Raw genomic sequence first — 115,343 nt, 5'->3', positions numbered from 1 at the left:
GGTGACGATCAGCGGCCTGCCCGGCCGCCCGCCGGCGGCGGACGGCTTCTCGTGTGTGATGGTTCCGGCCATGGCGGATGTCCCCCTTCGCTGCCCGATGGCGTCGCCGGCGGACCTCGGCGGCCCGCGCAGGCGACGGATGAAGAACCGGTGATCCGGCCGCCCATATGAGCGGAGCGACGGAAACCGGCCATACGCACACCGCAAACGGAACCGGCCTGGAACTCGCCGGAGCGATGCGCATGGGAAACACGATGCGGCGAACACGGAAATGATGTGGATCTTGGTCGAAAACTGTGGACAACCCGATCCCTGTGAATATCGCCATCACCCATACCGGTGAGCCGCGAGCACCCGCGCGTCATCTCCTGTGCGACTTCCACAGAGCAGTCCGACGACTACACGGAGTGATGGATCATGGGCATGCGAAGAGGACGGCCGCAGCCGTCCCAGTGCGGCGCTCAAGGCGCGCCGTGAAGCGAAAAACCCGCCCGGACATGCGACGACCCCCGCCGGGGGGGGAGAGCGGGGGTCGTCCCCACGGCCGACTCGGGGGGGGAGGAGTCGGGCCGGGTTAGCACGGTCGCGAACGATCCGTGACTTCCATGGTGTACCCGAGAGCCCTCTCAGGCAAACCCACGCGCCCCACCTTACGCCGAATGGGCTGCGCATATGCTCAGGGTCGTGGAAAACCACTCCTTGCCCCGCACAGCGGCCTTCTTTGACCTGGACAAGACGGTCATTGCGAAGTCGAGCACGCTCACCTTCAGCAAGTCCTTCTACCAAGGCGGGCTGATCAACCGCAGGGCCGCCTTGCGTACCGCGTACGCCCAGTTCGTGTTCCTCGTGGGCGGTATGGACCACGATCAGATGGAGCGGACGCGCGAGTACCTGTCCCGGCTCGTCCGCGGCTGGAACGTCCAGCAGGTGAAGGAGATCGTCGCGGAGACGCTGCACGATCTCATCGACCCGCTCATCTACGACGAGGCCGCCTCACTCATCGAGGAACACCACACGGCCGGCCGCGACGTGGTGATCGTGTCCACGTCCGGGTCGGAGGTGGTCGAGCCGATCGGCGAGCTGCTGGGCGCGGACCGCGTGGTGGCCACGCGGATGGTCGTGGGCGAGGACGGCTGCTACACCGGCGAGGTCGAGTACTACGCCTACGGCCCGACGAAGGCGGAGGCGATCCGGGAGCTCGCCGCCTCCGAGGGCTACGACCTGTCCCGCTGCTACGCCTACAGCGACTCGGCGACCGACCTGCCGATGCTGGAGTCCGTGGGCCACCCGCACGCCGTCAACCCGGACCGGGCGCTGCGCCGGGAGGCCGTCGCGCGCGGCTGGCCGGTTCTCGACTTCCACCGCCCCGTCCGGCTGAAGCAGCGGCTGCCCGCCTTCTCCGTGCCGCCGCGTCCCGCCCTGGTCGCGGCGGCGGCAATAGGAGCGGCGGCGGCCACCGCCGGACTCGTCTGGTACGCGAGCCGCCGCCGGGCCGATATTTAGTCCTGTTTGAACCTAAAAGTAAAAAGTCGAGCCACTACTTCCGCTTGTTGCCGCGCTGGAGTACAAAGGACTCAACGGCCCGCGAGACCAAGGACATCCGAGAGGATCACCTTAGATACGCAATTGGCCCCACGGACCGAAGCATGAACACCGGGCACCCACGCGACGTCGACCCGTCGATTACGGGCCAGCCGCACCAGGTAAGGGCAAAGACCCCGACCTGATGGGCGACATTCGAGGACGCTTGGTAACTCGGTGATCATGCCTGCGGCGGTACGAGTGCTCGTACCGCCGCAACCCTTTTCGGCGCTCCTTTTTCCGGACTACGCCGCTCCGCGCTGAAGCGCCTCGCACACTGCCGTCGACTCGCGCACGCCCAGTTCGACCGCCTTGCCGCAGTGCGCGATCCAGGCCGCCATGCCCTCCGGGGTGCCGGACAGATAGCCGTCGAACGCCGTCAGATAGGCCTCGCGGCCCAGCTCCGCGTGGCCGACCTCGGCCGGGCACACGGACTTCGGGTCCAGCCCGCTGCCCACCAGCACGATCCGCTCGGCCGCGCGCGCGACCAGGCCGTTGTGGGAGACGAAGGGGCGCAGCGCGAGCAGTTCGCCGTGCACGACGGCGGCCGTGACCAGCGCCGGGGCCGAACCGCCCGCGATGATCACCTCCGCCAGCCCGTCCAGCCGGGCCGACACCTCGGCGGCGCTCGGCAGCGGCTGCCCGATCAGCGGCTCGTCGACCGGCTCGCCCGCCTGGCGCGGCCGGCCCACCTCGTCGGCGTTGTCGGCCGCGGCCACCAGGTGCAGCCGGGCCAGCACCCGCAACGGCGACTGCCGCCAGATGGACAGCAGTTGCCCCGCCTCGGCGGTCAGCCGCAGCGCCGCGCCCATGGTGCGGGACTCGGCGTCACCGCTGAAGTCGGTACGCCGGCGCACCTCCTCCAGGGCCCAGTCGGCGCCGGCCAGCGCCGCCGAGCCCCGGGCGCCGCGCAGGGCCGCCTCGGAGGTGATCTCGTTGCTGCGGCGCCGCATGATCCGGTGCCCGTAGACCCGGTCCACGGCCTTGCGCACGGACTCCACGGACTCGGCGACGCCGGGCAGTGCGCCCAAGGCCGCGAGGGGATCGGCGGTCGCGCCTGTCGTACTCATGAGTACGACATTACGCACCCGGAGCCCTCCACCCCACGAAGGAGTGGTCTTCTTCACGTCGGGCCCACGCGCGCGGTACCCCGTCACTAGGCTTACTGAACATGAAAATTGCTTTCGTCGGGAAGGGCGGCAGCGGCAAGACCACCCTGTCCTCCCTCTTCATCCGCCACCTGGCCACCACCGGCGCGCCGGTGGTCGCGGTCGACGCCGACATCAACCAGCACCTGGGCGTCGCGCTCGGCCTCGACGAGACGGAGTCCGCCGCCCTGCCCGCGATGGGCGACCACCTACCGCTGATCAAGGACTATCTGCGCGGCACCAATCCGCGCATCCCCTCCGCCGCGACGATGATCAAGACCACGCCGCCCGGAGAGGGTTCCCGGCTGCTGCGGGTGCGCGAGGACAATCCGGTCTACGACGCCTGCGCCCGGACGGTGGAACTCGACGGCGGCGCCGTCCGTTTGATGGTCACCGGCCCCTTCACCGAAGCCGACCTGGGGGTCGCCTGCTACCACTCCAAGACCGGAGCGGTGGAGCTGTGCCTGAACCACCTGGTCGACGGCCGCGACGAGTACGTCGTGGTCGACATGACCGCGGGCTCGGACTCCTTCGCCTCCGGCATGTTCACCCGCTTCGACATGACGTTCCTCGTCGCAGAGCCGACCCGGAAGGGGGTCTCCGTCTACCGCCAGTACAAGGAGTACGCCCGCGACTTCGGCGTCGAGCTGAAGGTCGTCGGCAACAAGGTGCAGGGCCAGGACGACCTCGACTACCTGCGGGAACAGGTCGGGGACGACCTGCTCGTCACGGTCGGACACTCCGACTGGGTCCGCGCCATGGAGAAGGGCCGCCCGCCCCGGTTCGACCTCCTGGAGGACGCCAACCGCCACGCCCTGCGCACCCTCCAGTCGGCCGCCGACGCCACGTACGAGCGGCGCGACTGGGAGCGTTACACCCGCCAGATGGTCCACTTCCACCTGAAGAACGCCGAATCCTGGGGCAACGAGCGCACCGGAGCCGACCTGGCCGCCCAGGTCGACCCCGGCTTCTTGCTCCGCGAGACCGAGACGGCGAACGCCTGACACCGGACACCTGACGCCTGACACCCGACGCCTGACGGCTCCGGGTGTCATCCCTTCTCCGCCGGGGCTACTCCTTGTTCGCCGTGGCTACTCCTTGTTCGCCGGGGCTCCGGGTACGCCCTTCGGGGCCGGGGCCGGGCGGGCGGAGAGGAAGGACGGCCAGCCCTGCTTCGGGGCCTGGCCCACCTTCAGGGTGCGCAGCTTCGCGAGGGTCTGCGGGTCCTGGGCGTCCAGCCAGTCCGCCAGTTGGCGGAAGGAGACGCAGCGCACCTCGGGCTTGGTGCACACCCGCTCGATGACCTCCTCGACGGCGCGCATGTACGTGCCGCCGTTCCAGGATTCGAAGTGGTTGCCGATGATCAGCGGCGCGCGGTTGCCGTCGTAGGCCCGCCGGAAGCCGGCGAGCAGGCCGTCCCGCATCTGGTCGCCCCACGCCTCGTACTTGTCGGGGTCGCCCTGGGTGGTCGTGCCGGACTGGTTGACCATGAAGTTGTAGTCCATGGTCAGCTGCTCGTAGGAGTGGCCCGGGAACGGCACGAGCTGCATCGACAGATCCCACAGGCCCTCCTTCTTCCTGGGCCAGACCTGGTCGTTGACGCCGCTGGTGTCGTAGCGGAAGCCCAGCTCGCGGGCGGCGGCCATGAAGTTGTCGCGGCCTTCCAGGCAGGGCGTGCGCGCGCCGATCAGTTCCTTGTCGTAGTCGAAGGGCAGCGGCGCGGCCTTGGTCATGCCGGTGTGGGTCTTCCAGGACTTCACGAAGTGCTTGGCCTGGGTGATCTCGTCCTTCCACTCCTCCACGGACCACTCGCCGACCCCGCCGCCCTTGCCGCAGAAGTGGCCGTTGAAGTGGGTGCCGATCTCGTTGCCCTCCAGCCAGGCCAGCCGCAGTTGCTCGACGGTGTCGGCGATGCCCTGCCGGTCGTTGAAGCCGATGTCGGAGCGGCCCGGTGAGTGCTGCGGCGGCTTGTAGAGGTCGGCCTTGTCCTCGGGCAGCAGGTACACGCCGCTGAGGAAGTACGTCATGGTGGCGTTGTTCGCCCTGGCGACCTTGCGGAAGTGGGAGAACAGCCGCTGGCTGTCCTCGCCGGCCCCGTCCCAGGAGAAGACCACGAACTGCGGCGGCCGCTGGCCGGGCTTCAGCCGCTCCGGCCGGGGCAGGTGCGGCTGGGCCCCGGTGAACGCCGTGGACCCGTCGCCGATCAGCCGGTACGGGCTCTTGGGGGCCTGGGCCACCTCCGGCTTGCGGGGCCCGGAGGTCCCCTCCTTCGCCGCGTCGGAACCGGCCGAGCAGCCGGCGAGCGACACGGCACAGGCCGCGGCGACCACGGCGCCCGCGGCAATCCTCTGGGTGGCGGCCATCATCCGCCCACCTACTTCCTTCTCTCGAGCCGACGCCGCTGGGGCGTTTCGGGCGATGTGCAGCGATATGCCGGAAAAGCCGACAGCGCCGCCAAGGTCGCACGGGACCGAGAAGGAATTAGTACGACAAGCCGATCAAAGGCTCAGTTCACTCTCCGGAGTGATTTGATGACCTATTTGCCGGGATCATCCATGCCTGACCTTTACTCTTGATTACGATTCGTTTACTGAGAGTTGATTCATCCCGCCGCTGCACGCCGTGACTCACGGCCGCGACCGACCCGCCGCCCGGCGGGACCGACCTGTTCCGCGACCGCTGCCCGGAGGAGACGGGAAAACATGTCAGCCTGCGCCCCCACACGCGCCACCGACCCCCACCAGTCGAACCGCGACCACCAGCCGCACAGCCCGCCCACCCGGCGGCTGCGGCGCTTCCGGATCGCCGGAGCCGATGTGTCGGCCTCCATCGCGGTCTTCCTGATCGCCCTGCCCCTGTCGCTCGGCATCGCCCTCGCCACGGGAGCGCCGCTCCAGGCGGGCCTCGTCGCCGCCGCCGTCGGCGGCATCGTCGTCGGCCGGCTCGGCGGCTGCCCGCTCCAGGTGAGCGGCCCCGCCGCGGGGCTCACGGTGGTCACCGCCGACCTCATCCACCTCTACGGATGGCGGACGACCTGCGCCATCACCGTCCTCGCGGGCCTGGCCCAGCTGGGCCTCGGCTGTCTGCGGGTGGCCCGCACCGCCCTCGCGGTCAGCCCCGCCATCGTGCACGGCATGCTGGCCGGCATCGGCGTGACCATCGCCATGGCCCAGCTGCACATCGTCCTGGGCGGCACCCCGCAGAGCGCCGTGCTCGACAACCTGCGGGCGCTGCCCGCCCAGCTGGCGGACCTGCACCCCGCCGCCCTGTCCACGAGCGCGCTCACCCTGGCCCTGCTGTTCCTCTGGCCACGGCTTCCCGGCCGGACCGGAAAGGTGCTGCGCAAGGCGCCGGCGCCGCTGATCGCCGTCGCCGGGGCCACCACGACCGCCTCACTCGTCGGCCTCACGCTGCCCAAGGTGGAGCTGCCGTCGTGGAACAACCACGCGCTGGCGGGACTCCCCGAGGGGCCGGTGCTCGGTCTGATCGCCGCCGTGCTCACCACCACGCTGGTGTGCAGCGTGCAGTCGCTGCTCGGCGCGGTCGCCACCGACAAGCTGGCCGCCGCCCGCCCCGGCCTCACCGGCCGGGTGCCGCGCTCCGACCTCGACCGCGAACTGCTCGGCCAGGGCGCCGCGAACATCGTCTCCGGCAGCCTCGGCGGACTCCCGGTCGCGGGCGTGGCGGTGCGCAGTACGGCGAATGTGAACGCGGGCGCGGTGAGCCGGAACTCCACGATGCTGCACGGCGCTCTCGTGGTGGTCGCCTCGCTGCTGCTCGTCCCGCTGCTGGAGCTCATCCCGCTGGCCTCGCTCGCCGCCCTGGTGATGGCCGTCGGCATCCAGATGGTGTCCCTGAACCACATCCGCACGGTGACCCGTCACCGTGAGGTGCTGGTGTACGCCGCGACCACCACCGGCGTGGTGCTGTTCGGCGTCCTCGAAGGCGTCGCCCTCGGCATCGCCGTGGCCGTCGCCGTCGCCATGCACCGCCTGACCCGCACCCGCATCACCCACACGGAGGAGAACGGCGTCCATCACGTCCAGGTGCGAGGCCAGTTGACGTTCCTCGCGGTGCCCCGCCTGAGCCGGGTCCTGCACCTCGTCCCGCAAGGCACCGACGTGGTCGTGGAGTTGGACGGCTCCTTCATGGACCACGCGGCGTTCGAGACGCTCCAGGACTGGCAGAACACGCACACCGCGCAAGGCGGCACCGTCCAGCTGACCGGCCGCCGCGCCGGCATCCGCATCGCCGAGCCCGGCACTCCGGTGGAGGACGTCGCCGGGGCGGAGACAGCGGACGCGGCCGGTTCGAGCGACTGCCGGTGCCGCCCGTGGACTCCGTGGCGCAACCACCAGTGCGAGTGGGAACGACCCGGGTCCCAGGAGGAGTCGGGTGCCGGTGCGGGCACCGGCCCGGGCCCGGCGGAGTCGGCGTACGGCTCCGAAGGGGCGTACGGCTCCGAAGACCCGGACCGGCCGGAGGAAGAACGGCAGGGCGTGGAGGGCTCGCGGAAGTCGGCGGGCTCGGGCTCACAGGACACCCAGGGCCGGGACGGCCTGGCGGACCAGGACATGCCCCGCGGGAAGGAAGGTGCCGACGGTTCTGAAGAGACCCCCGACACCCACCGTCCCGGCGGCCCCGGCGCCCTCACCGGCCCAGGCGCAGACGCCGACTTCGGTGGCCCCTCCAGCTCGGAAGCCGGCACCGAAGCCCGCACCGAACCGCGCACCCAGGACAGCCCCAGCATCGCCACCACCACCGCGACCGGTGCGAGCACCCGTACCGGCGGTCATCAACTCGCCCGGGGCATCAGCGCGTTCCAGCGGCGTACCGCCCCGCTGGTGCGCGGTGAGCTGGCGCGCCTCGCGCGTGAGGGCCAGCGGCCGGTGCAGCTGTTCCTCACCTGCGCCGACTCCCGGCTCGTCACCTCGATGATCACGTCCAGCGGCCCCGGAGACCTCTTCGTGGTCCGCAACGTGGGCAACCTGGTGCCGCTGCCCGGCGAGGAGAGCGGTGACGACTCGGTGGCGGCGGCCATCGAGTACGCGGTGGACGTGCTGAAGGTGCGGCACATCACCGTGTGCGGGCACTCCGGGTGCGGGGCGATGCAGGCCCTGCTCAGCTCCGAACCCGGCGGCGCGCAGACACCGCTCAAGCGCTGGCTGCGGCACGGGCAGCCGAGTGTGGAGCGGATGGCGGACGAGAGCCGGCCCTGGGCACGGCTCGCCGGGCGGCGGCCGGCCGACGCGGTCGAGCAGCTCTGCCTGACCAATATCGTTCAGCAGCTGGAGCACCTGCGCGCCCACGAGTCGGTCGCCCGCGCCCTGCGCGAGGGCGCGCTGGAGCTGCACGGGATGTACTTCCACGTGGGCGAGGCGCAGGCCTATCTGCTCACCGAGGCGTCCGGCGCGGAGGTCTTCGACCACGTGCCCGAGGCCGAGGATCTGCGCAGCCCGGCCTGACCCGCGCCCGCCCCCGCCTCAACCGCCCCGCGCCCCAGGGCCGCGCGCCTCCCCCGGTCCGCGGCCCTGGGCCCGACGGATCCGCGCCGGCGCCCCCGCCCCGGCCCCGGCCCGCCCGAGTCCCGCTCAGCGGAGGCCGGACGGGTCCGGCTGCGCCGGGCGGGGCTCCGGGGCGACGGGGACGGGATCGCACGGGGCGATCCGACCGTGCACGCCGTAGAAGCCGACGACCCGCTGGACGCTCCCGTCCGGCCGGCGCTGCCCGGTCCTCTCGAAGGCCAGGGAGTCCCCTCGGCGCAGCGTGATCTCCCAGACGGGGCCCTCGCCACCACCGCGGTCGAAGTGGCCCCGGATCGTCTTCCCCCGGGGGCGGGCGCACTCGTAACCGTCCGGCACGTCGTCCACGGCCACGTGGATGCCGTGCTCCGTCAGCCGTTCGGCGAGTTCCCGCTGGAGGGTGCCGCCGAGACCGATGTCGTTCAAGGTGACGGTCACGGTGCCGTCCGGGTGCGCCTCGACCGCGTAGGCCGGGGTCTCCGCCGGGGATCCCGGCATCAGCACCCAGGCACCCGCGACGGCCGCGCAGGCCAGCGCGACGAGGCCGAGCCGCGGCGCGGTGAGGGCCGTACGACGACGGCGGGGTGCCCGGACCGATGCCGACCCCGGTGCCGGAACGGCAACCGCAGGTTCCTGTGTCTCGCGCGTCTCGCGCGTCTCGCTCGCGCGCCGCTCGATCTCGCGGCTCAGCTCCGCGAGCAGCCGGTCCTCGAAGTTCGTGCCCATGGTGTGGCCGGTGGTCATGCCTCTCCCCCGTTCGCTCCGGTGGCGTACGACGTGGTGTGGGTCAGGGACGTGCCGCGTGGCGCGTCGGCGGGCTCGCCCGCCGCCACCCCGCGCACCGCCCGCAGGGTCTTGCGCGCCCGGTGCAGCCGGACGCGTGCCGTCACCTGGTGGATGCCGAGCGCGGCCGCGGCCTCGGCGACGGTGAGCTGGTCGACCGCGATCAGCTCCAGCAGGGCCCGCTCGCCCTCCGGCAGCCGCTCCAGCGCGGCGAGGGCGCGGCGGCCGGCGGACTCGGCGTCGAGCTTGTCCTCCAGGCGGGTGATGTCGTCGGGCTCCAGCAGCCGCCGCCCGGAGATCCGCTGGTCGCGCCGGGTCTCGCGGATCAGGCGCCGGTGCTCGGACGAGACGACGTTGCGGGCGATGCCGTAGAGCCAGGCCCGTTCGCTGCCGAGGCCGGGCCGGTAGGTGTGGGCGGAGTCGAGGACCGCGAGGAACACCTCGGCCGTCAGGTCGGCGACCGAGTGGGCGTCACGGACACGCCGGGCCACGAAGGAGGTCACGGCGTCCACGTGGCGGCGGTAGAACTCCTCGAAGAGCTAGGGATCGCGGACCGCCGCCGCGGGCCCGCCCCGTATGCCGTCCACAGTCTGTTTCCCCTCTCGTCGGGTCGCGCACGGTCAGTGCCTCACCCGTACTTGGCCGCACGTGTGAAAGGCGTTACAGCCGCTGAACTTCGCCCCCGCCGCGTCCGTGGGTACCGATGACCCCCACAGGAACAGACCCCACCGATCACCCCACCCGAACACCCCACCGAACACCCCGCTGATCCCCCACTCGATCACCCCACCAGAACCACCCCACAGGTCTAAACCAATTTCCCGACGACCCTTGTCATCGGCCCCCCGGGTCTGATGAGCTGTGGCCTGGGACACAACGGACACCCTGGGAAAGGGAGATGTCGTGAGCAACGAAAGCCTGGCCAACCTGCTCAAGGAAGAGCGCAGGTTCGCACCCCCCGCCGACCTGGCAGCCAACGCCAACGTCACCGCGGAGGCGTATGAACAGGCCAAGGCTGACAGGCTCGGCTTCTGGGCCGAGCAGGCCCGACGGCTGACCTGGGCCAAGGAACCGACCGAGACGCTGGACTGGTCGAACCCGCCGTTCGCCAAGTGGTTCAAGGACGGCGAGCTGAACGTCGCGTACAACTGCGTCGACCGCCATGTCGAGGCCGGCCACGGCGACCGGGTCGCCATCCACTTCGAGGGCGAGCCCGGCGACAGCCGTTCCCTCACCTACGCCGAGCTGAAGGACGAGGTGTCCCGCGCCGCGAACGCCCTGCTGGAGCTGGGTGTCCGCAAGGGCGACCGGGTCGCCGTCTACATGCCGATGATCCCGGAGACGGCCATCGCCATGCTGGCCTGCGCCCGCATCGGCGCCGCGCACTCGGTGGTCTTCGGCGGCTTCTCCTCCGACGCGCTCGCGACCCGCATCCAGGACGCCGACGCCAAGGTCGTCATCACGGCCGACGGCGGCTACCGGCGCGGCAAGCCGTCCGCGCTGAAGCCCGCCGTGGACGAGGCGCTCGGCAAGGTGGACAACGTCGAGCACGTGCTCGTGGTCCGCCGTACCGGCCAGGAGATCGCCTTCACCGAGGGCCGGGACGTGTGGTGGCACGACCTCGTCGGCCGCCAGAGCGCCGAGCACACCCCCGAGGCCTTCGACGCCGAGCACCCGCTGTTCATCCTCTACACCTCGGGTACGACGGGTAAGCCGAAGGGCATCCTGCACACCTCCGGCGGCTACCTCACGCAGGTGGCGTACACCCACCACGCGGTGTTCGACCTCAAGCCGGAGACGGACGTCTACTGGTGCACCGCCGACGTCGGCTGGGTCACCGGGCACTCGTACATCGTCTACGGCCCGCTCGCCAACGGCGCCACCCAGGTCATGTACGAGGGCACGCCGGACACCCCGCACCAGGGCCGCTTCTGGGAGATCGTGCAGAAGTACAAGGTCACGATCCTCTACACGGCGCCCACGGCGATCCGTACGTTCATGAAGTGGGGCGACGACATCCCCGCGAAGTTCGACCTGTCCAGCCTCCGCGTCCTCGGCTCGGTCGGCGAGCCGATCAACCCCGAGGCGTGGATCTGGTACCGCAAGCACATCGGCGCGGACCGGACCCCGATCGTGGACACCTGGTGGCAGACCGAGACCGGCGCGATGATGATCTCGCCGCTGCCCGGCGTCACCGAGACCAAGCCGGGCTCCGCGCAGCGCCCGCTGCCCGGGATCTCCGCGACCGTCGTCGACGACGAGGCGAACGAGGTGCCCGACGGCGGCGGTGGCTACCTGGTGCTCACCGAGCCGTGGCCGTCGATGCTGCGCACCATCTGGGGCGACGACCAGCGGTTCCTCGACACCTACTGGTCCCGCTTCGAGGGCAAGTACTTCGCGGGCGACGGCGCGAAGAAGGACGACGACGGCGACATCTGGCTGCTCGGCCGCGTCGACGACGTCATGCTCGTCTCCGGCCACAACATCTCCACCACCGAGGTCGAGTCCGCGCTCGTCTCGCACCCGTCGGTCGCCGAGGCGGCCGTGGTCGGCGCGGCGGACGAGACCACCGGCCAGGCGATCGTCGCGTTCGTGATCCTGCGCGGTACGGCGGCGGAGACCGAGGACCTGATCGCCGAGCTGCGGGGCCACGTCGGCGCCACGCTCGGCCCGATCGCCAAGCCCAAGCGGATCCTGCCGGTGGCCGAGCTGCCGAAGACCCGCTCCGGCAAGATCATGCGCCGCCTGCTGCGCGACGTCGCCGAGAACCGCGCCCTGGGTGACGTGACGACCCTGACCGACAGCAGTGTCATGCAGCTCATCCAGGCGAAGCTCCCGGCGGCGCCCAGCGAGGACTGACCGCGCGACCCCGCGAGGACTCACCGCGGCAGCACCAGTGGGGTCCTGAGGGGTGCCCGGCGCCGAGCGTGCCGGGCACCCTTGCCGCGTCTAGGCTGGAGCCAGGTGACCACCGCCACTCTCATTAGATAAGCTAAACAACACGCCACGCGTGAACAGGTGCGCCGGGAAGTCTGGTCGGCAAGCGTTCCATGCTGCCCACCCACCGGAGGTCCCCGTGTCCGCGCCCCGCACCCCCCGCAAGGTCCTCGGCCGGCTCTCCCTCCCCGAGCGGACCTTCGTCGCGAACGCGCTGCGCACCGAGACGGTCGGCGGCGTCCTGCTGCTGGTGGCCGCGGCAGCCGCCCTGGTCTGGGCGAACGTCCCCGCGCTGCGGGAGAGCTACGAGACGGTCAGCCACTTCCACATAGGTCCGAAGTCCCTCGGCCTGGACCTTTCCGTCGCCCACTGGGCGGCCGACGGACTCCTCGCGGTCTTCTTCTTCGTCGCCGGCATCGAGCTGAAACGGGAGCTCGTCGCCGGTGACCTGCGCGACCCCAAGGCCGCCGCCCTCCCGGTCGTCGCCGCGCTGTGCGGCATGGCCGCGCCGGCGCTGGTCTACGTCCTGACCAACACCGCGGGCGGCGGCTCCCTGGCCGGCTGGGCGGTCCCCACGGCCACCGACATCGCCTTCGCGCTCGCCGTGCTCGCGGTGATCGGCACCTCGCTGCCGAGCGCCCTGCGCGCCTTCCTGCTGACCCTCGCCGTCGTCGACGACCTGTTCGCCATCCTGATCATCGCGGTGTTCTTCACCGACACCCTGGACTTCGCCGCCCTCGGCGGCGCCGTCGCCGGCCTCACCGTCTTCTGGCTGCTGCTGCGCAAGGGCGTGCGCGGGTGGTACGCGTACGTGCCGCTGGCGCTGGTGATCTGGGCGCTGATGTACAACAGCGGCGTCCACGCCACCATCGCCGGCGTCGCGATGGGCCTGATGCTGCGCTGCACCACCCGCGAGGGTGAGCGGCACTCCCCCGGCGAGCACATCGAACACCTCGTACGGCCGCTCTCGGCGGGCCTCGCCGTGCCGCTGTTCGCCCTGTTCAGCGCCGGTGTGCCGGTGTCCGGCGGGGCGCTGGCCGACGTCTTCACCCAGCCCGAGACGCTGGGCGTGGTGCTGGGCCTGGTGGTCGGCAAGACCCTCGGCATCTTCGGCGGGACCTGGCTGACGGCACGGTTCACCCGGGCCTCGCTCAGCGACGACCTGGCCTGGCCGGACGTGTTCGCGGTGGCCACCCTGGCCGGCATCGGCTTCACCGTGTCCCTGCTCATCGGCGAGCTGGCCTTCGAGCAGGACCCGGCGCTCACGGGCGAGGTCAAGGCCGCCGTACTGACCGGCTCGCTGCTCGCGGCGACGCTGGCGACGGTGCTGCTGAAGATCCGGAACACCAAGTACCGCCGGATGTGGGAGGCCGAGGAGCGCGACGACGACCGCGACGGCATCCCGGACATCTACGAGCAGGACGACCCGGAGTACCACCTGCGGATGGCCGCCATCCTGGAGCGCAGAGCCGCCGACCACCGCAGGATCGCCCGCGAGAAGGCCGCCGCGCGCCACGCGGTTGCCGAAGTAGCGGGCGGGGCAGGCGAGGAGAACGACGGTCCGGCATGATCTGACGAGACGGTACACAGGACGGGACCGTCCCGTCAGGCAGAAGAGGGAGACCCGCGATGAGCGCACCCGACGGCAGCCCGGTCGGCGCCGAACGCAGCATCGGCCAGCTGTTCGCCACGGCGACGACCGAATTGTCCGCGCTGGTGCACGACGAGATCGCCCTGGCCAAGGCGCAGCTGCGACGGGACGTCAAGCGGGGCGCGACCAGCGGCGGTGCCTTCATGGCGGCCGGTTTGCTCCTGCTGTTCTCGCTGCCGATGCTCAACTTCGCGCTGGCGTACGCCATTCGCACCTGGAGCGGCTGGAACCTCGCCGTCTGCTTCCTGCTCTCGTTCGCGGCCAACGTGCTGATCGCCGGTCTCCTCGCCCTGATCGGCGTCGTCTTCGCGAAGAAGGCGAAGAAGGGGCGCGGCCCGCAGAAGGTCGCCGCGTCCGTGAAGGAGACCGCGGGCGTGCTCCAGAAGGCCAAGCCCCACCCGCGGCCGGAGCTGCCCGCGGACCGCGCGCCCGAGGCCATCGAGCCTGTGGCACGCTCGTCGTCATGACGGAACCCGACACTCCTTCGGCCCAGCCGGCCTCGGTCGTACGGCTCGACCTGCCCGGCGGCCACGAGGTGATCCACCGGGACGTGGCCGCCAACGGCGCGCGCTTCCACATCGCCGAGCTGGGTGACGGGCCGCTGGTGATGCTGGTGCACGGCTTCCCGCAGTTCTGGTGGACCTGGCGGCACCAGCTGGTGGCGCTCGCCGAGGCGGGGTTCCGGGCCGTCGCCATGGACCTGCGCGGCGTCGGCGGCAGCGACCGCACCCCGCGCGGCTACGACCCGGCCAACCTCGCCCTCGACATCACCGGCGTGGTCCGCTCGCTCGGCGAGCCGGACGCCGCGCTGGTCGGGCACGACCTGGGCGGCTATCTGGCGTGGACGGCCGCCGTGATGCGGCCCAAGCTCGTACGGCGTCTCGCGGTGACCTCGATGCCGCACCCGCGGCGCTGGCGCTCGGCGATGCTCTCCGACCCCAAGCAGACCGCCGCCGGCTCCTACATCTGGGGTTTCCAGCGCCCCTGGATCCCCGAACGGCAGCTCGTCGCGGACGACGCGGCCCTGGTCGGGCGGCTCATCCGGGACTGGTCCGGGCCGCGGCTGCCCGACGACGAGGCGGTGCGCGTCTACCGGCGCGCGATGTGCATCCCGTCCACCGCGCACTGCTCCATCGAGCCGTACCGCTGGATGGTCCGCTCCCTGGCCCGGCCCGACGGCTTCCAGTTCAACCGGCGGATGAAGCGGCCCGTGCGAGTGCCGACGCTCCATCTGCACGGGTCCCTCGACCCGGTGATGCGCACCCGCAGCGCGGCCGGCTCCGGCGAGTACGTCGAAGCCCCGTACCGCTGGCGGCTGTTCGACGGGCTCGGCCACTTCCCGCACGAGGAGGACCCGGTGGCGTTCTCCCACGAGCTGATCAGCTGGCTGAAGGACCCCGAGCCGGACCGGTGACGCCGTCCGGCGACGCCCGTGCGTGAGGGTGCCGACGCGGTGGGTGTCCGGACGGGAACGTCTGTACGGGGATCGGCCACATGCCCCGCGCATAGGCCAATTGGCCGCCTCCGGGGCGGTTATCGACCTTCGGGCGGGGGCACACGTCGGGGTATGGGCTGGACGCACGACTACAGTGACGCAGCAGCACGCAACCGCCGCTCGGGCAGCGCCCTGAGCTCCCACCAGCGGGGCACGCCGCAACTCGCGGCGACCGACCCGCGGGTGGGCATCCCGCGCATCCTGCGGCGCCGGGCCCGCTGGGTCTCGGTGCGGCTGCGTCACCCCCGCGGGTGACCCGGCGCGCGCCTCACAGCGCGCAGCTGTCCGTACCCACCTGCTGATTGGCCGTGCGCCCCGCGGTGATGTCCTCCCGGATCTCGTCCACGGTCAGCGCGTATCCCGTCTCGGCGTCGTCCAGCGACTTCGCGAACACCACGCCGTAGACCTCGCCCCGCGGGGTGAGCAGCGGGCCGCCGGAGTTGCCCTGGCGGACGGTGGCGTACAGCGAGTACACATCACGGCGGACCGTGCCCCGGTGGTAGATGTCCGGGCCGTTGGCGGTGATCCGGCCGCGCACCCGCGCCGCGCGCACGTCGTACGCCCCGTTCTCCGGGAAGCCGGCGACGATCGCGTTGTCGCCGCTGGACGCGTCGTCGTCGGTGAACTTCAGGACGGGCGCGTCGAGGTCGGGCACGTCGAGCACGGCGATGTCGCGCTCCCAGTCGTACAGCACGACCGTGGCGTCGTACCGCTTGCCCTCGCCGCCTATCTGCACGGTGGGTTCGTCGACGCCGCCGACGACGTGCGCGTTGGTCATCACACGGCGCTCGGCGAAGACGAAGCCGGTGCCCTCCAGGACCTTGCCGCAGCTCTGTGCGGTGCCCACGACCTTGACGATGGAGCGCTGGGCGCGGGCGGCGACCGGGCTGCCGGCGAGCGCCGGGTCGGGCGGCCGTACGTCGGTGATGGGCTCGTTGGCGAACGGGCTGAAGACCTGCGGGAAGCCGTTCTGCGCGAGCACCGAGGAGAAGTCGGCGAACCAGGTGTCGGCCTGCGCGGGCAGCGCGCGGGAGACGCCGAGGAGCACCTTGGAGTTACGGACCTCCTTGCCGAGCGTCGGCAGCGTGGTGCCCGCGAGGGCCGAGCCGATCAGCCAGGCGACCAGCAGCATCGCCGCGACGTTGACCAGGGCGCCGCCGGTGGCGTCCAGGGCCCGGGCCGGGGACCAGGTGATGTACCGGCGCAGCTTGTTGCCGAGGTGGGTGGTCAGGGCCTGGCCCACGGAGGCGCAGACGATGACGACGACCACCGCGACGACGGCGGCGGTCGTGCTCACCTCCGCGTTGTCGGTGAGCGCGTCCCAGATCACGGGCAGCGCGTAGACGGCGACGAGACCGCCGCCCAGGAAGCCGATCACCGACAGGATGCCGACGACGAAACCCTGGCGATAGCCGACGATCGCGAACCACACGGCAGCGACCAGCAACAGGATGTCCAGCACGTTCACCGATTCAGGCCTCGCCTCGTCATTCTCCGGTCCCACCACTGCGGCCGGGGGTCCGGGGGTCGTCCCCCGGAACACCACGGCGCCTGGGCCACCCTGTCATGCGCGCCAGTCGAGCGGGACCTGCCGCTCGCGGTCCCAGGGGCGCTCCCAGCCGGCGTAGTGCAGCAGCCGGTCGATGATTCCGGCGGTGAAACCCCACACGAGGGCCGATTCGACCAGGAATGCCGGGCCCCGGTGTCCGCTGGGGTGGACGGCGGTCGCGCGGTTGCCGGGATCCGTGAGATCCGCCACGGGGACGGTGAACACCCGCGCGGTCTCCGCCGGGTCCACGACGCCGACGGCGCTGGGCTCGCGCCACCAGCCCAGCACGGGGGTCACGACGAAGCCGCTCACCGGGATGTACAGCTTCGGGAGCACACCGAAGACCTGGACCCCGGCCGGGTCGAGGCCGGTCTCCTCCTGGGCCTCGCGCAGCGCCGCCCGCAGGGGTCCGTCGCCGTGCGGGTCGCCGTCCTGCGGGTCGAGGGCGCCGCCCGGGAAGGACGGCTGGCCCGCGTGCGAGCGCAGGGTGCCGGCGCGCTCCATCAGCAGCAGCTCCGGGCCCCGGTCGCCCTCGCCGAACAGCACCAGGACGGCGGACTGGCGGCCCGCCCCGTCCTCCGGCGGCAGGAAGCGGCTCAGCTGCAGCGGCTCCACGGTGTCGACCGCGCGGACCACCGGGTCCAGCCAGCCCGGCAGCCCTTTCCTGCTGACCACCACGGCTCCGCTCCGCGTCTCACTCGCCCGGCTCATCCCCACCCCCGTCGTCCTGCCGTGTCCAACGCCCGGGGTGCCCGGGATCGTTCCGCCGCGTCTCCCCTCACCCGGCCGCCCCCAGCGGCGGGGCCGGTTTGCCGCCCGCGTCCAGGTAGGCCTGCGGGGGGTTGAGGCGCTGTCCGGGGAAGCCGCCCTTCTCGTACTTCAGCAGCTTCCTCGCCTTCTCCGGGTCCGTCTCGCCCTCGCCGTACGCCGGGCAGAGCGGGGCGATGGGGCAGGCGCCGCAGGCGGGCTTGCGGGCGTGGCAGATGCGGCGGCCGTGCCAGATGACGTGGTGCGAGAGGTCCGTCCAGTCGCTCTTCGGGAACAGCGCGGCGACGGCGGCCTCGATCTTGTCGGGGTCGGTCTCGTCGGTCCACCGCCAGCGCCGGACGAGCCGCTGGAAGTGCGTGTCGACGGTGATGCCCGGGTGGCCGAAGGCGTTGCCGAGGACGACGAAGGCGGTCTTGCGGCCGACGCCGGGCAGCTTGACCAAGTCCTCCAGGCGGCCGGGGACCTCGCCGCCGAACTCCTCCGTCAGCGCCTTGGACAGCCCTATCACCGACCTGGTCTTGGCCCGGAAGAACCCGCAGGGCCGCAGGATCTCCTCGACCTCCTGCGGGTCGGCCGCGGCCAGGTCCTCTGGGGTGGGGTACTTGGCGAACAGCGCGGGAGTGGTCTGGTTGACGCGCAGGTCGGTGGTCTGGGCGGAGAGCACCGTGGCGACCAGCAGCTGGAAGGGGTTCTCGAAGTCCAGCTCCGGGTGGGCGTACGGGAAGACCTCGGCGAGTTCCCGGTTGATCCGGCGGGCGCGGCGCACCAGGGCGGTACGGGACTCGCCGCTCGGCGGGTGCGGGGTGATCGTCTTCGCGGGCGGCGCCTTGCGCACGGCCGCGGTGGCCTTCTTGGGTGCGATGCCGGCCTTCTTCACCGCGGCTCTGCGCACGGGACCGCCGGCCGCGGGGGCTTTGTCGGCGGGGGCCTTCCGGGCGGTAGCCGCCTTCTTCGCCGCAGCCTTCTTGGTGGTGGCCGCCTTCTTCGCCGAAACCTTCTTCGTGGTGGCCGCCTTCTTCGCCGGAGCCGCCTTCTTCGCCGCGCCCTCGTTCCCGGCCGCACCCTCGTTCCCGGCGGCGGTCGCCTTACCGGCGGAAGCCGTCTTCTTCGCCGGGGCCGACTTCTTCACATCCGCCTTCTTTGTCGGCTTTGCCGTCTTTGCCGTTTTTCCTTCACCGCCGGAGGCCTGTTCGCCCACAGCGGAATCGCCACGTACCACCACCCGCGCAGCCCCCTCGGCCTGTGCTCTCACCGGCGATTTGGACACCCGGCCAGCCTAAGGCCCGGCACTGACATCCGCCCGGGCCCCGGAAGATCGGCGCCCAATTGGACCCCTGACGCTTACCCCGGGACACCAGTGCGGCATCCTTGTGACAGATCACACTGTTTGGACCGTCCGGCAAAATGGGCACCACGGTCCCCTGGTACAAGGGGGAACAAGATCCCCTGAGCAGGTCGACAAGGAGAGAACTCGTGGACGACGTTCTGCGGCGCAATCCGCTCTTCGCGGCGCTCGACGACGAGCAGGCCGCGGAGCTGCGTGCCTCCATGAGTGAGGTGACCCTCGCGCGGGGTGACTCCCTGTTCCACGAGGGCGACCCGGGCGACCGGCTCTACGTCGTCACCGAGGGCAAGGTCAAGCTCCACCGCACCTCGCCCGACGGCCGCGAGAACATGCTCGCGGTGGTCGGCCCCGGCGAGCTGATCGGCGAGCTGTCGCTGTTCGACCCGGGCCCGCGCACCGCGACCGCCACCGCGCTCACCGAGGTGAAGCTGCTCGGCCTCGGCCACGGCGACCTCCAGCCCTGGCTGAACGCCCGCCCGGAGGTGGCCGCCGCCCTGCTGCGCGCCGTCGCCCGCCGGCTGCGCAAGACCAACGACGCCATGTCCGACCTGGTCTTCTCGGACGTCCCGGGCCGTGTGGCACGCGCCCTGCTGGACCTCTCCCGCCGCTTCGGCGTGCAGTCAGAGGAGGGCATCCACGTCGTCCACGACCTCACCCAGGAGGAGCTGGCCCAGCTCGTCGGCGCCTCCCGCGAGACGGTCAACAAGGCGCTCGCGGACTTCGCCCAGCGCGGCTGGCTCCGCCTGGAGGCCCGCGCGGTGATCCTCCTGGACGTCGAGCGCCTGGCGAAGCGCTCGCGCTGACGCCGGTCACGTACCTCTACGGCGACGGGGTCCCGCCTCGGGAACGAAGCGGGACCCCGTCGCCGTACGCGCACACAACCGCGCGGAGCCCGGCTGAGGTGCCCCAGGGGGCGAGACACCCCTAGATGAGCCCGTGCTCCTCCAGGTACTCCAGCTGCGCCCGCACCGACAGCTCCGCCGCCGGCCACAGGGAGCGGTCCACGTCGGCGTAGACGTGGGCCACGACCTCCGCGGCCGTGCGGTAGCCGTCCTCGACGGCCGTCTCCACCTGGGCGAGGCGGTGGGCGCGGTGGGCGAGGTAGAACTCGACGGCGCCCTGGGCGTCGTCGAGGACCGGGCCGTGGCCCGGCAGGACGGTGTGGACGCCGTCGTCGACCGTGAGGGACCGCAGGCGGCGCAGGGAGTCCAGATAGTCGCCGAGACGGCCGTCGGGGTGGGCCACGAGCGTCGTACCGCGGCCGAGGACGGTGTCGCCCGTCAGGACCGCCCGGTCGGCCGGGAGGTGGAAGCTCAGCGAATCCGAGGTGTGGCCGGGCGTCGGCACGACCCGCAGTTCCAGGCCGCCGACGCTGATCACGTCCCCGGCGCTCAGCCCCTCGTCGCCGAGCCGCAGCGCCGGATCGAGGGCACGCACGCGCGTGCCGGTCAGTTCGGCGAAGCGGGCGGCGCCCTCGGCGTGGTCGGGGTGGCCGTGGGTCAGCAGGGTCAGCGCGACGCGCTTGCCGGCCTGCTCGGCGGTGTCGACGACGCGCTGGAGGTGCCCCTCGTCCAGCGGCCCGGGGTCGACCACGACGGCGAGGCCGGAGCCGGGCTCCGACAGGATCCAGGTGTTGGTGCCGTCCAGGGTCATCGCGGACGGGTTGGGCGCGAGGACGTTGACCGCCCGCGCGGTGGCCGGACCGGAGAGGGCCCCTCCGCGCGGCCGGCCGGGAAGCATGCTCGGGTCGGTCATGCCGGTCCTCCCCCGGTCGGGATGTGCTTGGTGAACTCGTCGTGCCCCGGCCAGGACAGCACGATCTCGCCGCCCTCCAGACGGGCCTCGGCGAGGACGGGAGCGAGGTCCCGGGCCGGTGCGGCGGCCAGCACCTCGGCGGCCGTGCCGTACGGCGTCAGCTGGCGCAGGGTGGCGATGGTGGGCGGCATCATCAGCAGCTCGCCCTTGTCGTAGGCCGCCGCCGCGTCCGCGGGCCGGATCCACACCGCGCGGTCGGCCTCCGAGGAGGCGTTGCGGGTGCGCTGGCCCTCGGGGAGGGCGGCGACGAAGAACCAGGTGTCGTAGCGGCGCGGCTCGAACTCGGGGGTGATCCAGCGGGTCCACGCGCCCAGCAGGTCGGAGCGCAGCACCAGCCCGCGGCGGTCCAGGAAGTCGGCGAACGACAGGTCGCGGGCGACGAGCGCCGCGCGGTCCGCCTCCCAGTCGTCGCCGGTGGTGTCGCCGACGACGGTGTCCGCGGTGGGCCCGGCGAGCAGGACGCCCGCCTCCTCGAAGGTCTCCCGGACGGCGGCGCAGACGATCGCCTGGGCGCCCGTCTCGTCGACCCCGAGCCGGTCCGCCCACCACGCGCGCGTGGGGCCCGCCCAGCGGACGGCGCGGTCTCCCCCGTGCTCCGGGCTCCGCTCGGGCAGGGCGGTGTCCCCGTCCCGCGGGTCGACGCCGCCGCCCGGATAGGCGTACGCGCCTCCGGCGAAGGCCATGGAGGCGCGTCTGCGCAGCATGTGCACGGCGGGGCCGCCGTCGGTGTCCTTCAGGAGCATCACCGTCGCCGCCCGCTTCGGCCGCACCGGGGTGAGGGTGCCGGCCGTCAGCGCGCGGATGAGCTCCGGCCACTCAGGGGGGTACCACTGACCGTTCGCCATGGCCGGAGGCTATCCCGTAACGCGCGCGTGTTCGAGAGCCGGACGATCACGGCTGCCGGGGGAAGGCTACGGCTGGGTCAGCTCGACCTGGATCTCGACCTCCACCGGCGCGTCCAGCGGCAGCACCGCCACGCCGACCGCGCTGCGCGCGTGGACGCCCTTGTCGCCCAGCACCTCGCCGAGCAGCTCGCTGGCACCGTTGAGGACACCCGGCTGGCCGGTGAAGTCCGCGGCCGAGGCCACGAAGCCGACGACCTTCACGACGCGCGCGATGCGGTCCAGGTCGCCCGCGACCGACTTCACGGCGGCCAGGGCGTTGAGGGCGCAGGTGCGGGCCAGCTCCTTGGCCTCCTCCGGCGTGACCTCGGCGCCGACCTTGCCGGTGACGGGCAGCTTGCCGTCCACCATCGGCAGCTGGCCGGCGGTGTACACGTACGGCCCGGACTGCACGGCCGGCTGGTACGCGGCCAGCGGCGGGACGACGTCCGGCAGCGACAGCCCCAGCTCCGCGAGCTTCGCCTCGACCGCGCTCACGCCTGCGTCCCCGGCTTCGGCCGCTTCAGGTAGGCCACCAGCTGCTCGGGGTTGTTCGGCCCGGGCACGACCTGGACGAGCTCCCAGCCGTCCTCGCCCCAGGTGTCCAGAATCTGCTTCGTGGCATGGACGAGCAGCGGCACGGTTGCGTATTCCCACTTGGTCATGGGGCGACTGTAGCCGCTGTCGCGGAAGGGGCCGGCGGGCGGCCGCGGAGGGCGTTGTCCACAGCCTCCCGTTCGGGCCGGGCGCGGACTGGTTACGCTCGAAGGCGTGAGCAGGCTCCAGGTCGTCAGCGGCAAGGGCGGGACCGGAAAGACGACGGTCGCCGCAGCCCTCGCGCTGGCCCTGGCCACGGAGGGGAAGCGGACGCTCCTCATCGAGGTCGAGGGTCGCCAGGGAATCGCACAGCTATTCGAGACGGAGGCGCTGCCCTATGAGGAGCGGAAGATCGCCGTCGCGCCCGGGGGCGGGGAGGTGTTCGCCCTCGCCATCGATCCAGAACTGGCCCTTCTGGACTACCTCCAGATGTTCTACAAACTCGGGAGCGCCGGACGGGCCCTGAAGAAACTCGGCGCCATCGACTTCGCCACCACCATCGCGCCCGGCCTGCGGGACGTCCTCCTCACCGGCAAGGCCTGCGAGGCGGTCCGGCGCAAGGACAAGTCGGGCCGGTTCGTGTACGACCACGTCGTCATGGACGCGCCGCCCACCGGCCGCGTCACCCGCTTCCTCAACGTCAACGACGAGGTGGCCGGGCTCGCCCGGATCGGCCCCATACACAATCAGGCGCAGGCCGTGATGCGGGTGCTGAAGTCCGCCGAGACCGCGGTGCACCTGGTGACGCTCCTGGAGGAGATGCCGGTCCAGGAGACCGCCGACGGCATCGCCGAACTGCGCGCGGCCGGGCTGCCGGTGGGCCGCGTCGTCGTCAACATGGTCCGCCCGCACCTGCTCGACGCGGCCGACCTGGAGCGCGTACGCACCGTCGCGCACCCCGAGGTCGCCCGCGCGCTGTCGGCCGCCGGGCTCGGCGGCGACCGCCGCGGCGGGCACGCCGAGCGGCTGGTCGACCCGCTGCTCGCCCAGGCCGACGAGTACGCCGAGCGGTACACCCTGGAGCGCGAGCAGCGCGCCGTCCTCACCGAGCTGGGCCTGCCGCTGCACGAACTGCCGCTGCTCGCCGAGGGCATGGACCTGGCGGGCCTGTACGAACTCGCCACCGAGCTGCGGAAGCAGGGGATGACATGAGCCCGGAGCCCACCCCGCCCCACGCGCGCCTCGCCCCCGCGCGCGTGCTCGAGGTCGACCCGCTGCTCGACGACCCGAAGACCCGGATCGTGGTCTGCTGCGGCTCCGGCGGCGTCGGCAAGACGACCACGGCGGCGGCGCTGGGCCTGCGCGCGGCCGAGCGCGGCCGGAAGGTGGTCGTGCTCACCATCGACCCGGCGCGCCGGCTCGCCCAGTCCATGGGCATCGACTCCCTCGACAACACCCCGCGCCGGGTCAAGGGCGTCGAGGGCGACGGCGAGCTGCACGCGATGATGCTCGACATGAAGCGCACCTTCGACGAGATCGTCGAGGCGCACGCGGACCCCGAGCGGGCCGCCGCGATCCTGGCCAACCCCTTCTACCAGTCGCTCTCGGCGGGCTTCGCGGGCACGCAGGAGTACATGGCGATGGAGAAGCTGGGGCAGCTGCGCTCGCGGGACGAGTGGGACCTGATCGTCGTCGACACGCCGCCCTCGCGCTCCGCGCTGGACTTCCTCGACGCGCCCAAGCGGCTCGGCTCCTTCCTGGACGGCAGGCTGATCCGCGTCCTGCTGGCGCCGGCGAAGATGGGCGGCCGCGCGGGGATGAAGTTCCTGAACGTCGGCATGTCGATGATGACGGGCGCGCTGGGCAAGGTGCTCGGCGGGCAGCTGCTGAAGGACGTCCAGACGTTCGTCGCCGCCATGGACACCACGTTCGGCGGTTTCCGCACCCGCGCGGACGCCACCTACCGGCTGCTCCAGGCACCCGGGACGGCGTTCCTGGTGGTCGCGGCGCCGGAGCGGGACGCGCTGCGCGAGGCCGCGTACTTCGTGGAGCGGCTGGCCGCGGAGGACATGCCGCTCGCCGGGCTGGTGCTCAACCGGGTGCACGGCAGCGGCGCCGGCCGGCTGTCGGCCGAGCGGGCGCTCGCCGCCGCGGAAAATCTTGAGGACTCCCGCATTGTGGATCAGGGGGGAGGGAAGGCTGGACTTCGTAACTCTCCTGACACATATGGCAGTTCGGCTCCCGACGACGGCTCCCCCACCGCCCTGGACTTCGAAGACCCCGAACGTGCCCCCGAGGAAGGCGGCGACGAGCGGCAGTCCGTCGACCGCCTCACCGCACGTCTGCTGCGGCTGCACGCCGAGCGCATGCACCTGATCGCCCGCGAGCAGCGCACCCGTGACCGCTTCGTCGCGCGCCACCCCGAGGTGGCGGTGGCCGAAGTGGCCGCGCTGCCCGGCGACGTACACGATCTCGCGGGACTGCGAGCCATCGGCGACCGGCTGGCCACCTACCGGCCACCGGAGCCGGCGGAGGACACACCGGAGGGCGCGTGAGACCGAGCACGTGAAACCCAGCAGTGAGACCGAGCACGTGAGTCCGGGCACGTGAGACGGGAGCCGTACGAGTGGACTCGCTGCGGCTTCGACGGCACACCGCGCCGACGGCACACCCCTCACGACCCACCACTCACGACCCACCGCTCACCGCTCAGAGCAGGTGAACGACGAGCCGTACGCCACGGCACCGGCCGAAGCTCCCAACGGAGGCCCGCACGGCCGGCAACGGCACACGAACCCCGCCGACCGAAGCCCCGCAGGGTCCCGCCCCGCTCAGCTCACCGCGGCGTAGTTCTCGTACACCTGGTCGTCGTCTAGAGGCACCAGCCCGGCGCCCCGCTCGTACTCCGTACGAGCCGTCTCCAGCAGCCGGCGCCAGGAGGTCACGGTGGGCCGCCTGCGCAGCAGTGCGCGGCGCTCCCGTTCCGTCATCCCTCCCCACACGCCGAACTCGACGCGGTTGTCGAGCGCGTCGGCCAGGCACTCGGTCCGCACCGGACATCCGGTGCACACCGCCTTGGCCCTGTTCTGCGCTGCTCCCTGAACGAACAGTTCATCCGGATCGGTAGTGCGGCAGGCCGCCTGCGCACTCCAGTCGGTTACCCAGCCCATACCGGCGCCGTCCTCTCCCGAATCGAGGCTCCCCCACGGCGGCAGCGGCATATTCACCGCCGCCAGTTGAGGACGTTACGGAAGGTGGGCACAGCGCAACACCCCCTTCGGGCCCAATCTTGAATGGCCCGAACGGACTATGCGCAAGCGGCAGATCACCCGGGGGAGTGAGCCTGCGACATGCGCGGCAATCCCGGCAATCCCGGATGTTTCAGGTGCGCCACAACGGGCGCCGGGTGACACACAAGGCGGATTCGGACACGCCCTCAACACCCCGTCGGGCAGCACTCCGAGAAGTCGCCGGACCGGTCCGGGAACGTTTCGCCGTCGCCGGACGTATGGATACGTGGCCCCACCGCTGTGACAGTCGAGAGCAGCTTAGGCCAAGGCATATACGCGTGTCCGGCGAATGAGAACGTAGGCTGCCCTCATGGCAAAGAAGCGCTCGGGCGGGGGTCTGTCGCCAACGCAGCAGGCCGCCAAGTTCCTCGGTGTCAGTGTGCTCGCGGGAGCCGTCATGGCCGGCATCGCGCTGCCCGCCATCGGCGCGCTGGGGCTCGCGGCGAAGGGCACGGTCGAGGGATTCGACGAGATCCCCGCCAACATGAAGACGCCGCCGCTCAGCCAGCGCACCACGATCCTCGACGCCCAGGGCGACACCCTCGCCACGGTGTACTCGCGCGACCGCACGGTGGTCGAGCTCCAGGACATCTCGCCGTACATGCAGAAGGCGATCATCGCGATCGAGGACGCCCGCTTCTACCAGCACGGCGCGATCGACCTGAAGGGCGTCCTGCGCGCCCTCAACAAGAACGCGCAGAGCGGCGGGGTCGCGGAGGGCGCCTCGACGCTGACCCAGCAGTATGTGAAGAACGTCTTCGTGGAGGAGGCCGGCGACGACCCGACGAAGGTCGCGCAGGCCACCCAGCAGACCCTCGGCCGCAAGATCAAGGAGCTGAAGTACGCGATCCAGGTCGAGGAGGAGCTGGGCAAGAAGAAGATCCTCGAGAACTACCTGAACATCACGTTCTTCGGCCAGCAGGCCTACGGCGTCGAGGCCGCCTCCCAGCGGTACTTCTCCAAGCACGCCAAGGACCTGAAGCTGGAGGAGGCCGCCCTCCTCGCCGGCATCGTCCAGTCGCCGAGCCGGTACGACCCGGTGAACGACGAGGCTGAGGCCACCAAGCGCCGTAACGTCGTGCTGCAGCGCATGGCCGACGTCGGCGACATCTCCCAGGCCGACGCCGACCGGGCCAAGAAGAAGCCGCTCGGCCTGGACGTCAGCCGCCCGAAGAACGGCTGCATCACCGCGGTCAAGGGCGCCAGCTTCTTCTGCAAGTACGTCGAGAAGGTCTTCCTCAACGACCCGGTCTTCGGCGAGACGAAGGAGGAGCGGGCCAAGCTCTGGTTCCAGGGCGGCCTGACCATCCGCACCACCCTCGACCCGCAGGCGCAGGAGTCGGTGCAGGACTCGCTCGCGGACCACGTGAACCAGTCGGACTCCGTCGCCGCGGCCGTCACCCTGGTCGAGCCCGGCACCGGCAAGATCCTCGGCATGGGCCAGTCGAAGCCGTTCGGCTACGGCGACAACGAGACCGAGATCAACTACTCGGTCGGCAGCGACATGGGCGGCTCGAACTACGGCTTCCCGACCGGTTCGACGTTCAAGCCGTTCGTCGCGGCGGCGGCGCTGGAGGAGGGCCGCCCGCCGACGCAGGAGTACTCGTCGCCGTACGACATGGAGTACCCGAGCCCCGTCCAGACCTGCGACGGCAAGCCCTGGGTCAACACCGAGCGCGCGCGCGTGGAGAACGAGGACGAGTCCGAGGTCGGCCCGTACCGACTGAAGGAGGCGATGGCGAAGTCGGTCAACACCTACTTCGTCCAGATGATCTCCGACATCGGCATGTGCCCGGTCATGAAGACGCTCGACGCGCTGGACGTGGTGCAGGGCAACGGCGAGAAGCTGCCGGAGGTCCCCGCGATCTCGCTCGGCTCCAAGGGCATCTCCCCGCTGACGATGGCCACCGCGTACGCCGCGTTCGCCGCCCGCGGCATGTACTGCACGCCGATCGCGATCGAGTCGATCACGAAGAAGATCGGCGACCAGCAGAAGTCCCTGCAGGTTCCGAAGTCGACCTGCTCGCGGGCCATGTCCGAGAAGACCGCGGACACCGTCAACACCCTGCTGCGCGGCGTGGTCGACTCCGGTACGGGCCAGCAGGCCGGCCTGACCAGCCGCGAGAGCGCGGGCAAGACGGGTACGACGGACGAGCGCCGCAACGCCTGGTTCGTCGGCTACACCCCGAACCTGGCCGGCGCGGTCTGGGTCGGCAGCGCCACCCAGCAGGTCAAGATGGTCGACATCACCATCGGCGGCCGGTGGCACCCCAAGGTCTACGGCGGTGAGGTGCCGGGCCCGATCTGGCGCGACGCCATGACCGGCGCGCTGGCGAACAGGGAGGCTCCGTCCTTCAGCCTGGTCGACATCCCCGACGGCGACCGCGACCGCGGCCGGGAGCGGGACCGCGATCGCGACAGCGGTGACGACGACAACGGCAACGGGGACGGCCGGGGCAACGGGAACGGCCCCGGCGGCGGCCTGATCGCCGGCCTCACCACCGGCGGCGGCCTCACCACGGGCGGCACCACCACCGGCGGTACGACCGGGGGCGCCGAGCCGCAGCCGTCCTTCTCCATCCCCGAGGGCTGGTTCGAGGGCAACGGCAACGGCGGGAACAACGGCAACGGGAACGGGGGCACCTGGCCGTAGAGCAGGTGTGCACGTGCGGTCGTGCGTTTCCTGCGGTGCGTGCGGTACGTGCGGTACGTGCGGTACGACGACGGGGGCGCCCTCCTCGCTGGAGGGCGCCCCCGTCGTCGTAAGCCTCGTCGTTGCCTCGGCGGTTCAGCCCGCGAGGGCCTTCTTCACGGCGGCGGCGACCCGCCCGCCCTCGGCCTGGCCGGCCACCTTCGGGTTGACGATCTTCATGACCGCGCCCATGGCCCGCGGCCCCTCGGCCCCGGCGGCCTTCGCCTCCTCCACGGCCTGGGCGACGATCTGGTGCAGCTCCTCGTCGCTGAGCTGCTTGGGCAGGTAGGCGGCGAGCACCTCGCCCTCCGCCTTCTCCCGCTCGGCCTGCTCGGCCCGACCACCCTGCGCGAACGCGTCGGCCGCCTCCCGCCGCTTCTTGGCCTCGCGGGTGATCACCTTCAGCACCTCGTCGTCGGAGAGGTCGCGCTTCTCCTTGCCCGCGACCTCCTCCTTGGTGATCGCGGCGAGCGTCAGCCGGAGCGTCGAGGAGCGCAGCTCGTCGCGCTCCTTGATCGCGGCGTTGAGGTCTTCCTGCAGCTTCGACTTGAGCGTGGTCATGGGCTTGATTGTCGCAGGTCCCGGCACCGGGACGCCCGCACATTTCCGGCGGCCCGTCCCCTCGCCCGTACCCGCCCCCCGCCCTCGCCTCCTCCCCGCGCCGGTCCCCGCGACCGTCCCCGCGCACGGACGGCCCATCAGGTCTGACACGATGGGCGTATGCGCGCGCGATACGGAGTTCCCCTGGGAATCGCGGCGGTTGGCGCCGCCGGACTGCTCTACTCGGCGGGTTTCGAAGCCCGCTCCTTCCGTCTGCGACGGGTCACGGTCCCCGTCCTCCCTGCCGGGATGCGCCCCCTGCGCGTGCTCCAGGTCTCCGACATCCACATGGTGAGCGGGCAGCGCAAGAAGCAGCGCTGGCTGCGCTCGCTGGCGGGCCTGCGCCCCGACTTCGTGATCAACACGGGCGACAACCTGTCCGACCCGGAAGGCGTCCCCGAGGTCCTGGACGCGCTCGGCCCCCTGATGGAGTTCCCGGGGGCGTACGTCTTCGGCTCCAACGACTACTACGGCCCCAAGCTGCGCAACCCCGCCCGCTACCTGATCGAGAAGGTCCAGGGCCGTCACGGTCTGAACGGCAACCCGCCCGCCACGGGTGTGGTCCACAACCCGTGGGAGAACCTGCGCGACGGCTTCGACGCCGCGGGCTGGCTCAACCTGACCAATACCCGGGGCACGCTGAAGATCGACGGGGTCTCGGTGGAGCTGACGGGCCTGGACGACCCGCACATCAAGCGCGACCGCTACGCGCAGGTCGCGGGCGGCCCCTCCGGCACGGCCGACTTCGCGATGGGCGTGGTGCACGCCCCGTACCTGCGCACCCTGGACGCCTTCACCGCCGACGACTACCCCCTGATCCTGGCCGGCCACACCCACGGCGGCCAGCTCTGCATCCCCTTCTACGGCGCGCTGGTCACCAACTGCGACCTGGACACCGACCGCGTGAAGGGCCTCTCCACGCACACCGCGGAGGGCCGTACGGCGTATCTGCACGTCTCGGCGGGCTGCGGCACGAACCGCTACACGCCGGTACGGTTCGCGTGCCCGCCGGAGGCGACACTGCTGACGCTGGTGGGGCGGGAGTAGCGGAAGCAGCGGGCGCGGCGGGGAGGGCTGAGCGGACAGAGGGCCCGGCGGCAGATGGCTCGGCGGGACACGAACGGGGCCAGGCCGCCCTCAGCCCACTCACCCACCCAGCCCACCCGAATCGCCCGTTTCGCCCGATTTCCTTACCGTGAGGGGCATGACCGCCCCGATACCCAGGGACATCCCGGATCTCCCCGCGATCCCGGGCATGCCCGCGCTGCTGCCCTCCCCCGTCCCGGCCACGGCGGTGGTGGAGCCCGTACGCCGCCCCCTGATCGCCGTCTTCCGGCTCCTGACCGCCCTGGCGGCGATCACGGGCGTGACGATCTACCTGCTGCTCGGCAGTCCGCTGCGCGTGCTCGGCTACTTCACCATCCAGAGCAGCATCCTGCTGGCGCCGGTCATGCTCCTCTCGGCCCGCAAGGCCTGGACGGCCCGCCGCCCGCTGCCGCCGGCGCTGACCGGCTCGGTGCTCCTCTACACGCTCATCGCGGCGCTCGTGTACCACCTGCTCCTGGTGCACACGACGACCCCGTTCACGATGACGGACGCCCCGGCGGCCACCACCCTCTGGCACTCGGTGGCCAACCACCTCCTGCACACCGCCGTACCGGCCGCGGCGGTGATCGACTGGCTCCTGATGACCACCCCCGGCACCCTGCGCCTGCGCCAGGCCCCCAGCTGGCTCCTCTACCCCCTGGCCTACCTGGCCTTCTCCTTCCTCCGCGGCGAGCTGCTCCTCCCCGGCACCCCGGCCCGCTACCTCTACCCGTTCCTCGACGTCGAGGCCCACGGCTACAAGGGCGTCCTCGGCAACGCCCTCCTCCTCGGCCTGTCCTTCTACGGCCTCGCCGTCCTCCTCGTGGCCCTCGACCACGCCCGCCCCAACCCGCTCCGCCACCGTTCGAAAACCGGATTTCGTCTCCAGCCGCCAGTGGGCTAAAGTAAACGACGTCGCCGCGACAAGCAGCGACATCGGGGTGTAGCGCAGCTTGGCAGCGCGCTTCGTTCGGGACGAAGAGGTCGTGGGTTCAAATCCCGCCACCCCGACAGGCAAGTACCAGGTCAGGGGCCTGATCCGCATCGCGGGTCGGGCCCCTGAGTGGTTCCCGGGAGTGTTTTGGAGCTGGCTTCGGAATCCGGCTCGCAAGAAGCGCTGGTGGCACGTCCCAGGAGTCCGACGCCTCGGAGCCCAGTCGACGCAGGTTCAAGCGGTCGGCTCCTGTACCGGACCGACTTCTTCCGGCGGGTCGAGGAGCCTGACGTCGCGGTCACCTGGGCGGTGCCCCAAGCGCTGGACCATCGCGCCGAGAAGTGCGACCCGGGGCCGCCAACCAGCCCCGCGTCCGTATCGACGTAGAAGATGCCGTTCTCATCAAGTTCCCGACCACCTCACTCGGCACCGGCGGCCAGTGCGAGGCAGATCAACGGGCAGATCGCCGCGGAGGGACACCGGCGGATGAGCCATCCCCTCACTGTGGTAGCCAGCGGCGACAGCAGCGCCCAGTCCATCGAGCAGGGGATACACCTCCTCGGGGAGGTACTCCGCCACGCCCTTGACGTAATCGGCGGTTAACTTTTTCAGTCCGCCCCAGCTCTTTCGGCCCACCGGCCGAGCGGACTCGCTCGCCTTCGCCGATCCGGAGCACGGTGTCGCTTTCGCCTCCGCGATGAACCGCTTCACGTATGAACGGAGACGAAACGCACGGGCTCGGCAAGTACTGCTGTAGCGGCAGACAGGTCCGCCAGTCGGGCCGACAGCGTCGCCTCCGCCAGGCGTGGCGGCAACGCATCCCCGAACTTCAGCCCTCGTACCGCCCGTTCGTCGACTGCGGGAAGGCATAGCCGGTCCGGAGCCTCGTTCAGGGCTTCCTTCCACACGGGTGGCGTGAGGTCTTCCCGCAGACGGACCCAGTGATCGTTGATGCGCTGAGCCGGTACGGCGATTCCCTCCAGCGTGGCCGCCAGCGTCGCGTTCGCGCGGTGACCTGCCCAGGTCCACCAGCGAAGCTGACCCGATTCATCATGCACGATCAACGTGCCGCCCGGGTGGACCTTCTCCAGGAAGACCTCACGCGCCTCCTTGAGCGTGGTGGTGGCGCGTTGGGTCAGGGTGACGGGCGGGTCCGTGCCGAGCAACACCTCGCGCACGGCGCGGGTGACCTCGAAGGAGGTGCCCTGACTGAAGCCGGAGCCGCTCCACTTGGCCTTCCCGCCGCCGTCGACCGGCTCGACGAAACAGCGTTTGCGGTGCCAGTCGATGTAGGTGACCTGCCAGCTGCGGCCGGCGAGGAGGAGTCTGCGGGGGCCGGCGACCCGCTCGGTGAGCAGGGCGGGGTCGGTGCGGCCGATCTCGGTGCGGCCCTGCAGGACAGTGAACTGCGGGGGCGCGGTGAAGACGGCGGTGAGGTTTATGAAGTGGCGGTGGCCGAAGCGTCGTTCGGCCTCAGGGCCGATGAACAGCATGCCGCCGTCCTGGTCCAGGTATCCCTCCTCGACCAGATGGCGGACGATCGGCTCGGCCGACCCTCCGAACGGTCCCAAGCCGTTCCACCACTCCTGCCAGAGTTGGTCTCCGACGCGGTGTTCCTGAAGGCAGAGGGCGAGCAGTTGCTGGGCGACGATGTGCCGGGGCTCGGGCGGCGCCGTCACTGGTTCCACCCAGCCTCGCGACCACTGGAGGAGCAACCCCGCAGCGGCCAGGAGACCGCCTTGGTCGAGGGTGAGGAAGAGGCAGTTGCGGGTCGTTCTAGGGCGACGCCCCGTACGGCCCAGGCGCTGCAGGAAGGAGGCGACCGAGGTGGGCGCGTCGATCTGGATGACCCGGTCCAGGTCGCCGACGTCGATGCCCAGTTCCAGGGTGCTCGTGGCGATGATGACGCAGTCGCGCGCCTCCGCGAACGCGGTTTCCGCGCGTCTGCGTTCGTCGAGGGAGAGGGAGGCGTGCGAGAGGAACGTGGTCACACCTTTAGCCCGCAGCTTGGCGCCCAGTTCCTCGACCAAGCGCCGCGACTCGCAGAAGACGAGCCTCTTCTCCCCCCTGTGAAGAGCGCTGATGACGGTGGCCGCATTGTCGAGCGAGCCGACGTAATCAAGCTGGATGTCACCCGGCGGTACGGAAGCCGGCGCCGGCTGTGCCTCGGCCAGGTGGGGCGCGACCACATGACCTGGGCGCCGCCCTGCTCCCGATCCCTGGAGCCAGGTCAGCAGAGCATCGGGGTTGCCGACGGTCGCGGAGAGACCGACGCGCTGAAGGGAACGGCCCACCACTTTCTGCAGGCGCTCCAGCACGGCGAGCAGGTGCCATCCGCGGTCGTCTCCGGCGAAGGCGTGGACCTCGTCGACGACCACGGCCCGCAGCCCGGAAAAGAAGGACGCGTGATCGACGTTGACGCTGACCAGCATGGCTTCCAGTGACTCGGGGGTAGTCAGCAGCACGTCGGGCCGGGCCGCGAGGATGCGGCGCCGGGCGCCGGCCGGTGTGTCGCCGTGCCACAGGGCCGCGGTCCGGCCGAGCCAGGCGGTGTAGGTCTCCACGCGCGGAAGCAGGTTGTTCAGCAGTGCTTTGAGGGGACATACGTACAGCACCGACGTGCCGGACCAGTCCTGGACGTGCATCCGGGACAGGAGGGGGAAGCAGGCGGCTTCGGTCTTGCCGCCGGCCGTCGGGGCCAGCAGCAGGGCGTCGTCTCCTGTCGTCAACGGGGCGACGGCGGCCTTTTGAAGCGGGCGCAGGTCCTTCCAGCCCAGGGTGTTGACGATGTGGTGGACCAGCGCCGGCTCCAGGCCGTCGGCGGCGGTCACGGCAGTTCCAGCTCGATGTCGTCCGCCCGATCGGCCGCGGCGTTGCGCTCGGTGTCCGTCAGCTCACCTGCGGAGAGGGTGAGCTGGTAGTGCTTGCGCGGGTCGAAGTCCTCGAACTCGTCGACGCGGTCGAGGACGTCGGCGACGAGCTTGCGCAGGAAGACGCGGGGGGCGATGCCGACGTTGCCGCCCAGACCTCCGGTTACGGCGGTGGCGAGTTCGCCGACGTAGGCGTCGTCGACCCGCGCGGTGACCCGCTCGGGGTGGCGGGCCGCTCCCCGGTAGAGGTCCCGCACCTTGCGGCCGAGTTCTCCCAGGCTCGGGAGGTCGAAGCCGGGCAGGCGGAGCTGGACGGCGCGGGGCGAGTCGAAGCGGGCGTCCGTGGTGAAGTCGGTGGCGAGCCGCTGGGCCAGGGGCGGGAGCCGCTGGACGCCCTGCTGTCCGTCGTAGAACGCGGGGGTTCCGGTGATGACGAGGAAGAGACCGGGGAAGCGGCCGGCGTCGATCTCGTCGAGGAGCTGGCGCAGTGCGTTGAGACCCTTCTCCCGGACGTCGCCGCGGACGCGTTGCAGGGTCTCCGTCTCGTCGAGTACGAGGAGCAGCCCCGGGTGGCCGCAGTCGCGCAGAACGGTCAGCAGTCCCTGGAGGAAGCCGAGGGCGGCGAAGTGGTCCAGGTCTCCGCGCACTCCCGCGGTCCGGCGGGCGGACGCGGCCACGGACTTCTGGCCGCCGAGCCAGGCGATCAGAGCTTCCGCCGTCGCGCCGTCCCCGGTGGTGACGGCGCGGCGGTAGCCGCGCAGGGCGGCGGCGAACGCGGGTGTGGTGCGGGCGACGTCCGCGAGCCGGCGTTCCATCAGCGTGTCCACGGACGCGGTGAGGGCTGCTTCGTCGTCCTCGTCGATCTCCGAGCCGTCGAGGACTTCTTCCTCCAGGGTGTAGAACCATGAGTCGACGACCGCGCGCAGTGCGCTGGGCTGGTGGGTGGCGGTGGCCAGACGCTCGGTGAGCCGGCGGTAGACGGTCTCCAGCCGGTGCAGCGGTGTCTCGGTCTCGGAGATCTGCACCTCCGCGGTGGCGAGTCCTGCGCGTTTGGCCCGTTCGGCCAGCCAGCGGGCGAAGAAGGTCTTGCCGGAGCCGTAGTCGCCGCGGACGGCGTGGAAGGCGGCACCACCGCGGGCGACGGTGGCCAGGTCGTCGTCGAGGGCTGCTTCGAACCGGTCCAGTCCGACCGCGAACAGGTCGAGGCCGGACTGCGGCACCGTGCCGCGCCGCAGGGCGTCGATGACCTCGCGGCGCCGGACGGCGCTGACGGGGGCGGGGTCGGTCACGCCTGCTCCTCCTTGTGACTCGCTGCCTCCTCCGCTTCGCCTTCCTCCGGTTCGGGCAGGAACTGCCCGCGCAGCAGCGGCACGTCGAGCTTGACCGCGTGTCCGCCGTCGATGAATCCGAGGACGGGATACCCCTCGACGTTCAGCAGTCGCTGCACCGTGGCGACGAAGCCCTCGATGTTGCGGCGGACCCGCCCGGTCGCGGAGATCGCCGCGGCGAGGGCGGCCGGGGACATCGTCCCGCCCGCGGTGACGAGCGCGTCGACGACCGCGGCCACCACCTTCGCCTCGGGCGCTTTGCGGACATACTCCTTCTGAGCCGCGTACACCTCGCTGCTCACCACCCTGCTTCCCAGCGACTCCTCCGCCGGCGGTGCGGCTTCCGTCCGGGCGGACGGCCGTGCCCCGGTGGCCGGCGCACCCTCGGAGGGTGCGGGCCGCGCGGGCGTGGACTGCTCCGGCGTTGCGAGCCGGGCAGCCGTCACGGCGGCGGGCTCCGGGCCGTCACCGGCGGCCCGCGTCCGCCACCAGCCCGGCGTGGACAGCTCGCGCGGGAGCGGCACCCAGTCCTTCGGGGTTTCCTCCCCGGCCGGAAGCAGGACGAGCACCGGGACGGTGACTTCGGCCAGGGAGGCTCCACCGTGGTACCCGGCGCGCCGCCCGGTGTAGCGGATGTCCTCGCGCCACGGCAGGATCACCGCTCCCCCGCCCTCTCGGACCCTCGGGCCGCGGACGGCGATCTCCCCTTCCCCCGCCACATCACCGGTACGCCAACGGGCGGACTCCGCGCCGTCGGCGGCCGTCGGGGCGTCGGCGCGGCTGCCGCGCTCCAGGACGTGTCCGTGGTCGGCGACGATGACGACCGGGCGGCCGTAGCTGCGGGCACCTGCGAGCAGTTCGCGCAGGTGCGTGACGTCGGCCAGGGACCAGGTGGTGCCGCGGCCGTGCCGGCCGTTGTCCAGTGCCTCGTCGATAGTGTTGAGGACCACGCCCACCACCTCGTCCGAGGCGAGGGCGGTCATCAGCTCGTGGGACAGCGCGTGGCCCGCCTCGCCGCCGATGGCGGCCTTGTGGAAGAGGGCCGCGGCCTTGCGCCGCCGTTTCCAGAAGGCGGTGAAGCCGCTCGTCTCGGCCGACTGGCCGCCGTCGGCCGCCTCGCCCGCCAGCAGGGAGGCGCGGCTGACGCGGGTGACGGACGGCAGCATCGAGACGGCGGCGAGCCGTGCGGGGGACTGACCGGGCTCCGGACGCGGCACGATCTCGCGCCAGCCGTCGCGTTCCGCCTCCTCGCCGAGCTGGGCGGCGACCGCGCTGCTCATGCCGTCGAGGACGAGGAGGAGCGGAGCGGCCTGCCCGGTCAGCGGGCGGACGACGGTGTCCAGCACGTTCTCGACGACGAGGCAGCCGTCGGGGTACTGGGCGGTGGCGTGCGCGGCCCAGGAGACGAGCCTCCGGGCGAACTCCTGATCGAGGCGCTGTCTGCGCTCACGTGCCTGTTCGTAGAGGGCGCGCAGGTCCCGGCCGGTCTCCAGGTCGCCGTCGGGGTCGCCCGCCCACAGCACGGTGAGCGCCCGGTCCACCCAGCCCCAGTCGGAGACATGGGCCCGTACGGCGGTGGCCACGCCGGTGACGGCGGGCTCGGGGCCGCTGAGCCAGCGCGCCACCCGTACGGCCGTCTCGGCGGCCTGGACGTGGTCCGGGCGGAGGCCGGCCAGGGCGTGGCCGAGCAGGTCGGCCAGCGCAGCCTCGCCGGCGGCCGGGGAACGGCGGGCTTCCGCGACGGTCCGGCGCAGTTGCGCGGTAAAGCTGGAGGGGAGGAAGCGGCTCGCGGTGAGTCCCGGGGTGAGGGCCGCCTTGTCGGCCAGCTCGTCGGCCCGGTGCAGTACGGCGACGACGCGCAGGCGGGCGTCATGGCTGGTCCGGGCGTCGGCGATCCAGCGGGTGAGGGTTCCCTCCACGGCGTCGGTGAACACGGCGAGTTCCGACCGCCGGGGCATGACCTGCCCGAACAGTCCGCCGAGGGCGAGCACGGTGTCGGGCTGGGCGGCGGGGTCCCGCAGTGCCGCGCCGAGCAGTCCGAGCGGCAGGGCGTCGTGGCCGAGTCCGGCCTCGGCGAGGGACAGCAGGACGGGGACGGCCGGTCCGGCTACTTCCGCGAGCCACTTCTTCAGTTCCGCGCGTTCGGTGGCGCCCAGTTCGGCGAACCGCCGGGGTCCGGCGGGTGTGCGCGACCAGGCGAGCAGCGTGTCGGCGTCGAGGGTGACCTGCCCGTCCTGGCCGGAGGAGGCGTGCACCGCGCGCAGGCCGAGTCGTTCGGCGGTCAGGGCGCGCAGGGCCGCGTCGCGGGTCAGCACTCCGCCGACGCGCGGCCAGCCGTCTTCGGCGGGCTCCGCTTCGACGAGGGCTTCCAGGAGCCACCGCTCGCGGTACATCCGCGGGTCGAGGGCGGTGGCGCCGAAGCGCTGGAGGACGACCTCGGCGTTCTCGACGGTGAGGGTCTTGCGTCGTACGGCCCTGCCGCGCACGTCCCAGCCGAGCTGCTCGTCGTCGACGCCCGTGGTCACCACGAGCACGTCGGAGGATGTGGCTGTGCTCCGGTGCTCGTGCAGGGCGGCGACGACGCCGAGGACGGAGGTTTCGTCCCGTACCCGGACCCGCCGCGCCTCGCCGTCCAGGGTGACGGTGAACCGGGGCGGGGCGCCGGGCGCGTACCGGCCGTGGACGAGCACGAGGCTGCGCTCGCCCAGGTCCTTGGCGTTCGCGGCGAGCAGGGCCTCGACGGTGCGGCGGCCCACCCGGGGCAGGGCCGGGGCCATCAGCCGGCGGTCCCTTCGCCCGGTTCCGCCGTGGTCCCGGCGGAACCGTCGGACCCGGCCCCGGTGTCGGTGACCGGCTGCCAGGTGACCTGGATGCGGGTGCCGGGGTGGGCGGCGAGGTAGGCGCGGATCTCCGCGTCGATCTCGGCGACCGTGGTGGCCAGCGACGCCTCGAGCCGGGTGGGCTCGATGAGGTGGACGGCGGGCCGGCGACCGGTCTGTGCCGGAACGACGGCCGCTGTACCGCCCCTGCCGCGGGGGGCGTCGTCCGGCGTGGAGGACTGGTCCGGCGTGGGTGTCGAGGGGACGGAGGGCTTGCCGTGGTCGGTGAGGCTGACGTCCTCGGCGGTCGGCTCCGGCGTGACCGGCGCCACGGGCGGAGTGACCGGCTGCGCCGGCTGCGCGAGGCGGGTGGCCTCGCGCATCAGGGTCATGACGGTGTCCGGGAGCCGGTCCAGGACGGGCACGAGCGAGACGGTCTGCTCGTGCTCGCGGGCGGCGCGGCGCACCTCGTCCAGGAACCGGGTGGCCCGCTCGCCGAGGCTGTCCTGGCGGACGGCGATGTCGCGGCGCACGTCCTCCAGCAGGGACCACGTGGTACCGCGCAGCGCGGCGGCGACCTCCGGGGCGTGCCGCAGGGCGCCCGCGATCTCCTCGTCGGTCACGTCGTACGCGGCGGCGGCCAGCTCCCGCACGCACGCGGCCGGTCCGGTGGTGCGCAGCAGCCGGGCGACGAGGTCGGCGGCGGCCTTGGTGGACTTCAGGCGGGGCGCGTCGGCGCCGGTCAGTCCGAGGTGGTGGGCGTTCTCGGTCAGCAGGGTGCGCACCTCGCCGAGGGCCACGCGGTGTTCCTCCGCGACCGCGCGCACGCCTTCGGCGAGCCGGGCGACGTTGCGGGCGAACAGGACCCGCGAGACGGTCTTGCCGAAGATCGTCCCGGCGCGGCCGAGCGCGGTGTGGAACTCGTCCTCGGTGGGCAGTTCCACGGCCCTCAGCCCGTATCCGGGGCCGATCCGCTCCAGCTCCGGTGCCTTGGGCAGCGGCGAGGTCTGGTAGACCCAGGTGCGGTCGTCGAGCAGGGCGTACGTGGCGATGATCAGGTTGCCGACGTGGCGGTCGAGGCCGGTGTAGCCGAGCTCCTCGATCCAGTCGCGGATGTCCTCCACGGACAGGTCCGGGCCGGCGTCGGGGGTCTCGGCGGCCTTCTTGTTGATGCGCAGGCGCCAGTCGGTGGTGACGTTCAGCGGCCCCTCGTGGACCTCGCCGAGCTGGAGGGCGTGCGCGATCCGGCGGACGACGGGCAGGTGCCGGCTGTCGACCACGACGCGCCGGGAGCCGTCCTCCATCGCCCTCGTGATCCATTCGAGGGTGGTCTTCAGCTCGCCGGTGGTAATGGCCTTGCGGGTGAGCCGCGGGTCGAAGTCGGGGTGCTTGGGGTGGCGGGCGCCGAGGAGCCCGTCGGCGAGCAGGAAGAGGTTCTCCTCGAAGCCGACGGCCGGTTCGGGCCGGGTGCGGGTGAAGCCGGGCTGGAGCGAGATCAGGTGGTGGCCCTCGGGGACCTCGGCGCCCGCGGTGCCCGGCTCGGCCTTGTTGATGCCGTACAGCTGCAGCAGGGCGTCGGTGAGCTGGGTGGTGAGGCTGTCGCGGGACGCCTTGAGCTGGTTGCGGATCTGGATGCGTTCCTCGGCGGGGCGGGTCGCCGTGTGGTCGTCGAGCCGGTCGCGCTCCAGCAGGTAGTTGATCTTCAAAAGGCGTCCGAGGCTGCGGGCCTTCTGCTCGGACAGGAAGTGCGGCAGCCAGACGATCGTCGGCGCCGTCTTCCCGGCGCGCTTCAGCCGTTCCACCCGCTGCACGTCGTCCATCGGCGAGCGGCCGTGGTCGTCGAAGGGGTAGTCGAAGACGAAGCGGATGTTGCCCTGGGTCTGCGGCGCGAACTCGGCGTCGGGCAGGTGCGGGTCGCGGACGTTGCCGAAGACGAACTCGACGGTGCGCTTGGTGCCGCGCCAGACGACGGTCCGCTCGCAGACGAACGCCTGGGTGTCGGGGATGCCCAGGGCCGCCCACAGCTGGTCCTTGATCCACTGGCGGCGGTAGCCGTCCTGGTCGGCGACGCCCTGCACCTCCTCCAGCAGCGGCTCGACGTCCAGGTCGGACAGGTGCAGGTGGAAGACGGGGTCGGCGGGGTCGCCCTCGCTGCGCAGCTCGCCGTCGAAGCCCTCGGCCTGGAGCTCCTGGAGGCGCTTGACGGCGACGGCGCCCGCGTCGCCCACCCGGGTCCTGATGGTTCCGTGGTTCAGCGCGGCGAGCCGGCCGCCGGTGAGCCGGGTCAGGGCGGGCACGTTGGGCGCGAGGGAGGCCAGCAGCAGCGTCTTGACCAGCCGCTCGTCGGTCTGGAAGCGCTTGTCGTCCGCCGAGCCGTACTTGGTCAGCAGGTGCTCGCGGACGCGGGCGTGGAAGCGGTGCGCGATCTCCGACTCCTTGCGGAGCTTGGCGGTGAACGCCTCACCGGTCCGTTCGGCGATCACGTCCCACAGGTCGCCGATCGGGATGAGCTGGCCGAGCCGCAGGTCGTCGCGGTGGCGCCGCAGCAGCTCCTGCACCAGTTTGAGACCGGTCCGCTCGCGCTGGAGCGCACCGGACAGGTCGACCAGCACGTTGAGCAGGGCCGGGGACAGCGGGTACAGGGTGCGGAAGTCGTCCCAGCTCGCCTCGGTGCGCCCCTGCGCGTCGAGCAGGACCTGCCGCACCTCGTCCTGCGACGACTCGACGATCTTGAACGCGTCGTCGCGCACCTGCTCCATGCCCGGACGCGGGGCGAGCACCCGGTGCTTGATGATCTCGACGAGGTTGCTGTCCTCCAGCTCCACGACGTCGATCCGGCCTGCGAGGTAGTCGACCTGCTGTTCCAGGTTCTGCACGTCGGCACCCGCCACGTCGGAGCCGATCAGCTGGGACAGGTCGCGCTGGCGGGAGATGAAGGAGACGATCGGCACGGGCCGGCCGCTGTCGGCGGACTCGATCAGCTTGACCAGCCGCTGCACCTGGTCGCGGACGAAGTCCTGGTCGCCCATGTGCGCCTGGAGCCACAGGATCAGCTCGTCGAGGAAGAGGACGACGCCGTCGTAGCCGAGCGACTGGGCGTGGCGGGAGATGACCTTCAGGCCGTTCTCCAGCGGGATGAAGGACTGCGCGTCGCCGCGGGCGGCCTGCGTGTACGCGGCCATGGGCCCGGTCAGCAGCGCCGACACCAGCCGCTCCCGCTCCTGGCTGCCGGGCGGCGCGGCGAAGGCCCGGTCCAGCTCGGCGGTGCTCCAGCCGCCCGTGCCGGGCAGGTCGGCTCCTCCGTCGATGCCCGGCAGGTCGTCCTCGTCGTCCGCACCGGACGCCCCGCCCCCGCCGGGGGCGGTGGCCGCCGCCCCGGCGCCGAGCCACTGCCGGAACTTGTCGTCGTCGCCGAGGAACCTGCGCTGCCGGTCCGCGTCGGCGAGCAGCGCGTCCGACCGGTAGACGGCGGGGGTCGCCGCCTCCGGGTGCAGCTCCCGCACGGTGTGGACGTACCCGCCGAGCAGCGCCGAGTCGAGGTCGGTCGATCCGACCAGGTGGTACGGGATCATCAGGAACCGGCTGCCGCCCAGCCAGTCCCGGTGCTCGGCGACGACCTCCTTCAGCCCCGGCTTGTCCAGAGCGCCCTCGTGGCCGTTGAGCACGGCGTGCAGCACGGTGAGGAAGTGGCTCTTACCGGCACCGAACGAGCCGTGCAGGTACGCGGCGTGCGAGTCGCCCGTGCGCACCGCCTTCGCGACGATGCCGAGCGCCTTGCGGAACGCCTTCTGCAGCTGCTCGGTGACGACGTACTCCGCCACCCGCTCGTCGGCCTCGTGGAAGCCCTGGGAGAGGTCGACCTTGAAATCGCCCGCGTGGACGTCCTCCTTGATGTCGATGACATCCCGGAGGAAGAGCTCGGTGGTCGACATCAGGCGATCATTCCCTCACTGTGCTGGCGGCCTGCCCGGACAGCGCCCCCCTCAGGCGTTGGCGCGACGTCCATCTTGCCAGGTGGGTCCGACAGCAGGAGGGGAGATCGTCACACCTACGGGGTGAGGTGTCACAACGGGTGACCGACTGGGGACGGGTGGCCGGATGCGCTCACGCGGTGTGTCCGGCGGGGGTCCCTGCCGTGAGGTCCACCTCCGCCCACACCGTCTTCCCCGGCCCGGTGCGCTCCGTCACACCCCAGCGGGAGGCCAGGGCGCCGACCAGGAGCAGGCCCCGGCCCCCGTCGGCGTCGGCGGCCGGGGCCAGGCACACGGGCAGGGCGGGATGCGTGTCGGACACCTCGACGCGTACGAGCGCGGCGGCCGGTCCGTGGACGAGCCGCAGCGCGAAGTCACGCCCCGGTACGCGCCCGTGCAGCACGGCGTTGGCGCTCAGCTCCGCGACGATCAGCACGACGGCGTCCGACGCCGACGTGCCGTGCGGTACGCCCCACACGTCCAGTTGGTGCGCGGCGAGTCTGCGGGCGAGCCGCGCCCCGCGGCGGGTCGCGGGGAAACGCTGGGCGAACGTACGTACGGTGACGGTGGCTTGGGTCTGCGGCGTCGGCATGCGGACCAAGGTCCCGCCGCCACGCCCCCGCCACCAGGACCGACGCCGATACAGATGCACCTGTACTGGTTCACTCGCTGGACTGGGTGGGACACGTTCCGTAACCATGGGGTGAGTTCGGTGTGCGACGGTGCACAGGGAGGCGGCTGCATGGCTACGGACAACGGCGGCGGGGTCGGCAGCGGGTGCGGGGGTGCCGGGGCGGGCGGGGGCGGCGGCTCGAACGGGGAGCACGACCTGTCCGACAGCCTCAAGACCTTCGGCGCGGTGCTGAAGGCACTGCGGGAGGAGGCCCGGCTCACCCAGGAGGAGTTCGCCCAGCGGGTGCAGTACTCCGCGGCCTACGTCGCCAAGATCGAGCAGGGGAAGAGGTTCCCGCCGAGCGACCTGCCGTCGCGCGCGGAACCGGCGCTCGGGGCTGCTGCGGCCAAGGTGCTGGGCGCTGCGGCGCGGAGTCTCACGCGGAGGGCGGGGCTGGCGTCCTGGTTCCGGCAGTGGGCGGGGATCGAGGAGGAGGCGGTGTCGTTGTATGCGTACGAGTGCCGTGCGATTCCTGGGCTGTTGCAGCCTGAGCCGTACATTCGGGCCATCTTTGAGCGGCGGTTGCCGCCGCTGACCCAGGAAGAGATCGAGGCCCAGGTGACTGCTCGGCTGGAGCGACAGCGATTGTTGACGGAAAGGCCGAACACAGCCTTCGCATTCGTCATCGAACAGGCTCTACTGGTAAGGCGAGTGGGAGGACGCGAGGTGACTGAGGCGGTCGTCGACCACCTCCTCGCAACCGGCGCTCGCCGTAACGTCGAGATCCAGATCATGCCGTTGTGCCAGGAAGACCACACTGGTGTGGACGGGCAGATGTACTTGGCCGAGACTCCGAACCACCAGTGGGTCGGCTACACAGAGGGGCAGCGGTCCAGCAGTCTGATAACAGCTCCGAAAGACGTAAGTGTTCTCCTCCAGCGCTATGGCAGGCTGCGTTCGCAGGCCCTCGACTGCGGGGCCTCCGTGAGCTTGCTGAAAGAGATGCGAGGAGCGCTATGAGCACCACTGGGCTGAGCTGGTTCAAGAGCAGTTACAGCGGCAGCGATGGGGACAACTGCGTCGAGGTCGCCATAGCGCCCGGGGCTGTACACGTACGCGACTCTAAGGACACCCGCATTCAGCCCCTGCGCGTGTCCCCCACTGCCTGGTCGGCGTTCACCGAACACGCCTCCGGCACCGCCCGCTGAGTCGCCGGGGAGAGCACTCCGGCTCTCCCCCTCGCCTCGCTCTACGCATCGTCCAGACCCGGCTGTCCAGTCGTCTCCCGACGCGGTACGGCCTTCCGTCCGCGTGTCTTCCGTACCGGACGCCAGTCCTTCATCTGCGCCTCGCTCACACCGTGTGTGCGCAGCAGTTTCCGGTACTCCGCTTCCAGGTCCTCGGCCGGCGAGCTCTCCCACTCGTCGTCGTACGCGCTGTGCCACTGGTGCACCCACGGCATGACCTCATGCAGTCCGGCGAGCAAGGGAACGAGCCGGTCGGCGCCCCAAGCGTCATTCCTGACACGCCTGTCGATCAGATGCGTGAGGGCCAGCGCCTGGTCCTTGTGGTCCCAGCCGGCCCAGCCGAGCAGCAGCGTGGAATCGCTGTCCGGGCCCGCCTCCGGGTAGGAGATGAACCGTTCCTTGGGGACGTCGAGCTTGCCGCGGTGGGTCCAGTAGGACTGCTTGAGGAAGTCGGAGGACTTGTACTTGGTCGGCGGGTCGATATCGAGCCGTGTGCCGGTACGGTCCTCCTCGCGCTGCTTCTCCCAGACCTTCTCCCACTCGCGGCGGATGCGCAGGCCGGAGTCCTTGTAGCGCATCGCGGCGAGGTAGGGCACGTGCTCGTCGGCGATGATTTCGGTGAGGATCTGTGCGAGGGGGAGGTCCGGCTTCTTGAGGTAGTCGGCGGCGTAGAGCGCGGCCACGGAGGTGAAGTCGGGGTCGGAACCGAGCCGGTCGGCGAGGTTGTTGATGGTCAGCGTCCGGGGGTGGCGCATCCCCTCACGCACCTCGAACCACAGGTCCTCGTCCTCGCAGCGGTCCAGCAGCCAGGTGCGGAGCGCGGCGCGTTCCTTCTTCTCCCACGGCTCGGTCGCCCAGCGCCGCTTGCACTCAGGGCGCTCGATGAGGGCAATGTCCTTGCGGCTGGTGATCAGGTCGATACGGGCCTGAACGATCTCGCGGTACCAGTCCGGCCAGTGGGCGGGGATCTCGGTGACGGGGGTCGAGCCGTGGCGCGTGAACCAGGCGGTCTCCACCTCCCCGGCCTCGACCTTCCGCGCGAGAACGATTTCGAAGGCGCGCTCGCCGAGCTTGACCTCGGGGATGGTCTCGGGGTCGGGTGACGGGGTCACGGTCCGGGCGACCTCGCGGTCGGTGAGCAACCCGTAGAGACCGTAGACCTGCCAGTCCAGCTCCTCTTGGAGGGCGATCATGCGGCGGCGGACCTTGGCGTGCGCGGCTTCCGCGTCATCCAACACCTCTCGCGTGGGCACGACAGTCGCGGCCACGGCCGACGGCTCCAACTCGGCAAGTTTCCGCGCCTGGACGTCGATAACGCGGCCGAGGTGGAGCGGGAGCTTGGCAGGCAGAGGGAACTCTTGCAGCTTGGTGCCGGTGAACTCGTAGAAGCGTTCCCATTCCTGGGACTTGAAGCCTTCGTTGACACCCTGGCTGCCTTTGTCGTGGCTGACCTGCTTCAGCCAGAAACAAGCCGCCGAAGAGTTGAGCACCCCGAGCAATTCCAGGTGCTCGTCCTCGCCCGCCCCCTTGGGTAGCTGAACAATTGGCGCGTGCCTGTTGAAGACCTGGCCGCCTCGCCCAAGAACGAAATGGTTGTGCGTCGCTACGCAAGCGAAGGCAAGCGTCATCCCACCGTAGCGGTGGCTGAAGAACATGGAGTACTCAAACCACTGGAGTCCCCGCTCAAGCTGTGTCTTCCCGTAAGCAACTCGGTCGCGAAGGAGGACACGATTGGGCCACGTGAGGCGCAGCACCGCTGGATCGGCCACCGACCGTTCCGGGTGCTTCTCGTCGTAGGGCCACAGCACCTCGGTCGGGTCTACGATCCGCCAGTCTCTGGACGACTCCCCGTCCACCATAGGGCGTCGCAGCTTCCTGGAAATGTGCGCGCGTCGCAAGGCCCCCTTGCCCAGCAAGTAGACGTCATCGGCCCTAGTCACCGCACCGAATCCGATTGCGGACGCGGCAGACCCAAGCGTGCGTACTGCATGCGTTTCAATGAACTGCTGGACTGCGCCTGCCCCACCGCCACTCAGCGACCACGGATGCCCAGAGAACACGGCCGCCGCCGCATCCTCCACCGAAACCCACTCCGACTCGCTCCCCGGCTTGCTCACCTGCTCGACGATCGCCCGCCACACGGCCCCCTGCGACGCGTCCTCTGGCTGCGCAGGCTCCCCCCGCACACCCAGCACCGCCCGCACCGTCCGCTCCGGACTCGGAACCCGGTTCCGCCCGACCAGAATCACCGTCGGCGTACCGTGCCCCGGAATGAAAGCCCCCGAGGTGTCGATGACGTGCGACAACTCGACCCGGTTCCGGAAGACGACCTCGATCAGCTTCTTGCCGAACTCCCGCTTCATGAACGAGTTCGCGGTGATCTGCCCCACGAACCCACCGCCACCCAGTCGCCCGCCGGGCCCCTTCACCGCAAGCTCGAACATGCGCTGTGCGAACGGCACCGACAGCGCGTACGTGCCCGCGCACGCGTCGTACGCCGCCCGGTAGTTCTCGTTCTCCTGCTTGTCCTTCACCGTGATGTACGGCGGATTCCCCACCACCACGTGATACGAGCCCCGCCCCAGGAGGTCGGCCCTCTTCGCGTACTCCCACACGTCCTCCGTGGCGTACGCGTACGTCTCCCCCTCCTCGCGCCCCACGACCGTCTCCGCGAACAGCGTGTCCAGGTCGGTCTGGATGCCCGCCGCGTCCCGGCCGTGCAGCAGTGAGTCACCCACGGCCACGTTGATGGGGAACCGCGGCGCGTCCGCGAGCCTCCGCGTGCCCGCCGCGCGCATCGCGGCGACCAGGAGGCGAAAACGGGCGATGCTCGCGGCGAAGGGATTCTTGTCGCAGCCGTGGACGGACTCCAGCACCCGGCGCACCAGCGTCCAGTCGTCCGTGCCGGGTTCCGCCTGGCGCCACTTGTCCAGCAGGCGGTGGAAGATGCCGAGCAGGAAGTGGCCGGAGCCGCACGCCGGGTCGATGGTGCGCAGGCCGCGGCGTTCCCGGCCGTCGGGGCCGGTCCACACGGGGTTGAGGCCGAAGCCCTGCCCGTCGTCGGCGACCGCCGGTTCCAGGGTCAGATCGAGGATGAACTCCTCGACGAACTCAGGGGTCTGAAGCAGCGCGTACGTCTTGCGGGCGTGCTCGCTCAGATCCTGGTAGAGGTCGCCGAGAAAGCGGGTGTCCCACTCGGGGTCGGTGAAGTCGTAGCGGATCTCGCCGTCCGCACCCCAGCGGCGCCAGAACATCAGCAGTTCCGTCGCCGTCTCGTAGCCGGGGGTCAGTCCCCACAGCGGGTTGTGCCGCTCGTCGAAGAGGCCGGCGGCCGTCTCGTTGGTGCTCGCCAGGTGGCGGAACGCCTCGATGATCCAGTCGCGGTTGTTGTGGTGCGGGTACGTGCGGAAGTGCGCCTCGTGCCGGGCCTCCGCCTCGGCGAGGCGTTCGCCGGGGCCGGCGAGGTACGGCTCGTCGATCAGGCCGTTGTCCTCGCAGAAGCGGACGAAGACACAGCCCAGCACCCACGCCACCGCGGCCTGCGTGACACGCTCGTCACGCCAGGCGGGGTAGGACAGGGCGGTACGCCGGGCCTCCTTGGCCTCGCGCCACTCGCGGTCCAGCCGGGTGCGGAACTCCTCCTCGGACTCGCTGCGGGCCCGCAGGTCGTCCTCCAGGTCGACGACCAGCTTCTTCAGGTCCTTGAGCAGGGCCGCCTTGTCCGTGCCCGTAGTCGTCACCGTCACTCTTCGCTTCCTTCTTCCTGCACCGCGTCAGCGCCCCACCGCGTCATCCGCGGACCGGACCTCCCATCCTGCCGCACCCGCGCCCCCGTACAGCGGCCCAGGGTGGTCGCGATGTGGGAAAAGCCCCCGCGGCCCTCTTGATCGGCTCGTTAAAGTGATCGTCGTGACGGCCTCGACACCCTCCGCAACACAGCCGCCCGCGTTCGCGGTGGCGAGCAGGAACCACTACCGCGCGGCCACCCTGGCCGCGGAGAAGGACTTACGGATATCCGCCGACCACCTGGCCGGGCTGGCGGCGGAATGCGGCATCAAGGCCATCCTGGCCGACTTCCTGGGTTCCCAGCTCAACACGCGGAACCGACTGGTGAACGACGAAGTCGCCACCTGGGGAAAGAAGAAGGGCGCCCCAGGCGTTCGGGAGTGGAAACCACAGGAACACGGACACCTCCCCGAGCTGTGGGAACACCTCACCGCCGTCGCCCACCGCCGCCGGGGAGGCGGATCGGGCGCACTGTTCACCCAGCTCATCTGGAAGAACCCGTTCGCCGGCTGGGACGTCGGTGACCGGTACTGCGACGGCACCACGATCACCGACGCCGCTCTCGACCGTCATCTGAAGGCCGCGTACGCCCTCATCGCCGCCCATGAGCAGGCCGGCATCCTGGGAACGAGGACCCGCGCATGAGCCGTTCCCGCGCGCGGTTCGACACCGCCTGGCAGGCTGCCCTCGACCATGCCCGGCAGGCCGCCGCACAGTTCAGCATGGACGTCGTCGTCACCCGGGACGTGCTCGGCAGGGCCTGCCTGCTCATCGATGACCGAGGACGCCCCCTCGCGCACGACGACGCGAACGTCGTGGCCCTCCGTGACTCGTTCGAGACCGCCACCCGGCCCTTCACCGGGCTCGAACCCCTGCTCTTCGGCGACAAACTCTTCGCCCCCCAGTTGTACTTCGACGCCGACGACCGCGTGGAGGTCAGCCCCCGGCAGGCCCCCGGCGCCGGGCCCGGCAGTGTCCACGCCCTGGAGCGGACCGTCATCGGCACCGACTGGGCCCGGAGCACCTCCGCTCCTTCGCCCGGAGCCTTGCGGCGCCGGGACCGGCGGGTGGCGCTGTACGGCTTCAAGGGCGGAGTGGGCCGCACCACCGCCACCACCGTCCTCGCCCGGTACCTGGCCGGAACGGGCCGCTGCGTGCTCGTGGTGGACCTCGACCTGGAATCCCCGGGTGTGTCCAACCTGCTGGAGGACCTCGCCGGCATCCCCCGCCACGGCATCGTCGACCACCTCATAGAGGGCGGTGTCGGTAACGCCGACGGACTGGAGCTGGTGGCGCGCAGCTCCGCGCTGCCGTTCAAGGGCAACGGGGAGGTGTGGCTGGCGCCCGCGGGCGGCTCGCCGCTGGAAGGTGAGCCGTACGACTACCTCGCCAAGCTGAACCGCATCTACAGCGACCTCGCCGGGCTGAACCCCGGTGACGGCGACCGGCCGTTCGCCGCGCGGCTGGAAGAGGCGATCGCCGCCTGCGAGGACCAGGTGACGGAGCTGTCGCGGCCACCGGACGTCGTCCTGCTGGACAGCAGGGCCGGCATGCACGACATCGCGGCGGTCACCCTGACCCATCTCAGCGGGCTCGCCCTGCTGTTCGCGGTGGACAACCCCTCCACCTGGGAGGGCTACAAGATGCTGTTCACGCAGTGGCAGCGGCGTCCGGCCCTGGCCCGGGAGCTGAGGGAGCGGCTGCGGATCGTGGCGGCCATGTTCCACTCCGCCGGGGACGCGAAGCGGCTGCCCGCCCTGCGCGACCGCGCCCAGGCGCTGTTCGCCTCGACGCTCTACGACCAGCTCGACACGGACGCGGACGGCACGGACGACGAGAGCGACGAGCTGTACCACCCTCCTCTGGAGGACGACGACGCGCCGCACGCCCCCATCCCCATCCTCTTCGGCAACGACCTGGTGGGGCTGGATCCTCTGCGCAGCCGCGACTGGCCCGAGCTGCCGTTCGTCGATGCCGCGTACCGGACGTTTACTACTACGGTGGAGCGCCTGCTGCCGCCACTGCACCCCGCCCCGGAGCCTTCATGACCGCCGCACCGACCACCGACGAGTACCGCACCCTGATCACCAGGGCCCTCGGTGTCGCGCTCGACGCGGACACGGACAGCCCGGACCTGCGACGGCTGTTCACGCCGTCCAGCCACCGCCTCGCCCTCGATCCGGACGTGACCGTGGTCAGGGGAGCGCGAGGCACCGGCAAGACCTACTGGGCGAAGGCGCTGACCGACCCCGAGCTGCGGGAGGTGGCGGCGCGGTCGTACATGATGCCGCGGCTGCGGCGGGTCAGGGTGACCACCGGGTTCACCACAGGGGGCGGCAGCGACACTCCATACCCGAGCAAGCGCAGGATCGCCAGACTGCTGCGCGAGGTGACCAGTCCTGAGGTCTACGAGTTCTTCTGGTACGCGGTCGTGATGATGGCGCTCGGTGTACCGGAGATCGCAAGCATCCCCGACTGGGCCGACCGCATCCGGTGGGCCGAGGGTAACGAGGACGCCTACGAGGACGCCCTGCGCAAGGCCGACCGCGAGGCCCGCGACAGCGGGGAGACGCGCGTGCTGCTCTTCGACGCCTTGGACCATCTCCACGCGGACCGGGCGACGGCCGATCGGCTGGTGTCGGCGCTGTTCCAGGTGGCACTGGAGCTGCGGCTGACCACGGGGGCGCTGCGCGCCAAGATCTTCGTACGCCCGGACATGTACGACAGCGCGCCCAAGAGGTTTCCGGACGCTTCCAAGCTCGGGGCGAACGCGGCCGATCTGGAATGGAGCCGGGAGAACCTCTACGGGCTTCTCTTCCACCGGCTGGGCAACGATCCGAGCGCCGAGGCGGAGAAGTTCCGCGCGCAGTACGGCGAATGGCGGGTGGAGGGCGAGGGGCGGTACATCGCGCCGGTCGACGTGATCGCCGACGAGAAGTGCCAGGAAAAGGTCTTCGTCTCGCTGGCCGGGCCGTACATGGGCACCGACCGGCGCAAGGGCCACACCTTCACCTGGGTTCCGAACCACCTGCAGGACGGCAAAGGACGGGTGAGCCCGAGGACCTGGCTGCTCGCCCTGCGCTCGGCCGCGGCCCTGACGACGGAACGGTATGCCGGACACCCGTACCCGCTGCACTATGAGGCGATCCGGGAGAGCCTGCACGAGGCGTCACGGGTCCGAGTGGAGGAGCTGACGGAGGACATCGGCTGGGCCGCTACCGCCATCGAGCAACTCGAGGGCGGACAGGTGCCGATGGAGCCGTCACACGTCCGTCAGTGCTGGGAGCGAGGCGGCCTCGCCGGAGTCCTGCGTCGGATGCGGGAGAACGACGGCGAGAGCAGCGGTCCCCGTGACGCCGACGACCCACTCGCACTGATAGAGGAACTGGTGAATCTCGGCGTCCTCACCGTACGCACCAGCGGCGCCCTCGACCTCCCCGACGTGTACCGGCTGGCGTTCAACATCGGCCGCAAGGGCGGCGTGCCCCGCAAGTCCTGAGCCGTCGCCCCGGTGCCGGTCGGCCGCGCTCAGCCCGTGCCGGCCGGCACCCGCAGCGAGTCAAGGAACTCCTTGTCCAGGTGCTCCCGTTCGCCGTCGCCGCCGATCACCTCCACCGTCCGGCCGTCCAGTTTCGGCTCCTGGGCACGCGTGTCGACCGTGCACAGCAGCCACAGGCCGTGCGGCGCGTCGGCGGGGCGGCGGGCCGCGTTCTGGAGCCGGACCAGGAAGGCGTGACCGCCTTCGTCCCAGTACCGGGCGACCAGGCCGGCGTCGTGCAGGAACAGCACGGTGCGCGGCGCGTCGGCGCGGGTCAGTACCGCCTCCTCCACACGCTGCCAGACCACCCGGACGAAGGACGCCAGCCCCGGCTTGATGTTGCCCGGGGTGGAGAGGCTGTCGGCGCGCAGGACCTTCTGCCAGTCCTGTCCCTTCTCCGCGGCCAGGGCGCGGAAGGCGGTGAGGAACACGTCCGACACGTCGACGGCCTCGATCGGGAAGGCGGCTGCCACGGTCTCCGCCGCTCCCGCGAACGCGTTCGCCTTCACCGTGAGGGCGAGGAAGCCGCCCCGTTCCGCCACGGCGGCAAGCCGCTCCCGCAGCGGGCCGTGCGGGTCCTCCCGGTCGGCCCGGGTGACGGGGGTGGGCGGCTGGTAGCTGGTGAGGGCGCCGGTGGAGCCCCAGGTGCCCGTCGGCTCCGGCGCCCGGGGGAAGAACTTCTCCGCCTCGTCGTCGTACACGAGGTCGAAACGCGCCCCTTCCAGGGCGTCCAGCAATTCCACATGGGTGGGTTCCCGGGAGCCCGACACCAGGTCCAGGCCCGGGAAACGGGCGCGCAGCCGCGCCACCAGCTCGGCGACGGAGATCCCCCGGTCGCGGCGGACGCCCGCGCCCGCCTGGGAGATGCGCAGCGCCCGCTCCAGGCTCAGGTCACGCGGGTACAGCTCCAGCCGGGGCGTGGCCGCGACACCGGGGGCCGTCGCGGCGGCCAGGGACACCAGGCGGGTGTCGGCGAGCGGGGCGAGACCGTCGGGTGCGGCCACGGAGCGCAGGACGCGCAGGACCTCGCCGCGGCCGGGCAGCGGGTCCTGCCGTGCCAGTCGTTCGGCGGCCTGGCCGAGGAGCGCCGCGTAGTCCGCCAGCTCCCGCGGGCTGGGGTCGTCCGCGCCCGGCAGGGATTCGGCGGCGAGCAGAACCGTGTCACCGCGCCGGTGCACGGCGAACCGGGGCTCGTGCTGCCCGGCGGGGTCCTCGTCCGGACGTTCGGTGGTTTCCGCGTCGGCGGCGGCCCGGACGACGGCCAGGGCCCTGGCGAGCGTCCGCTCGGGCGTGTCCGCTCCCGCGCCGTGACGGGCCCGGAGTTCGGCCGCGGCCTCATCGGCGGTCATCACCCGGCCCACGGACTGGATGATCTCGGTCAGCTCGGTGCGGACCGGGTCCAGCCAGTCCGCCTCCGCCCACTTCCTGATCTCGCCCCGGTGGTGCCGGGAGACGGAGGTCTGCTTGATGCCCAGGTGGTCGGCGACGCGTGCCTGCACGGGCCAGGCGCCGAGCGGCGAGAGCCCGCCGTCGTCCGGGGGCAGGCCCAGGGTGAGGCGTACGACGTCGGCACGGTGGGAGCCCTTGCGGCCCGGCTCGGGGGCGAGGAGCGCGGCCATGTCGTCTATCGACAGGATGCGGGCCTCGTCGGCGCCGGGGGCGGACTGCTTCAGGGCGGGATCGTCCGACGCCTGCCGACGGGGCGCGTACGGCGCCGCCGGGCGCAGCGCGGTGACCCACTGCTTGCGGCGCCGGTTGAGTTCCTTGCGGACGAGGGCGCCGGCGCCGCGTGCCTTGGAGATGGCGTACGGCTGGATGTCCAGCAGCTGCCCGACCGTCGTCGCGCCCAGTCCGCCCGCCACCGACACGGCTCGCGGGGACAGGCCGGCCGCGTCCAGCGGTGTCGTCAGGTCGGCCGCCGCGGCGGCGCGGTCGCGGGCCTCCTCCGGGTCGTCGGAGGGGTTGCCCACGGTGGAGGGGGTGGTAGCGGGCGCGGTCGCGTCGGCCGCGCGGAACACCGCCCGCCACGCGTCCCACATCTGCCGCAGCGTGTCGAAGCGCTGCTCGGTGTCGCGGTGCAGCGCACGCTGGAAGAAGGCGGTGAGCCCCTCGCGCAGCGCGGGCTCGAACAGCTCGGTGGCGACGTGCAGTTCGGCCGACTCGTTGGTCAGCGGGTCGAGCTGCCCCTCACCCCACAGCGGACGCTCCCCGCTCGCCATCTCGTGAAGGGTGACGGCAGCGGCGTACCGTTCCGCGTGGTCGTCGTAGTGGGCGCGGCGCATCGAGCCGAGGAACGGGTCGAGGTAGCCGCGCGTGCCGGCCTTCACGTCCCGGTCGGAGGCGTCCGTCAGGGAGAAGTCGAACAGCTTGAGCTGCCAGGTGCGGTCCTTGCGGCGCTGGATGCCGAAGTTGTCCGGTTTGATGTCGCGGTGGCGGACGCCCTGCGCGGCGAGCTGGTCCAGCGCGTGGAACAGGTCGTCGGCGAAGCGCTCCAGCTCGTGATAGGTGAGTCGGCCCTTGCCGCGCAGCCGCTCGCCGAGCGACTGCTCACCGGCGTACTCCAGCTCCAGGACGGTCCGCCCACCGAGCTCCCGCAGCCCTTCGCCGCGCAGCTGGACGACGGAGCCGCCGCCGACCTTGCGGAGCGCCCGCTCCTCGGCGCGCAGCCGCCCCGCCTTCTCCTCGTCGAGGGCGACCTTGAAGACGTGCTCGTCGATCTGGGTACGGCCGTCCTCGTCCTCGGTGGCCCGCTCCACGAGCAGGGCGCGGGCGGTGGCGCCGGTGCCGAGAACCCGGCGTACCGTCCACTCGGCGTCGAGCGCCTGCCCGGGCACCGCTTCGAGCGGGTCGACGCAGGCCGCCGCCGGAGAGTCCGGGAGGATGCTGGCGCGTTCTGCCGCGTCCAGCAGGTCCAGGAACGCCTCGGTCGAGCCCAGGCGCTCGTTGACGTCGGCGCGGGTCGCCCGGAAGACCAGGTCGTCGAGAGCGTCGGGCAGGCCGTCGGCCACCGCGAAGAGGCGCAGCCCGCCGTCGCTGCGGAGTCGTTCGGCCAGGTCGCTGCGCTGGGTGGCCGGCGGGCGGCCGGTGAGAATCAGGTAGGCGAGTGCGCCGAGACCGAAGATGTCCAGGTCGGCGGGGTCCGCGTACGGCTGGTCCGACTCGGGGGCGAGATAGACGCGGGCCGCGTCCTCGATCAGGGCGGCGTCGAGGGCGGAGCCGCCGATGGAGCGGAAGAACGTGGCGTTGCTGTCGAAGTCCCGCGCCGCCGTCTGCCAGTCGGTGATCCGCAGCTCGGGGTTGGCGCCGTCGGCCCGGAACGACACGTACACGGAGCGGGCCGCGAGCGCCCGGTGGTAGAGGGAGCGGTTGTGCGCGTAACGGACCGCCTCGGCGAGCTGCCGGACCAGGTCCAGGCGGATCTCGGGGGTGAGCCTGCCGCCGTAGGTGTCCAGGTACTGGTCGAGGCGGAGATCGCCGTGGCGGTGGCGGAAGAGGATCGCCGGTCCGCCTTGGTGCTCGCGGTAGTCGAGCGCGTCGACGATGCCGCGGTGGGTGATGCCCTGGAGCACCTGGTATTCGCGGCGCGCGGCGCGTTCGGTGGCTCTGCGGGCCGCCTCCGTCGCCATCTGGCTCACCAGATAGATGCGGACCCGGCCCTCCTCCTGCACGAGGCCGTCGTCCCGGGTGGCCAGGCGGTCCTCCCAGGACGGTCCGGCGTCGAGCGGGTGCGGCTCCATCTTCCAGGCGTCGCCGAAGCGGAGGTGGGCCGTGGACTGGCGGATTCCGATCGCCTTGAGCAGCTGCGGCAGGGTGTGCCGGGAGAACTCCGGCGTGATGCGCCGGTCGGGACGGTCCGGGGGCAGACCGAGGAAGTCCTGCCAGATCCGCTTCAGGCCGCTGCCGCCGTCGTCGCGGCCGTAGACCTTGATCTGCTGGACCTCGTCCAGATGGCTTTCCAGGTCGGGCGACGACAGGAACACGGCGGGCTCGACGCGGGGGACCACCCGCTCGGACAGGCCCAGTTTGCGGGCCGCCCACTGGAGCTGGCTCTTCAGCTCCTTCGACTTCAGGTCGGTCAGGTGCAGCGGGTTGTTGATGGTCCGCATGCGGTCGGATCCCTGGAAGTTCCAGGTCGACCCGGTGTTGCGGAGCTGCCCCGGATGCCCCTTGATCTCGATGAGGAAGAGGCCGCCGGGAACGGCGACCAGCAGATCGCACTCGTTGACGCGGCCGGACATCGCGGTGAAGGAGAACGTGGCCCAGGCGCGGAACGGCTCGGCCTGCGGCATGAGGGCACGCACATGGTCCAGCGCGTCCTGCTCCCACGGGTACGGCGAGGGACGCTCCTGGAACCACTGCCGGGCGGGGCGCGGCGGGCCCGGCTTGGGTACGCCGGGCCTCGGTGCCGACGTGCCTGACCGCTCTGTCACCGTCCGGCCTCCCCAGGCTTTCCTCACGGACCACATGCAAAGTGCCTGGTCGAGCCTATCGCGCGCCGAACCGGCCGACACCGGTTTGTGGAAGGAGATGAAGCCGTCGCCCTGGCACGAGTCCGGATCATTTCCAGCAACGCACCGATGGCGATCGAATGCGCAGCGTAACCTCGCAGATATGAAGGGACCCGCACCCGGCGCAACGCCGACCACCGGCGACGACGAGGCGCGGAAGCGGCTGGACGCGTACACCTACCTCAGCGCGCCCGAGCGGCTGGAGTACCTGGCGATCATGCGGGTGTTCTGCGGGACCCTGCTGGCGGACTTGGCTGCACCGGATGTCCTGGCGAAGCTGCGCCAGGCCGGCGGCCCCGCCGCCGGGCTCGATGCCGACACCCTCACCGACCGACTGGAACGGCTGGTGAAATGGGGCAACCTGCTGCGCAGCAGCCACACGGTGAAGGCGTCCAGCATCAGCGAGTACCAGCGGTCCCGCGCGCGCTACCAATTGTCGAAGCTGGGCGAACGCATCCAGCGGGACGCCGACGGTGTCCTGGCCGAGGCGGACGCCGCCCGGGAGGTGAGCAACGAGCTGCTCGCCCTGGTCGAGCGCGGGCTCAGGGAGCTGGCCGAGCTCGTGACCGCGCCCGGTGGCATCGAACCGCAGGACGGGCTGGAGCGGGTCAGCACGCTGTTCGTGCAGTTCACCGAGTTCGCGGATTCCATCCGGGACTTCTACGCCTACCTCGGCCAGGTTCTGGCCCGGTACGACCTGGACAGCACCGAGTACCAGGGCTTCAAGGAGCTGCTCCTCGACTACGTCGAGGCGATCACTGACGACGTGGCGTTCCGCGCGCCCCGGATCTCGGCGGCACTGGAAAGGCTGTGGCCGCACATCCCGGATCTGCTCGCCCGGCTGGACGCCCACGCACAGGGGTTCACCGGCCTGTCACCGCAGAGCGACGGCCGCCTGGAGACACGGGTGCAGCGCAGCCGTGGGCGCGAGTTCGCGGACTGGGAGGGCCTGCGCGGCTGGTTCAGCGACACCGACGGGCAGGGCAGCCAGGTCGATCAACTTCGGGATGCCACCCTGCGCGCGTTGCAGTCGCTGCTCGCCAACGCCAAGCGGATGCTGCGGTCGGCCACCGGGGAGATGTCCCGGCGCAAGGACCTGCTGCGGCTGGCCCGGTGGTTCGAGGAAGCGGCGCCGCAGGACGCGCATGACATCGCCGTCGCCGCCTTCGGGCTGTACGGCGCCCGTCATCTGGGCATACCCCCGGCCACCGACGAGGTGGTGCCCGCCTCCACGAGCTGGTGGACCGGGCCGGTGGTCGAAGTGCCGGTGGCCCTGCGGCAAAGGGGCAGCCGCGCCCAGCGGGGCCGGACGTCCGCGGTGGAGGACCACTCCGCACAGAAGCGGCGGCTGCGGGAGGCAGCCCGTGAGCGATCCGGGGCCAGGGCAGCGGCGGCGGACGAACTGCGCAGCGTCTCGGACCGGTTCGCCGAGGTGCGCCTCACCTCTGCAGCGCTCGGTCTGCTTCTGGAGCTGCTGGCCACCGCACTCGGGAACGCGCAGCTGAGGCGTCGCGCCGGCACGGACGGGGCGGGCGCCACGCAATTCGACCTCGACCAGGCACACAGCGAGGACGCCGAGCTGGGCATCCGGCTCACCGTGCGACGCACGGCAGGCGCCCGGTGCGTCTTGCACTCGGTCGACGGCGACCTGCTGCTGGACGACCTGGAGCTGGACGTCGGCCGCACCTCCTCCGACGCGGCTGACGGCGATGCGGAGGTGAGCGTGTTATGACCCTCCCCTCGGCACACGACGTGGCCCTGGCCGCCGAACGCCGCAGCGCCGCCCGGCTGCTGCTCGGACATCCGCTGGTCACCTCGGACGGCCCGCACGCCGACCTCTTCCCGCTGATCCGCAGGCACGCCGACTGGCTGGGCAGACGGTTCCAGCAGGTGCTCGGCTACCGCCTGCTGGTCGACAGCTCCTATGCCCGGCTCTTCAAGGCGGGGCTGGGAGCAGGCGCGGGCCGCCGGCTGGAGCGCTCCACCGGCACCCCCTTCACTCCGCACACCTACGCCTGTCTCGCGCTGGCCCTGTCCGTGCTGGTGACCGCCCCCGAACAACTGCTGCTGTCACAGCTGGTCGCCGACATCAGGGCCGCCGCGGCCGACGCGGAGATCGAGCTGGAGGAGGCAGGTAGGGCGGCCGGAAAACGGACCTTGGTAGCGGCTCTGCGCCTGCTGGTCGGGTGGGGCGTCCTCATCGAGACCGAGGGCCATGTGGCCGCTCTCGCACAGGATGCGGGCGGAGAGGCTCTGATCACAGTGGACCGCGAGCTGGCCCGTGTCGTCGTCGCCGGCCCACTCGCCCAGGCCCGTGACGGCGCCGACCTGGTCCGGCGGGCAGCGGACCCGGGGTTCGGCGGACCTCGCACCTATGTGCGCCGGATGCTCGTCGAGACACCCGTCGTCTACCTGGACGAGCTGACCGACGCCGAACGCGACTGGTTGCGCACCCGGCAGCGCCGTGAAGCGCAGGCGTTCTCCGAACTGCTTGGCCTAGAGATGGAGATCCGCGCCGAGGGAGTGGCGCTGGTGGACCCCGAGCACGAGCTGACGGATCTGCACCTGCCCGGCACCGGGACGGTCGCACAGGCCGCACTGCTGCTGGTGGAACGGCTCGTGGAGCGCCTTCGAACGCAGGAACCCGGGCATCCGGCGACCGGAGGGACGCTCGTCATCGGCGTGGCTGTCCCCGACGGCCTCGTGGACGAGTTGCTGGCCGGACTGGTCGCCGAGTACGGACAGCGCGGCTACTGGCAGCGTGACTACCTGGAAGACATCCGCGCCCTGCGGGAGGCCGTACTGGACCTGCTGGCCCGCATGCGGCTGATGGCCGGGACCGGCCGACTGCGTGCCGAGGGCTATGGCCTGCCGGAGGGGTACGCCGACGAGGCACCGGAGGGGCGCACCGTGACCGATGTCCGCGGGGTACGTCCCGGCGGTGACGGCTGGGTGCTGCTGGCCGCGGCGGCGCGCTACGCCACCCACGTGACCGTGCGCCCGGCCACCGCAGCCGGCAAGGGCACTGATGTTCAAGAGGAGTTGCCGTTGTGACCACCGATGCGCGTGGCCTCGTCCCGCTGCCGCGTTCCGGCCCCACGACCACCGCCGGCACCCGCTTCCGGCTGCACCGGGCGGGCATCCAGAACGTGTGGCAGTACGACGAGCAGGTGTTCGCCTTCGGTGACGGACGGCTGCTCCTGCGTGGCAAGAACGGCGCGGGCAAGTCCAAGGCCCTGGAAATGCTGCTTCCGTACCTGCTGGACGGCGACTCACGGGCGCTGGACGCGACGGGCACCGGCCGGACCACTCTCGCCTGGCTGATGCTGGACGGGTTCGAGCAGACCAACCGTCTCGGCTACCTGTGGGTGGAGTTCCGGGGCATGGCCGAGGGCGGCCACCATCACCACCTCACCCTCGGCGCCGCCATCCGCGCCTCGAAGTCGACCCAGAAGGCGCTGCCGACGTTCTTCGTCACGCCGCTGCGCGTCGGTGAGGACCTGCACCTGGTCGAGAGCGGCAGGCCCCTACCGGTCGACCGGCTCAAGGAGATCGTCGGCTCCGACAACGTCACCGACCGCGCGGTCGTCCACCGCTTGCGGGTGGCCCGGGAACTGTTCGGCATCACCGACGCGACCCGCTACCGCAACCTCACCCAGCTCCTCCACCGGCTGCGGCGGCCCACCGTCGGGGACCGCATCGAGCACGGAGGACTCGCCTCCCTGCTGAGCGAGACCCTGCCGGGACTCGACGAGGACGTGGTCGAGAAGGTCGCGCGCAACCTCCACGACCTCGACGCCGTACGCGACGAACTCGGCCGCCTGGAGCGTACCGATACGGCGCTGCGTACCTTCCTCATCAGTTACCGCGGATACCTGTCCGGAGTCCTGCGCACCTGCGCGCAGGCGGTGAGCGGGGAGCTGGAGGTCCTCGCGCAGCGACGCCGGGCGGCCGGAGACGCCGCACAGCGGACCAGCGAGCTGAGGACGCAGGAGGAGGAGGCGGAAGCCCGGCTGGAGACCCTGCGCGACGAGGAAGAAGCCGCCCGGACCGACCTCGCCGCCCTGCACGCCAGCCACGCCTACCGCAGCCTGCGCGAACTGTCGGAACGCCGCACCACGGTCGAGGCGCTGCACACCGCCGCAGTGGCCGCCTTCACCGCCCTCAGCAACGCACACAGCGCAGAGGACGGCGCGGCTGAGCGGCTGGCCGACGGTGCCGAACACCTCGGCGGCCGACTCGCCGAACTGAGCACCGAACGCAAGGAACTGCTGACGCAGGCGGAGAAGGCCGGGCTTCCCACCGGCCATCTCGGCGAGGCAGTCGCCCTGCCCCGCACGGTCTGCTCCCAGGCCGGCGAGACGGAGCTGACCGCTCCGGACGGGGAGACGCACATGGTGCAGCACCGGTCGGTCGTCCGTGTGGACACGGCGGCGGTGCAGGACGGACTGCTGTCGTGGCAGAGGCAGTTGGAGAACGCCGAGACGGTCGTGAAGAACCGGACCCGGATGGTCCAGGAGGTGACGCGCCTCACAGCGCAGGCCGAGAAGGCCCGGAGCCGGGCGGAGCAGGCCGACACCGAGCGGGAACGGCTGGAGAGCGAGGCGGAAGAGGCCGCCGGCCGTCTCGACGCCGGCCGCGAGAAGGTCGCCGAGGAGAGCAATGCCTATGCCCGCCGGGTCGCCGAGTGGGTCACCCGCACGCGGGCCGCCGTCGGGTCCGGCTGCCCGCCGCTGGACGCCGTCCACGCAGTGGTCACCTGCGAGAGCTCCGCCGATGCCCCGTTCGCGGACCGGACGCTCCCGCCCGACATCGACGGCCAGGCGTGGCAGGCCGCCCATGCGGCACTGGAGCCGTACGGCGAGGAACTCACCGGACGCCGCGACGCCCTCGCCCTCACTGTCGGCCGGCTCGACGAGGAACTCGGTCGTCTGGCGAGTCAGAAGCGTGACTGGGAGCGACGTACTGATCCCGAGCCGCCGGTCCCCTACCACCGCGTTGCCGAAAGGACACCGGGCACCGGGGCGCCCTTCTACCGGCTGGTGGACTTCGTGGATGGGCTGAGCCCGGCGTACCGGGCCGGTCTGGAAGCAGCGCTGGAAGCCGGCGGAATCCTGGACGCGTGGGTCGGCTCGGACGGCGCCCTTGTCAAGCCCGGCACCCGTGACACTCTGCTGCGTCCCGGTTCCGCGGCGCCGGACGGGCCGACCCTCGCCTCGGCCCTGCGCCCGGCACCACAACCGGGGTGGGGGGTCACGTCCGAGCAGGTGGAGCACCTGCTGACCGCCATCGCGCTCGCACCGGCCGGGGAAACGACCGCACATGACGCGGTGCACTATGACGGAACCTGGCGTCTGGGCATCCTCAGCGGCCGGCACCACAAGAGCGACGCCGAGTACGTGGGAGCCGCCGTACGCGCCGAGACCCGGCGGCGCATCCTGGCTGAGCTGGAGGAGCAGTTCACGCAGACGGAGCAGCGGCTGACCCACGCCCGTCACGAACTCACCGAGGCCGACGCCCGGCGCCGGGCTATCAGGTTCGCGGAACAGGACTTCCCCCGGGCACGCGGTCTCGCCGACGCCTGGAGCAGAGCCGAGTCGGACGAGAGGACGCTGCGTGACCTGACCGCCAAGGCCACCAGCGCGGCGCGGCTGGCCGAGGAGGCCCGCGCCCTCGCCGTAGCCGTACGCACAGAGGCGGACGCCACCGCCACCGCTTATGACCTGCGCAGCGACCCCGCCGAGCTGGAACGCGTACGCACCGCGCTGGCCGCCCTCCTCACCGGCATCGGGCATCTTCGCCGAGCGATCGGCGGCACGGGCGAGCGGCTCGGCGCCCATCACGCCGATGCCGAGCGGTACGAACGCGCCCGTGCAGAGCGCCTGGCCGCGGAGGAGAACTACCGGCTCCGCCTCACCGGGCTGCGTACCGCACAACAGGACCTGCGCACCCGTGAGGAGGCCATCGGGGCGACCGAAGAAGAGATCCTCGCCCGCGAGCAGGAAACCAGACAGCGCATCACGCACGCCGCCCAGGCCGTCCCGGCAGCACAACGTATCCGGAACGACCTGCACGACCGGCGCGTGCGCGCCGAAGTGGAGGAGAAACGCCTGCGCGAGGACCTGACCGCCCAGGAGACGGCGGTCATCGCAACCGGCGGCACCCTTCGCGGCGCCCTCGGCCGGCCGGAGGTGGTGCACGGCGCCGGGCTGGACCGGTCCGCACTGCCCGAGGACACAGCGGATGATCCCGGCTCGAACGTCCGCAGCAGGCTGCGCGCGCTGCAGACACTGGCCGACGCGGTACAGCAGGCCCTCGGCCGCCCGAAGGCCGAGGTGTCGGACAACACCCTGCTCAACCGGCACACCGACCTGCGCGACCAGCTGGCCGGCGGTTACGACGCGCAACTGGACGAACGCGACGGAATCAAGGTATGCCGCCTGATCGACGACCACGGTTCCCACGATGTCGCGTCCGTGGGCGAGCGGATCGCCGTCCAGGCGGCAGAGGCCCGGGGACGGCTCACCGAGCGCGAACGCGAGGTGTTCCAGCGGTTCCTGACCGGCGAGCTGGGCGACCATCTCTCGGCCCAGGTCATCACCGCGGCGAACCTGGTCGCGGCACTCAACGACACCCTGCGCACCGTACGCACCTCCCACGGTCTCGGCGTGGAACTGCTGTGGAAGCTGGACGAGGACGTCGACGCGGACGTGCGGGCGGCCGTGGAGCTGCTGCGCAGTCCGTCGAGCCTGCGCACGCGTGAACAGACCGAGCAGCTCCGCGAGGTGCTGCAACGCCGGATCGAGGATGCCCGACGGGCCGATCCCTCGGCTGGTTACGCCGCTCACCTGCGGACCGCTCTCGACTACCGCGACTGGTTCCGCTTCCACACCTTCGTGGTCGAGGACGCCGCTCCGGGACGGCGGCGGAAACTGACCGGCCGCACCGGGCTCAGCCAGGGCGAGCAGCGAGTGCTCTCCTACCTCGTGCTCTTCGCCGCAGCCGCCGCCCACTTCACCAGCCTCGCCGAGTCGGCACCCCACTCCCCGCGGCTGATCCTCCTGGACGACGCCTTCGCCAAGGTCGACGAACCCACCCATGGGAGGCTGGGACGCATCCTCGTCGATCTCGATCTCGACTTCGTCCTCACCAGCGAACGGCTCATGGGCAACTGGCCGGAGGTGCCGTCCCTCCACATCTACGAGTGCCTCCGCGATCCCCATGTGCGCGGGGTGGCCACCCTGCACTACACCTGGAACGGCCGGCACCGGCGTCTGGTGTCCGTATGAGCAAGCTGCCCGCGGCGACACGGGACTGGCTGGCCGGTCCCGGGCTGACCAGGCTCTGGGAAGCGGTACGCAAGCGCCTGGAAAGCAACGGCGTGCAGGCCACCGGTTCCCTCCGGCTGACCTCGGTGAGCGCCCAGGAACGCAACGACCTGTCGCTCCTGCTGGGCAAACCCGTCACAGGTGCTGCCGTAACTGTGCGCCTCGACGCCCTAGAAACACGGCTACGCGCCTCGGCGGCCGGACTCGGTCTCAGAGAGGTGCTGGAGGAACTGGGCCCTCCGCTCACCGATCGCCGTGCCGTCCGCGCGGGTATCGCGGCACGGCGCGAGCACGTCTGGTCGTCGCTCGCCTCGGCGCTGGACGCCTCTCCGCTCGCCGGACAGGACTGGACCGGGCAGTGGTACGACCTGCTGCGCCGCACTAGCGTACCGAGAGGAGTGACATCCGAAACGGCGGTACGCACGCTTCAGCAAGCAGTGCAGGTCCTCACCGTACTGCTCGGCCCGGAACGGGGTGGCACCCGAGGCCGAGGAGAACTCGCCGCCCTGGCGACCGGGTCCGCACACGGCCTGGACGACGGCACCTGGCTCGCACGTCTCGTCCAACGCGGCATCGCCCTCGCCCACGGCACCGAGTTCCCCGGCGACGCGGCCGGCCGACGCGCACTGTGGCGTCTGGTTTCCGTCACACCGGACGAGATCTCCAGCACCGTGCTGACGTACGGGCTGCGCCCTGTCGGCGGAGGCTGGCGGGAGCAGGCCCTGAGGCAGCGAGCCGACCATCACGCCGAAGCCCACCTCACCTCACGGGACCTGCACGACCTGCAGCTGCAACTACCTGCCGGAACAGTGATCTACATCTGTGAGAACCCGCGCGTGGTGGAGGCTGCGGCAGACGCTGCCTGCGTCCATGCCCTGGTGTGCACCTCCGGCAGCGCCGCCACGGTGGTCCTCACCCTCCTCGACGCCCTCGCCGCCACCGGCTGCCGCTTCGCGTACCACGGCGATTTCGACTGGCCGGGCATCGCCCTGGCGAACCGGATCATCCGCCGTTATGGAGCCCAGCCATGGCGCATGGGCGCCGAGGACTACGAGCAGCTGGCCGCTCGCAGCCAGGCCGGGGGAATCCCTCAGCTGCCGCTCGACGGCCGGCCCGTCAGCGCGGTCTGGGATCCGGGTCTCGCCCCAGCCATGACCGCCCTCGGGGTCGCGCTCCATGAGGAGGTCACCCTCGACCTTCTGGTGGACGACCTGTCGGGTCAAGCGTAGGAACGCCTCGGAACACCCGGCAGGTGCTCAGGGGGAGCCCCGATGCTGGGAGCCATCGGGGAGCCGACTCGCTCCCCGAGCCCCTTCCAGGCCCCGCGACACCAACCGAGCCCACCCATCTGACCTGCGGAAACGCCATCGAAGCCGGCAGGCGCACCAACCGGACCTCATTCGGGACGAAGAGGTCGTGGGTTCAAATCCCGCCACCCCGACGCTGGTCAGAGGGTCTGGTGTGCAAGTGACGCCAGGCCCTTTGTCGTGCTCGGGGGTCAAAGGCTCCTGACCGGCCCTCCAGGCCGAGCTGATGAGCGCTCGGATTGCTCACGCGGGTGTCGAGGGCGAGGTCATGCCTCTCGGTGCTGGGCGAACACCTGTTGCTGCTCGTCACGCCAGGTCAAGTCGGCCGGCCGGGAGAAGGGCAGGCTTCGAGCGAGGGTGGAGAACTGCTCGGACGGTTCCCGGCTCGCCTTGTTCACCACGATCGCCGAGAGCATCGGTGCTCGTCCGTCCTCGTTGCGGTAGAGGCAGACGTCCTTGAGCAGATAGGTCATGACTCCCCGGTGAGGCGGGATGGAGTCGAAGCCCCGTTCCGCCAACTCGGCGCTCAGCTCGCCGTACGTCATGGTCTGTCCCTGTCGGGCCCGCTCCCGCAGGATTTCCACGGCCGCTTCGACCGCTGCCGGGTACTCCGGATCCTTGGTCCTCATGGCCCCTCCCCCACCGCGTGGACACTGCCCAGCCTGGCCATCGTAGCGGCCTGGTACCGGCCCGGTGCTGCTGCGAGTGGTGCGGCTCACCGGCCTGGGTGGAGCTGCGTGCGGGTGGGCTGTGTGGATCGCCACAGCGGGGGTGGGGGGTCTGGGCGCATACTGAGGCATGACAAAGCCTGCGGCGCCCAAGCGTCACTTGCCCACCAGCCCGTTCAAGGCCCCGGCCGTACCGACTCCCAAGCAGTTCGCCCTGGGCGACCAGGTCACGCATGACGTGTACGGCCTCGGCCGGGTGGTCGGCATGGAGGACGGGATCGCGGCGCTCGTGGATTTCGGCTCGGCGCGGATGCGGATCCTGAGCCCGTACACGAAGATGATCAAGCTGTAGGACCGTCGTGTCCGGTCATGGCACGCCAGGTCTCCTTCGGGGACCTGTAACGAAAGGCAGATTTCTCATCGACTCGATGTCTTTGTTCTCCGCTCCGGAGGGGCAGCCCCGCCGCTCCGCGGTGGTGTCGCCTCCTCCGGCGACCAACCCGTTCCAGGCTCCGGACTTCGGAGAGGACGAGATCTTCCCGTCCGAGGACGAGCGCGTGCCCGCTCCGGGTGCGAGTGCGGTGCGGCCCGACGCCGCCTGAGGGGTGGAAACGGCGTGTGGGAGGGGCCGGCCCGGGAGCTGGCCGCCGTGCTGTTCGCCTCCTTCCCGCGGCGCGACCAGCGGCAGAAGGGCGAGCGGTATCTGCGGGGGCTGCTGAGCACCGAGGGGCGTAAGTCCATTCGGAACATCGCCGCGCACGTGGGCGGGCCGGCCGCCGAGCAGAGTCTGCACCACTTCATCAGCAGTTCCACGTGGGACTGGATGCCCGTCCGGCAGGCTCTGGCCGCGTATCTGGAGCAGGCCGTGGCGCCTCGGGCGTGGGTGGTGCGGACGATGCCGATCCTCAAGGCCGGGCAGCACTCCGTCGGAGTCGACCAGGTGTTTGATCCTTGCCTGGGGCAGGCCTTCCGCGGTCAGCACGCCTTCGGCGTCTGGCATGCGTCCGAGCACTTCAGTGCCCCGCTGCACTGGCGGCTGCATCTGCCGCACACCTGGGTGCAGGACGACAACCGGCGCCGTCGGGCCGAGGTGCCCGACGGGATCGGGGAGGAGACGGAGGAGGAGTGCGCCTCCGCCGCCGTCCTGGAGGCCATGACCTCCTGGCGGGTTCCCGTGCGGCCCGTGGTGCTCAACGTTCATTCCGTCCGGCCCACCGTCACCGTCCGGCGGTTCAGTGAGGCGGGCGTGCCCGTCATCCTGCGGGTCGGGGGAAGCGCACGGCTGACCGTCCGTGATCCCGCTCTGCCCGGTCATGGTGCGGGGGCGCTGGGCGCCGAGCGGATTCTGACCGCCGTGCGGGGGCTGGGGCGGGCCGTCGAGTGGGTTGATCCGGAGGGGATGGCGAAGGCCGGCGGGACCGAGGGGGCTGACGGGGCGGAGGGGGCTTCGTGGTCGCGGCGGGTCTCGGTGGCCGCGAGCGTGCGGGTCGGTGCGGTCGGTGCGGTCGGGTCGGTCGCGCGGATGAGTGCGGTCGCGCCGGTCGGTGCCGGTTCCGGTGAGCTGGTGCTGCTCGGTGAGTGGGAGGCCGGGGGGCGCGTGCCGTCCGCCATGTGGCTCACCAACATGGCCTCCGTACCGGCGAGCGCCCTGCTGCGGATGACCAAGCTGGCCCTGCGGGCCCGCCGCGACCTCGCCGAGATCGGCGAGCGCGTCGGGCTCAAGGACTTCGAGGGGCGGTCCTTCCGTGGCTGGCACCGCCATGTCACCTTGGCCTCCGCCGCCCACGCCGTCCTCGCCCTCGCCGGCATCCAGGGCGACGGTCACGACCGGACCCGGGCTCGTGTCCTGCCCGCGTGAGTTCGCCGGATCTTCGGGCAGGGCAGGCCGCCGGCCCTTTGCCGCGCCGGGCGACCTGACATAGTTCCCCGCCGTCCGTGGCAGGCCCCGCGCCCCGTGCGCAGACTCGGGCCCTGTGACGCCCGCAGCGGCGTTCCCCCGGAGGGCGAAGCGGCAACTGCGCCTACGCCGCGATCAGTTGGGCTCTCCCCTCTTCCTCCCCCTCTCCCTCCCGCAGCCCTTGAGCGGAAAGGAAAGCCGTGACACAGGCACACAGCACGCGGCACGGTCGTGCCCCGTCCAGCGCGGTCGTCGCGTGGTCGGCGTTCGCGACCATGTTCGTCATCGGAACCGACACCTTCCTCGTCGCTCCCCTGCTGCCCACGCTGGCCGAGGAGTTCGACGTGCCGGCCGGTGTCTCCGGGTGGATGGTGAGCGCCTACGCCCTGGGCTTCGCGGTGTTCGCGCTGGTGGCCGGGCCGTTGTCGGACGGACGGGACCGGCGGGGCGTGCTGCTCCTCGGGTTCGCCGGGTTCACGGTGGCCACGGCGCTCTGTGCCGCGGCGCAGGGGCTGTGGTCGATGATCCTGTTCCGGTTCCTGGCGGGCGTGTGCGCCGCGCTCGTCACCCCGCAGATCTGGGCGTCCATCCCGGTCCTGGTGGCGCCGGACTCGATCGTGCGGACGATGGGCATCGCCGGTGCGGGCATGTCGATCTCGCAGGTCGTCGGCGTCCCGGTCGGCGGCTGGCTGGCGGCGGTCTCCTGGCACGTGCCGTTCCTCGTGGTGGCGGGGCTGTCCGGGATCGCCTGGCTGCTGCTGTTCCGGGTCTTCCCGTCGGTGCCGTCCGCCCGGGCGGCGGGCGAGAACACCGGGATCCTCGGGACGTACGCCAAGCTGTTCCGGTCGGCGACCTTCACCTGGTACCTGCTGGGCTACCTCGTCTACCAGACCGGTGTGTTCGAGACGTTCTCCTTCATCGGCTCCTGGCTGCACCGGGACTTCGGCCTGGGCGTCGGCGCGGTCGGCGCCTCGATGACGGCCCTGGGCGCGGGCATGGCGACCACGTCGCTCTTCGGCAGCCGGCTGATCCGCCGGATCGGTGAACACCGCACGCTGCGGCTGGTGTTCGTGGTGCTGGTGGTGGTGTACGCCGGGGTGCCGTTCGCGCCGGGTCTGGGTCTCGCGCTCGCCGGGCTGGCCCTCGGGTCCGCGATGCTCGGGCTCGCCTACCCGGTCTTCATGAACATGCTGCTGTCGCAGACGACTGCCTCGCGCGGCACGGTGTCGTCGCTGTCGACGACCGCGCTGTACGCGGGTACGACGATCGGCGGCTTGGTCGGCGGTGTGCTGCTGACCGAGTTCGACGGCTTCAAGGGGGTCGCGGGGTTCACCGTCCTGGCGCTCCTCGTCGCCGCGGCGATCTTCGCGGCGGCCGGGGCCTTCCGGGCGCCCGAGCCGGTGGTGGCGGCCGGCCGGGAGTCCTCGGCCGAGGCGGATACGACGGCGGTCTGAGCCTGCCGCCGTCGTCCGCCGTCGTCCGCCGTCGTCCGCCGTCCGTACCCCCTACTCACCGGTCGGGTCCGTGACCGTCGTGGTCCCTGCGGGCCGCGTGGCTTTCCGGCGAACGGAAGGATCCGCCCCGCGTCGCCGCGTCCATGGCAGAGTCTGCCCCGTCGCCTGCGGGAGCGGGGCTCAACCCGTCGGCCAGTAGGGCGAGTTGTCGCTCCCGGGCTGCTCGCGATGGACCGGAACGTCCGCCGCCCCCTCCTCCGCCCAAGCCGCCCCCAGCCCCGCGTCCGCCCCCGCCCCCGCCCCCGCCCGCCAAGGAGTGCCATGTCGCGTCGCCTGTTCACCTCGGCGTCCGTGACCGAGGGTCACCCCGACAAGATCGCCGACCGGATCAGCGACACGATCCTCGACGCGTTGCTGCGCGAGGACCCGGCCTCCCGGGTCGCCGTCGAGACGCTGATCACCACCGGTCAGGTCCACGTGGCCGGTGAGGTCACGACCAAGGCGTACGCCCCGATCGCCCAGCTGGTCCGGGACACCGTGCTGGAGATCGGCTACGACTCCTCGAAGAAGGGCTTCGACGGCGCCTCCTGCGGGGTGTCCGTGTCGATCGGCTCGCAGTCCCCGGACATCGCGCAGGGCGTCGACACGGCGTACGAGACCCGCGTCGAGGGCGACGAGGACGAGCTGGACCGGCAGGGCGCCGGCGACCAGGGCCTGATGTTCGGCTACGCGACGGACGAGACGCCGACGCTCATGCCGCTCCCGGTCTTCCTGGCCCACCGGCTGTCGAAGCGGCTGACGGACGTGCGCAGGAACGGCACGATCCCCTACCTGCGCCCGGACGGGAAGACCCAGGTCACCATCGAGTACGACGGCGACAAGGCCGTCCGCCTCGACACAGTCGTCGTCTCGTCCCAGCACGCGTCCGACATCGATCTCGACTCGCTGCTGGCGCCCGACATCCGGGAGTTCGTGGTCGAGCCGGAGCTGAAGGCGCTGCTGGACGAGGGCATCAAGCTCGACACCGAGAACCACCGTCTGCTGGTGAATCCGACCGGCCGCTTCGAGATCGGCGGTCCGATGGGCGACGCGGGGCTGACCGGCCGCAAGATCATCGTGGACACCTACGGCGGCATGGCCCGTCACGGTGGCGGCGCGTTCTCCGGCAAGGACCCGTCCAAGGTGGACCGCTCGGCGGCGTACGCGATGCGCTGGGTCGCCAAGAACGTGGTCGCCGCGGGTCTCGCCGCCCGCTGCGAGGTGCAGGTGGCGTACGCGATCGGCAAGGCGGAGCCCGTCGGGCTGTTCGTCGAGACCTTCGGCACCGCCCTCCACCCCGAGGAGGCGATCCAGCGGGCCGTCACCGAGGTCTTCGACCTGCGCCCGGCCGCCATCATCCGCGACCTCGACCTGCTGCGCCCGATCTACGCCCAGACCGCCGCCTACGGTCACTTCGGGCGGGAGCTGCCCGACTTCACCTGGGAGCGCACCGACCGCGTCGACGCGCTGCGGCGTCACGTGAGCGGATGACGGGCCCGCCCCTTCGCCCGTCGCCCGCCCCTTCGCCCGCCCTCTCGCCGTACGTGCCTCCCCTTCGCTCCACGCGGACGCCCCGCATCCGGACCCGCTACGGTGTGGGGCGTGAACGGGGGAGCGATACGAACGGTGCCGTGCTCGTGGTGCGGCACGCCGGTGCCGCAGCGACGGCGGTGGCGCACCCGGCGGTATTGCAGCACCGCGCATCGGCGCAGGAACCGGATCGTCGAGGCCATCGGGAACTTCCTCGACTCCATCAGTCCCTGAGTCCCGGGTCGCGGGGCGTGCCATCCTGGTGCCGTGACGCTCTCGGATCTGGTGCTGCTGCGGCGGGCTCGTGACCGGATGGACCGTGACTACGCGCAGCCGCTGGACGTGCCGGCGCTGGCGCGGGAGGCGCACATGTCGGCCGGGCACTTCTCGCGCAGCTTCCGCGCCGCGTTCGGGGAGACGCCGTACAGCTATCTGATGACCCGTCGGATCGAGCGGGCCAAGGCGCTGCTGCGGCGCGGGGACCTGTCGGTGACCGAGGTGTGCTTCGCGGTGGGGTGTACGTCGCTGGGGTCGTTCAGTTCCCGCTTCACGGAGCTGGTGGGGATGAGTCCGAGCGCCTACCGGGCCCTGGATCACCGGGAGGGCGCGAACGTCCCGGCGTGCGTCGCCAAGGTGCTGACCAGACCGGTCAGGAACGGAGAAGCGAAGGGCGCGGCCCGGTCGTAGCGTGTCCGGCATGGACATCACGCTGTCGCAGTGCTTCATCGCCGTGGACGACCACGACAAGGCGCTCGCCTTCTACCGGGACACGCTCGGGCTGGAGGTCCGGCGCGACGTCTCCTTCGAGGGGATGCGGTGGGTGACCGTCGGCTCGCCCGCGCAGCCCGGTGTGGAGATCGTGCTAGAGCCGCCGGTCGCCGACCCGAACGCCTCCGAGGCGGACCGGCGGGCCATGGCGGAGCTGCTCGCCAAGGGCCTGCTGCGCGGGGTGATCTTCTCGACCGACGACTGCGACGCCCTCTTCGAGCGGGTCCGGGCCTCGGGCGCCGAGGTGTTGCAGGAGCCGGTCGACCAGCCGTGGGGGGTGCGCGACTGCGCCTTCCGTGACCCCGCGGGCAACATGCTGCGCTTCGCCCAGCGCCGGAACGGCTGACTCCGCCCGAGGCCGGGTTACGGTCCTGCGGAGCCGGCCGAGCCCGCTCCCGCTGCCGCCCCCAGGGCACCGCCCGCACCGCCGGCCCCGCCCATGCCGGCACCCGCACCGCCCGCACCGCCGTACGGCACGAATCATGGAGGCCACGATGACCAGAGCCACCGGCACGGACGCGCGCCCGTCCGCCCCGCACGTCGCCGACAGCCACGATCTGATCCGCGTGGTCGGCGCCCGCGAGAACAACTTGAAGGACGTCAGCGTCGAGATACCCAAGCGCCGGCTGACGGTGTTCACCGGGGTGTCCGGCTCGGGCAAGAGCTCGCTGGTGTTCGACACCATCGCCGCGGAGTCGCAGCGGCTGATCAACGAGACGTACAGCGCCTTCGTGCAGGGCTTCATGCCGACGACGGCGCGGCCCGAGGTGGACGTGCTGGACGGGCTGACCACCGTGATCAGCGTGGACCAGCAGCGGATGGGCGCCGACCCGCGCTCCACGGTCGGCACCGCCACCGACGCCAACGCGATGCTGCGGATCCTGTTCAGCCGGCTCGGCGACCCGCACATCGGGCCGCCCAGCGCGTACTCGTTCAACACGGCCTCGGTGCGGGCGAGCGGCGCGATCACCGTGCAGCGCGGGGCGAAGACGAAGGCGGAGAAGGCGACGTTCGAGCGCACCGGCGGAATGTGCCAGCGCTGCGAGGGGCGCGGCTCGGTCACCGACTTCGACCTCACCCAGCTGTACGACGACAGCAAGTCGCTGAACGAGGGCGCGCTGACGATCCCCGGCTACACCGTCGACGGCTGGTACGGGCGGATCTTCAGCGGCTGCGGCTTCTTCGACCCGGACAAGCCGATCCGGAAGTTCACCGAGCGGGAACTGCACGACCTGCTCCACAAGGAGCCGACGAAGATCAAGGTGGAGGGCATCAACCTCACCTACGAGGGCCTGATCCCGAAGATCCAGAAGTCGTTCCTGGCGAAGGACAAGGAGGCGATGCAGCCGCACATCCGGGCGTTCGTGGAGCGGGCGGTCACCTTCACCACCTGTCCCGAGTGCGACGGGACGCGGCTGAGCGAGGGGGCCCGGTCGTCGAAGATCAAGGGCGTCTCCATCGCGGACGCCTGCGCGATGGAGATCCGCGACCTGGCCGCGTGGGTGCGGGAGCTTGACGAGCCGTCGGTGGCGCCGCTGCTCACCGCGCTCCAGCAGACCCTCGACTCGTTCGTGGAGATCGGGCTGGGCTATCTGTCGCTGGAGCGGCCCGCGGGCACGCTGTCGGGCGGTGAGGCGCAGCGCGTGAAGATGATCCGCCACCTCGGGTCCTCGCTCACCGATGTCACGTACGTCTTCGACGAGCCGACCACCGGTCTGCACCCGCACGACATCCAGCGGATGAACGAACTGCTGCTGCGGCTGCGGGACAAGGGCAACACGGTGCTGGTCGTGGAGCACAAGCCGGAGGTCATCGCGATCGCCGACCACGTCGTGGACCTGGGTCCCGGCGCCGGCACGGCGGGCGGCACGGTGTGCTTCGAGGGCAGCGTCGAGGGGCTGCGGGCGAGCGACACCGTGACCGGGCGGCACCTGGACGACCGGGCGGCGCTGAAGGAGTCGGTGCGCCGGCCGACCGGGACGCTGGAGATCCGCGGGGCGCGGACGAACAACCTCCAGGGCGTGGACGTCGACGTCCCGCTCGGGGTGCTGGTGGCGGTGACCGGGGTCGCCGGGTCCGGCAAGAGTTCGCTGCTGCACGGGTCGCTCCCGGCGGACGCGGGCGTGGTGTCGGTGGACCAGGCGCCCATCCGCGGCTCGCGGCGCAGCAACCCGGCGACGTACACCGGGCTGCTCGACCCGATCCGCAAGGCCTTCGCCAAGGCCAACGGGGTGAAGCCGGCGCTGTTCAGCGCCAACTCCGAGGGCGCCTGCCCGTCCTGCAACGGCGCCGGGGTCGTCTACACCGACCTGGCGATGATGGCCGGGGTCGCCACCACCTGCGAGGACTGCGAGGGGCGGCGGTTCGAGGCGTCGGTGCTGGAGTACCGGTTCGGCGGGCGGGACATCAGCGAGGTGCTGGCGATGCCGGTGACCGAGGCCGCGGAGTTCTTCGCCGCCGGTGAGGCGCGCACTCCGGCCGCGCACAAAATCCTCACGCGGCTCGTCGACGTCGGCCTCGGCTACCTCACGCTCGGCCAGCCGCTCACCACCCTCTCCGGCGGCGAGCGCCAGCGGCTGAAGCTGGCCACGCACATGGCCGAGAAGGGCGGGATCTACGTCCTCGACGAGCCGACCACGGGTCTGCACCTGGCCGACGTCGAGCAGCTCCTCGGTCTGCTGGACCGGTTGGTCGACTCCGGCAAGTCGGTCATCGTGATCGAGCACCACCAGGCCGTGATGGCCCACGCCGACTGGATCATCGACCTGGGCCCCGGCGCCGGCCACGACGGCGGCCGCGTCGTCTTCGAGGGCACCCCGGCCGACCTGGTCGCCGACCGCTCCACCCTCACGGGCGAGCACCTGGCGGCGTACGTGGGCGCGTGAGGAGTCCCTGCGGGAGCGGGGGCCGGGCGCGGGGGGCTGTGGTTGACGGGGTTGGCGGCCGGCCCTGGTCGGCGCACGGAGGTCCGGGGCGGGGTGCCCCGCGGGCTCGGCGCGTGGGGGTCCGTGGCCGGGGTCCGTGGGCGCGGCGCCGCCCGGACGGTCACCCCTCCCCCGCCACCGCGCTCAGGCCGTCAGCCCCTCCCCCGCCACCGCACTCAGGCCGTCAGCTCCTCCTTCGCCACCACCTCCCGTACCGCCGGGGCGATGTCGCGGGCCCAGTGGGACAGGGTGGTGGGGTCGGGGGTGCCGTGGTCGGGGGCGAAGAGGGTGAAGCCGCAGGCGCCGTGGTTCTGCACCGCGTCGGTGAGTTTGTCGGTCCACTGGGCGACCGAGCCGCCGAGCCAGCGGCCGTCGCGGTCGCGTGGGGCGGGCAGGGGGCGGTCGGTGATCCGGCCGGGGAAGTTGAAGATCGTACGGATGGCGCGGGGATCGCGGCCCGCCGCGGCAGCGGCCTCGTCGATGACCGGGCGCGAGGTGCGGTAGCGCTCGCTGAGCCAGTCCGCCGCGTGGCCGGGGACCCAGCCGTCGGCGACCCTGCCGGTGGCCGCCAGGGACCTGGGGCCCACCGAGCCGGTCCAGACGGGCGGCGCGGGCACGGGGGCCGGTGCGATGCCGTCCACCCGGTAGTGGCGGCCGTGGAAGGTGACCGGGTCGCCGCCGCCGGACAGCCTCCGGATCAGCGTGATCGCCTCCTCGAAGGCGTCGACCGCCGCGGCGGGCGGCAGCCGGGGCACGCCCAGGTCGGCGATCCGGTCCCACAGCCCGCCCGCGCCCATCCCGAGGACCACCCGTCCGCCGGTGAGCGCGGACAGGGAGGTGACCGTGCGGGCGAGCACGGGGGCGGGGCGGCTCGGCAGGTTGGTGACGTTGGCGAAGCCGGCGATGTGCCGGGTGGCGCCGAGCAGGAAGCCGAGCGCGGCGTACGCGTCGAGCCGGTCGCCGAGGTAGGGGTGGTCGGAGAGGGAGAAGTGGTCGAGTCCGTCGCGGTCGGCCCGCTGGACCGTACGCAGCAGTTCCGCCGTGTCCTCGACGCCGCCGGGCGCGCCGGAGCCGAAGACGACGGGCCGCCGGGACACCGGGACGGACGGGGACGCGAGTGCGTGGTCGAGCATGGCCGTTCACCCCCGAGAACGACAATAGGTTCGCACCACGAACAATTTTGGTTCGTGGTGCGAACTTCAATGCTTGCGGCCGGCACCGGTCCCTCCCCTCGCGGGGACCGGTACCGGACGTTCGGGTGTGGGTACTAGCGCTGAGTGGCGGAGTGGCTACCGCTCCGGATCTGGTCGAGATCCTGCCATTCGTGGCTGGTCAGGAGGAGGTTCCGGTCTCCGGAGCAGGGTGAAGCCGCAGGTCAGACGTATAGAGTGAGTTTTCCGGTCCGGATGTCCGGTAGGGCGGTGGCAAAGGGGTGGAGGCCTTGGGTTCCGACTCGGCGGCACGCACAGCCTTCGCTGAACGGCTCGCGCTGCTGTACAAGGAGGCCGGCAACCCGCCTTTGAAACGGGTGTCCGAGGCGGTCACCCGGCTGGAGCGGATCGACGAGCGGGGACGGCCCGTGCGGGTCTCCGCCCAGCGGATCAGCGACTGGCGGCGCGCGAAGAACGTCCCCGCCCAGTTCGCCGCCCTCGCCGCCGTGCTCCAGGTACTGATCCCGCAGGCGCGCCGGATCCGTTCCGTGCCGGTGAGCCCCGGCCTGTACGACGTGGCCGAGTGGCAGCGGCTGTGGGAGCGGGCGGTGGCCGACCCGGTCGCGGACCGGCCCGCGGGCGAGACACCCCCCGAGGAACCGGCCCCCGACCTCCCCGCCGCTGTCTGCCCCTACCGGGGCCTGGCCGCCTACCGGCTGGAGGACGCACGCTGGTTCTTCGGCCGGGAACGCAGCACCGAGGCGCTCCTCGCCCAGCTGCGGGCGGTGGAGGACAGCGGTACCGGCGGCCTCGTCATGCTCGTCGGTGCCTCGGGCGCGGGGAAGTCCTCGCTGCTGAACGCCGGCCTGGTCCCGGCACTGCGCGACGCCGGGGCGCGGCGGGTGCTGCAACTGGTCCCGGGCGCCGATCCGCTCGGCGAGCTGTGCCGCCTGGTCCCCGGGCTCGGGGACGTCGTGGCCGGCGCCCCGGACGGCGCGGACGACGGCCCGGAGTTCGCCCGCGCGGTGCGGGAGGCGTTCGCCGCCTGGGCCGGGCCCGGCGCCCGGCCGGTCGTGATCGTGGACCAGTTCGAGGAGACGTTCACCCTCTGCGCCGAGGAGGCCGACCGCCGCACCTTCATCCGCCTCCTGCACGCCGCCTGCTCCCCCGACGGCATCGACGCCTCCGGCGGACGGGGGGACCGGGGTCGCCCCGGTGAACCAGGCCGCCCCGGTGGCTCGGGCAACCACCGGGACCCAGGCGGCTTAAGTGCCAGGGGCCGTCCCGATGACCGTGACGGCTCCGGTGACTCAGGCCGCCGCAGTCAGCCCGGTCACCTCGGTCTCCCCGGTCTCCCCGGTCTCCCCGGTCTCCGCGGTCGTCCTGGTGATCTCGGCGGCCCCGATCACCCTGCACGCGCCGGTGGCCCCGGCAGTCCCGCCAGCCGTGATACGCCCAGCGGTCCCGTCGACTACAGCGCCCTCGGTGCTCCCACGGGACGCGCCCTCGGCAACGAAAGCCCCGGCGCCCCCGGCAACCCCAGCCTCAGCAGCCCCAGCGCCCCCGCCCACCCCAGCGAACGCGCCCCCCGCACCCCCGCCACCCCCACCGAACCCGCCACCGAACCCACCCCCGCCCCCACTCCCCCCGTCCTGGTCCTGCTCGGCATAAGAGCCGACTTCTACGACCAGTGCCTGCACCACCCCGAACTCGCCGACGCCCTCCAGCACCGGCACATGGTGCTCGGCCCGCTGACCACCGCCGAGCTGCGGGAGGCCGTCACCGGCCCGGCCAAGGCGGTGGGACTGGAGCTGGAGCCGGGACTCGCCGAGCTGATCGTGCGGGAGGTCAGCTCCGACGGGCCGCGCGGCGCGCACGACGCGGGCGTGCTGCCGCTGCTCTCGCACGCCCTGCTCGCCACCTGGCAGCGCCGCAAGGCGGGCCGGCTGACCCTGGCCGGCTACCGGGCGGCGGGCGGTATCCAGGGCGCGGTGGCCGCGACCGCCGAGCGGGCCTGGTCGGGGCTGGACCCGGCGGCCCGGACGGCCGCCCGATTACTGCTGCTGCGGCTGGTCCGGGTCGGCGAGGACACCGCCGCGACCCGGCGGCGCGGCACCCGCCGGCAGCTCGCGGAGGAGTCGGCCGACCCGCGCAAGACGGAGGAGTCGCTGGAGGCGCTGGTCCGCGCCCGGCTGGTCACCCTCGACGCGGACACCGTGGAGATCACCCACGAGGCGCTGCTGCACGCCTGGCCCCGGCTGCGGGAGTGGATCGACGAGGACCGCGGCGGCAACCTGCTGCGCCAGCGGCTGGAGGAGGACGGCCGGGCCTGGGAGGCCTCGCACCGCGACCCGGCGCTGCTGTACCGGGGGTCGCGGCTGGAGCAGGCGGAGAGCTGGGCGAAGTCGGCCGGGAACACCTACCTCACCCGCGGCGCGGTGGAGTTCCTGGCCGCGTCGGTGCGGCTGCGCCGCCGTACCGCCTGGCTCAGCCGGGGCGCGGTCGCCACGCTGGTGGCGCTGGCGCTGGTGGCGGTCGGGGCGGCGGTGGTGGCCTTCCAGCAGCGGGACGACGCGGTGTTCGAGCAGGTGGTCGCGGAGGCGGACCGGGTGCAGTACACCGATCCGTCGCTGTCCGCGCAGCTGGACCTGGTGGCGCACCGGCTCCGCCCGGACGACGCCGGCACGAACAACCGGCTGATCTCGATCGTGAACGCCCCGCTGGCCACCCCGCTGCTCGGCCACACCGGCGCGGTCTACCTGACCTCGTTCAGCCCCGACGGCCGCACCCTGGCCACCGCCTCCTACGACCGCACCGTACGCCTGTGGAACGTGGCCGACCCGACCCGGCCGGCCCCGCTGGGCGCGCCGCTCGCCGGGCATCGCTCCTGGGTGAGCAGCGCGGTCTTCAGCCCGGACGGGCGCACCCTGGCCAGCGCGGGCGACGACGGCGTGATCCGGCTGTGGGACGTACGGGATCCGGCGCACCCGCGTCCGCTGGGCACACCGCTGACCGGTCACGAGGGCACGGTCTACCTGGTGGCGTTCAGTCCGGACGGCCGTACCCTCGCCTCCGCCAGCGAGGACCGCACCGTCGGCCTGTGGGACGTGTCCGACCCCGGGCGGGCCGGGCGCGTCGCCGAGCTGACGGGGCACCGGGCGGCCGTACGGTCCGTGGCGTTCGCCCCCGACGGGCGGACCCTGGCGGCCGGGGGCGACGACCACACGATCCGGCTGTGGGACGTGGCGGACCCGCGGCGGGCGCGGGCGCTCGGCACACTGAGCGGGCACACGGAGACCGTGCACTCGGTGGCGTTCAGCCCCGACGGGCGCACCCTCGCCAGCGGCGGCGGCGACGACACCGTACGGCTGTGGGACCCGGCCGGAGCCGCGGACACCGCCCAGCTCGGTCCCCCGCTCACCGCGCACACCGGTCCCGTCTGGTCGGTGGCGTTCAGCCCCGACGGGCGCACCCTCGCCGCCGCCAGCGCGGACAGCACCGCCAGCCTGTGGAACGTCAGCGACCCGGCGTACCCCTCGCAGGTCGGCGAGCCGCTGGCGGGCAGCAGCGGGGAGATGTACGCGCTCGGGTTCAGCCCCGACGGGCGCACCCTGGCCACCGGCAGCGGCGACAGCAAGGTGCGGCTGTGGACGGTGCCGACCTCGGACATGATCGGCCGCAGCGGGGCGTTCCGGCCGGACGGGCGGGTGCTGGCCACCGCGGCGCGGGACGGCAAGGTGCGGCTGTGGGACGTACGGCGGCCGGCGCGGCCGGTGCGGCTGGGGCGGGCGTTCATGCCGGGGGACGGCGGCGAGCGGGCGCTGGCCTTCTCGCCCGACGGGCACCTGCTCGCCGTGCAGACCCTCCAGCGGTCGGTGCACCTGTGGGACGTCACGGACCCCGCGCACCCGGTGGCGGCCGGGCCGCCGATCGCCCTGCGCACCCGCTTCGCCTCCCCCGACGCGCTGGCCTTCGCCCCCGACGGGCGCACCCTGGCGACCGCGTACGACGACCGCACCGTCCGGCTGTGGAACGTCGCCGACCCGGCCCGGCCGGTGCCGCTCGGCGCGCCCCTCACCGGCCACAAGGGGTACGTCAACGCCCTCGTCTTCAGCCCCGACGGGCACACCCTGGCGAGCAGCAGCGCCGACGGCACCGTCCGGCTGTGGAACGTCACCGACCCGGCCCGCGCCACCCGCCTGGACGTGCCGCTCACCGACCACCGGGGGCCGATCAACGTGCTCGCCTTCAGCCCCGACGGGAGCACGCTGGCCGGCGGCGGGGACGACGACACCGTCCGGCTGTGGGACCTCTCCGACCCCGCCCGCGGCGCCCGCCCCGCCGCCACCCTGACCGGGCACACCGAGGCGGTCGTGTCGCTGACGTTCAGCCGCGACGGCCGCACCCTGGCGAGCGGCGGCAACGACAACACGGTCCGGCTGTGGGACGTGGCCAGCCCGGCGGACGCGGCACCGATCGGCCAGTCGATGAGCCCCAACGCCAAGACCGGCAACTTCCTCTCCTTCAGCCCCGCCGGTCACATGCTCGGCGTGTCCAGCGGCACCGACACCGTGCGGCTGTGGAACCTCGACGTCGACTCGGCGATCCGGCACATCTGCGCGACCACGCGGGGCGTGCTGACGCGGGAGAAGTGGAACGAGTACCTTCCGCGGCTGTCGTACGACCCGCCCTGCGAGGAGTGACGCGGTCCGGCGGGGGTCGGACGAGAACGGGTGGCGGGAGTCGGACGAGAGTCGCGGCGGTAGTCGGACGAGAGTCGCGGCGGGAGTCGGAGGAGAGCTGCGGCCGGAGGCGGAAGTGAGCTGTCGCGGGCACCTGTTCGACACCCGTTCGCGTGATTAGCGCCACACCCGCTCGGCGGGGCGGAGCAGTCGGCTCCCCTCGCACGAGTCGCCTTGTTAGGCTGGGTGTCAGCCCGATCGCTGGTGTATCCCCCGTCACCAGCGATCGGGCGTTCGCGTGTCCGGCCCGCCGGACCGCCCTGCCGGATGATCGTCAGCCGCCTAGGCTGGGCCCGTGTCCCAGGCGTACGAGAAGACCACGGACGTACCAGGACGGCCGCCGCGCACCCCGGCCGTCCGCGACAACAGCCGGCACCAGTGGGAGAAGGACCGTGCCCGCAAGCCCCGGGCGGCCTGCGCGGGCGACGGCGCCACCGAACGCGACACCGGACTGACCACCGGCGACCTGGAGTTCCACGCCTCCTACCGGCTCACCGGGGCGACGCCGGAGCTGGCCGAGGCGTTCGGCGTCCCGCCCGGCACCCCCCTGCTGGAGCGCACCTACCGGACCCGGCACGCCACCGAGCCCGCCCCCCTCAGCCTCGTCACCTCCTACCTCCGCCACGACCTCGTCGAGGCCAACCCGGACCTGCTGGACGAGACCAACGAGCCCTGGCCGGGCGGCACGCAGAGCCAGCTGCACACCGTCGGCATCGAGGTCGACCGGATCGAGGAACGGGTCACCGTGCGCGCCGCGACCCCCGAGGAGGCCCGCGACCTGGCCCTCGCCGCGGGCACGCCGGTGATCCTGCTGCGCAAGACGTCGTACGACATCCACGACCGCGTCGTCGACGTCGCCTTCTGCACGCTGCCCGGCGACCGCACCGAGCTGCGGTTCACGACCCGGCTGGAAAGGTGGTGAGCGCCGCCGTGCGCGGGACCGTCACCGTCGTCACCGCCGTGCACGCCCCGTCGGCGCGGTTCCTGCCCGAGGCGTACGCCTCGCTGCGCGACCAGCGGCTGCCCGACGGCTGGGAGTGGCGGTGGCTGATCCAGGAGGACGGCGAGACGGACCGGGTCCGCCCCCATGTGCCCGACGACCCGCGGGTCTCCTTCCGCCAGGGCCGCCCCGGCGGGCCCGGCGTCGCCCGCACCATGGCGCTCGCGCACGCCGACGGCGCGTACGTGAAGGTCCTCGACGCCGACGACCGGCTCACCCCCGGCGCGCTCGCCCGCGACGTGGCCGCCCTGGAGGCGGACCCCAGCCTCGGCTGGGCCACCTCCGGCGTCCTCGACCTGCTGCCCGACGGCTCCACGGCCGCCTTCCCCGGCGACCCCGACGAGGGCCCCCTCGAACCCGGTACCGTCCTCGCCCACTGGTCGGCCAACGACCACCGCGCGCCCGTCCACCCCGCCTCCCTCTGCGCCCGCCGCGATCTGCTGCTCGCGCTCGGCGGCTGGATGGCCCTGCCCGCCTCCGAGGACACCGGTCTGCTCCTCGCCCTGGACGCGGTCAGCCGCGGCTGGTTCAGCCGCGAGCCCGGCCTGCTCTACCGCAAGTGGGACGGCCAGGTCACGGGCCGGCCCGCCCACACGGACCCGGTCGAACGCCGGGCCCGGACGGCGGTGGCGGGGGCCAGGGCGCGGGCGCTGGCCGCGAGCGGCTGGCGCTGGCCGGTCACCCGCCGAGGCTGATCGCCTGCGACGGGCAGCCCTCGGCCGCCTCGCGGACCCGGGGGTCGTCGCCGGTGTCCTCGCGGCCCGGCAGGACGGCCCCGAAACCGTCCACCACGGTGAAGACGTGCGGCGCGCGGTACACGCAGTCGCCGGAGCCGTAGCAGAGGTCGGGGTCGACGGAGACCTTCACGCGTCCTCCATGGTCGTCGCGCGGGTGGGTGTCACCGCTGGACTGCCCGGTCGGCACCGCCCCGAATCCCCCGCGTAGGTTGGCCGCAGGTGTCCGTCGATCCAGGGGTGCGCACATGAGCTCGCAGACCTATCTGTCCGACCTGTTCTCGCTGGACGGCCGCGTCGCCGTCGTCACCGGGGGCAGCTCCGGGATCGGGCGGGCCGTGGCCGGCGCGCTGGCGCGGGCCGGGGCACGGGTCGTGGTGGTGGCGCGGCGCGAGGCGCAACTGGCCGAGACCGTCGACGAGCTGACCGCCGACGGCTGCCGGGCCGGGTGGGTCAGCGCCGACCTCGCCACCCGCGCGGGGGTGCGGGCGGCCGCCGAGGAGGCCGCCGCGGTGTTCGGGGAGCCGGACATCCTGGTGAACTCCGCGGGCGTCAACCTGCGTCCGCCGCTCGGCGAACTCGGCGACGACGTCTGGGACATCACCCTCGCCGTCAACCTGGAGGCGCCGTTCCTGCTCGGGCAGCGGTTCGGGCCCGGCATGGCCGAGCGCGGCTTCGGGCGGATCATCCACGTCAGCTCCCAGCAGGCGCACCGGGCGTTCGTGCAGAGCGGCGCGTACGGGGTGTCCAAGGGCGGCCTGGAGGCGCTGGCCCGGTCGCAGGCGGAGGCCTGGTCGCCGTACGGCGTCACCTGCAACACCCTCGTGCCGGGCTTCGTGATGACCCCGCTCAACGAGCGGCTGTCCAGCGACCCCGCCAAGGTCGCCGAGCTGGCCGCCCGCACCATGACCGGCCGCAACGGTCTCGCCGAGGACTTCGCGGGCGCGGCGGTGTTCCTGGCGAGCCGCGCCTCCGCCTACGTCACCGGGCAGTCGCTGTTCGTGGACGGCGGGCTGTCCGTTCACTGAACCCGGCCGCCGGGTCACCGCTCCCGGTCGGCGTACGGGTTCCGGGGCGCCGGGACCGGGCGGGCCCGCTCGACGTCCAGGTACGGCACGGGGCGCGCGTTCACCGGGTCCCGCGTGCGGCGGCCGGTGGCGGTGCCGGTGACCTCCAGCCAGCCGTCGGGGTTCAGCACCGGCGGGACCCGGCCGGTGAGGGCCACCTTCACCGGCTGGGCGTCCGCGGCACAGCAGTCGAGGGTCATCCGCACGAGGTAGGGCGTGCCGTCGCCGCCGAGCGCGACGAAGCCGGTGACGCGGACGCGGCGCCCGTCGAGGGAGCGGGCGTCGTCGTAGACCGCGCGGGCCGCGTAGTCGGCGAGCCCCAGCGGGACCGGGTCGCCCGGCGGCAACGGCGGGAAGGCGGGCGGGCGTTGCAGCGCCGTACCGGCGCGCATCGCGCTGTACGAGCCGAGCGCGGGCGGGGCGACGAGGACGAGCGCGAGGACCGGCAGGAGCAGCAGCCAGGAGACGCGGGGCGCGGGGTGGGCGGTGCCGTGGGGCGCCGCGCGGCGCTCCCGGTGGGCGTACCAGGCCGTCGCGCCCGCCGTCGCGACCAGTACGGCGCCGGAGGCGAGCAGCAGCGGGCGCAGCGCCTCCTTCACATAGCGCAGGGAGGTGTCACCGGCCCCGGTGCGCAGCAGCACCGCGCCGAGCAGGAACAGCACCGCCGCCTGCGCCGCCCGGCTCACAGCGGCACCGCCCCGAGCAGGAACAGCACCGCCGCCTGCGCCGCCCGGCTCACAGCGGCACCGCCCCGAGCAGGAACAGCAATGCCGTCCGCGCCGCCCGGCTCACAGCAGTACCGCCCCGAGCAGGAACAGCACCGCCGTCCGCGCCGCCCGGCTCACAGCAGTACCGCCCCGGTCAGGACGGCGCAGGTCACGGCGACGGCGAAGGTGGCGGGCGCGAAGCGGGCCGCGAAACCCCGGCCGAACAGGGCCGACTGCATCGCGATCAGCTTCAGGTCGACCATCGGGCCGACGACCAGGAACGCCAGGCGGGCGGTCGGGCCGAAGGGGGTCAGGGACGCGGCCACGAACGCGTCCGCCTCCGAGCAGATCGACAGCACGACGGCCAGCAGGGCGAGCGTCACCACGCCCACCACCGGGTTTTCCGCCGCCGCGCGCAGCCAGCCCTCGGGCACCACCGCCTTCAGCGTGGCGGCGGCCGCCGCACCGAGCACCAGGAAGCCGCCCGCGTGCAGCACGTCGTGGCGCACCGACCCCCAGAAGGCCGCGCCACGGCCCTGCCCCGCGTGCTCCGGCCGGGACGGCGGGCGCAGCCAGTCGGCGCGGCCCAGCCGCTGCCACAGCCAGCCCATCGCGCACGCCGCGAGCAGACCGGCCACGAACCGGGCCGCCACCATCTCCGGCGCGCCGGGGAAGGCGACCGCCGTCGCGGTGAGGACGACCGGGTTGATCGCGGGCGCGGACAGCAGGAACGCCAGCGCGGCGGCCGGGGTGACACCCCGGCGCATCAGCGCGCCCGCCACCGGCACCGACGCGCACTCGCAGCCCGGCAGCACCGCCCCCGCGAGCCCCGCGACCGGCACGGCCGCCGCGGGCCGGCCCGGCAGGGCGCGGGCGAAGAAGGACGGCGGCACGAGGACGCCGATCACCGCCGACAGCACCACCCCGAACACCAGGAAGGGCAGCGCCTGCACGGTCACCGCCACGAACACCGTCGTCCAGCTCTGCATCACCGGCGCGGCCAGGGCGCTCCGCACGGGGCCCTGGGCGAGAAGCAGCAGGGGCAGGAGCAGGGCGAGCAGGAGGGAGGAGTCGAGGCGGGTGCGGGAGGTTCCGGCGGTGTCGGCCACGTCGGTCAGTACGCCGCGAAGTCGCCCGACGTTCAGTCTTCGTGGAACCGATGGGCCCGTTGGGGCAGTGTTTCCTCACATGGGGACCGTTCCGAACCAGGGTCTGCCGGGTGACGCGGCCGCGCACATGGTGGTGTGCGGCGACGACGGGCTCGCGCACCGGCTCGCCGCCGAGCTGCGGATCGTCTACGGCGAACAGGTCACCCTCGTCGTGCCGCCCTCCGGCCGCCGGGTGCGCCAGCCGGTCGTCGGCCGGGCCCGCGCGGCGTCGGCGGCCCTGCGGGACATGGTGAACGCCGCCGTGGGCCGGGGCAACGGGAACGGAAGCGGGAGCGGCGGTGGCAGCGGGGGCGGCGGCGCGGCCGCCGAGGCCTCGGCCCAGCGCGTCATCCAGGCCACCGAGCTGACCGAGGCCGTGCTCGCCGAGGCGGGCGTGCAGCGGGCCGCCGCGCTGGCGCTGGTGTACGACGACGACGAGACCAACATCCGTGCCGCGCTCGCCGCCCGCCGCCTCAACCACCGGCTGCGGCTCGTCCTGCGCCTGTACAACCGGCGGCTCGGCCAGCACATCGAGGACCTGCTCGACCAGGCCGCCACCCTGGCCCTCGGCGACGGCGCCACCGGCTTCGACGCCTCCACGACCGTCCTGTCCGACGCCGACACCGCCGCGCCCGCGCTGGCCGCCTCCGCCCTCGCCGGCACCAGCAAGGTCGTGCAGACCGAGGGCCTGCTGCTGCGCGCGGTCGAGCGCCCGCCGCCCGCGCCCGGCGAGGTCGCCGACCCCGGACTGGCCACCCTGGCGCTGCTCTCCGCAACCAGCAACGACCCGGCCGGCGCGGACGGTTCGGAGGGCAGCGGGGACCAGGGTCCGCAGCTGCTGCCGGACGCGGCGACGGTGCGCGCCGCCACCGGGCGGGGCGCGGTGGTGCTGGAGCAGGTGTCGTACTCCGGTCCCTCCCGGGGCGCGCGCGGCGGGGCGCTGCCGTTCGGCTCGCTGTTCTCCCGGCGGCTGCGGTGGTCGCTGTTCGGGCTGGTGGCGTGTGTGATCGGGCTGGCCGTGGCGCTGAAGGTGGTGACCGGCTCGCATCTGCTGCACGCCACCTATGTGACGCTCCTCGACCTGTTCGCGATCAACGAGCCCGCCCTGAAGGAGTCCACCGCCCGGCAGGTGCTGCAACTGCTGTCCGGCCTGGTCGGGTTGCTGCTGCTGCCGGTGCTGCTGGCCGCGGTGCTGGAAGGCCTCGGCACCTTCCGGAGCGCGTCCGCGCTGCGCAAGCCGCCGCGCGGGCTCGGCGGGCACGTGGTGCTGCTCGGACTCGGCAAGATCGGCACCCGGGTGCTGACCCGGCTGCGGGAGCTGCACATCCCGGTGGTGTGCGTGGAGTCCGACCCGGAGGCCCGCGGCCTCGCCACGGCGCGGCGGCTGCGGGTGCCGGTGGTGCTGGGCGACGTCACCCAGGAGGGCGTGCTGGAGGCCGCGAAGATCCATCGCGCGCACGCGCTGCTCGCGGTGACCAGCGCGGACACCACGAACCTGGAGGCCGCGCTGTACGCCCGCTCGGTGCGGCCCGATCTGCGGGTGGTGCTGCGGCTGTACGACGACGACTTCGCGACCGCCGTGTACCGCACCCTGCGGGCCGCGCACCCGCACGCGCTCACCCGCAGCCGGAGCGTGTCCCATCTGGCGGCGCCCGCGTTCGCCGGGGCGATGTTCGGGCGGCAGATCCTCGGGGCGATCCCGGTGGAGCGGCGGGTGCTGCTGTTCGCCGCCGTCGACGTGGGCGGGCATCCCCGGCTGGAGGGGCGGACGGTGGCCGAGGCGTTCCGGCCGGGGTGGTGGCGGGTGCTGGCCCTGGACACCGGGCCGGCCGGGGACGGCGCCGGCGACGACGGTGAGGCCTCCGTCGCGGGGCGGCCGTCGGGGCTGGTCTGGGACCTGCCCGACGGCTACGTCCTCAAGGACGGCGACCGGGTCGTCCTCGCGGCGACGCGGCAGGGGCTGGCGGAGCTGCTGGGCCGGCGCAGCCGGCAGCGGACGGGGGCGTGAACCCCCGCCCGCGCCAGGGCTCCGCCCACTGGACCGTCAGTCGGTGATCGCGCTCAGGTGCCGCTGCGCGAAGTCCAGTTCCAGGCGGACCTGCTTGATGCGTTCGTCCACCACCAGGGAGCCGTGACCGGCGTCGTAGCGGTACACCTCGTGGACGGCGCCGCGGGCCTGAAGGCGCTTGACGTAGTTGTCGATCTGCCGGATGGGGCAGCGGGGGTCGTTGACGCCGGCGGAGATGTAGACGGGCGCCTTGACCTGGTCGACGTAGGTGATCGGGGAGGACGCCTCGAAGCGCTCGGGGACCTCCTCGGGGGTGCCGCCGAGGAGGGTGCGGTCCATGGCCTTCAGGGCCTCCATCTCGTCGTGGTACGCGGTGACGTAGTCCGCGACGGGGACGGCGGCGATGCCGAGGGTCCAGAAGTCCGGCTGGGTGCCGAGGCCGAGGAGGGTGAGGTAGCCGCCCCAGGAGCCGCCGGTGAGGATCAGGCGCCTCGGGTCGGCGAGCCCGGAGGAGATCGCCCACTCGCGGACCGCCGCGATGTCCTCCAGCTCGATCAGGCCGACCCGGTGCTTCAGGGCGTCGGTCCAGGCGCGGCCGTAGCCGGTGGAGCCGCGGTAGTTGACGCGGACGACCGCGTAGCCGTGGTCCACCCAGGCGGCGGGGCCGGCGGCGAAGGAGTCGCTGTCGTGCCAGGTGGGGCCGCCGTGGATGTCGAAGACCGTGGGGAGGGGGCCGCGCGCGCCGGCCGGCTTCTGCACCAGGGCGTGGATGCGGCCGCCGGGGCCCTCGACCCAGACGTCCTCGACGGGGACGGAGCCCGGCGACTTCATGCCGGGCGGGTCCAGGACGACGCCGCCGCGGGTGGAGCGCACCGCGGACGGTTCCGCGGCCGACGACCACAGGTACTCCACGGTGCCGTCCGGGCGGGGGGTGGCGCCGGAGACCGTGCCGGGCGGGGTGGGGATCTTCTCCAGGGTGCGGGTGGCGAGGTCGTAGCGGAACAGCTCGCTGCGGGCCTCGTAGCTGTGCGAGACGAGCAGGGCCGTGCCGTCCGGGAACCACTCGGCGCCCACGTCGCCGGGCAGCTCCAGGGCGAGGTCGGTCTCCTCGCCCGTGGCCACGTCCCACACCAGCGGCTCCCAGCGGCCGCGGCGCTGGTGGCCGATGAGCAGCCGGGTGTCGCCGTCCACCGGGGCGAAGCCCAGCACCTCCAGGCCCAGCTCCCGGGTGCCGTCCTTGGTGTCGTCCAGCTCGGCGACCGTGGTGCCGTCGGTGCGCAGCACGCGCAGCGCCGCGTGCATGGCGTCGCCGTGCTCGGTGTGCTCGACGGCGATCAGCGTGCCGTCGTGCGAGAGGTCGCCGACGCCCGCGGACTCGCGGTGCCGGTAGATCTCCACCGGGGCCTCGCCCTCGCGGGCCAGGTGGATCGTGGTGCCGTCCTCGTCGGTGGAGCGGCCGACCACCGCCGTACGGCCGTCGCGGCCGAGGGCCAGGCCCGCCGGGTAGGAGGGGTCGAGGCCGGGGACCGCCAGCTCGTCCTCGCCGCCCTGGAAGGGCTGCCGGCGCCAGACGCCGAACTCGTCGCCGTCCTTGTCGTCGAACCACCAGATCCAGGCGCCGTCCGGGGAGAGCACCCCGTCCGTCGTGCCGTTCGGCCGGTCGGTGACCTGGCGCTGCTCGCCGGTCGCGCGGTCCCACGCGTACAGCTCGTACGTCCCCGTCGCGTTCGACACGAACAGGGAGCGGTCCGGCGCGTCCAGCGCCCAGTCGGGCAGTGACACCCGCGGCGCCCGGAAGCGCTTCTCCCAGTCCGGCATGTCCTCGGTCCGCTGCGGCGCGGCGACCCCGTTGCTCTCAGTCATGACCCCATACTGCCCGCCTCCGCCGACATTCCGCTGACGAGGCCCCCAGCCTGTGGAAAACTTCCCGGACCCGCACGGCGGGCCCGTGCCGCCGCCCCGTACCGTTGGGGGCGTGTACCGGTTTCTGCTGACGCCCCGCTGGTGGGGCATCAACGTCTTCGTGCTGCTCGCCATCCCCTTCTGCGTGTTCATGGGGTCCTGGCAGCTGGGCCGGTTCGAGGACCGCGTCGACAGCCATCGCGGCGCGAGCGAGCAGGCCGCGCAGAGCCGGCGGGAGGCGCCCCGCCCGCTGGCCGAGCTGCTGCCGGTGAACAAGGCGACCGCGGGCCGGCAGACCACGGCGACCGGCACCTACGGGGCGCAGCTGCTGGTCCCCGGCCGGGAGCTGGACGGCAAGCGCGGCTTCTACGTGCTGACGCTGCTGCGCACCGGCGACGGCAAGGCGCTGCCGGTGGTGCGGGGCTGGCTGCCGGGCGCCGCCGACCGGGCGAAGGCGCCCGCCCCGCCGTCCGGGCAGGTCACCGTCACGGGGGCGCTCCAGGCGTCCGAGAACCCCGGCGAGAACGGGGTCAGCGCGGCCGGTGGCCTGCCGGCCGGGCAGACCGCCGCGATCAGCGCGGCCTCGCTGGTCAACCTGGTGCCGTACGACGTCCATAACGCCTGGGTCACCCTCAACGAGGGCGACTCCGGGATGCGGGCGGTGCCCGCGGCGGCCACCCCCGACACCGGTCTCGACCTGAAGGCCTTCCAGAACCTCGGCTACACCGGCGAGTGGTTCGTCTTCGCCGGCTTCGTCGTCTTCATGTGGTTCCGGCTGCTGCGCCGCGAGATCGAGTCCGCCCGCGACGCGGAGCTGGGCCTGCTGCCGGACGACGGGGAGCACGCCGCGAGCGGGACGCCCAGCGGCGCCTCCACCCCCACCGGCGTCTAGCCCACCGGCGGCCCGGCCCACCGACGGCGGGCGACCCACCGACGGCCGCGCGGTCTACCGGCGTCCGGGCGGCCCACCGGCGTCCGCGCGGCCCTCCGGCGTCCGCGCGTCCGCGCCGGCCGGCCCCCGCGGGGGCCGGTCTCAGGACGCCGGCAGCAGTCCGGTGTAGTACACGGTCCCCGCACACGCGTTCGTCACCGTCGCGCCGGTCGACGCGCCCGCGTCGGCGGTGTAGGACACGGCGACGCTGCCGCCGGCCACGCCGTCCTCCGTCACCAGCTGGGTGGTCGTCCCGGTGTCGCCGCCCGTGGAGGTGCCCTCCGGGGTGGTGCCGGGCGTCTCGGTGGGCGTCGGGTCGGGGGTCGGCTCGGGGCCGCCGGTCCCGCCGCCGTTGTCGGTGCCGCCGTTGTCGCCGTTGCCCGTGGGGCAGGGCTCGGACGGCACCCAGGCGAACTTCACCTCGTACGCCGCGCCGGGCAACAGGACCAGCTGCCCCACCTCCAGGGAGGGGTCGGGCAGGCCGAACGCCGGGTCGCCGGCGGCATGGCGGGCCTGGCCGATCTTCGCCGGGTCGGCCGCGCCCTGGGCCAGCGGCACCAGCGTGCCGGGGCCGCTGACGGTGCAGCTGCCGCCGGAGATGTTCGTGATGCGGAAGGTGCCGTAGACCGTCCCCGTGGAGCCGGGGGCGTCGACCGAGCCCGTGGCGCTGAGCTGGCCGGCGGTGCACGCGGCGCCGGCCTCGGAGCTGGGCGCGGCGGGGTCGGCGCTGTCGCCGGAGCCGCTGCCGCCGGAGCCGCCCTTGCCCTTGTCGTGCTCCTTCTTGCCGTCCTTGTCCTTCTCCTCGACCGTGCCGGAGGCGCCGCCGGGCTTCTCGCCCGTGCCCTCGGTGCTCTTGCCCTCGCTGGTGCCGCCCTGGGCCTGGGAGCCGTGGCCGGCGATGGAGGGGTTGGCGTCGCTTCCGGTGGCGTTGGAGACGTGTACCAGAGCCGGTACGGCGGTGCCGGCGAACAGCGCGGCGGCGGCCATGCCGACGACGGCCTGCCGCTTGCGCGCCCGCCGGGCGGGCACCGCCCGCCGCAGGTGCTCCAGCGTGCCGTCGCGCGGCTCGATGTCGTCCACCGCGCCGTGCAGCAGCCTGCGCAGTGCCAGCTCGTCCGAGTCGAGCCCGTCGGGGCCCTGGTCGTCGGGGCCGTGGTTCACAGTTCCGTTCCCAGCGTGCGGTTGGTCAGGCTCTTGCTGATGCGCTGCGGCGGTGCCGGGCGTCGCCTCCGACGCCGCGTCGGGCGTCCGGTCCGTCCCGGCCGCCGCCTCGGTCGGGTCACGCGATTCGTACGGTTCGTGCGGGACGCCCGGCTCCGGGCGTCCCCGTTCCTCGGGGCCCGTCATGCCGGCGTCGCCTCCATGGCCACGCGGAGGGCCGCGATGCCGCGGGAGCCGTACGCCTTCACCGAGCCGAGCGATATGCCGAGGGTCTCGGCGACCTGCGCCTCGGTCATGTCCGCGAAGTAGCGCAGCACCAGGACCTCGCGCTGGCGGCGCTGCAGGCCCTTCATCGCCTTGATGAGGTCGCGGCGCTCCAGCTGGTCGTACGCGCCCTCCTCCGCGCTCGCCATGTCCGGCATCGGCTTGGAGAGCAGCTTCAGGCCGAGGATGCGGCGGCGCAGGGTCGAGCGGGACAGGTTGACGACCGTCTGCCGCAGGTAGGCGAGCGTCTTCTCCGGGTCGCGCACGCGCTTGCGCGCGGAGTGGACGCGGATGAACGCCTCCTGGACCACGTCCTCGCAGGAGGCGGTGTCGTCGAGCAGAAGGGCGGCGAGTCCCAGCAGCGAGCGGTAGTGCGCGCGATAGGTCTCGGTCAGATGGTCGACGGTGGTGCCGGTGGCCACCGTCTCGTCGGTGTGTTCGGCGCCGTCACGCTGGCTGGGTATGCGGGCGGGCCGCGCTGCGGGCATGGGCGCGATCACCGGCATGCCGCCGGACGCGCCGGGCATGCGGGTGCGCTGCGGCCGACGGGCCGGCCGGAGGGCCGTGCCGCGCGTCGCCGCGGGAAAGTCGAGAACCTCTGCCACGCCAGTTGGACGTGTTCACCCCCGTGAGGGTTGTACGTGCCGAGCGTCACGTTCGCTCTCGCGCCAGGCAGCACAGCCGATGGTGCCCCGAATGCCCTCATGCGTCCCGCTCTTCCCCTATGTTCCATGCGAACGACGCGTCCCCACGCCTCGTCCGCGGCGTCCCCACACCCCGGAAGGGTGACCGCATAGACGCTCCCCGCCCTCCGCGTGGTTGCGGAAGACGGGGAGGAATTCTCTTACGTTGATCCTACAAACAGTTCACGTCACCGCCGCGAGATTTTCCGTGAGCGGAAGCTCTCACGAAAACTCGGCCGCCACCAGTTCGGCGATCTGCGCGGTGTTCAGCGCGGCGCCCTTGCGCAGGTTGTCCGCGCAGACGAACAGCTCCAGCGCCGTCGGGTCGTCCAGCGCCCGGCGCACCCGGCCGACCCAGGTCGGATCGGTGCCCACCACGTCGGCGGGCGTCGGGAACTCCCCGGTGGCCGGGTTGTCGTAGAGGACCACGCCCGGCGCGGTGGCCAGGATCTCGCGGGCCCGGTCGACGGTGACCTCGTTCTCGAAGCCCGCGTGGACGGTGAGCGCGTGGCCGGTGACCACCGGCACCCGCACACAGGTCACCGCGACCGGCAGCCGCGGCAGCCCGAGGATCTTGCGGGTCTCGTCGCGCAGGGCCATCTCCTCGGAGGACCAGCCGTCCGCGCGCGGCTCGCCCGCCCATGGCACCACGTTCAGCGCCACCGGCTCCGGGAACGGCCCGGTCCGGTCGCCGACCGCGCGGCGCAAGTCGCCGGGCCCGGTGCCCAGCTCCGTGCCGGCCACCAGCTGCAGCTGCTCGCGCAGCGCCCGCACCCCGGCCCGGCCGGCCCCGCTGACCGCCTGGTACGACGACACGGTCAGCTCGCGCAGCCCGAACTCGGCGTGCAGCGCGCCCAGCGCGACGATCATGGAGAGGGTGGTGCAGTGCGGGCCGGCCACGATCCCGCGCGGCCGGACGCGCACCGCGTGCGGGTTGACCTCGGGGACCACCAGCGGCACCTCCGGGTCCATCCGGAAGACGGCGGAGTCGTCGACGACGACCACGCCCTTGGCCGCGGCGATCGGCGCCCACCGCGCGGAGACCTCGTCCGGTACGTCGAACATGGCGATGTCGACCCCGTCGAAGGCCTCCTCCGACAGGGCCACGACCTCGACCTCCACGCCGCGCACGGCCAGCTTGCGGCCGGCCGAGCGCGGCGAGGCGACGAGTCGGATCTCGCCCCAGATGTCCGCGTGCTGGGACAGGATCCGGAGCATGACCTCACCGACGACCCCGGTCGCTCCCACGACCGCGAGCGCCGGCCCGGGTCCTGGCGTCACCTCTCCGCCTGCCGCGCGTGCCAGGCGTCGCGCGGCCCACCCTCCGGGCGGACGGCGGAAAGGTGACGCCAGGACCTCGTCATCGTCCGGTGCCTCCGTAGACGACGGCCTCGTCGCTGTCCGAGTCCAGTCCGAAGGCGGTGTGCACGGCGCGGACGGCCTCGGGCACGTCGTCCTTGCGGGTGACCACCGAGATGCGGATCTCGGAGGTCGAGATCAGCTCGATGTTCACGCCCGCGTCGCTGAGCGCCTCGAAGAACGCGGCCGTCACGCCCGGGTTGGTCTTCATCCCCGCGCCGACCAGGGAGATCTTGCCGATCTGGTCGTCGTAGCGCAGCGAGTCGAAGCCGATGCCGGAGCGGTTCTTCTCCAGCGCGTCCATGGCCTTGCGGCCCTCGGTCTTCGGGAGCGTGAAGGAGATGTCCGTCAGGCCGGTCGACGCGGCGGACACGTTCTGCACGACCATGTCGATGTTGATCTCGGCATCGGCGATCGTGCGGAAGATGGCGGCGGCCTCACCCGGCTTGTCGGGCACGCCGACGACCGTGATCTTGGCCTCGGAGGTGTCGTGCGCGACACCGGAGATGATGGCCTGCTCCACCTGCTTGTCCCCTTGGTTGATCGGCTCGCTGCTGACCCACGTGCCCTGCAGTCCGCTGAAGCTGGACCGGACGTGGATCGGGATGTTGTAACGACGGGCGTACTCCACACACCGGTGGAGCAGCACCTTCGACCCTGACGAGGCCAGCTCGAGCATGTCCTCGAACGAGATCCAGTCGATCTTCCGGGCCTTCTTCACCACCCGCGGGTCGGCGGTGAACACGCCGTCGACGTCGGTGTAGATCTCGCACACCTCGGCGTCGAGCGCCGCGGCGAGCGCGACGGCCGTGGTGTCGGAACCGCCGCGGCCGAGGGTGGTGATGTCCTTGGTGTCCTGGCTGACGCCCTGGAACCCGGCGACGATGGCGATGTTGCCCTCGTCCAGCGAGTCCCGGATACGGCCCGGCGTGACATCGATGATCCGCGCTTTGTTGTGGACCGAGTCGGTGATGACACCTGCCTGGCTTCCGGTGAAGCTCTGGGCGGAGTGACCCAGGTTTTTGATCGCCATCGCCAGCAGGGCCATGGAGATCCGCTCTCCGGCGGTCAGCAGCATGTCGAGCTCGCGCCCGGCAGGGATCGGGGAAACCTGCTCGGCGAGATCGATCAGCTCGTCCGTCGTGTCGCCCATCGCGGAAACCACGGCCACCACCTGGTGGCCGTTCTTCTTGGCTTCCACGATCCGCTTGGCGACGCGCTTGATGCCTTCGGCATCGGCTACGGAGGAGCCTCCGTACTTCTGCACGACAAGGCCCACGTGCGCTCCTCGCTCGATGTGTGTTCTTTCCGCACATACGACGGTGTACTGCGGGTCGGCTCAGTCTATCGAGCGTCCGAATTCCACCCCTGCGGTATCGCATCGTGAGATGTCCCCGGCCGCCCGTGACCAGGAGGCTCCTGCCCAGGGGGCTTCGCCGCCACGCGGGAATGTGCCCTGTGTCACTCGCGCCGAGGGGCCCGGCGGGCGAGCGGCCGGGAGGGTGTCCCCTAGCTCCTGGCGGGCCCCAGACCCAGCGGGCCCAGGATCTCCCGCTCCATGACCTTGCCCGCCTCGATCTCCAGGGTGTCGTCGCCGATGCCCTGGTCGGTGTCCAGGCCGTCCAGTTCCTCCAGGGGCTGGTTCAGGCGGACGTGGGCGACCACGGACTGCAGGGCCCGCAGGGTCGCGGAGGCCGTCGCGCCCCAGTTGGAGAAGTAGGAGAACTGCCACCACCACAGGGCCTCCGTGGTGCGGCCCGCGCGGTAGTGGGCCATGCCGTGGCGCAGGTCGGTGATGACGTCCGTGAGGTCGTCGGAGATCCGGGCCGGGACCGGGGCCTTGCGCGGCTCGTAGGGGTCGAAGACCTCGGAGTAGACGTCGATCGGCTCCAGCAGGCGGGCCAGGTTCTCGCGCAGTTCGTCCACGTCCGGCTCCGGGCCCGGGTCGGGCTCGTAGCGCTCGTCGGGGACGATGTCCTCGTGCGCGCCGAGGCGGCCGCCGGCGAGCAGCAGCTGGGAGACCTCCAGGAGGAGGAAGGGGACCGCCGAGTCCGGTTCGTCGCCCTTCGCGACCTCCGTGACGGCCACCAGGAAACTTTCGATCTGGTCCGCGATCTGGACCGCGAAGTCGTCCGGGTCCTGCGTCGTGGAGTGCAGCGTGGCGTCAGACATCTAGGAGTCGTCTCCCCTCGAAGGCGCGGCCGAGGGTCACCTCGTCCGCGTATTCCAGGTCGCCACCCACCGGGAGGCCGCTGGCCAGGCGGGTGACCTTGAGGCCCATGGGCTTGATCATGCGGGCGAGGTACGTGGCCGTGGCCTCACCCTCCAGGTTCGGGTCGGTGGCCAGGATCAGCTCCGTGACCGTCCCGTCGGCCAACCGCGCGAGAAGTTCCCGTATACGCAGGTCGTCGGGGCCGACACCCTCGATGGGGCTGATCGCCCCGCCCAGCACGTGGTAGCGACCGCGGAACTCGCGGGTGCGCTCGATGGCCACGACGTCCTTGGGTTCCTCGACGACGCAGATCACCGAGGGGTCGCGGCGCTGATCGCGGCAGATACCGCACTGTTCCTCCTGCGCGACGTTGCCGCACACCGCGCAGAAGCGGACCTTCGCCTTCACCTCCAGCAGCGCCTGGGCGAGGCGGCGGACGTCCGTCGGCTCCGCCTGGAGGACGTGGAACGCGATCCGCTGGGCGCTCTTGGGACCCACGCCGGGCAGCCGACCCAGCTCGTCGATGAGGTCCTGGACCACGCCTTCGTACAACGGACTGCCGTCCTTCCTCGGGTGCCTTCACTACGTACGGTAGATGCCCCGTCCCCGGCTTCGTAAGGCAGGGCCGGAGAGCGGGACGTCAGAAGGGCAGGCCCGGGATGCCGCCGCCGCCCAGGCCCTGGGCGAGCGGGCCGAGCTTCTGCTGCTGCAGGGTCTGCGCGTTCTCGTTGGCCGCGTGGACGGCCGCGACGATCAAATCGGCGAGGGTCTCGGTGTCCTCCGGGTCCACCGCCTTCGGGTCGATGACCAGGCCGCGCAGTTCACCGGCGCCGGTCACCGTGGCCTTCACCAGGCCGCCACCCGCCTGCCCGTCGACCTCCGTGTTCGCCAGCTCCTCCTGGGCGCGGGCCAGGTCCTGCTGCATCTTCTGGGCCTGCTGGAGCAGCTGCTGCATGTTGGGCTGGCCACCACCGGGAATCACGATCAGCTCCTGTTTTCGTATGGCTTACTCCACCAGCCACGAGCCTACGTGGTCCGCGCGGTCGTCGCCCCGGCACTCTTTCGAGTGAGTTGCCTTCGTGGCGTATACCTGATCAAGGCCCCCGTCCGGGCGGAAAAGCGATGAAAGGGTCTCTCTCGCCACCCATTGGGCGGTAGGAAGGGTCCGGCACGTCAGCAACCGTCGTCAGCTTCCGTCATCAGCGTCAGGCGTCACGCAGAGTCGGTGCGCAGGTCAGTGCGCAGAGTCAGTAGGGAGTGCCGGGTGGGTCAGCCGGAGATGCAGCCCGAGGGTCCGCCTCAGGACGGGCGCGGCGAGGGGGCGGCCGGGCTGCGGCCGGGCGACCTGGCCGGGCGGGCGTTTCCGCTCGGGGACTGGGCGGAGCCCGCGCAGCGCCTGGACGAGCTGTACCGGTGGGTGGAGCGCGGCGCACTCGACACGGCTGCCTGGTATCTCGCCGACCGGGTGTGGAAGCGGCGCGGGGCGCGGACGCTGCGCACCGGCGCGGCGGCGGGCGCGGTGGCGGGGGCCTCGCTGCCGCTGCTGGATCTGACCGGGGTGATCGGCGGGGTCGCCCCCTGGGGGTATCTGGCGCTGCTGATGTCCGTGGCGTGCGTGGGCGTGGACCGGTTCTTCGGGGTGACCTCGGGGTGGATGAGGGACGTGGCGACCGCGCAGGCCGTGCAGCGCAGACTGCAGGCCCTGCAGTTCGACTGGGCGTCGGAGAGCGTGCGGGAGGTGCTGGGCCCGGCGGAGGGGACGGCGAGCGAGGCGGCGGAGCGGTGCCTGGGGGTGCTGCGGCGGTTCTGTGAGGACGTCACCGAGCTGGTGCGCACCGAGACCGCCGACTGGATGGTGGAGTTCCGCACCGGCTCTGCGCCGCTGGGCATCCAGGCGGCGGTCGCGTCCGGGCCGCGCGTGGACCAGACGGGCACCCACAGCCGGTTTCCGCTGCCGCCCGGACCGGCCCGGCCGAACATGCCCCGCCAGCGTCCGCCCGAGCCGCGCTGAGCCGTCCCCGCGCGGCCGGCGTCCTCACTGGCGGGTGTACGTCAGTTTCTCCCCCGTGCTCGTGTTCAGGCGCTGGAGCGTGTCCTGGGACAGCAGGGTGATCTCGGTGGCCTCGCCGGGGCTGCACGAGGAGCGCGGTTCGCCGACCGTCACCGTGGACGGCCCGATCCGCAGCGGCCCCTGACCGGCCGGCGCGGCGGTCAGCTCCGCCTCGAACACGCAGTGGTAGTCGGCGCCGTCCGCGGTGAGCGACATGACCGTGTCGCCCGGCTCGCCCTGCTGGATGGTCAGCCGGCGGGTGTGGGTCCCGTCCGCGTTCTCGATCGTCGTGGCCCAGGTGCCCAGGTACGCGGCCGGGACCGCGCCGTCCTCCCGGGCGGAGGCGGACACCGACGGTGACGGGGAGGGCGTGGGCCGGCCGGAGCCGGTGGGTTCGCCGCCGGTCGGCTCGGCGGACGAGGTGGGGCTCGGCGACGGGGAGGCCTTCGTGTCTCCCCCGCCGTTCATCAGCGCGTACACCGTCCCGCCCGCCGCCAGCGCGACCACCACGGCCACGGCGACGAGCAGCGCGGTGGCCTTCCCGTTCCTGCGGGGCGGCGGCGCCGGGTGCGGGGCGGCGGCGGCCGGTGGCGGAGCCTGGCCGCCTCCGCCGTACGGCCCGGCGGCGGACGCGGGCTGCACGCCGTACGGCGGCGGCGGGTAGCCCTGGCCCGCATCCTGCGGGGGGTGTCCGTATCCCTGCGGGGGGTGTCCGTATCCCTGCGGGACGGACCCGCCGTAGGCGTGCTGCGGGGTGCCCGACGGCGGGTGGGGATAGCCGTACGGCTGGTGAGGCGGGGTGCCCGGGGGCAGTGGGGCGGCGGCGGGGGCCGGTGAGGTGGGGTGGGCGCCGTGGGCCGGGGGTGTGGGCGGTGCGGCGGGGGCGGCCGGGTGCGCGGGCGGTGGCGTGGCCGGGGCCGCGGGGTGGCCCGCGGTGAGCCTGGGGAAGTGGTCCGGCGGCACGGGGCCGCCCGAGGCGTCTGCCGTCGGCGCCGTCGGGGTGCCAGGGGTGCCGGAGGTTCCGGGGGTGTGGGTCGCACCGGGGGCGCCCGGTGCGTGAGGGCCGGATCCGCCGGGTGTGCCCGGTGCCCCAGAACGAGCCGGTCCGCCTGCGGCGGCGGGTGCGGCGGAACCGTCCTGGGCGCCGGGCCCGCCGGTCCCGGTAAGCGTGGTGGGCGCGGTGGGCGCGGCTGGTACGCCACCCCCGGCCGGCGAGGTGGGCGCGGCGGGTACGGCACCCCCGGCAGGTGCGGCGGGTACGGCACCCCCAGCAGGTGCGGCAGGTGCGGCAGGTGCGGCAGGTGCGGCAGATCCGGCAGCACCGCCCGTCCCACCACGGGCCCCGGCCTGTCCCCCGGCCCCGCCGGGTGCCTGAGCGGCCGGGACTCCCGTGCCGGGCGTGGTCCCCTCCGGGTTCTCCGTCTCCAGGAGTCGGACCGCGTGGCGGCCCAGCTGGGCGACCAGGGGGCTGGGGAGCCAGGGGTCGAGGGTGCGGCCGGCGGTGACGGTGTGTTCCGCGCCGGTGTGGTCGAGGATGTCGTCGAGGGTGGGTCGGGCCGCGGGGTCCTTGCGGAGGCAGGCGCGGACGAGGTCGGCGATGCCCTCGGGGACCCCGTCCAGGTTCGGTTCCTCCTGGGCGATGCGGAACATCAGGGCGGGTATGCCGCTGTCGGCGCTGCCGAAGGGGAGGGCGCCGGTGGCCGCGTGGACGAGGACCGAGCCGAGGCAGAAGATGTCGCAGGCGGGCGTGATGGCCTCGCCGCGCACCTGCTCCGGGGCCATGAAGCCGGGCGAGCCCACGAGGACGCCGGTGCTGGTCAGTCCCGCCTCGGTGACGGTCTCCAGCGCGCGGGCGATGCCGAAGTCGATGACGCGGGGGCCGTCGATGGTCACGAGGACGTTCGACGGCTTGAGGTCGCGGTGGACGATCCCGGCGGCGTGGATGTCCTTCAGCGCGTGGGCGAGTCCGGCCGCGAGGACGCGGACCGAGCGCTCGGGCAGCGGCCCGTGGTCGTGGCCGACGACCCGCTGGAGGCTGGGTCCGGCGACGTACCCGGTGGCGACCCACGGCACGGCGGCCTCGGTGTCGGCGTCGAGGACGGGTGCCGTCCAGTGACCGCCGACCCGCCGCGCGGCCCGCACCTCCTGCCGGAACCGCGCCCGGAACTCCTCGCGCGCGGCCAGCTCCTCGCGGACCAGCTTCACGGCGGCGGTCCGTCCCCGGTCCGACCGGGCCAGGTAGACCTGCCCCATTCCCCCGGCACCGAGCCGCCCCAGCAGCCGGTACGCGCCGACGTGCCGCGGGTCCCCGGGCTCCAGCCTCTCCATCCCCACCGCCTCCCCCCAGGTGAGCAACAGGCCGAGGATAGTGCGGCCGTGCGGGGAGTCGTACGCCGTGCCCTCTACGGTTCCGTAACAGGCGCGGCCGGCGGCCCCAGTTCGTCCAGCGCCTTCGACAGCAGTTCCAGTGCCTCGACGGCGGCGGCGAGTCCCGCCTCGCCCAGGGCGTCGGCGAGCCGGTCGGCGTAGGCGGCGTGCCCGGGGTCGATGCGGGCGATCGCGGCGCGGCCCTCCCCGGTGGGGGCGAGGAGTTTGGCGCGGCGGTGGGCCGGGTTGGGGCGGTACTCGGCGAGGCCCCGTTCGACCAGCAGGTCGGCGATGCGCTGGACACTCTGCCGGGTGATGCCCATGGCGCGGGCGACGCCGGCCACGGGCAGCGGTTCGCGCAGCACCGCGCCCAGCACCTGCCACCACGCCGCGGTCAGCCCGGCGGGCCGGGCCAGTTCCTCGGCGACGGTGAGGAACTGGCCGTTCAGCCGGAACACGCCGATCGCGCTCCGGCTGAACAGGTCCTGGCGCGCGCGGCTCACAGCGCCCCCGCCTTCTCCAGGACGGCGTACGCCTCGGTGTCGGAGTCGTGGAAGAGGCGGTACCAGGCGTCCAGCACCTCGCCCTCGTACACCCCGAGCAGGCCCAGGATCTCGCGGGCGAAGGCGACCGGCTCGGTGGGGCCGGCGGTGATCAGTCCCCGGTCGGTGACCGCGTCGGCGTCGACGTACCGCTCGCCGCCCCGGTAGCCGGTGGCGGCCAGGTAGAAGGAGACGGCGCTGGTGTGGGCGCGGTCGTCGAGCAGGCCCTCGCGGGCGAGTCCGGCGGTGGCGCCGCAGATGGCGGCGACGGGGACGCCCGCGGCGAGGAACTCGCGGGCCGTGCGGGCGAAGGGCGCGAGGTCGTCGCCCGTGTCCCACAGGTCGGCGCCCGGCAGGATCAGCAGCGCGCTGTCCTCGGGCCGCAGGCCGGCCAGGGCGAGGTCGGGCCGGACGCGCAGGCCGCCGAGGGTGCGCACGGGGTCCGTGGTGGGGCCGACCGTGCGGACCTCGTGGCCCGCGCGGGCGAGGTGGGCGGTGGCGTGGCCGGGCTCCCAGTCGGCGAGGGTGTCGTAGACGGCGAGGTGGACGGGCTTGCGGTGCGTGGTGCCGGTGCCCGTGGTGTCCGTGCTCATGGCTCCTCCTCCGGTGGGATCCCGTACGGGATTCCCTATGACAGCAGGCTGTCATTTCGACAGCTTGCTGTCAATAGATCGAGGGTGCCGGGGCCCGTCCTCCGTCGACAACCTGTCGCGGAAAGGCCGTGACCACAGACAGGACGCCGATACCGCGTCCGCACGGCGGACATCTACGCTCGGCCGCATGACCCCTCATCCCGTTCCCGACGCCCGGGCCGGCGCCGCCGTGAAGGCCGCGGACCGCGCGCACGTCTTCCACTCCTGGTCCGCGCAGGAGCTCATCGACCCGCTCGCCGTCGCCGGCGCCGAGGGGTCGTACTTCTGGGACTACGACGGCAAGCGCTACCTGGACTTCACCAGCGGCCTCGTCTACACGAACATCGGCTACCAGCACCCCAAGGTCGTCGCCGCGATCCAGGAGCAGGCGGCGAAGATGACCACCTTCGCGCCCGCGTTCGCCGTCGAGGCGCGCTCGGAGGCCGCCCGGCTGATCGCCGAGCGCACCCCCGGCGACCTGGACAAGATCTTCTTCACCAACGGCGGTGCCGACGCCGTCGAGCACGCGGTGCGCATGGCCCGGCTGCACACCGGCCGGCCCAAGGTGCTCTCCGCCTACCGCTCGTACCACGGCGGCACCCAGCAGGCGGTCAACGTCACCGGCGACCCGCGCCGCTGGGCCAGCGACAGCGCGACCGCCGGGGTCGTGCACTTCTGGGCGCCCTTCCTCTACCGCTCCCGGTTCTACGCCGAGACCGAGGAGCAGGAGTGCGCGCGGGCGCTGGAGCACCTGGAGACGACGATCGCCTTCGAGGGGCCGCAGACGATCGCCGCGATCGTCCTGGAGACCATCCCGGGCACGGCCGGGATCATGGTGCCGCCGCCCGGCTACCTCGCCGGGGTGCGCGAGATCTGCGACAAGTACGGCATCGTCCTCGTCCTCGACGAGGTCATGGCGGGCTTCGGGCGCACCGGTGAGTGGTTCGCCGCCGACCTGTTCGGCGTCACCCCCGACCTGATGACCTTCGCCAAGGGCGTGAACAGCGGCTACGTCCCGCTGGGCGGCGTCGCGATCTCCGGCGCCATCGCGGAGACCTTCGCCAAGCGCCCCTACCCGGGCGGGCTCACCTACTCCGGGCACCCCCTCGCCTGCGCCGCCGCCGTCGCCACGATCAACGTGATGGCGGAGGAGGGCGTGGTCGAGCACGCGGCGCGGCTCGGCGCCGAGGTCGTGGAGCCGGGGCTGCGGGAGCTGGCCGCTCGGCACCCGAGCGTGGGCGAGGTGCGCGGCGTCGGCATGTTCTGGGCGCTGGAGCTGGTGAAGAACCGGGAGACCCGCGAGCCGCTCGTGCCGTACAACGCGGCCGGGGAGGCGAACGCCCCGATGGCCGCGTTCGGCGCCGCCGCCAAGGCCCACGGCATCTGGCCGTTCATCAACATGAACCGCACCCATGTCGTGCCGCCGTGCAACGTCACCGAGGCCGAGCTGAAGGAAGGTCTGGCGGCGCTGGACGCGGCGCTCGCGGTGGCCGACGAGTACGTGACCGAGTAGGCGGCCCGGTGGCCGCGTGACCCGTTACCCCCGGTGGGGGGAGCGCGTAAGGTGGCGTGCTCGTGGGCACAACCGTGCCCTGCCATCCGCACGCACGAGGGAGTTCCCCCACCATGCCCGGCACCGGCGGCCACGGCGCTGTGACCCGTAGCACCCTGCGGCAGCAGATCGCGGACGCGTTGCGCGACGAGGTGCTGGCGGGGCGGCTTCAGCCGGGGCAGGAGTTCACCGTCAAGGAGATCGCCGACCAGTACGGGGTCTCGGCGACCCCGGTGCGCGAGGCGCTGGTCGACCTGTCGGCGCAGGGCCTGCTGGAGGCCGACCAGCACCGCGGCTTCCATGTCCGCGAGTACTCCGTCGAGGACTTCCGCGGTCTGGTCGAGGCCCGCAGCCTGGTCACCGACGGCATGTTCCAGGCGCTCGGCGAGGGCCACCGCGGCTTCCGTGACCCCGACGACCCGCGCACCGCGACCGCGCTCGCCGGGGTGCGGCGGCGCGGCGAGGAGGCCCAGCGCGCCGCCACCGCCGGGGACCTCACCGTCCTCATCGGCTACGACCTGCGCTTCTGGCGCGAGCTGAGCGGCCTGTTCGGCAACCCCTACCTCGCCGACTTCCTGCACCGGCTGCGCGTGCAGTCCTGGGTGTGCGCCGTGCAGCATCTGCGCCGGCTGACCGATCTGCGCGGGCAGCTGTGGGCCGGGCACACCGAACTGGTGGACGCTCTGGCGCGCCGCGACACCGACACCGCGCGGGCGCTCATCGCCGCGTACAACACGCACGCGCTGACGCTGATCGAACGGCTGGCGGGCGACTGACGCTCAACTGACGGACGGCCGGCGGACGGCGGCGGCCCGCCCGCGGGCTGCGGTGGCCGGCTGACGCTCGACCGACGGGCGGTCGGCGGCCGTTGTGGGTATGGGACCGGTACGAGAGGGGACCGGTACGGGTGGGGACCCGCGCGGCCCCCACCGATTACGCTTCCCTGACCACCTGCGCGCTCGTACCCGAGGAGCCCTCTTTGGCCTGTGACCTGTGGCTGGTCCCGCTCGTCGACGTGTTGTGCCACACACCGGACAACCCCTTCGCCGAGGAACTCGCGCAATACAACCAGGCGCTCGCCGCGGCCGGGCTGCCGCCGGTGCCGGTGTACCAGTACATGCCGGGCCTGTCCGGCGAGGTCGCCCCGGTCGCCGGGTTCGACTACGACGCGCTGCACTTCCTGCGCCGGGCCTATCTGCTCCAGGTCTGCGGGCTGCCCGTCACCCCGGTCGACGAACTGGGCGGCGACTACGAGCAGTTGCTGGAGATGTTCGAGTCGACGGCCCAGCAGTCCCACCTGGTCTGGCACTACGACCACGCGGGCGCCTACGTTCCCGTCGACTTCCCGCACCCCCTGTCCAACGACGACCTCCTCGCGGGTGGCGGTCCGCTGGGCTCCTCGCAGACGCTGCTGCGCGAGCTGGAGTTCGTCGCCCCCGCCCTCGGCATCGACCCGGCCAACCCCCCGGCGGCCCCGCAACCGCCGCTCGGGCCGACCGAGTTGGAGGAGCCCGCCGTCCCGGCGCCGTACGATCCGAGCCCGTTCGCCCGCGAGCGGCACGTCTGGCTGGGGCTGCACGCGGCGGCGACGCGGAGTCTGGCGCAGGGGTCGATGATCGTCTTCAGCTGAGCCGGGGCCCCGGCCCCGGGGACCCCCTCCTCAGTCGCACGACGGGCGGTGGTCCAGGTGCGGGAACAGCGCCCCCCAGCGGTCCTGGGACAGGCTGACGGGCTGTGCGCGGCACATGGCCTCGTAGAGGCGATCGGTGTCGTAGTCGAGGATGTACGTCCGCTTCTCGTTGGTCCAGCCTGCCGCGTCGATCTCGACGGTGACGGCCAGCCAGCTCCCGTCCGCGGGCAGCCGGACGGAATCCGCACCCTCCAGGGTGGCGAACTCCGGGGTCACCCAGCCGCCGTCACGGCCCAGGGACCAGATGCGATAGGGGGCACTGGTGATGGCGTGGCGGCCGTCGGGGATGAGGTCGAGGGACTTGATGGCCCGGTCGAGACGTACGGTCTCGTGCTCCTTCGCCGGCTTGCCCGGATCGGACACGTCCCAGAACTCGATCGCCCCGTCGGTGACCGCGGACGCGAGCCGGTCCTTCCCGGCGGGGAAGTAGCTGCCGGGAGCGGCCGGGAGCGTGGCTCCCTTCTTGGGACGTGCGGGCTGGGAGAGGTCGTACAGCCGGATCGTGTGGCCGGGCTCCTCCGTGATGAGCAGCTCGGACACGTCGTCGTAGAGGGCGCTTTCGCTCAACGCCGCGTCCTCGATCACGGCGCCCTTGCGCGGACGGCGGGGGTCGGACACGTCCCAGAGCCGCAGGTGCCATCCGTCCTCGACGGTCACGACCGTGTGCGGGCCCGCGAACCACAGGCTTCCCGTCTCCAAGGGACCGCCGTCCGCCCGCGCGGGGATGTCGGCCCGGTGTACGGGCTTCGCGGGATCGCTGATGTCCCACAGGGCGATTGGCCCGCTCCTGCGGTGAGCCCACGGTCAGCAGCCGGTTGTCGGGGCTGACGGCGAAGTGCGGGACACTGGCGGTGAACCGGATGCCCGGGCTCCTGCGGGGCGGGCCCTCGGCACCGAACCGCCAGAGCTGCAGGGTGTGGTCCAGTCCTCCCGCCCAGTGGTGGGCCAGCAGGACCGGGTCGCCGTCCCGGCCGGTCAGGAACCAGTTCGCCTCCCAGTCCTCCGGCAGGGTGTGGCGCGGCTTCACCGTGCCGTGGTCGCCGAGGGTCCAGATCCGGGTGGTCGCGGAGTCGTCCGGCTCCGACTCCTTGGTGATGAGCAGCCTGCCGTCGGCGCTGACGGGACTCGTGCCCCCCATCTCGTGAGGCGGCAGGTAGCCGGGCAGCGCGGGCGCCCAGGCGTGCTCGGTCCACAGCCGGATCTCGCCGCCCGCCTCGCCCGCGGCCAGATGGCGGCTGTCGGGGCTGTAGGCGACCGAATGGACCGGCTGCCCCGCGGACAGTCCGCTGAGTTCCGGCTCGATACGGGCCAGCTCGGCCGGCTCGGCCGTTGCGTCGAGCCGCCGTACCCCGACGTCGCGGTCCGCCCCCGCCAGGACCCTGCCGTCCGGGCTGAAGGCGAGCTGCGGCATGCCTCCGGAGTCGCCCCACCTGTCCCTGTAGTCCTCGGCGGGCACCCGCCGCAAGTCCCGCCGGTCCACCACGTGCCACCAGGCCGTCTTCCCGCCGCCACCGTTCGAGACGACCAGGTCGCGGCGCGGGTGGGCGGCGACGGACATGACCGAGTCGGCCCGCTCGGTGTCCCGCAGGACGGGCAGGGCGGGGTCGGTCAGGTCCCACAGCCGCACCTGGGCGGAGCGCCCGTCCGAGTCCGGCTCGTTGCCGTTGCCGGTGATCAGGTGGTGTCCGTCGCGGGTGAACGCCAGGGAGATCAGATCGGCGTCGGCCACCGTGCGCTGCGCCAGCAGCTCGGGGCGCGCCGGGTCGGAGACGTCCCACAACCGCAGCCGGCCCTTGTCGCTGCCGGACGCCAGGGTCCGGCCGTCCCCGCTGAACGCCACGCTGAACGTCGCCTCGCTCCCCTCGACCGGCACCCGCGCGAGCCGCTCGGGCCGGTGCGGGTCGGCGGTGTTCCACAGCGTCAGTTCCGTGGCCGACTGTGCGGCCAGCAGCGGCTCGTGGGGGTGATGGGCGAGGGCGGACGGGCCCTTCCCCCGGAAGCGGCCACCCTCGACCGGCCGCCCGGGATCGGCCAGGTCCCACAGCTGCACCCGGCCACTGCTCGGGCGGGTCAGGTCGCGCAGCGCGGCGAGCGCCCGGTGGCGCACGGCGCGGGGGGGCGTGTGCGCCACCGGGGCACGGACGGGCGTACCGCGTACGGCGGCCGGGTCAGTCGTCCAGGGCGGCGCTCGCGCAGCGCGGCGAGCGCCCGGTGGCGCACGGCGCGGGGGGGCGCGTGCGCCACCGGGGCACGGACGGGCGTACCGCGTACGGCGGCCGGGTCAGTCGTCCAGGGCGGCGGCGCCGGCCCGCGCGAACTTCTCGTCCAGGTCGCCCGAGGGCGCGCCCGCGACGCCGATGCCCGCGATGGGGGCGCCCTTGGCTGTGACGGGCACGCCGCCGGCCAGGAAGAGCGTGCCGGGGATGTCCTTCAGGTTCGGCGCGTTCTGCAGCCGCCTGGCCAGCTCGGAGGTGGGGGCGTTCCAGGAGACGGCGGTGTACGCCTTGCGCTCGGCGGACTGGTAGGACTGCGGTCCGGCGCCGTCGCCGCGCAGGGTGACGACCGTGTTGCCGTTGCGGTCGACGACGGCGACGGTGACCCGCTGCCCCTCCTGCTCGGCTGCGTCCAGCGCGGCCCGCGCGGCCTCGGTCGCGGCGTCGATCGTCAGATGGGAGCTCTGGAACAGGTCCCGGTTCCTCGCGTCGGCCTGAACGGCGGCGGGGGCGCCGTGGGCCGGGGAGCCTGCACTGGCGGAGACCGCGCCGACGGTCCCGAGGGCGACGGCGGCGACGAGGACGCCGCCGGTGAGGAGGCGGGTGCGGCGGGGGATGCGCTTGATGTTCTGCATGACGTCCATGCTGTGGCCGCCCGCCGGCCCGGTCCGTCGGCGCACCGGGTACGTCCGGCGCCCGGAAGGGACGAGGCGGGGGTCCACCGAACGGATGACCCCCCGGCGGCCGCAGCCCTCGGCCGCCCAGGGACGCCGGACGCCCGAGGACCCCGCCGGTGCACGGCGGGGTCCTCGGTTCTGCGGTCCGGTTCCGCGGTCCGGTTCTGCGGTCCGGTTCTGCGGGTGCTTCTGGCTTCTCGCGTGCCTCGGACGAACGACTCAGATGAACGAGTTGATCTGGATCGTCTCGTCCCGGCCCGGGCCCACGCCGATCGCGGAGATCGGGGCGCCGGACATCTCCTCCAGCGCCTTGACGTACGCCTGGGCGTTCTTCGGCAGGTCGGAGAAGGTCTTCGCCTTGCTGATGTCCTCGGACCAGCCCGGCAGCATCTCGTAGACGGGCTTCGCGTGGTGGAAGTCGGTCTGCGAGTACGGCAGCTCCTCGACGCGCTCGCCGTCGATCTCGTAGGCGACGCAGACGGGGATCTGCTCCCAGCCGGTGAGCACGTCGAGCTTGGTGAGGAAGAAGTCCGTCAGGCCGTTCACGCGGGTCGCGTAGCGGGCGATGACCGCGTCGAACCAGCCGCAGCGGCGGTCACGGCCGGTGGTGACACCCCGCTCGCCGCCGATGCGGCGCAGCGCCTCGCCGTCCTCGTCGAACAGCTCGGTCGGGAACGGGCCGGCGCCGACGCGCGTGGTGTACGCCTTGAGGATGCCGATGACGCGGCTGATCCGGGTCGGGCCCACGCCGGCGCCGGTGCAGGCGCCGCCCGCGGTCGGGTTCGACGAGGTCACGAACGGATACGTGCCGTGGTCGATGTCGAGCAGGGTGCCCTGGCCGCCCTCGAAGAGCACGACCTTGTCCTCGTCGAGCGCCTGGTTCAGCACGAGGACGGTGTCGGCGACGTACGGCCGGATCTGCTCCGCGTAGCCCAGCAGCTCCTCGACCACCTGGTCCACGGCGATGGCGCGGCGGTTGTACAGCTTGGTGAGGATCTGGTTCTTGACGTCGAGCGCCGCCTCGACCTTCTGGCGCAGGATCGACTCGTCGTAGAGGTCCTGGACGCGGATGCCGACGCGGTTGATCTTGTCGGCGTAGGTCGGGCCGATGCCGCGGCCGGTGGTGCCGATCTTGCGCTTGCCGAGGAAGCGTTCCGTCACCTTGTCGACGGTCACGTTGTACGGCGTGATGATGTGCGCGTTACCGCTGATCAGGAGCTTCGACGTGTCGACGCCGCGCTCGTTCAGCCCGCTCAGCTCGGAGAGCAGGACCGACGGGTCGACGACGACGCCGTTACCGATGACCGGCGTACAGCCGGGGGACAGGATTCCGGAAGGGAGCAGGTGGAGGGCGTACTTCTGATCGCCCACGACTACCGTGTGGCCGGCGTTGTTGCCGCCCTGGTAACGCACCACATAGTCGACGGAGCCGCCGAGCAGGTCCGTCGCCTTTCCCTTGCCTTCGTCACCCCACTGAGCACCGAGCAGCACAAGTGCGGGCACGCGCGTACACCCCTTCCGGGCGGGGCATGTCCAAGGTCAGGGGTGCGCGTGACACGGAGTGTGCCTCGTACACCGGCGACCTTCTTTGGCCGCAACCCGTCGGACCGGATGCCCCGGAATAGACGAAGCCCCTGGCGCAATAGCGCAAGGGGCTCTTGCACAAAGATGCTACCCGAGGAAGCGAGGCATGACCGAGGTGGCGACTTCCGCGACGTCCGAGCAGCTGTTGGTGATCATCGATCCGGTCGCCCGGCGAGTGGACTCGGAGTCCGCGCGAATCGCGAAAGACGTGCTCAGCGCGGGTGCGGCCACCAAGGTGTGCCTGCCGGACGGTCCGGAGGAATTCGCCCGGATGCTCGCCCGGCGCGGCTCCCGGCGCCCGGTCGTGGTCGGTGACGACCGGGCGCTGGTGCGGGCCGTGTCCGTTCTGCACCGGCAGCGGGACCTGGCCGGATGTGTGCTGTCGCTGGTGCCGGTCGGCAGCGGTTCCGGGGTGCTGTCGCTGGCCCGGTCCCTCGGGGTGCCGACGGGCACGGTGGCGGCGGCGCGGGCGGTGCTGGAGGGCGCGGAGCGGCGGCTGGACCTGCTCGTGGACGACAGCGACGGGGTGGTGGTCGGCGGGGTCGGCATCCCGCCGCTGCCGGGCGGGCGTACGGCACCGGAGGGGGCCACCGCGGTGAGCCGGCCGTGGCTGCGGACCTGCCAGTCGCTGGTCCGCACCCTCGTACCGCCGCGCCCCGCCCGCGTGGCCACCGTCGCCCCGCCGAGCCCCGCCGGGCCGGCCCGGCTGCGGGTCGAGGTCGACGGGCGCACCCTGGTGGACCTCGGCCAGCCCCTGACGGCCGTCTCGGTGATCCCGGGCCCCTCCGGCCTCGCCGAGGTCGAGGTACGCCCCCTGTCGGTGGGCGCGGCGGCCACGCCGCTGCGCGCGGAGGGCCGCAGGATCACGGTGACCGGTCCCGCCTTCCGCTACCGCGCCGACACCCAGGTCACCGGGCCGGTGCGGCGCCGGACGTGGACGGTGTCGGAGGGGGCACTGGGGTTGATGGTCCCGGCACCGGGCGGGTGAGTCAGTCCCCGGCCCGTTCCCGCTCGCGCTCTTCGGCCTGCTGCCGGGGCGCCCGGAAGCCGCTGGTGTCGAGGGCGCACCCGAACGGGGCGGGCAGGGCGAGCTTCTCCCCGAACGGCCTCGTCTGACGGGACTCGTACCCCTTGGGAGAGGGGTCCCAGAAGACGGTGGCCTGCTCCTCCTGCATGTCCAGCAGCAGGTACACGGGGACACCGGCCCTGCCGTAGACCACGACCTTGTCCGTCAGGTCGTCGTCGCGGGTGGCGGAGGAGGTCAGCTCGGCGGCCAGGGTCAGGGCTTCGCCGTCGAGGCGGTTGCTGGTCGTCCTGAAGATCTGCCGCGGCGCCACGTGGATGTCCGGTCCGTAGGCGCGTTCTTCGCCGGGGAAGACGTAGAGGAAGGGGCTGCAACTGATGCGGTGCCCGTCGGGCATGTGCGGTCGCAGCTGATCGCAGATCAGCTCCATGACGTCCTCGTAGTAACCCCTGGACCACGGCGACAAGACGATGCTCCCCCTGATGACCTCGGCCCTGAAGCCGGGCACGTCCCACTTGTCGAGGGTGTCGAGCAGCTCTTCGAAGCTGCCGGCCTCGGTGCCGCTTGTCGTCGGTCGCTCAGTCATCAACGTCATGATGCGCCCTCCCCTCGCCGCAGACCAGGCAGCACCCAGCGTAGCGACACGACTACGGTCATGTGATCATTTTGGCGGATCACGAGGTCATCGGCCGAACAGCTCCTGCCGCCGCTCGCGCCACCGCGCCATCAGCGTCTCCAGCTCGTCCTCCACGAACTCGAAGAAGGCGAGCGTCTCGGCGAGGCGGCGGCCCGCCGGGGTGTCGGGGCCGAGACTGGTGACGCCCTCGCGGAGCGCGTCCTCCCAGCGCTTGATGATCGCCTCGCGGTTGGTCAGCGCCTCGTACCACTGGTCGTTGTGCACCCGGTAGCGCTCGCGGCGGGAGCCGGGCTCGCGTTCGCGGGAGACCAGGTGGACCTGGGCCAGGTAGCGGACGGCGCCGGAGACCGCGGCGGGGCTGATCCTGAGCTGTTCGCCCAGCTCGGCGGAGGTGAGGGCGCCGCTGTCGGAGGCGAGCAGCGCGGCGAAGACACGGGCCGGCATCCGCGGCACGCCCGCCTCGACGAGCTGCGCCGCGAAGTGCTCCACGAACCGGGAGACCGTCTCGGGATCGCGCGCCACGCCGTGCGCCGCTCCGGCTGCGTCCGTCATGCCCTCGATCATCTCCCCGGTTCAGCGCCGTCGGGCCGGTCCCGTCCGAGTCTAACGGTGATTCATACGCTTCCTTAACTTCACAAATTTCTGAAAAAAGCGTACGTTCCGAAGCATGACGAAGGCCATCACCGTCCGCGGACTGCACAAGTCGTTCGGCCGGACACGGGCACTCGACGGACTCGACCTGGACGTGGAGGCGGGCGAGGTCCACGGCTTCCTCGGGCCCAACGGGGCCGGCAAGTCCACCGCCATCCGGGTCCTGCTCGGCCTGCTGCGCGCCGACTCCGGCAGCGCGCGGGTGCTCGGCCGCGACCCGTGGGCGGACGCCGTGGACCTGCACCGCCGTATCGCCTACGTCCCCGGCGACGTGACGCTGTGGCGCAACCTCTCCGGGGGCGAGGTCATCGACCTGTACGGCAGGCTGCGCGGCGGACTCGACACGCGACGGCGGGCCGAGCTGACCGAGCGGTTCGAGCTGGACCCGACGAAGAAGGGCCGGACGTACTCCAAGGGCAACCGGCAGAAGGTCGCCCTGGTCGCCGCGTTCGCCTCCGACGTCGACCTGCTGATCCTCGACGAGCCGACCTCCGGCCTCGACCCGCTGATGGAGGAGGTCTTCCAGCGGTGCGTGGCGGAGGAACGCGCGCGCGGGCGGACGATCCTGCTCTCCTCGCACATCCTCAGCGAGGTGGAGGAGCTGTGCGACCGGGTCAGCATCATCCGCAAGGGGCGGACCGTGGAGAGCGGATCGCTCGCCGAGCTGCGGCATCTGACCCGCACCAGCGTCAGCGCCGAGCTGGCCGGACCGCCGAACGGGCTGTCCCGGCTGCCCGGCGTGCACGATCTCGACGTCCAGGGGCGGCGGGTCCGGCTCCAGGTCGACACCGACAAGCTCGACGCCGTGCTGCGGCAGCTCAGCGAGGCGGGCGTGCGCTCGCTGACCTCCACCCCGCCCACTCTGGAGGAGCTGTTCCTGCGGCACTACCAGGACGAGCCGGCGCCAAAGGCGGCCCGATGACCGCCGCCTCCGTCCTCGCCGCACGGTCCGGCGGCGGCTCGCGCCCGCTGGCCGGCACCGGCACCCTGCTGCGCTTCGCGCTGCGCCGCGACCGGCTGACCATCCCGCTCTGGGTCGGCGTCAACGCGCTGATGGTGCTGTCCATGCCGAACACGCTCAAGGGCCTGTACGGCACGGCGGCCGAGCGCGCCGGCCTCGTACGGCAGCTGGAGACCAACGCCTCGCTGCGCGCCATGGTCGGCCCGGTCTTCGGCGACTCCTACGGCGCCCTGACCGTCTGGCGCGCCGGGGTCTACGCGGCCGCGCTCGCCGCCGTGACGAGCCTGCTCCTCGTCGTCCGGCACACCCGCGACGAGGAGGAGAGCGGACGTCAGGAGCTGATCTCCTCCGCGGTGGTCGGCCGCCGCGCCCCGCTCACCGCCGCGCTGCTCACCGCGGCCGTCGCCAACACCACCCTCGCGCTGCTGATCGCGGGCGGACTCGCCGCCCAGGGCGGCACCGGCGCACTCGCCTTCGGGCTCGGCGTCGCCGGAACCGGCATGGTGTTCGCGACGATGGCGGCGATCGTCGCCCAGTTCACCGAGAGCGCCCGGCTGGCCCGCGGGCTCACGGCGGCGGTGCTGGGCACCGCGTTCGTGCTGCGCGCCGCGGGCGACTCGGCCACCGACGACGGCTCGCACGTCCTGACCTGGCTGTCGCCGCTGGGCTGGCTGGAGAACCTGCGGGCGTTCGCCGGCGAACGGTGGTGGGTGCTGCTGCTGTTCGCGGGGGCCGCCCTGCTCCAGGGAGCGGTCGCCTACGCACTCGCCGGGCGCCGGGACATCGGCATGAGCTTCCTGCCCGCCCGGTCCGGTCCGGCCGCCGGACGCCTCGGCACCGCGGGCGCGCTCGCCTGGCGGCTGCAACGGGGCGGTGTGCTGGGCTGGAGCATTGGGTTCCTGCTCGCCGGTGTCGTCTACGGCGGGATGACAGAGGGCGCGGCCGACCTGGTCGGCGACAACGACAACGCGCGGCGGATCATCGAGCGGATGGGCGGACAGGCCGGCCTGACCGACGCGTTCCTGTCGGCCATGATCGGAATGCTGGGACTGGTCGCGGCGCTGTACATCGTCGCCTCGGTGCTGCGCCTGCACGGCGAGGAGACCTCCGGCCGGGCGGAGCCGGTGCTGGCGAACGCGGTGGGGCGGCTCCGGTGGGCCGCCGGCCATCTCGCCGTCGCGTTCGGCGGTACGGTCCTGATCATGCTGCTGGCCGGGCTGGGCTTCGCCCTGGGTCACGGCGAGCGGGTCGGGCCGGTGCTGGGCGCGTGCCTGGCGCAGGTGCCCGCCGTGTGGGTGATCGGCGGGGTGGCGGTCCTGCTGCACGGTCTGCTGCCCCGGGCGGCGACGGCGGCCTGGGCGGTCGCCGGGGCGGCGCTGCTGCTCGGCTGGATCGGGCCCGCGCTGGACGTACCGCGGGTGGTGCTGGACCTCTCCCCGTTCGGCCATCTCCCGAAGCTGCCGGGCGGGGAGCCGGACTGGACACCGCTGGTCCTCCTCACCGCGCTGGCGGCGGTGCTGGTGACGGCCGGGCTGGCGGGACTGCGGCGCCGGGATCTGGTCACTTCTTGACGTCTGGTCGCTTCCTGAGGCCTGGTCGCTTCCTGAGGTCTGGTCGCTTCTTGAAGTGGCCGGGCCCCGCACAGGGGGCGCGGACGCCCGCGCCGCGCCCCTAGGCGATCTTCACCTCCAGGCCCTCCAGTCCCCGGATAACGAAGTTCGGCTTGCGTTTCGGCTCCGAGGCCAGGGTCAGGGTCGGGGCGCGTTCCAGCAGTGCCCTCATGGAGGCGGCCAGTTCGATACGGGCCAGCGGGGCGCCGATGCAGTAGTGGATGCCGGCGCTGAACGAGATGTGCGGGTTGTCGGCGCGGGTGAGGTCGAGGCGGCCGGGTTCTGTGAAGACCGCCGGATCGTGGTTGGCGGAGCCGAACAGCAGGGCCAGTTCCGCTCCCCGCGGGATCACCGTCCCGTCGATCTCGATCTCGTCGAGGACCCAGCGTTCGAAGAGCTGGAGCGGGGTGTCGTAGCGCATCAGCTCCTCGACCGCGGTGGGGACCAGGGAGTGGTCCGCGCGCAGCGCCGCGAGCTGGTCCGGGTGGCGCAGCAGCGCCCACCAGCCGTTGACCGTGGCGTTCACGGTCGCCTCGTGGCCCGCGTTCAGCAGCAGCACGCAGGTCGAGATCATCTCCTGCTCGGTGAGCCGGTCGCCCTCGTCGTGCGCCGCGATCAGACCCGAGATCAGATCGTCGCCGGGTTTCCTGCGGCGCTCGGCGATCAGCCCCCTGAGGTAGTCCGAGAACTCCACCGACGCCCGCACCGCCTTGGCCGCCGTCTCCTGCGACGGGTTCAGCTCGTACATCCCGCAGATGTCCGCCGACCACGGCCGCAGTGGCGCCCGGTCGGACTCCGGGACGCCCAGCATCTCGGCGATCACCGCGACCGGCAGCGGCTCGGCGACCTCGGCCAGCAGATCACCGCCGCCCCGCCGGACCAGCCCGTCGGCCAGCTCCCCGGCCAGCGCCTCCACATACGGCTTCAGCCGCTCCACCGTGCGGGGCGTGAACGCCTTCGACACCAGCCGCCGGATGCGGGTGTGGTCCGGCGGCTCCAGGTCCAGCATCCCGTGGTCGTTGAGCGTGTGGAACGGCTCCTGCTCCGGCGGGGGCGGGGTGCGGCCGAACTCCTCGTGCGAGAAGCGGTGCCGGTACGTCCGCCCCAGCCGGCGGTCCCGCAGCAGCGCCGAGACGTCCGCGTGGTGCGGGACCAGCCACTGGTTCGTGGGCTCGTAGTAGTGCACGCGGCCGCGGGCGCGCAACTCGGCGTAGGCGGGGTAGGGGTCGGCGAGGAACGCCGGGTCCCACGGGTCGAAGGCTGCCATGACCGGACGCTAGCCCGGCGGCCCCGTCCCTGGCCAGGGGCCGCAATGCCCAGTTCCCTCGCCCCCTCGCGCAGGTCTCCTCGCGCTCGCGCGGCCGGGTCCCTCGCGGCCGGGTCCCTCGCGGCCAGGCCCCCTCGCGGCCAGGCCCCTCGCGGCCGGGTCAGCCCGGTGTCACCAGCCGCGCCTCGTAGGCGAACACCGCCGCCTGGGTGCGGTCCCGCAGGCCCAGCTTCACCAGGACCCGGCTGACATGCGTCTTGATCGTGGACTCGGCGACCACCAGCCGCTGCGCGATCTCCGCGTTCGACAGGCCGTGCGCGATGAGGACCAGCACCTCCGTCTCGCGGTCGGTGAGGTCGCCGTACGCCTGCTGCGCCTGCGGCAGCACCTTCGGGCCCTCGGCCAGCTTGGAGAACTCGGTGATCAGCCGCTTGGTGACCGACGGGGCGAGCAGCGCCTCCCCGGACGCCACCACCCGCACGCCCTCGGCGAGCTGCCGCGCCGAGGCGTCCTTCAGCAGGAACCCGGAGGCTCCCGCGCGCAGCGCCTGGTACACGTACTCGTCGAGGTCGAAGGTGGTCAGCACCAGCACCTTCGCCGTGCCGTCCGCGGCGACGATCTCCCGGGTCGCCTCGATGCCGTTCAGCTCCGGCATCCGGATGTCCATCAGCACGACGTCCGGTGACAGCTCCCGGACCCGGTCGACCGCCTCCCGGCCGTTCACCGCCTCGCCGACGACCTCGATGTCCGGCATCGCGTTCAGCAGGACCGAGAAGCCCTCGCGCACCATCATCTGGTCGTCCGCGACCAGGACGCGGATGGTCATGCGTCGTCCTCGCTCGCCGTCGGGACGGGCAGGAACACCGTCACCTCGTAGCCGCCGTCGTCCGTGGGGCCGGCCGTCATCTCGCCGCCCAGCATCGAGACGCGCTCGCGCATCCCGGTGATGCCGTGGCCGGCGCCCGGTGAGGGCTTGACCAGGGACGGCGCGGGCGGGGCGGTGTTGACCACGCGCAGGCCCAGCCCGCCGAGGACGTAGCCGATCTCGACGCGGGCGCTCGCGCCGGGCGCGTGTCTGAGGGTGTTGCTCAGCGCCTCCTGCACGATCCGGTACGCCGACAGCTCCACGCCCTGCGGGAGTTCGCGCACCGCTCCGGTCACCGTCTTGCCGACGTCCAGGCCGGCGTCGCGCACGTTGGCGAGCAGCGCGTCCAGGTCGGCGAGGGTGGGCTGCGGGGCGTCCGGGGCCTCGTAGTCCTCGGCGCGGACCACGCCGAGGACGCGGCGCAGTTCGGTGAGGGCCGCGACGGCGTTCTCCCGGATCGTCGCGAAGGCGCGCTCCAGCTCCGGCGGCGGGTTCTCCACCCGGTAGGGGGCGGCCTCGGCCTGGATGGCGACGACCGACATGTGGTGGGCGACCACGTCGTGCAGCTCCCGGGCGATCGTGGTGCGCTCCTCCAGCAGCGTGCGCCGGGACCGCTCGTGCGCGGTCACCGTCTGCTGGGCGGTGACCTCCTGCTCGGCCTCCCGGCGGATGTGCCAGACGGTGACGACGAGCAGGACCATGGCGGAGACGACCAGCATCGGCGCGGTGTTGGTGCTGTAGTG

General features: G+C 72.4%; 89 protein-coding genes, 1 tRNA gene and 2 pseudogenes (2 of these 92 running past the window's edge). 46 read left to right on the top strand and 46 right to left on the bottom strand.

What is annotated here, in order from left to right:
- On the bottom strand, positions 1-72 hold the beginning of the coding sequence (ssd, locus tag AB0K92_RS04140; RefSeq protein WP_365919183.1) for a septum site-determining protein Ssd. 1,032 nt of this gene lie to the left of the window's left edge; 72 of the gene's 1,104 nt are visible here — the first part of the coding sequence; the start codon lies at positions 70-72; the stop codon falls past the left edge of the window.
- Between the two features lie 600 nt (positions 73-672).
- On the opposite strand from ssd, the gene AB0K92_RS04135 reads away from it, so the two are divergent.
- Positions 673-1,503: an HAD family hydrolase gene (locus tag AB0K92_RS04135; RefSeq protein WP_166000964.1), complete on the top strand. Its 831-nt coding sequence runs from the start codon at positions 673-675 to the stop codon at positions 1,501-1,503.
- A 323-nt stretch (positions 1,504-1,826) separates the two neighbouring features.
- Here AB0K92_RS04135 and AB0K92_RS04130 read toward each other — a convergent pair whose 3' ends face one another.
- Positions 1,827-2,651 carry an oxidoreductase gene (locus AB0K92_RS04130; RefSeq protein ID WP_365919180.1) on the bottom strand — a complete coding sequence of 275 codons (825 nt, stop codon included), beginning with the start codon at positions 2,649-2,651 and terminating at the stop codon, positions 1,827-1,829.
- 101 nt (positions 2,652-2,752) lie between these two features.
- Between AB0K92_RS04130 and AB0K92_RS04125 the strand changes: the two genes are divergently transcribed.
- Positions 2,753-3,733, top strand: a complete 981-nt coding sequence (locus AB0K92_RS04125; RefSeq protein ID WP_365919178.1) for an ATP-binding protein — start codon at positions 2,753-2,755, stop codon at positions 3,731-3,733.
- Between the two features lie 87 nt (positions 3,734-3,820).
- On the opposite strand, the gene AB0K92_RS04120 is transcribed toward AB0K92_RS04125, so the two are convergent.
- A complete protein-coding gene (locus tag AB0K92_RS04120) occupies positions 3,821-5,092 on the bottom strand; it encodes a hypothetical protein (RefSeq protein ID WP_365919176.1) in 1,272 nt (423 codons plus the stop codon).
- 339 nt (positions 5,093-5,431) lie between these two features.
- Here AB0K92_RS04120 and AB0K92_RS04115 point away from each other — a divergent pair, with 339 nt between their 5' ends.
- Positions 5,432-8,194, top strand: coding sequence for a SulP family inorganic anion transporter (locus AB0K92_RS04115; protein WP_365919174.1), 2,763 nt, complete (start codon positions 5,432-5,434; stop codon positions 8,192-8,194).
- A gap of 126 nt (positions 8,195-8,320) precedes the next feature.
- Here the strand turns inward: AB0K92_RS04115 and AB0K92_RS04110 are convergent, their stop codons facing one another.
- Together AB0K92_RS04110 and AB0K92_RS04105 are read right to left on the bottom strand one after the other, a co-directional pair.
- Entirely contained in the window at positions 8,321-8,995 is a 675-nt protein-coding gene (locus AB0K92_RS04110) for a hypothetical protein (RefSeq protein WP_365919172.1), read from the bottom strand.
- Positions 8,992-9,621, bottom strand: a pseudogene (locus AB0K92_RS04105) (sigma-70 family RNA polymerase sigma factor). Before AB0K92_RS04105 ends, AB0K92_RS04110 begins: the two are co-directional and overlap by 4 nt.
- Positions 9,622-9,937: 316 nt before the next feature.
- Between AB0K92_RS04105 and acs the strand changes: the two are divergent.
- The 5 genes from acs (at position 9,938) to AB0K92_RS04080 (ending at position 15,372) form a co-directional block, all read left to right on the top strand.
- Positions 9,938-11,893: an acetate--CoA ligase gene (gene acs / locus AB0K92_RS04100; RefSeq protein ID WP_365919170.1), complete on the top strand. Its 1,956-nt coding sequence runs from the start codon at positions 9,938-9,940 to the stop codon at positions 11,891-11,893.
- Between the two features lie 217 nt (positions 11,894-12,110).
- Entirely contained in the window at positions 12,111-13,541 is a 1,431-nt protein-coding gene (gene nhaA / locus AB0K92_RS04095; RefSeq protein ID WP_365919168.1) for a Na+/H+ antiporter NhaA, read from the top strand.
- A gap of 59 nt (positions 13,542-13,600) precedes the next feature.
- Positions 13,601-14,089: a phage holin family protein gene (locus AB0K92_RS04090; protein WP_365919166.1), complete on the top strand. Its 489-nt coding sequence runs from the start codon at positions 13,601-13,603 to the stop codon at positions 14,087-14,089.
- The gene (locus tag AB0K92_RS04085) at positions 14,086-15,036 is read left to right on the top strand and encodes an alpha/beta hydrolase (protein ID WP_365919164.1); all 951 of its coding nucleotides are present in this window, start codon (positions 14,086-14,088) and stop codon (positions 15,034-15,036) included. Before AB0K92_RS04090 ends, AB0K92_RS04085 begins: the two co-directional genes overlap by 4 nt.
- Before the next feature lie 153 nt (positions 15,037-15,189).
- Positions 15,190-15,372: a hypothetical protein gene (locus tag AB0K92_RS04080; protein WP_365919162.1), complete on the top strand. Its 183-nt coding sequence runs from the start codon at positions 15,190-15,192 to the stop codon at positions 15,370-15,372.
- 13 nt (positions 15,373-15,385) lie between these two features.
- On the opposite strand, the gene AB0K92_RS04075 is transcribed toward AB0K92_RS04080, so the two are convergent.
- From AB0K92_RS04075 to nth, 3 genes are all read right to left on the bottom strand, one after another.
- Positions 15,386-16,585, bottom strand: coding sequence for a MarP family serine protease (locus AB0K92_RS04075; RefSeq protein ID WP_365919160.1), 1,200 nt, complete (start codon positions 16,583-16,585; stop codon positions 15,386-15,388).
- Between the two features lie 96 nt (positions 16,586-16,681).
- On the bottom strand, positions 16,682-17,377 hold the full coding sequence (locus AB0K92_RS04070; protein WP_365919158.1) for a CoA pyrophosphatase: 696 nt from the start codon (positions 17,375-17,377) through the stop codon (positions 16,682-16,684).
- Between the two features lie 67 nt (positions 17,378-17,444).
- Positions 17,445-18,563: an endonuclease III gene (nth, locus tag AB0K92_RS04065; RefSeq protein WP_365919156.1), complete on the bottom strand. Its 1,119-nt coding sequence runs from the start codon at positions 18,561-18,563 to the stop codon at positions 17,445-17,447.
- A 344-nt stretch (positions 18,564-18,907) separates the two neighbouring features.
- Between nth and AB0K92_RS04060 the strand changes: the two genes are divergently transcribed.
- Positions 18,908-19,582 (top strand): Crp/Fnr family transcriptional regulator, encoded by a 675-nt coding sequence (locus tag AB0K92_RS04060; RefSeq protein ID WP_029382547.1) that lies wholly within the window; start codon positions 18,908-18,910, stop codon positions 19,580-19,582.
- Between the two features lie 121 nt (positions 19,583-19,703).
- Here AB0K92_RS04060 and AB0K92_RS04055 read toward each other — a convergent pair whose 3' ends face one another.
- The 4 genes from AB0K92_RS04055 to AB0K92_RS04040 form a co-directional block, all read right to left on the bottom strand.
- Positions 19,704-20,534 carry an MBL fold metallo-hydrolase gene (locus AB0K92_RS04055; protein WP_365919154.1) on the bottom strand — a complete coding sequence of 277 codons (831 nt, stop codon included), beginning with the start codon at positions 20,532-20,534 and terminating at the stop codon, positions 19,704-19,706.
- Positions 20,531-21,439: an NUDIX hydrolase gene (locus tag AB0K92_RS04050; RefSeq protein WP_365919152.1), complete on the bottom strand. Its 909-nt coding sequence runs from the start codon at positions 21,437-21,439 to the stop codon at positions 20,531-20,533. The genes AB0K92_RS04055 and AB0K92_RS04050 overlap by 4 nt, the downstream gene beginning before the upstream one ends.
- 66 nt (positions 21,440-21,505) lie before the next feature.
- The gene (locus AB0K92_RS04045; protein ID WP_166000932.1) at positions 21,506-21,973 is read right to left on the bottom strand and encodes a RidA family protein; all 468 of its coding nucleotides are present in this window, start codon (positions 21,971-21,973) and stop codon (positions 21,506-21,508) included.
- The gene (locus tag AB0K92_RS04040; RefSeq protein WP_166000930.1) at positions 21,970-22,140 is read right to left on the bottom strand and encodes a DUF4177 domain-containing protein; all 171 of its coding nucleotides are present in this window, start codon (positions 22,138-22,140) and stop codon (positions 21,970-21,972) included. The genes AB0K92_RS04045 and AB0K92_RS04040 overlap by 4 nt, the downstream gene beginning before the upstream one ends.
- Positions 22,141-22,246: 106 nt before the next feature.
- Here AB0K92_RS04040 and AB0K92_RS04035 point away from each other — a divergent pair, with 106 nt between their 5' ends.
- Both AB0K92_RS04035 and AB0K92_RS04030 read left to right on the top strand, forming a co-directional pair.
- A complete protein-coding gene (locus tag AB0K92_RS04035; RefSeq protein WP_365919150.1) occupies positions 22,247-23,224 on the top strand; it encodes an ArsA-related P-loop ATPase in 978 nt (325 codons plus the stop codon).
- Positions 23,221-24,567 carry an ArsA family ATPase gene (locus AB0K92_RS04030; RefSeq protein ID WP_365919148.1) on the top strand — a complete coding sequence of 449 codons (1,347 nt, stop codon included), beginning with the start codon at positions 23,221-23,223 and terminating at the stop codon, positions 24,565-24,567. Before AB0K92_RS04035 ends, AB0K92_RS04030 begins: the two co-directional genes overlap by 4 nt.
- Before the next feature lie 276 nt (positions 24,568-24,843).
- On the opposite strand, the gene wblA is transcribed toward AB0K92_RS04030, so the two are convergent.
- Positions 24,844-25,182 carry a transcriptional regulator WblA gene (gene wblA, locus AB0K92_RS04025; RefSeq protein ID WP_063608098.1) on the bottom strand — a complete coding sequence of 113 codons (339 nt, stop codon included), beginning with the start codon at positions 25,180-25,182 and terminating at the stop codon, positions 24,844-24,846.
- A 430-nt stretch (positions 25,183-25,612) separates the two neighbouring features.
- On the opposite strand from wblA, the gene AB0K92_RS04020 reads away from it, so the two are divergent.
- Positions 25,613-27,955 carry a transglycosylase domain-containing protein gene (locus tag AB0K92_RS04020; RefSeq protein WP_365919146.1) on the top strand — a complete coding sequence of 781 codons (2,343 nt, stop codon included), beginning with the start codon at positions 25,613-25,615 and terminating at the stop codon, positions 27,953-27,955.
- Between the two features lie 135 nt (positions 27,956-28,090).
- On the opposite strand, the gene AB0K92_RS04015 is transcribed toward AB0K92_RS04020, so the two are convergent.
- The gene (locus AB0K92_RS04015; protein WP_166000922.1) at positions 28,091-28,555 is read right to left on the bottom strand and encodes a GatB/YqeY domain-containing protein; all 465 of its coding nucleotides are present in this window, start codon (positions 28,553-28,555) and stop codon (positions 28,091-28,093) included.
- A 159-nt stretch (positions 28,556-28,714) separates the two neighbouring features.
- Between AB0K92_RS04015 and AB0K92_RS04010 the strand changes: the two genes are divergently transcribed.
- From AB0K92_RS04010 to AB0K92_RS04000, 3 genes are all read left to right on the top strand, one after another.
- Complete coding sequence (locus AB0K92_RS04010) at positions 28,715-29,641, top strand: metallophosphoesterase (protein ID WP_365919143.1); 927 nt, start codon at positions 28,715-28,717, stop codon at positions 29,639-29,641.
- Positions 29,642-29,798: 157 nt separating this feature from the next.
- On the top strand, positions 29,799-30,584 hold the full coding sequence (locus AB0K92_RS04005; RefSeq protein ID WP_365919141.1) for a Pr6Pr family membrane protein: 786 nt from the start codon (positions 29,799-29,801) through the stop codon (positions 30,582-30,584).
- Positions 30,585-30,617: 33 nt separating this feature from the next.
- Positions 30,618-30,691: transfer RNA gene (locus tag AB0K92_RS04000), tRNA-Pro, on the top strand.
- A 630-nt stretch (positions 30,692-31,321) separates the two neighbouring features.
- On the opposite strand, the gene AB0K92_RS03995 is transcribed toward AB0K92_RS04000, so the two are convergent.
- The 5 genes from AB0K92_RS03995 to AB0K92_RS03975 all read right to left on the bottom strand — a co-directional run bounded on the left by AB0K92_RS03995 (position 31,322) and on the right by AB0K92_RS03975 (position 42,194).
- The gene (locus tag AB0K92_RS03995) at positions 31,322-33,445 is read right to left on the bottom strand and encodes a DEAD/DEAH box helicase (RefSeq protein WP_365919139.1); all 2,124 of its coding nucleotides are present in this window, start codon (positions 33,443-33,445) and stop codon (positions 31,322-31,324) included.
- On the bottom strand, positions 33,442-34,773 hold the full coding sequence (brxD, locus tag AB0K92_RS03990) for a BREX system ATP-binding protein BrxD (RefSeq protein WP_365919137.1): 1,332 nt from the start codon (positions 34,771-34,773) through the stop codon (positions 33,442-33,444). Before brxD ends, AB0K92_RS03995 begins: the two co-directional genes overlap by 4 nt.
- Positions 34,770-37,589 carry a BREX-2 system phosphatase PglZ gene (gene pglZ, locus AB0K92_RS03985; RefSeq protein WP_365919135.1) on the bottom strand — a complete coding sequence of 940 codons (2,820 nt, stop codon included), beginning with the start codon at positions 37,587-37,589 and terminating at the stop codon, positions 34,770-34,772. Before pglZ ends, brxD begins: the two co-directional genes overlap by 4 nt.
- On the bottom strand, positions 37,589-41,563 hold the full coding sequence (locus AB0K92_RS03980; protein WP_365919133.1) for a PglY protein: 3,975 nt from the start codon (positions 41,561-41,563) through the stop codon (positions 37,589-37,591). The genes pglZ and AB0K92_RS03980 overlap by 1 nt, the downstream gene beginning before the upstream one ends.
- A gap of 172 nt (positions 41,564-41,735) precedes the next feature.
- Positions 41,736-42,194, bottom strand: coding sequence for an ATP-binding protein (locus AB0K92_RS03975; RefSeq protein WP_365919131.1), 459 nt, complete (start codon positions 42,192-42,194; stop codon positions 41,736-41,738).
- A gap of 150 nt (positions 42,195-42,344) precedes the next feature.
- Between AB0K92_RS03975 and AB0K92_RS03970 the strand changes: the two genes are divergently transcribed.
- Both AB0K92_RS03970 and AB0K92_RS03965 read left to right on the top strand, forming a co-directional pair.
- Positions 42,345-43,235, top strand: coding sequence for a helix-turn-helix transcriptional regulator (locus AB0K92_RS03970; RefSeq protein WP_365919129.1), 891 nt, complete (start codon positions 42,345-42,347; stop codon positions 43,233-43,235).
- Positions 43,232-43,423, top strand: coding sequence for a DUF397 domain-containing protein (locus tag AB0K92_RS03965; RefSeq protein WP_365919127.1), 192 nt, complete (start codon positions 43,232-43,234; stop codon positions 43,421-43,423). The genes AB0K92_RS03970 and AB0K92_RS03965 overlap by 4 nt, the downstream gene beginning before the upstream one ends.
- Before the next feature lie 41 nt (positions 43,424-43,464).
- Here AB0K92_RS03965 and pglX read toward each other — a convergent pair whose 3' ends face one another.
- A complete protein-coding gene (gene pglX / locus AB0K92_RS03960) occupies positions 43,465-47,208 on the bottom strand; it encodes a BREX-2 system adenine-specific DNA-methyltransferase PglX (RefSeq protein ID WP_365919125.1) in 3,744 nt (1,247 codons plus the stop codon).
- Positions 47,209-47,371: 163 nt separating this feature from the next.
- Between pglX and AB0K92_RS03955 the strand changes: the two genes are divergently transcribed.
- The 3 genes from AB0K92_RS03955 to AB0K92_RS03945 are packed head-to-tail and all read left to right on the top strand — an operon-like array spanning position 47,372 to position 50,747.
- Complete coding sequence (locus AB0K92_RS03955; protein ID WP_365919123.1) at positions 47,372-47,893, top strand: hypothetical protein; 522 nt, start codon at positions 47,372-47,374, stop codon at positions 47,891-47,893.
- On the top strand, positions 47,890-49,296 hold the full coding sequence (locus tag AB0K92_RS03950; RefSeq protein WP_365919121.1) for an AAA family ATPase: 1,407 nt from the start codon (positions 47,890-47,892) through the stop codon (positions 49,294-49,296). Before AB0K92_RS03955 ends, AB0K92_RS03950 begins: the two co-directional genes overlap by 4 nt.
- Entirely contained in the window at positions 49,293-50,747 is a 1,455-nt protein-coding gene (locus AB0K92_RS03945) for a hypothetical protein (protein WP_365919119.1), read from the top strand. The genes AB0K92_RS03950 and AB0K92_RS03945 overlap by 4 nt, the downstream gene beginning before the upstream one ends.
- 29 nt (positions 50,748-50,776) lie before the next feature.
- On the opposite strand, the gene pglW is transcribed toward AB0K92_RS03945, so the two are convergent.
- Entirely contained in the window at positions 50,777-55,216 is a 4,440-nt protein-coding gene (gene pglW / locus AB0K92_RS03940; RefSeq protein WP_365919117.1) for a BREX system serine/threonine kinase PglW, read from the bottom strand.
- A gap of 181 nt (positions 55,217-55,397) precedes the next feature.
- Here pglW and AB0K92_RS03935 point away from each other — a divergent pair, with 181 nt between their 5' ends.
- The 4 genes from AB0K92_RS03935 to AB0K92_RS03920 are packed head-to-tail and all read left to right on the top strand — an operon-like array spanning position 55,398 to position 63,851.
- Entirely contained in the window at positions 55,398-57,026 is a 1,629-nt protein-coding gene (locus AB0K92_RS03935) for a TIGR02677 family protein (protein ID WP_365919115.1), read from the top strand.
- Entirely contained in the window at positions 57,023-58,348 is a 1,326-nt protein-coding gene (locus AB0K92_RS03930; protein ID WP_365919113.1) for a TIGR02678 family protein, read from the top strand. The genes AB0K92_RS03935 and AB0K92_RS03930 overlap by 4 nt, the downstream gene beginning before the upstream one ends.
- Complete coding sequence (locus AB0K92_RS03925; RefSeq protein WP_365919111.1) at positions 58,345-62,583, top strand: TIGR02680 family protein; 4,239 nt, start codon at positions 58,345-58,347, stop codon at positions 62,581-62,583. Before AB0K92_RS03930 ends, AB0K92_RS03925 begins: the two co-directional genes overlap by 4 nt.
- On the top strand, positions 62,580-63,851 hold the full coding sequence (locus AB0K92_RS03920) for a TIGR02679 family protein (protein WP_365919109.1): 1,272 nt from the start codon (positions 62,580-62,582) through the stop codon (positions 63,849-63,851). Before AB0K92_RS03925 ends, AB0K92_RS03920 begins: the two co-directional genes overlap by 4 nt.
- A 344-nt stretch (positions 63,852-64,195) precedes the next feature.
- On the opposite strand, the gene AB0K92_RS03915 is transcribed toward AB0K92_RS03920, so the two are convergent.
- Positions 64,196-64,558: a hypothetical protein gene (locus AB0K92_RS03915; RefSeq protein WP_365919107.1), complete on the bottom strand. Its 363-nt coding sequence runs from the start codon at positions 64,556-64,558 to the stop codon at positions 64,196-64,198.
- A gap of 169 nt (positions 64,559-64,727) precedes the next feature.
- Here AB0K92_RS03915 and AB0K92_RS03910 point away from each other — a divergent pair, with 169 nt between their 5' ends.
- From AB0K92_RS03910 to AB0K92_RS03875, 8 genes are all read left to right on the top strand, one after another.
- Positions 64,728-64,949, top strand: a complete 222-nt coding sequence (locus AB0K92_RS03910) for a hypothetical protein (protein WP_166000865.1) — start codon at positions 64,728-64,730, stop codon at positions 64,947-64,949.
- Between the two features lie 76 nt (positions 64,950-65,025).
- Positions 65,026-65,199 carry a hypothetical protein gene (locus AB0K92_RS03905; RefSeq protein ID WP_365919105.1) on the top strand — a complete coding sequence of 58 codons (174 nt, stop codon included), beginning with the start codon at positions 65,026-65,028 and terminating at the stop codon, positions 65,197-65,199.
- Between the two features lie 14 nt (positions 65,200-65,213).
- Complete coding sequence (locus AB0K92_RS03900) at positions 65,214-66,455, top strand: transposase (RefSeq protein ID WP_365919103.1); 1,242 nt, start codon at positions 65,214-65,216, stop codon at positions 66,453-66,455.
- Between the two features lie 239 nt (positions 66,456-66,694).
- A complete protein-coding gene (locus AB0K92_RS03895) occupies positions 66,695-67,948 on the top strand; it encodes an MFS transporter (protein WP_365919101.1) in 1,254 nt (417 codons plus the stop codon).
- A gap of 321 nt (positions 67,949-68,269) precedes the next feature.
- Positions 68,270-69,478 carry a methionine adenosyltransferase gene (gene metK / locus AB0K92_RS03890; protein ID WP_365919099.1) on the top strand — a complete coding sequence of 403 codons (1,209 nt, stop codon included), beginning with the start codon at positions 68,270-68,272 and terminating at the stop codon, positions 69,476-69,478.
- Between the two features lie 306 nt (positions 69,479-69,784).
- On the top strand, positions 69,785-70,204 hold the full coding sequence (locus AB0K92_RS03885) for a helix-turn-helix transcriptional regulator (RefSeq protein WP_365919097.1): 420 nt from the start codon (positions 69,785-69,787) through the stop codon (positions 70,202-70,204).
- 10 nt (positions 70,205-70,214) lie between these two features.
- Positions 70,215-70,631, top strand: a complete 417-nt coding sequence (locus AB0K92_RS03880) for a VOC family protein (RefSeq protein WP_365919095.1) — start codon at positions 70,215-70,217, stop codon at positions 70,629-70,631.
- Positions 70,632-70,779: 148 nt separating this feature from the next.
- Positions 70,780-73,170, top strand: a complete 2,391-nt coding sequence (locus AB0K92_RS03875; RefSeq protein ID WP_365919093.1) for an excinuclease ABC subunit UvrA — start codon at positions 70,780-70,782, stop codon at positions 73,168-73,170.
- Positions 73,171-73,385: 215 nt separating this feature from the next.
- Here the strand turns inward: AB0K92_RS03875 and AB0K92_RS03870 are convergent, their stop codons facing one another.
- Complete coding sequence (locus tag AB0K92_RS03870) at positions 73,386-74,342, bottom strand: LLM class flavin-dependent oxidoreductase (RefSeq protein ID WP_365919091.1); 957 nt, start codon at positions 74,340-74,342, stop codon at positions 73,386-73,388.
- Between the two features lie 299 nt (positions 74,343-74,641).
- On the opposite strand from AB0K92_RS03870, the gene AB0K92_RS03865 reads away from it, so the two are divergent.
- From AB0K92_RS03865 to AB0K92_RS03855, 3 genes are all read left to right on the top strand, one after another.
- Positions 74,642-79,063: an AAA family ATPase gene (locus AB0K92_RS03865; protein ID WP_365919089.1), complete on the top strand. Its 4,422-nt coding sequence runs from the start codon at positions 74,642-74,644 to the stop codon at positions 79,061-79,063.
- A gap of 334 nt (positions 79,064-79,397) precedes the next feature.
- Complete coding sequence (locus AB0K92_RS03860; RefSeq protein WP_365919087.1) at positions 79,398-80,024, top strand: UTRA domain-containing protein; 627 nt, start codon at positions 79,398-79,400, stop codon at positions 80,022-80,024.
- A gap of 8 nt (positions 80,025-80,032) precedes the next feature.
- Positions 80,033-80,797: a glycosyltransferase family 2 protein gene (locus AB0K92_RS03855; RefSeq protein WP_365919402.1), complete on the top strand. Its 765-nt coding sequence runs from the start codon at positions 80,033-80,035 to the stop codon at positions 80,795-80,797.
- On the opposite strand, the gene AB0K92_RS03850 is transcribed toward AB0K92_RS03855, so the two are convergent.
- Positions 80,781-80,969: a ferredoxin gene (locus AB0K92_RS03850; RefSeq protein WP_166000849.1), complete on the bottom strand. Its 189-nt coding sequence runs from the start codon at positions 80,967-80,969 to the stop codon at positions 80,781-80,783. The genes AB0K92_RS03855 and AB0K92_RS03850 overlap by 17 nt on opposite strands.
- A gap of 115 nt (positions 80,970-81,084) precedes the next feature.
- On the opposite strand from AB0K92_RS03850, the gene AB0K92_RS03845 reads away from it, so the two are divergent.
- Complete coding sequence (locus tag AB0K92_RS03845) at positions 81,085-81,864, top strand: SDR family oxidoreductase (RefSeq protein WP_365919085.1); 780 nt, start codon at positions 81,085-81,087, stop codon at positions 81,862-81,864.
- 14 nt (positions 81,865-81,878) lie between these two features.
- On the opposite strand, the gene AB0K92_RS03840 is transcribed toward AB0K92_RS03845, so the two are convergent.
- Positions 81,879-82,589, bottom strand: coding sequence for a TIGR03943 family protein (locus AB0K92_RS03840; RefSeq protein ID WP_365919083.1), 711 nt, complete (start codon positions 82,587-82,589; stop codon positions 81,879-81,881).
- 155 nt (positions 82,590-82,744) lie between these two features.
- Positions 82,745-83,719 (bottom strand): permease, encoded by a 975-nt coding sequence (locus tag AB0K92_RS03835; protein ID WP_365919081.1) that lies wholly within the window; start codon positions 83,717-83,719, stop codon positions 82,745-82,747.
- 127 nt (positions 83,720-83,846) lie between these two features.
- On the opposite strand from AB0K92_RS03835, the gene AB0K92_RS03830 reads away from it, so the two are divergent.
- Entirely contained in the window at positions 83,847-85,766 is a 1,920-nt protein-coding gene (locus tag AB0K92_RS03830; protein ID WP_365919401.1) for an NAD-binding protein, read from the top strand.
- A 36-nt stretch (positions 85,767-85,802) separates the two neighbouring features.
- On the opposite strand, the gene AB0K92_RS03825 is transcribed toward AB0K92_RS03830, so the two are convergent.
- Positions 85,803-87,629: a prolyl oligopeptidase family serine peptidase gene (locus tag AB0K92_RS03825; protein WP_365919079.1), complete on the bottom strand. Its 1,827-nt coding sequence runs from the start codon at positions 87,627-87,629 to the stop codon at positions 85,803-85,805.
- A gap of 112 nt (positions 87,630-87,741) precedes the next feature.
- Here AB0K92_RS03825 and AB0K92_RS03820 point away from each other — a divergent pair, with 112 nt between their 5' ends.
- Positions 87,742-88,560: an SURF1 family protein gene (locus AB0K92_RS03820; protein WP_365919077.1), complete on the top strand. Its 819-nt coding sequence runs from the start codon at positions 87,742-87,744 to the stop codon at positions 88,558-88,560.
- A 141-nt stretch (positions 88,561-88,701) separates the two neighbouring features.
- Here the strand turns inward: AB0K92_RS03820 and AB0K92_RS03815 are convergent, their stop codons facing one another.
- The 7 genes from AB0K92_RS03815 to AB0K92_RS03785 all read right to left on the bottom strand — a co-directional run bounded on the left by AB0K92_RS03815 (position 88,702) and on the right by AB0K92_RS03785 (position 95,260).
- Positions 88,702-89,760 (bottom strand): hypothetical protein, encoded by a 1,059-nt coding sequence (locus AB0K92_RS03815; protein ID WP_365919075.1) that lies wholly within the window; start codon positions 89,758-89,760, stop codon positions 88,702-88,704.
- A gap of 182 nt (positions 89,761-89,942) precedes the next feature.
- On the bottom strand, positions 89,943-90,551 hold the full coding sequence (locus AB0K92_RS03810) for a SigE family RNA polymerase sigma factor (protein ID WP_166000839.1): 609 nt from the start codon (positions 90,549-90,551) through the stop codon (positions 89,943-89,945).
- Between the two features lie 378 nt (positions 90,552-90,929).
- Complete coding sequence (locus AB0K92_RS03805) at positions 90,930-91,988, bottom strand: aspartate-semialdehyde dehydrogenase (RefSeq protein ID WP_365919073.1); 1,059 nt, start codon at positions 91,986-91,988, stop codon at positions 90,930-90,932.
- A gap of 79 nt (positions 91,989-92,067) precedes the next feature.
- Positions 92,068-93,345: an aspartate kinase gene (locus AB0K92_RS03800; protein ID WP_166000835.1), complete on the bottom strand. Its 1,278-nt coding sequence runs from the start codon at positions 93,343-93,345 to the stop codon at positions 92,068-92,070.
- 230 nt (positions 93,346-93,575) lie between these two features.
- On the bottom strand, positions 93,576-94,238 hold the full coding sequence (locus AB0K92_RS03795; protein ID WP_365919071.1) for a DUF5063 domain-containing protein: 663 nt from the start codon (positions 94,236-94,238) through the stop codon (positions 93,576-93,578).
- Positions 94,231-94,830, bottom strand: a complete 600-nt coding sequence (gene recR, locus AB0K92_RS03790; protein ID WP_365919069.1) for a recombination mediator RecR — start codon at positions 94,828-94,830, stop codon at positions 94,231-94,233. The genes AB0K92_RS03795 and recR overlap by 8 nt, the downstream gene beginning before the upstream one ends.
- Positions 94,831-94,918: 88 nt before the next feature.
- Entirely contained in the window at positions 94,919-95,260 is a 342-nt protein-coding gene (locus AB0K92_RS03785; protein ID WP_166000830.1) for a YbaB/EbfC family nucleoid-associated protein, read from the bottom strand.
- A gap of 282 nt (positions 95,261-95,542) precedes the next feature.
- On the opposite strand from AB0K92_RS03785, the gene AB0K92_RS03780 reads away from it, so the two are divergent.
- Positions 95,543-96,289 (top strand): SLATT domain-containing protein, encoded by a 747-nt coding sequence (locus AB0K92_RS03780; protein ID WP_365919067.1) that lies wholly within the window; start codon positions 95,543-95,545, stop codon positions 96,287-96,289.
- Positions 96,290-96,313: 24 nt separating this feature from the next.
- On the opposite strand, the gene AB0K92_RS03775 is transcribed toward AB0K92_RS03780, so the two are convergent.
- The 3 genes from AB0K92_RS03775 to AB0K92_RS03765 form a co-directional block, all read right to left on the bottom strand.
- Positions 96,314-98,656: a serine/threonine-protein kinase gene (locus AB0K92_RS03775; RefSeq protein WP_365919399.1), complete on the bottom strand. Its 2,343-nt coding sequence runs from the start codon at positions 98,654-98,656 to the stop codon at positions 96,314-96,316.
- A 74-nt stretch (positions 98,657-98,730) separates the two neighbouring features.
- Positions 98,731-99,198 carry a helix-turn-helix domain-containing protein gene (locus AB0K92_RS03770; RefSeq protein ID WP_365919065.1) on the bottom strand — a complete coding sequence of 156 codons (468 nt, stop codon included), beginning with the start codon at positions 99,196-99,198 and terminating at the stop codon, positions 98,731-98,733.
- On the bottom strand, positions 99,195-99,830 hold the full coding sequence (locus tag AB0K92_RS03765) for a type 1 glutamine amidotransferase family protein (protein ID WP_365919063.1): 636 nt from the start codon (positions 99,828-99,830) through the stop codon (positions 99,195-99,197). The genes AB0K92_RS03770 and AB0K92_RS03765 overlap by 4 nt, the downstream gene beginning before the upstream one ends.
- Positions 99,831-100,017: 187 nt before the next feature.
- On the opposite strand from AB0K92_RS03765, the gene AB0K92_RS03760 reads away from it, so the two are divergent.
- The 3 genes from AB0K92_RS03760 (at position 100,018) to AB0K92_RS03750 (ending at position 103,051) form a co-directional block, all read left to right on the top strand.
- On the top strand, positions 100,018-101,382 hold the full coding sequence (locus AB0K92_RS03760) for an aspartate aminotransferase family protein (protein WP_365919061.1): 1,365 nt from the start codon (positions 100,018-100,020) through the stop codon (positions 101,380-101,382).
- 113 nt (positions 101,383-101,495) lie between these two features.
- On the top strand, positions 101,496-102,197 hold the full coding sequence (locus AB0K92_RS03755; protein WP_365919059.1) for a GntR family transcriptional regulator: 702 nt from the start codon (positions 101,496-101,498) through the stop codon (positions 102,195-102,197).
- A 203-nt stretch (positions 102,198-102,400) separates the two neighbouring features.
- Positions 102,401-103,051 (top strand): hypothetical protein, encoded by a 651-nt coding sequence (locus tag AB0K92_RS03750; RefSeq protein WP_166000818.1) that lies wholly within the window; start codon positions 102,401-102,403, stop codon positions 103,049-103,051.
- Positions 103,052-103,081: 30 nt separating this feature from the next.
- Here AB0K92_RS03750 and AB0K92_RS03745 read toward each other — a convergent pair whose 3' ends face one another.
- Positions 103,082-103,810 (bottom strand): WD40 repeat domain-containing protein, encoded by a 729-nt coding sequence (locus tag AB0K92_RS03745; protein ID WP_365919420.1) that lies wholly within the window; start codon positions 103,808-103,810, stop codon positions 103,082-103,084.
- 215 nt (positions 103,811-104,025) lie between these two features.
- Here AB0K92_RS03745 and AB0K92_RS03740 point away from each other — a divergent pair, with 215 nt between their 5' ends.
- Positions 104,026-104,256: a hypothetical protein gene (locus tag AB0K92_RS03740; protein WP_365919418.1), complete on the top strand. Its 231-nt coding sequence runs from the start codon at positions 104,026-104,028 to the stop codon at positions 104,254-104,256.
- Between the two features lie 56 nt (positions 104,257-104,312).
- Here the strand turns inward: AB0K92_RS03740 and AB0K92_RS03735 are convergent.
- From AB0K92_RS03735 to AB0K92_RS03725, 3 genes and pseudogenes are all read right to left on the bottom strand, one after another.
- Positions 104,313-104,951: pseudogene (locus AB0K92_RS03735) on the bottom strand (hypothetical protein); the annotation flags it as partial.
- A 441-nt stretch (positions 104,952-105,392) separates the two neighbouring features.
- Positions 105,393-105,950, bottom strand: a complete 558-nt coding sequence (locus tag AB0K92_RS03730; protein ID WP_365919398.1) for a heme-binding protein — start codon at positions 105,948-105,950, stop codon at positions 105,393-105,395.
- 270 nt (positions 105,951-106,220) lie between these two features.
- A complete protein-coding gene (locus AB0K92_RS03725; protein ID WP_365919056.1) occupies positions 106,221-107,504 on the bottom strand; it encodes an adenylosuccinate synthase in 1,284 nt (427 codons plus the stop codon).
- A 187-nt stretch (positions 107,505-107,691) separates the two neighbouring features.
- On the opposite strand from AB0K92_RS03725, the gene AB0K92_RS03720 reads away from it, so the two are divergent.
- Positions 107,692-108,573 carry a diacylglycerol kinase family protein gene (locus AB0K92_RS03720; protein ID WP_166000810.1) on the top strand — a complete coding sequence of 294 codons (882 nt, stop codon included), beginning with the start codon at positions 107,692-107,694 and terminating at the stop codon, positions 108,571-108,573.
- Between the two features lies 1 nt (position 108,574).
- Here the strand turns inward: AB0K92_RS03720 and AB0K92_RS03715 are convergent, their stop codons facing one another.
- Positions 108,575-109,204 carry a Uma2 family endonuclease gene (locus tag AB0K92_RS03715; RefSeq protein ID WP_365919054.1) on the bottom strand — a complete coding sequence of 210 codons (630 nt, stop codon included), beginning with the start codon at positions 109,202-109,204 and terminating at the stop codon, positions 108,575-108,577.
- A gap of 87 nt (positions 109,205-109,291) precedes the next feature.
- Positions 109,292-109,798, bottom strand: a complete 507-nt coding sequence (locus AB0K92_RS03710; RefSeq protein ID WP_365919052.1) for a MarR family transcriptional regulator — start codon at positions 109,796-109,798, stop codon at positions 109,292-109,294.
- A gap of 115 nt (positions 109,799-109,913) precedes the next feature.
- On the opposite strand from AB0K92_RS03710, the gene AB0K92_RS03705 reads away from it, so the two are divergent.
- On the top strand, positions 109,914-110,819 hold the full coding sequence (locus tag AB0K92_RS03705) for an ABC transporter ATP-binding protein (RefSeq protein WP_365919050.1): 906 nt from the start codon (positions 109,914-109,916) through the stop codon (positions 110,817-110,819).
- Positions 110,816-112,429, top strand: coding sequence for an ABC transporter permease (locus AB0K92_RS03700; RefSeq protein WP_365919048.1), 1,614 nt, complete (start codon positions 110,816-110,818; stop codon positions 112,427-112,429). Before AB0K92_RS03705 ends, AB0K92_RS03700 begins: the two co-directional genes overlap by 4 nt.
- Positions 112,430-112,529: 100 nt before the next feature.
- On the opposite strand, the gene AB0K92_RS03695 is transcribed toward AB0K92_RS03700, so the two are convergent.
- The 3 genes from AB0K92_RS03695 to AB0K92_RS03685 form a co-directional block, all read right to left on the bottom strand.
- Positions 112,530-113,735 (bottom strand): cytochrome P450, encoded by a 1,206-nt coding sequence (locus tag AB0K92_RS03695; protein ID WP_365919046.1) that lies wholly within the window; start codon positions 113,733-113,735, stop codon positions 112,530-112,532.
- A gap of 160 nt (positions 113,736-113,895) precedes the next feature.
- Complete coding sequence (locus tag AB0K92_RS03690) at positions 113,896-114,561, bottom strand: response regulator transcription factor (protein ID WP_365919044.1); 666 nt, start codon at positions 114,559-114,561, stop codon at positions 113,896-113,898.
- On the bottom strand, positions 114,558-115,343 hold the 3' portion of the coding sequence (locus AB0K92_RS03685; RefSeq protein ID WP_365919397.1) for a histidine kinase. Its footprint extends 483 nt past the window's final position; the window shows 786 of its 1,269 coding nt (coding positions 484-1,269); its start codon lies off the right edge, out of view; the stop codon is at positions 114,558-114,560. Before AB0K92_RS03685 ends, AB0K92_RS03690 begins: the two co-directional genes overlap by 4 nt.

Origin of the sequence: Streptomyces sp. NPDC052687 (assembly GCF_040678395.1) — a bacterium.
Taxonomy (GTDB): domain Bacteria; phylum Actinomycetota; class Actinomycetes; order Streptomycetales; family Streptomycetaceae; genus Streptomyces.
Note: the sequence above shows the minus strand (reverse complement) of the source record. Positions and strands in the feature narration are given on the sequence as shown.

Bases quoted from the DNA above. Each gene is read 5' to 3' on its own strand.
- AB0K92_RS03915 (WP_365919107.1), bottom strand. From the start codon at position 64,558: ATGAGGACCAAGGATCCGGAGTACCCGGCAGCGGTCGAAGCGGCCGTG.
- AB0K92_RS03870 (WP_365919091.1), bottom strand. From the start codon at position 74,342: ATGCTCGACCACGCACTCGCGTCCCCGTCCGTCCCGGTGTCCCGGCGG.
- AB0K92_RS04090 (WP_365919166.1), top strand. From the start codon at position 13,601: ATGAGCGCACCCGACGGCAGCCCGGTCGGCGCCGAACGCAGCATCGGC.
- AB0K92_RS03950 (WP_365919121.1), top strand. From the start codon at position 47,890: ATGAGCCGTTCCCGCGCGCGGTTCGACACCGCCTGGCAGGCTGCCCTC.
- AB0K92_RS04055 (WP_365919154.1), bottom strand. From the start codon at position 20,534: ATGACCGACCCGAGCATGCTTCCCGGCCGGCCGCGCGGAGGGGCCCTC.
- AB0K92_RS03715 (WP_365919054.1), bottom strand. From the start codon at position 109,204: ATGACGTTGATGACTGAGCGACCGACGACAAGCGGCACCGAGGCCGGC.
- AB0K92_RS03975 (WP_365919131.1), bottom strand. From the start codon at position 42,194: ATGCCGACGCCGCAGACCCAAGCCACCGTCACCGTACGTACGTTCGCC.
- AB0K92_RS04135 (WP_166000964.1), top strand. From the start codon at position 673: ATGCTCAGGGTCGTGGAAAACCACTCCTTGCCCCGCACAGCGGCCTTC.
- AB0K92_RS03935 (WP_365919115.1), top strand. From the start codon at position 55,398: ATGAAGGGACCCGCACCCGGCGCAACGCCGACCACCGGCGACGACGAG.
- AB0K92_RS03830 (WP_365919401.1), top strand. From the start codon at position 83,847: ATGGTGGTGTGCGGCGACGACGGGCTCGCGCACCGGCTCGCCGCCGAG.
- AB0K92_RS03880 (WP_365919095.1), top strand. From the start codon at position 70,215: ATGGACATCACGCTGTCGCAGTGCTTCATCGCCGTGGACGACCACGAC.
- AB0K92_RS04020 (WP_365919146.1), top strand. From the start codon at position 25,613: ATGGCAAAGAAGCGCTCGGGCGGGGGTCTGTCGCCAACGCAGCAGGCC.
- wblA (WP_063608098.1), bottom strand. From the start codon at position 25,182: ATGGGCTGGGTAACCGACTGGAGTGCGCAGGCGGCCTGCCGCACTACC.
- AB0K92_RS03765 (WP_365919063.1), bottom strand. From the start codon at position 99,830: ATGAGCACGGACACCACGGGCACCGGCACCACGCACCGCAAGCCCGTC.
- AB0K92_RS04010 (WP_365919143.1), top strand. From the start codon at position 28,715: ATGCGCGCGCGATACGGAGTTCCCCTGGGAATCGCGGCGGTTGGCGCC.
- AB0K92_RS04015 (WP_166000922.1), bottom strand. From the start codon at position 28,555: ATGACCACGCTCAAGTCGAAGCTGCAGGAAGACCTCAACGCCGCGATC.
- AB0K92_RS04030 (WP_365919148.1), top strand. From the start codon at position 23,221: ATGAGCCCGGAGCCCACCCCGCCCCACGCGCGCCTCGCCCCCGCGCGC.
- AB0K92_RS03700 (WP_365919048.1), top strand. From the start codon at position 110,816: ATGACCGCCGCCTCCGTCCTCGCCGCACGGTCCGGCGGCGGCTCGCGC.
- pglZ (WP_365919135.1), bottom strand. From the start codon at position 37,589: ATGGCCCCGGCCCTGCCCCGGGTGGGCCGCCGCACCGTCGAGGCCCTG.
- AB0K92_RS03760 (WP_365919061.1), top strand. From the start codon at position 100,018: ATGACCCCTCATCCCGTTCCCGACGCCCGGGCCGGCGCCGCCGTGAAG.
- AB0K92_RS03930 (WP_365919113.1), top strand. From the start codon at position 57,023: ATGACCCTCCCCTCGGCACACGACGTGGCCCTGGCCGCCGAACGCCGC.
- AB0K92_RS03705 (WP_365919050.1), top strand. From the start codon at position 109,914: ATGACGAAGGCCATCACCGTCCGCGGACTGCACAAGTCGTTCGGCCGG.
- AB0K92_RS03720 (WP_166000810.1), top strand. From the start codon at position 107,692: ATGACCGAGGTGGCGACTTCCGCGACGTCCGAGCAGCTGTTGGTGATC.
- AB0K92_RS03845 (WP_365919085.1), top strand. From the start codon at position 81,085: ATGAGCTCGCAGACCTATCTGTCCGACCTGTTCTCGCTGGACGGCCGC.
- AB0K92_RS04110 (WP_365919172.1), bottom strand. From the start codon at position 8,995: ATGACCACCGGCCACACCATGGGCACGAACTTCGAGGACCGGCTGCTC.
- AB0K92_RS04120 (WP_365919176.1), bottom strand. From the start codon at position 5,092: ATGGCCGCCACCCAGAGGATTGCCGCGGGCGCCGTGGTCGCCGCGGCC.
- AB0K92_RS04040 (WP_166000930.1), bottom strand. From the start codon at position 22,140: ATGACCAAGTGGGAATACGCAACCGTGCCGCTGCTCGTCCATGCCACG.
- AB0K92_RS04080 (WP_365919162.1), top strand. From the start codon at position 15,190: ATGGGCTGGACGCACGACTACAGTGACGCAGCAGCACGCAACCGCCGC.
- AB0K92_RS04050 (WP_365919152.1), bottom strand. From the start codon at position 21,439: ATGGCGAACGGTCAGTGGTACCCCCCTGAGTGGCCGGAGCTCATCCGC.
- metK (WP_365919099.1), top strand. From the start codon at position 68,270: ATGTCGCGTCGCCTGTTCACCTCGGCGTCCGTGACCGAGGGTCACCCC.
- AB0K92_RS03710 (WP_365919052.1), bottom strand. From the start codon at position 109,798: ATGACGGACGCAGCCGGAGCGGCGCACGGCGTGGCGCGCGATCCCGAG.
- AB0K92_RS03755 (WP_365919059.1), top strand. From the start codon at position 101,496: ATGCCCGGCACCGGCGGCCACGGCGCTGTGACCCGTAGCACCCTGCGG.
- AB0K92_RS03965 (WP_365919127.1), top strand. From the start codon at position 43,232: ATGAGCACCACTGGGCTGAGCTGGTTCAAGAGCAGTTACAGCGGCAGC.
- AB0K92_RS03875 (WP_365919093.1), top strand. From the start codon at position 70,780: ATGACCAGAGCCACCGGCACGGACGCGCGCCCGTCCGCCCCGCACGTC.
- AB0K92_RS03945 (WP_365919119.1), top strand. From the start codon at position 49,293: ATGACCGCCGCACCGACCACCGACGAGTACCGCACCCTGATCACCAGG.
- AB0K92_RS03910 (WP_166000865.1), top strand. From the start codon at position 64,728: ATGACAAAGCCTGCGGCGCCCAAGCGTCACTTGCCCACCAGCCCGTTC.
- AB0K92_RS03970 (WP_365919129.1), top strand. From the start codon at position 42,345: ATGGCTACGGACAACGGCGGCGGGGTCGGCAGCGGGTGCGGGGGTGCC.
- AB0K92_RS04005 (WP_365919141.1), top strand. From the start codon at position 29,799: ATGACCGCCCCGATACCCAGGGACATCCCGGATCTCCCCGCGATCCCG.
- AB0K92_RS04130 (WP_365919180.1), bottom strand. From the start codon at position 2,651: ATGAGTACGACAGGCGCGACCGCCGATCCCCTCGCGGCCTTGGGCGCA.
- AB0K92_RS03795 (WP_365919071.1), bottom strand. From the start codon at position 94,238: ATGTCTGACGCCACGCTGCACTCCACGACGCAGGACCCGGACGACTTC.
- AB0K92_RS03905 (WP_365919105.1), top strand. From the start codon at position 65,026: ATGTCTTTGTTCTCCGCTCCGGAGGGGCAGCCCCGCCGCTCCGCGGTG.
- AB0K92_RS03695 (WP_365919046.1), bottom strand. From the start codon at position 113,735: ATGGCAGCCTTCGACCCGTGGGACCCGGCGTTCCTCGCCGACCCCTAC.
- AB0K92_RS04085 (WP_365919164.1), top strand. From the start codon at position 14,086: ATGACGGAACCCGACACTCCTTCGGCCCAGCCGGCCTCGGTCGTACGG.
- AB0K92_RS03825 (WP_365919079.1), bottom strand. From the start codon at position 87,629: ATGACTGAGAGCAACGGGGTCGCCGCGCCGCAGCGGACCGAGGACATG.
- AB0K92_RS03980 (WP_365919133.1), bottom strand. From the start codon at position 41,563: ATGTCGACCACCGAGCTCTTCCTCCGGGATGTCATCGACATCAAGGAG.
- AB0K92_RS03810 (WP_166000839.1), bottom strand. From the start codon at position 90,551: ATGCCCGGCGCGTCCGGCGGCATGCCGGTGATCGCGCCCATGCCCGCA.
- AB0K92_RS04115 (WP_365919174.1), top strand. From the start codon at position 5,432: ATGTCAGCCTGCGCCCCCACACGCGCCACCGACCCCCACCAGTCGAAC.
- AB0K92_RS03690 (WP_365919044.1), bottom strand. From the start codon at position 114,561: ATGACCATCCGCGTCCTGGTCGCGGACGACCAGATGATGGTGCGCGAG.
- AB0K92_RS03775 (WP_365919399.1), bottom strand. From the start codon at position 98,656: ATGGAGAGGCTGGAGCCCGGGGACCCGCGGCACGTCGGCGCGTACCGG.
- AB0K92_RS04070 (WP_365919158.1), bottom strand. From the start codon at position 17,377: ATGAGCCGGGCGAGTGAGACGCGGAGCGGAGCCGTGGTGGTCAGCAGG.
- AB0K92_RS03920 (WP_365919109.1), top strand. From the start codon at position 62,580: ATGAGCAAGCTGCCCGCGGCGACACGGGACTGGCTGGCCGGTCCCGGG.
- AB0K92_RS04125 (WP_365919178.1), top strand. From the start codon at position 2,753: ATGAAAATTGCTTTCGTCGGGAAGGGCGGCAGCGGCAAGACCACCCTG.